Below are 109,454 nucleotides of genomic sequence, written 5' to 3'. Positions count from 1 at the left end.
ACTTCCATCGGCAGTTCACTGCGTACGTCGGCGTGCCCGTCGCGCGATACGTGCAGCTGATGCGACTGCATCGGGCTGGGCAACGACTGGCGGGGGATGACAGCCATTCGGTACTGGACGCTGCGTTGGACGCTGGCTTCGAGAGCCCCGAGGCGTTCAGCCGTGCGTTTCGCCGGGCCTTCGGCATGTCGCCGAGCACTTTTCGCCAGGCGCCGAGTTGGCAGCTGTGGAATGCGGTATTTGCCATTCCTCATTTTTCCAGGAGTATCGTCATGCAAGTTCGGATCGTGGACTTTGTCGAGGTCAAGGTTGTAGCGCTGGAGCACCATGGTGCACCGGCATTGCTGGACCAGACGGTCGGGCGCTTCATCGATTGGCGCAAGCACACCGGCCAGTCGCCGGTGGAGAGCAGCCGCACATTCGGCATCCCATACGGCAACCCCGACACCACACCAGCGCAGGATTTTCGCTTTGCCATCTGTGGCGAGATCAATCAGCCGCTGGTGCCTGGTGACGAAGCGGTGCGAGAGCTCATCATCCCTGCCGGGCGTTGTGCGGTGGTGCGTCATGTCGGCTCGCCGCATGCCATTGGTGAGACTATCTATCCGGTCTATCGCGACTGGTTGCCGGGCAGTGGTGAGGAACTGCGCGACCATCCGCTGTACTTCGAGTATCTGAGCGTGTATCCGCAGACGCCGCTCGAGCAATGGCAGACGGATATCTACATCCCCCTGCGCTGAGTGGCGCTGTTCAATAGATAGCCACGATTGCCAGCGCCAGTTGCCGGTCGCTCATGAAAGGAGGGGCGGTGCTGGCGCGGTAATCCCGGCGCGCCTGCTCGAAGCGCACTCCACGGATGGCGCCGTCCGAGCCGATGAAGGCGAGCGCATCGTCCTTGGCCGACTTCAGCGAATCAGTGGTGTTCGAGGTGAGCGCCGTGGTGCCGGCCAACACGATGGTCGGTGCCAGCGTGGTGATCATGAGCGCCGCTTCGAAAGGGTTGGCGTTTTCATTGGCTTCGATCGTATGGCTGACGGCGGTCAGGAGGGCGATGCCGATGGCTGTCCGTGCGTGCATGTCTGTCGCTTCCGTTCTTGTGCAAGTACTCACTTGCAATGGGACGCTGGGCGAATCAATTACGGCACAGCCTGCCCACAGCAGCGTTGCTCCCATGGGCAACGTGCCAGCCATGCGCTTTTCGTCGGGGAAGGTTAGCCTGAAGCAGTTGGCGGCATGACGCAGAAAAAGAAAAACCCGCCATTTGGGCGGGTTCAAGAACGTATCGAAGCCAGGTCACTATGCCCCTGTGAATGTCAGCATTTCGTGAAAGGCATGTCGACAGACTGTTTCTAGATGTGGCTGAGTTCGAGTCGGCTGATCACGCACACCGAGCCGTCTTCGGCGGCGGTGGAGTCGCTGTAGTCCACCTGGTTATACACGCCGCCATGGAAATTGAAGGCGCGGACGTTCCAGCTCTGGGCCATCTGCAGGACGCCAGTGCTGCCCGTACGGCCGTTGCAGGTGGCGCTGACCGTTGCCGCACCGGCGCTGGTGACGTCGATGCTGATCTCGAACGGGGTGTTCAGCGGCACGTCGGTCAGTACGTTGCTACTCAGCGGCGTGAGCTGGTTGAAGTCCTGGCGAAACCCCAGGGTGATCTTGCCCTTGTTCCAGAACACCTTGATCACAGGGCTGTCGTCGTCCTTGACGTGCATCTGCGAAATCACCACTTTTTGCGCCGAATTGACCTTTTCCAGGGTCATGCGCTGATGATTGCTGTGGCGGGTAGCGCTGGTCAGGGACCAATAGCGTGCTTCCTTCCACTCGCAGCGGGTGCGGTGGGTGCTCTTGCTCGAAGCGCCGCGGGTCGGAGCGCTCATGCGGATCGAGCCGTCGCTGAGGCGGGCAATTACCTGGGTGAGGGTGGCCAGGGCCTGGGCCCCGGTCAGTTCCAGCGCCACCGGATTGCTGGGTGACTTGGGCACGGGCGTGGTGATGATGAGGTTTTCCATGTTCACGGCCATTGCTGTTCTCCTTGCAAAAAAGACAGGTCCTACACCTAGTGCGAACCTGGAGGAGCGGCGCAAGTTTCAGCTGATCCATGAGCGGCAAAAAAAAGCCCGCCATGGCGGCGGGCAAGACGTTCTGAAGGGAGCAGCGCAAGATTACGGCTTGCGCAGTTAAGCGAGCGTTAACCCGGTTCAATGATTGACCGCGACTTCCGATAAGCCTATACAGGCCCCCCAACACGGAGCTGCGCGATGCACGAAGAAGACGACCTGCCTGAGCCTGAGCACGATCACTTGCTCGATCACGAATTTCTCTACGAGGACTTCGACCCTGAGGCCGATGCCCAGGGCGCCGAGGATGAGATCGAGGAAGACGAGGCGCTACAGGATGATCTCGACGATGACGAGCAAGACCATCCCGCCTGGCATGACCACCCTGACGACTGAGTCAGCGCCGGTCCAGCGAGAAGCGTCCGGCGCCTGTCACAGCCAATAGCAGCAGCCCGCCGATGATGCTCATGTTCTTGAAGAACTGGGTCATGTTGGCTGCGCGCGCAGGCTCGACCATGTTCCAGAACGGGTGGCCAATCAGCGCCGTGCCGAGCACGAACAGGGCGAACAGCAAAGCCAGTGGTCGGGTGTAGAAACCGAGTATCAGGAGGATGGCTACGAAGAACTCCATGATCACTGCGACCGCCGCCGCGACCGTCGGGGCTGGGGCGCCCAGGGATCCGAGATAGCCCACGGTGCCTTCGAAGCCGGTGAGTTTGCTCCAGCCAGAGAGGACGAAGAGGATCATCAAGAGGATGCGCGCCAGAAGGATGATGGCATCGCGTTGACCGTCGAAGAGGGTGTAGCGCATGTCTATGCTCCGGTGGACAGTGTCAGAATCCACTCTAGCAGGTGCGCAAGCCTTTGCTGCACGAACGAAAAAGGCGCCTGTTCAGGCGCCTTTGACGAGGAATATGGTGCGAGTGGTGGGACTCGAACCCACAAGGCTTGCGCCGACAGATTTTAAGTCTGCTGTGTATACCAATTCCACCACACTCGCACACTTGACCGGGTCACCGGGACCGGCACGCTTCAATACTGAAGGGCCATACAATCAAGCGCGCTTTATAACCCATCGTTATAGGTGAGTCAACCGCGCTGCCCGTTCAGGGGCGGATCAGCTGGGCGATTTCGCGCATGTCATCAGCGCTGTGGCGAAGGTCCTGCACCTGTTCGCCCATGGCGGTGGCATCGTCCTGATGCACCGAGTGGCGTAGAAAACGGGTGTGGCCATCGAGTGCCTGGCACAGATGGTCGATCTGCCGGGCGGTGTGGCGCAGGTCGTCCTGCAGGCCCAGCAGACGGAAATTGATTGCCATATAGGTTCCATGACAGGTGGGGGGCTGGGGTACTATAGGGTAATCCCCGGCTTGCTGTCATTGCGCCATATATCGGACACTGATGCCGTGCACTAAGCTCTTCTACAGTTCCTCTTGTCGTGCTCGTGGAGCCCGCATGGTTTCGACCGATCGTCCTGCCCCGCCGCTCATGACTGCCAATCGCTACGAACAGCTGGTGCAGGCGGTGGTGGATTACGCCATCTACATGCTCGATCCGACCGGTCACGTCGTGTCCTGGAACCCAGGGGCCGAGCGGATCAAGGGCTATTGTGCCGACGAGGTGATCGGTCGGCATTTCTCGTTGTTCTTCACGCCACAGGATTGCGCCGACGGTCGCCCGGCACGCCTGCTGCGCCAGGCGCTGGAGCAGGGCGTGGCGCAGGACGAAGGTTGGCGAGTGCGCAAGGACGGTACGCAGTTCTGGGCTCTGGCGGCGCTGGATGTGGTGCGCGATGAGCATGGCGAGATCATCGGCCTGGCCAAGGTGACGCGCGATATCACGGATCGACGTGAATCGGCGTTGCAGCTCGACACGATGCGAGCGCAGCTCTTCCAGGCGCAGAAGCTCGAGGCCTTGGGGCAATTGACTGGTGGCCTGGCCCATGACTTCAACAACCTGCTGACCATCATCCTCAGCTCGGCGCGCCTGGCGCGTGCCAGTGGCGATCCGCAGCGGATAGAGCGCCTGCTCGAACACATCCTCGAGGCTGGGCAGCGTGGCTCGCAATTGACAGGCCAGTTGCTCAGCTTCGCTCGCCACCGGCAACTGAACGTCAGCACCATCTCCCCTGACGAGTTGGTTGCGTCCACCCGCAGCCTGGTGGAGCACGCCTTGCCTGACGGCATCGACCTCATCGCGCAGGTGGCGCCAGAGGTGCCGACGATCGAGGTGGATGCGGGGCAGCTGCAGATGGTCTTGCTCAACCTGCTGTTCAATGCCCGTGATGCCATCAGCGGCAAGGGGACGATCGGCCTGGACGTGACAGTTGTTGAACTGGCGGGTGAGGTAGAGGCGCTGCACGGGCGCTTCCTGCGTTTCGATGTGCAGGACAGCGGCCACGGGATCGATGCGCAGGTGCTGCCGCGAATCTTCGAGCCTTTTTTCACCACCAAGGCTTTTGGTAAGGGAACCGGGCTGGGGTTGAGTCAGGTCTATGGTTTTGCCAAGCAGAGCAATGGTGCGATCTGCGTAGCAAGTTCGGTCGGTGAGGGCACGCGCATGAGCCTTTACCTGCCGGTTTCATCGAAAGTGCCCGAACCCTGAGACACGAGGTGGACAGTACGTCATGGTAGAAACACTCAAGCGACTGGCGACCGGTATCGAGGGCCTGGATGCGCTGCTCAAAGGCGGCCTGGTAGCCGGGTCTTCATACATCGTCCAGGGGCCGCCCGGGGCGGGCAAGACCATCCTCGCCAACCAGTTGGCCTGCGGCCATGTGCGTGACGGCGGGCGGGTGTTGGTCGCGACTTTGCTCAGCGAGTCCCATGAGCGCCTGTTCAAGTACCTCTCGACCCTGGAGTTCTTCGATCAGACGCTGGTGGGCGACCAGATTCAGTTCGTCAGTGCCTTCGATACGTTGCAGGACGAAGGGCTGGAAGCGGTGGTGCGTCTGTTGCGCCAGGAGATCGCCAGGCAGCAGGCCAGCTTGTTGATCGTCGATGGCCTGCTCAATGCTCGGGCGCGGGCCGAAACCAGTCTCGATACCAAGAAATTCGTCGCCGAACTGCAAGGGCACGCGGCATTTGCCGGCTGCACGGTGTTGCTGTTGACCAGCGCTCGCCTCGATGAGGGCAGCCCGGAGCACACCATGGTCGATGGCGTCATCGAGTTGGGTGAACAGCTCGAGGGCAGCCGCGCAGTGCGTCATATACAGTTGCGCAAAACCCGAGGCAGCGGTGCACTGTCGGGGGTTCATGAATGCCTGATCAACGAGGCAGGGCTGCAGGTCTATCCGCGCCTGGAGGCGTTGTACAGCCACCCGAGCAACCTGGGTTCTGACACCTTGGTGCGTATCACCACGGGTGTAAAAGCGTTGGACGGGATGCTCAATGGTGGTCTGGCCGAAGGGTCGGTGAGCCTGCTCATGGGGCCGTCGGGAGCGGGCAAGTCATCCCTTGGGCTCGGCTTTCTTGCAGCGGCCACGCCTGAGGCGCCGGCGCTGCATTTTGGTTTCTACGAGCCGCCTGCCCGCCTGAGGTTGAAGGCTGCCTCGCTGGGCTACGACTTTGCCGAAATGGAACGCCAGGGTGCCTTGCAGCTCAGTTGGCAACCGACCACCGAGGGCTTGCTCGATCAGGTTGGCGCACGCTTGCTCGCGCAGGTACAGGCGTTGGGGGCGAGGCGTGTGGTGATCGACAGCCTGGGCGCCTTCGCTCGACTCGCTTTCGATCAGGCGCGGCTCAACGGTTTCTTCCGAGCCCTGACCGGCGAGCTGCGCGCACGGGGTGTCAGTGTGATGCTGACCTGGGAGATGCGCGACCTGTTCGGCTCGGAAATCACGTCACCGGCACCGGACCTGTCGAGCATCGTCGACAACCTGTTCCTGATGCGTTTCGTCGAACTGGAGTCGCAGCTGCGGCGTGTGTTGTCGATTCTCAAGGTCCGTGACAGCCACTATGATCCGGCACTCCACGAGCTGGCTATCGGCGCCGATGGCATTACCCTGCGCAACGCATTCGCGGGGGCCAGCGGTGTGCTGTCGGGCACGGCCGTACCCCAGGGGGACCGCTGACGGTACCTGGCAATGAACAGCATCCTGATCGTCGATGATGAATACCTGATCGCCGACATCCTCGGATTCGCCCTGGAGGATGAGGGTTTTCTGGTAGAAAAGGCCAGCAATGGGCGCAAGGCGCTGGAGGCCCTGAGAGAGAAGCGGGTTGACCTGGTGATCACCGACTACATGATGCCGGTGCTCAATGGCGAGGAGCTGGCCAGGGCGATCCGCAATGAGCTGCAGCTGCCCGATCTGCCGGTCATTCTCATGAGCGGCGCGCAGGCCTACGAGGGGCACAGGCTAACGGAACTGTTCAGCGCGGTGTTCGACAAACCGTTCGACATGGACCGCATGATCGCCAAGGTCCGCGAACTGTTGAGTCCCTGAGCCGCAGGCGGAATCCCGCGGGGACGTGCCGTGCGATCAAGCGCGTCCGTGCGGCTTGAGGCGAAGGGTGGTCAGTATTGGTCGTCGGCTTTCTCCGGAGCGGGGTTGCCGGCCTGGATGCGCTTGAAAATCTCTTCACGATGGACCTGGACATCCTTGGGCGCATCGATGCCGATCCTCACTTGCATCCCCTTGACGCCCAGAATGGTGACTTTGATGTCATCGTTGATGACGATGCTTTCGCCAACCTTGCGGGTGAGTATCAGCATGTAGTTCTCCTTGGTGATGTAGAAATCCGTGGGGCTATGTGCCGCAGCGGTGGGAGCCTGTCCCTCTTCCTTCTCATTAAAGACGCTTTCGGAAGATATTAATTCCTGAGCGAACAAAATCTGTTGGCGGTCTTCAGTTGCAGGTGCCGACATCAACCGGGTCAGATCAATCGGCGAAGGTGCTCGGTGGCAAGGATAGGGGGCCGGAGCGAATATGGGAAATTTCTCTGCTTTATGTTGTAAATAGCTCTGGTCAATGAAACTTCACAGCGCTTCGAGTGCCTGCAGAAAACGCAACAGGGCCACCTCTTCCTGCTCCAGGCCTTTGCGTGCCCGCACTCGCGGAAGTTCGGCAAGGCGGCCCAGGTGGAAGTGCTCGAGCAGCGCTGGATGGATGTAGCAGCGTCGGCACACCGCCGGCGTGTTGCCCAGGCGCGTTGCAACCTCGCGGACGATGGCCGCGACCTGGCGCTTGGCCTCGGCCTCAGGCTGCCAGGCCAGCGGACGCAGCAGGCTCAGGGCCAGGGCGCTGCCGCCCCAGGTGCGGTAGTCCTTGGCGGTGAAGTCGGCACCGGTCAGTTGTTGGAGGAACAGGTTGATGTCACTGGAGCCGATGCGATGGCGCTGGCCGTCCTCGTCCAGGTACTGGAAGAGTTCCTGGCCAGGCAGCTCCATGCAGCGCTTGAGCAGTTGCGCCAGGCGCCGGTCGCGCACGGTGATGCTGTGCTCGACGCCGCGCTTGCCGCGAAACTGGAAGCGAATGGTGCTGCCCCTGACCTCGACATGTCGGTTGCGCAGGGTGGTCAGTCCGTAGGACTGGTTGTCGCGCAGGTATTGACGATTGCCGATGCGGATCAGCGTGTTGTCGAGCAGACTGACCACCAGTGCCATGACCTTTTCCCGGTCCATTCCGGGGCGTGCCAGGTGCTGGTCGAGATGCCGGCGCAGCCCTGGCAACGCTTGCGCGAAGGCCAGCATGCGCCCGTACTTGTGCTCGTCGCGTAGCATGCGCCACTCGCTGTGGTAGCGGTACTGCTTGCGCCCACGGGCATCGCGACCGGTGGCTTGCAGGTGGCCTTGTGGGTCGAGGCAGATCCACACATCGGTATAGGCGGGCGGAATGACCAGCGCCGCGATACGCGCCAGCGTATCCGTGTCGCGCACCCGCTCGCCATCAGGGCTGAGGTAGATGAAGCGCCCACGCCAAAGGCGTCGGCTCAGGCCTGGCTGGGTGTCGTCGACATAGTGCAGGGTGCGGGGCAGGGTGATCTCGGGCATGGCGCAGTCCATCGACCAGTTGTCATCTGTGGACAACGATAGTGCCTGAGTTGCTCAGGCCAACAGCGCCACCGACTTGATCTGCGCCCACAGCATCTGGCCCGGCTGCAGCCCGAGTTGGTCTGCCGAGTACCGGGTGATGCGCGCGAGCAAGGCGCTGCCGGCAGCGTCGAGGCTGACCAGCACGTGCGCCGGGTTGTCGGCCGGGCGACATTCACGCACGGTCACCGGCAAACGGTTGAGGATGCTCGAGGTGCCGTCGTGGGCGAGGGTCAGGCTGACATCGCGGGCGTGTACCTTGAGGCGCAGGGTGCTGCCGACATGCAGGTCGGGATGGGCGATGCGCAGCAGCGCACCGTCGCTGCCCGGCAAGCGCAGGTCGAACAGTCCATAGTCGGGTTGGTGGCCGATCACCACACCTTCGAGCACCACACCCGCTTCCTCGCTCTGCGCCAGCGAGAGATCGAGGCGCGCGAGCGTCTGGCCGATCGGGCCGCTGGCCATGACCTTGCCCTGCTCCAGCAGTACCAGATGATCGGCCAGGCGTGCGACCTCGTCCTGGGAGTGGCTGACATACACCACAGGGATGTCGAGCTCGTCGTGCAGGCGTTCGAGGTAGGGCAGGATCTCGCGCTTGCGCGGGCCGTCCAGGGCGGCCAGGGGCTCATCCATCAGCAGCAGCCGGGGGCTGCTGAGCAGGGCGCGAGCGATGCCGACACGCTGCGCTTCGCCGCCGGAGAGGGTGATGGGCTTGCGTTCGAGCAAGTGCCCGATCCCCAGCAACTGGCAGGCTTGGTCCAGTCCGACCTTGCGTTCGCTGGCCGAGACCCGCCGCCAGCCGAATTCCAGATTGCCGCGCACCGAGAGGTGCGCAAACAGGCTGGCCTCCTGGAACACATAGCCCACCGGGCGTCGATGCGGGGCGAGGAAAGTGCCGTGGCGACTGTCTTCCCACACCTCGCCGTTGATCTCGATGTAGGCTTCGCTGGCGCGTTCCAGGCCGGCCAGGCAGCGCAGGCAGGAAGTCTTGCCTGAGCCTGAATGGCCGAACAGGGCGCTGATCCCGCGGCCCGGCAGGTCGAGGTCGACATCCAGGGTGAAGTCGTCGCGCGCCAGTTTCAGGCGTGCGTGCATGCGTGAACTCATCTCAGCTCCAGCCAGCCTTGCCACGGCGGCCGGCATAGAGCATCAGCAGCACCAGGAAGGAGAACACCAGCATCGCACCGGCCAGCCAGTGCGCTTGCGAATAGGCCATGGCTTCGACGTGATCGAAGATCTGCACCGAAACCACGCGGGTCTTGTCGGGGATGTTGCCACCGATCATCAGTACCACACCGAACTCGCCGACGGTATGGGCAAAGCCGAGGATGCTGGCAGTGATGAAGCCCGGCCTGGCCAGCGGCAGCACCACGTGGATGAAGGTGTCCCAAGGGCTGGCCCGCAGCGTTGCGGCCACTTCCAGCGGGCGCTGGCCGATGGCGCTGAAGGCGTTCTGCAGGGGCTGGACGACGAACGGCATGGAGTACACCACCGAGCCGATCACCAGCCCGGTAAAGCTGAACACCACGGTGCCTAGCCCCAGCGCCTGGGTGGCCTGACCAAGCCAGCCGTGGGGGCCGAGCGCGATCAGCAGGTAGAAACCGATCACGGTCGGTGGCAGCACCAGGGGCAGTGCCACGATTGCCCCGACGGGCCCGCGCAGCCATGAGCGGGTGCGTGCCAGCCACCAGGCGATGGGCGTGCCCACCACCAGCAGGATCAGTGTGGTCAGGCTGGCCAGTTTGACGGTCAGCCAGATCGCCCCCAGGTCACTGGCGTCGAGTGGCATCAGATTTCATAGCCGTAGGACTTGATCACCGCAGCGGCTTTCGGGCCCTTGAGGTACTCGACCAAGGCCTTGGCCGCCGGATTATCCTTGCCTTTGTTGAGAATCACCGCGTCCTGGCGAATCGGGTCGTGCAGGGTGGACGGGACGATCCACGCCGAACCGTTTTCGACCTTGCCATCCTTGTAGATCTGCGACAGGGCGACGAAGCCCAGTTCGGCGTTGCCGGTGGAGACGAACTGGAAGGCCTGAGTGATGTTCTGCCCTTCGACGATCTTGCCCTTGGTGGCTTCGGTCAGCTTGAGTTTGTCCAGCACCTGGGTAGCGGCCAGGCCGTAGGGCGCGGCCTTGGGGTTGGCGATGGACAGGTGCTGGAAGTCGTTCTTCTTCAACACCTCACCCTTGTCGTCGATATAACCGGGCTTGGCGGACCACAGGGCGAGGGTGCCGATGGCGTAGGTGAAGCGCGAGCCTTCGACGATTTCCTTTTCCTGCTCAAGTTTGGCAGGGGTGCTGTCGTCGGCGGCGAGGAACACTTCGAACGGCGCGCCGTTCTTGATCTGCGCATAGAACTGTCCGGTGGCGCCAAAGGCTGCGACCAGCTTGTGTCCGGTGTCTTTCTCGAAGTCCTTGGCGATCGCCTGGATCGGCGCGGTAAAGTTGGCTGCCACGGCCACCTGAACTTCATCGGCCCAGGCGCTATTGAGGGAAATCAGGCTGGCCAGGGCGCTGGCGGCCAGGTGAGACAGGCGAATACGCATGAAACGGGCTCCTCGGAGGGTTATCGTTATATTGCGAAATATATAGCGATAAACCGTTCGCCGGGAAGAGGTGAAATCATGGCAGGGTGCTATCGGGACGCCAGGCCTGTATCGGCGGTGCAGGCACCCAGGGCGGCGGCGGGCACGCCCTGAGCGCTGTGGCTGTTGGATTACAACGCCTTGCTGACTTGAATGTCGCTGATTTTCTCGGCGTCTTCGCCGTGGATCTTGCGCAACGCTTCCAGGGCTTGTTCCTGAGAGGCATCGGGCATCACGGCAAAGTCCCAGCGGCGCTGGCCGTCGAGCTTGTACTTGATCACGTATTTGAGGTTCTGGGTCATGGCAGGGCTTATCCGAGTTTTGACGACGAGCGACGGATGATCTTGATCTTGTGGGTGAAGGTCGGCTTGCGCGTCACCGAGATCGGGCGGGCGGTCACGGTATCGAGCGTGATGTTCCAGAAACCGGTGCTGGGGACGGTGATTTTCGCCGGGAAGCGTTCGAACAGGCCGCCGTGGTAAGTGTGGCGACCGCCGTTCTTGAAGCTGCGGAAGTTGGCGTCGTTCATCAGGCGGATGTTGCAGCGCTGGGAGCACTCGATAACGACGATGTCATCCTCGTTGAGGTGCTCGCGCTGGTGGACGAATTTCATGTGGGGCTCCGCGAGGTTGGGATTCTGCAAATGCCCAAGATACCACGATGTCAGGGTACACTGGCGGGCTGCACGGCCGGGCCAGGGAGAAATCTGCCAAAGCAGGGAGCAAAATTGCCCGGACGTTGTCGAACGATTTCTTTGATTGGCAGAGGTGCAACGGATGAAGTGGGTGATGGCGGCGGCGACGCTGGTACTGGGTGGTTGCGTCAGCGTCTCGGAGCTGGAGCAGTCGCGAGAGACGCTGGATGTGATCTCCGGCAAGACGCCGCGTGAGTATGCCGATTGTGTCAAGCAGAAGCTGGGCGACAGCCGTGATCCGCTGGTGGAAGAGGCGCGTGGCGATGGCCTGCGCCTGATCGTGCCGCAGAAGCTCAGTGCCGGTGTCGGCCCGGCAGCGCTTGTCGATGTCGACAAGCGTGGCAGTGGCAGTGCCATCAAGCTGCATGAACGCTTGAACAACTTCCCTCTGCGTCTGGGTGATGTGCGCTCCGCAGCGACCCAGTGCATCTCCGGTTCTTGATCCAGCGCAAGCAATACGTCGTTAGACGCCCGATCAATACCTTATGACTTGTAGGGACATTGTTCCGCTTTAGTTATCCGGACTAGTATCCATTTCCTTATGTCTTTTAAGACTAAGCTTATAACAAGGAAATGGAGTGTCCCTGATGAACCCGATGAGTCGCGTCATGATCGGCAGTCTGCTGATCCTGGCCTGGCCCGCGGCGCATGCCGTCGATGGCCAGAAAATCTTCACCCAGGGCGGGCAGAATCCCGCCGCCATGGCCTGTCTCGGTTGCCATGGCCCGGACGGCAAGGGTATCGCCGCCGCCGGTTTTCCCCGCCTGTCCGGCTTGTCTGCCGGATACCTGAGTAAGCAACTCGAGGACTTTCGCTCGGGCAGCCGCAAGCAGCCGGTCATGGAGCCGCTTGCCAAGGCGCTGAGCGACGAGGAGATCCGCTCGGTCAGCGCTTGGCTGGCCGAGCAGCCTTCCGACCCGGTTACGGGTTCGCGCCGTCAGCAAATAGCCAGCGATCCGACCGAACGCCTGGCCTTGTACGGCGACTGGAGCCGGCAGATTCCCGGGTGTGTGCAGTGCCATGGCCCAGGTGGTGCGGGGGTTGGCGAGCACTTTCCGCCACTGGCCGGACAGCCGGCGGCTTACCTGGTTGCGCAGCTCAATGCCTGGCGCGACGGTAGCAGGCGTAACGACCCTAACCAACTGATGGTCGGTGTGGCCAAGGCCATGACCGATGCCGAGGTGACGGCAATCGCCGACTACTTCGCCCACGCTGCCCGCCAGGAGGTCGCACCATGAAAAAAATCTTGATCGCAGCATTGTGGCTCGGCGCAGGCGTCGCCCAGGCGGCGCAGATCGCCATGCAAGACCAGTCGCAGCTCAAGGTGCCCGGCAGTCAGGCCACTCCGGTATTCGTGCCTCCTGCAGAAAGCGAGTTGCCGGACAACGCGTTCGGCCAGATGGTCCGCCAGGGGCATGCGCTGTTCGTTGATACTCGCCGCTTGATGCCTGAGGCTGTCGGCAATGGCATGAACTGCAGCAACTGCCATCTCGACCAAGGCCGCATGGCCCACTCCGCGCCGCTGTGGGGCGCCTACCCGATGTATCCCGCCTATCGCAAGAAAAACGACAAGGTCAACACTTACGCCGAACGTATCCAGGGCTGTTTCCAGTTCAGCATGAACGGCAAGCCCCCGGCGGCCGACAGCCCGCAGATGACCGCGCTCAGCGTCTATGCCTACTGGCTGGCGACCGGCACTCGCACAGGCGTGGAGACGCCCGGTCGCGGCTATCCTGAGGTGCCGCAACCCAAGGACGGCTACGACTTCAAGCGTGGCGAACAGGTGTACAGCGAGCAATGTGCGATCTGCCACGGTGGCAAGGGCGAGGGGCAGAAAGTTGCAGGTGAATACGTCATGCCGCCGTTGTGGGGGCGCGATGCCTATAACTGGGGGGCCGGGATGCACCGGATCAACACCGCCGCGTCCTTCATCAAGCACAACATGCCGCTGGGCAAGCCAGGCAGCCTGAGTGACCAGCAGGCATGGGATGTCGCGGCATGGATCAACCGCCACGAACGCCCGCAGGATCCGCGCCTGGTAGAGGGCTCCATCGAGAAGACGCGGGTGAAGTTCCATGCCAACGATGGCGTCAACTTGTATGGGCAAAAGGTCGAGGGTGTATTGATCGGGCAGGGCACGGGCGGCTGAATACCGGGCACCTGTCATATTCCCGCCGTGTCGCTGTCACGGCCCTGCAATCGCCTGCAGGTTGCAATGTCGTATCTTCCTGAAGGAGTGCGGCCATGGAACTCTGTGTGATCGGGGCGGGGTATGTGGGGCTGGTCACGGCGGCCTGTTTCGCGCAAATGGGCAATCGCGTGGTCTGTCTGGAGCATGACCGTTCGCGCCTGGCCCGGTTGCGTCAGGGGCAGTGTCCGATCTACGAGCCCGGGCTCGCTGCGCTCGTGCAGGAGGGGCTGCACAGTGGCCTGCTGAGTTTCACCGAGCACTGGGATCACGCGTTGGCGCGGGTTGATGTGGCGTTCATCGCCGTGGGCACGCCCAGCCATGAAGACGGCTCGGCGGACCTGCAGCATGTGCTGGCGGTGGCCGACAGTCTCGGGCGGCACTTGCTGCGCCCATGCCTGGTGGTGAACAAGTCGACCGTGCCGGTGGGCACGGCCGAGCGGGTTGCCCGGCAGGTCAACAGCGGCTTGCGCGCACGCGGGGCCAGTTTCACGGTGTCGGTGGCGAGCAATCCGGAGTTTCTCAAGGAGGGCAGCGCCGTCGAGGACTTCGTGCGCCCTCAGCGTATCATCATCGGCACCGACAGTGACGCCGCCACTCAATGCTTGCAGCGCCTGTATGCGCCCTTTGTACGTAACCGGGAGCGCGTGCTGGTCATGAGCCCGCGCGCCGCCGAATTCAGCAAGTATGCCGCCAATGCCTTCCTTGCCACCAAGATTTCCTTCGTCAACGAACTGGCCGGCCTGTGCGCCGAGCTGGACGTGGATATCGAACAGGTGCGTCGCGGGATCGGCAGCGACCGGCGCATCGGCAGCGATTTCATCTACGCAGGCTGCGGCTACGGCGGCTCATGCTTTCCAAAGGACGTGCGTGCGCTGATCCACACAGCCGAGCAGCATGGCTACCAGCCGGCGATCCTGCGCGCGGTCCAGGCGCGCAACGCGCAGCAGAAGACCGTGTTGTTCCAGGCACTGCAGCAGCATTTCGGGGGGAGCATGCGCGGGTGCAATGTGGCGTTGTGGGGCCTGGCGTTCAAGCCTGGCACCGACGACCTGCGCGAGGCACCCAGCCTGGTGCTGCTCGACGCCCTGCTGGCGGCAGGGGCACGGGTGCGGGCCTGTGACCCGGCGGCGCTGGAGGGGGCCGCGGCGGCTTATCCGCAGGCGCTGGCCAGTGGTCAATTGCAGTTGGGGGATGATCCCTATGCCTGTGTGGAGGGCGCGGATGCACTGGTACTGGTGACCGAATGGAAGCAGTTCCGCCAGCCGGATTTTCGTCGGATCAGGGGCCTGATGCGTAAGCCGGTGCTGTTCGACGGGCGTAATATTTACGATCCATCGGAACTATCTACACTGGGTTATCTCTATCATGGCATCGGTCGGCCGCAGGTGGGGCATTGTAAGGTGACTGCCGCCTGATTAGACTGCGCCGAATACCACAGGCCCAGCCCTTGTTTAAGGATGTATATGATCAAAAAATGCTTGTTCCCGGCAGCCGGTTACGGCACCCGCTTCCTGCCCGCTACCAAAGCCATGCCCAAGGAAATGCTGCCGGTGGTGAACAAGCCACTGATCCAGTATGGCGTTGAAGAGGCCTTGGACGCCGGTCTGAACGAGATCTCCATTGTCACCGGGCGCGGCAAGCGCGCGCTGGAAGACCATTTCGACATCAGCTATGAGCTGGAAAATCAGATCAAGGGCACCGACAAGGAAAAATACCTGGTCGGTATCCGTCGCCTGCTCGACGAGTGCTCGTTCTCCTACACCCGCCAGACTGAAATGAAGGGCCTGGGCCACGCCATCCTCACCGGTCGCCCCCTGATCGGTGACGAGCCGTTCGCCGTGGTGCTGGCGGATGACCTGTGCGTCAACCCTGAAGGTGACGGTGTACTGACCCAGATGGTCAAGCTGTTCAATCAGTTCCGCTGCTCGATCGTTGCCATCCAGGAAGTCGATCCGCAGGAAACCAACAAGTACGGCGTGATTGCTGGCGACATGATCCGCGATGACATCTTCCGCGTGACCAACATGGTCGAGAAGCCCAAGCCTGAAGATGCGCCGTCGAACCTGGCGATCATTGGCCGCTACATCCTGACCCCGGACATCTTCGATATCATCGCCAACACCGAGCCGGGCAAAGGCGGGGAGATCCAGATCACCGACGCCCTGATGAAGCAGGCACAGAACGGTTGTGTCATTGCCTACAAGTTCAAGGGCAAGCGTTTCGACTGCGGCGGCGCCGAAGGCTATATCGACGCCACCAACTTCTGCTTCGAGAACTACTACAAGACCGGCAAGGCCTACTGAGTCCGAGCCAGCGCTGCAGCGTCACTTTTCTTGCTGTCTGACGCTTGCAGCGCGTCACGAAAAGAGCCACCCTCGGGTGGCTTTTTTTGTGGAGTCTGGAAAGTGGCCTACGATTTTGATCTGTTCGTGATTGGTGCCGGTTCCGGCGGTGTACGCGCGGCGCGCTTTGCCGCGGGGTTCGGGGCAAAGGTGGCGGTGGCCGAGAGTCGTTATCTGGGCGGCACCTGCGTCAACGTCGGCTGTGTGCCGAAGAAGTTGCTGGTGTACGGTGCACACGTCGCCGATGAGCTGGAGCAGGCGGCCGGCTACGGCTGGACCCTCGAAGAAGGTCACTTCGACTGGGGCACCCTGATCGCCAACAAGAACCGCGAGATCGAGCGTCTCAACGGCATCTACCGCAACCTGCTGGTCAACAGCGGCGTCACCTTGCTGCAAGGTCATGCACGCATGACCGGTGCCCATGAGGTTGAGGTAGAAGGTCAGCGCTACAGCGCGGCGAACATTCTCATCGCCACGGGCGGCTGGCCACAGGTGCCTGACATCCCTGGCAAGGAACTGGCGATCACCTCGAACGAGGCGTTCTACCTCAAGGAGCTGCCACGCCGGGTGCTGGTGGTCGGTGGTGGCTACATTGCCGTCGAATTCGCCGGCATCTTCCAGGGCCTGGGCGCCGATACCTCCTTGCTGTATCGCGGCGACCTGTTCCTGCGCGGCTTCGATGGTTCGGTACGTACCCACCTGAAGGAGGAACTGGAAAAGCGCGGTCTGGACCTGCAGTTCAACGCTGATATCCAGCGTATTGACCAACAGGCCGATGGCAGCCTCAAGGCGACGCTCAAGGACGGTCGGGAGTTGATCGCCGACTGTGTGTTCTACGCCACCGGTCGTCGTCCGATGCTCGACAATCTGGGGCTGGAGAACACCGGCGTGGAGCTCGACGAGCGCGGTTACATCCGGGTCGACGACCTGTACCGTACCACCGAGCCTTCGGTGTTCGCCTTGGGCGATGTGATCGGTCGTGTCCAGCTCACACCGGTCGCTCTGGCTGAAGGCATGGCGGTGGCCCGTCACCTGTTCAAGCCTGAGCAGTACCGTTCGGTGGACTATCAGAACATCCCCACGGCGGTGTTCAGCCAGCCGCCGATCGGCACCGTCGGCCTGACCGAAGAGCAGGCACTGGCTGCCGGCCACAAGATCCAGATCTTCGAGAGCCGCTTCCGCGCCATGAAGCTGACCCTCACCGACCTGCAGGAAAAGACCCTGATGAAGCTGGTGGTCGATGCCGAGACCGACAAGGTCCTGGGTTGCCATATGGTGGGGCCGGATGCAGGCGAGATCATCCAGGGGCTGGGTATCGCACTCAAGGCAGGCGCCACAAAGCAGCAGTTTGACGAGACTATCGGCGTGCATCCGACCGCCGCTGAGGAATTCGTCACGATGCGGACTGTAACTCGTTGAAGTTCGCAGCATTCTCCGGGCCTCGAAGCATGAGGCCTGGGGATTGTTCCCACAATCGCATAGTAGAAAATCCTACCGCTGTCATGGTTGTCGCCAGCCGCTGATCAACCAATCACCGACAGAGCCTCCCAAGCCTGATGCAGATACTGTTGCCGCGCCGCTCTACGGCGCCGGTTCGGCATGTGCCTGATCGTCTAGCTTGAGGAAGGATGATATGGACAGGTTCTACAAAAGTGTATTTGCGCTCTGCGGGTTGTCGCTGATCGTCGGGGGGGCCCAGGCAGACCATGGCGAAATCAGCTTTCAGGGGCGGGTTCTGGCGCCGACGTGCATCATCAATGGGGGGGACGGCAATCTTCCGGTGACCCTGCCGGATGTCAATGCCGCGAAACTCGTGCGTCCAGGCGATGTGGAAGGGGAAACCTCCTTCGTATTGCAACTGACGGGTTGTACCCATGTCGGCCAGGTTTCAACTTACTTCGAGCCAGGTGCAAGCGTCAGTGATCAAGGGCGTCTGATCGTCGATGCCGGCGGCAGTGAAAACGTCGAGCTGCAATTGCTCAACAGTGCCAAGAGCGTCATGAATCTCGCAGCAGCCAAGGGCTCGCAGAACTCCCAGCAAGTCACCCTCGTGGATGGTAACGCGACGCTGCGCTACTACGCCCAGTACTACTCGACAGGCCGCACTACCCCAGGCCTGGTCAGTTCCAGAATCCGCTACTCGCTGGATTATCTCTGAGTCCTCTGGAGCCGCCCTGTCCGGGGCTGCTCCACTCCCAATTTTTCGAGTGGAACATCATGAAGCTATCACTCAGCGCCAAGGGGTGGGGATTGTTGCTGGCCGCGTTTCTGTTGTGCACGCAGGCCAACGCCAGTGTGGTGATTGCCACCACGCGGGTCGTCTATCCCGCCGAGAGCTCCGAGGTCACTGTCAGGTTGAGCAACGAGGGACGGTATCCGTCGCTGGTGCAGGTCTGGGTCGACGAAGGAGGGCCGGAAGAGGCTGAGGATGAGTTACAGGGACCATTCAGCGTGACACCTGGGTTATTGCGCCTGGACCCGGGCAAGCGCCAGAGCCTGAGGGTGTTTCACGATAGTCGTGCCATGCCAACGGATCGAGAGAGCCTGTACTGGCTGAATGTACTCGATGTCCCGCCGAAAGGTGGTGGCGATAACAGCCTGCAGATTTCCCTCAGGACTCGTATCAAACTGTTCTATCGGCCGCAGGGATTGGCCGCAAAGCCTGCCGATGCTCATGCACGGCTTACCTGGCGCCTGGTCAGGGAATCCCAGGGCTGGGTACTGCATGCGGACAATCCCACGCCTTATCACGTCAATCTCGCCAAGCTCGAGGCTGTCCATCCGGGTTCGGCGTTGCCAGCATCGGTAGGCCATGTTGCTCCCCTCAGCAGCGCCCGTTTCGCGTTGAGCTCCGCGCCGTCTCGTCCCGATGCGGTTTCTCAGGTCCGCTATCAGTACCTGGATGACTACGGCGCCTCTCGAGAAGCTGTTGCAATCCTGCAGTTCCCTCAAGGCCGTTAAACCCATGAGTTGTCGCCGGTGGTGGGCCATTCTCGGTATGACAGGAGGGTATGTCGGGCTTGTACCTGGTGTGGAGTTCGATCCCGGCCTGTTGCGCCAGGGCAGCACGATCAATCTCGAGCGTTTCCAGGCCAGCGATTCGGTTCCCCAGGGCGACTTTGCCCTGGATATCATCCTCAACCAGCAGTGGATAGGGCGGCGCACCGTGTTTCTACGCAATCGGGATGCATCCGGTCAGGCGGCGCCCTGTTATGACCGAATCCTGCTCGAAGAGTTGGGGCTTGATCTAGCGAGGCTGGCGGCTCAGCCGCGCAAGCAACTGATCATCCCCGACAGCTGCATGATGTTGCCTCAACTGCTGGTGGCCGCCAGCGAGGACCTGGATTTTGGGGCCTTGCAACTGCGCCTTGAAATTGACCGGTCTTTGCTGCGTCGCCAACCCCAGGACAATTTGCCATTCCATACCTGGGATGCAGGTGTCACAGCAGGGTTTGTCGACTACCGCCTGAATGTGCATGAGCAGCACGACCTGCAGGCAGGCAGTCGTAGCCAGCAGGGCTATCTCGGCCTGCGTGCCGGATTCAATACCGGGGATTGGTATTGGCGCCACGAAGGCAATGCGCAGATGAGCGACAAGCGCGCAGCCCGGTACCAGCCGGGTGCGACGTCGGTACGGCGCGATGTTCCCTTGTGGTCGGCCCAGCTTACTCTCGGCGATGGCTACGTTGCTGGGGATGTATTTGACAGCAGCGCCTTTCGCGGACTGCGATTATCCACTGACGAGCGCATGTTGCCCCGCGCACAGCGGGGGTTTGCGCCGGTAGTGAGGGGCGTGGCCAATACTACGGCGCTGTTGAGCATCCGCCAGCGAGGGATGTTGCTGCATGAGTCGACGGTGCCGCCGGGGCCGTTCGAGATCGACGATCTGTATGCCAGTGGCCTCAACGACGATCTGGAGGTCACCCTGGAGGAGGCTGACGGCAGCGTACGACGCTTCACGTTGCCCTATCAGGCCGCGCCACTGGCCTTGCGAGAAGGGGCAAGCCGTTTCGACCTTAGTGCGGGGGTGTGGCGCGACGACCTTGGGCGTCCTGGCCCAGGTCATGTGCAAGGCAGTTGGCAACAGGGGGTCGACAACACCTTCAGCGTACATGGAGGCGCCTGGCTGGCAGAGGACTATCTGGCCAGCGCCATGGGGGGGGCGATCAACAGCCGCTTTGGTGCTTTTGGATTGACCGCATACCACGCACAGGCATCGCTAGGCCAGGGTCGCTCCGCGCAGGGGCAGGCGCTGCGTTTCAGTTGGCGCCAGCGGGTGGAGGCAACGGCCACCGACCTGAGCGCCAGCCTTACCCATCGCAATAACGCTGATTACTACAGCTTTGACGAGTTCGCCCGCACCAGCCAGCAAACGCAGCGTACAAATCAGCGTTCGCCTCAGCACTGGCGGGCAGCGCTGGCACTTCAGCAGCGCCTGCCCGGGAGCGGTCGTCTGAGCCTGAGGGCCAGCGCGGGTAAGCAGTGGGGATCTGGGGTGGGCAATCGTGAGTACAACGTGGGGTATTACAACAATCTGCGCTCGCTCTCCTACGGCATGACGCTTGGGCGCGAGTATCGAGGCAACGGACAGGCCGTGAGCGCTTTGACACTGACGGCCAGCTTGCCGTTGGGTATGCAACGTCGTGGATCGCTGAGCTCCAGCATGAGCCGCGACTCCGAAGGCGGGGCCAGGACGAATGTGCGCTGGAGCGCGACTGCCGGCGAGGATGGGCAATGGGGGTATGGCCTGTCCAGTGTGTACCAGGAGGGAAGGCAAGGCGGCGCAGGGCTCGACGCCAACCTGGTGCATCGCAGCCCGACGGGAGAGCTGAGCGGGGTCGTGGCCCAGCGCCAGGGATCCCGCCAGCTGGCACTCGGCGCGCGCGGCTCGGTGGTCGCCCATCCGGGAGGTGTACTGTTGGCACAACCGTTGGGCGAAAGTTTCGCTATCGTCCATGCCCCCTTCGCTGAAGCGGCGCGTATTCAGCAGCATCCGAGTGTGCGGCTGAATGCCCAGGGCTTTGCGGTGGTCCCCTCGTTGAGCCCCTACAGCGTGAATACCGTCGACCTGGACCCCAAGGGCATGTCACAGGATGTGGAGTTGCAGATCAGCGGTCAGTCGGTGGTGCCCCGAGCCGGTGCGGTGACACTGCTGCACTATCCGACGCGCAGCGGTCGCTTGCTGATGCTGGAGGCTCGCAACGAGCACGGGCATGCCTTGCCGTTCGGTGCCCAGGTATTCGATGTGCAAGGTGACGAGGTGGGGATGGTGGGGCAGGGCAGCCGCCTGCATTTTCGCTCGCATGACGCGCGAGGACGGGTAAGGGTCTCCTGGGGTGAGCAAGCAGATGCGAGCTGCTGGCTGGATTACGCAGAGGGCGCAGCCTCGACCTGCACTTCAGGACCGGCAGACGAGGCATAGGAATGAAAAAATCTATCGGTCGCGCAGCTTATAGCCAAAACCAATCACCAACATGAGGTTTACCAATGAGCCATTGTCGAGGTCATTGGATAGGATTACTCCATCGAAAGTTACCCACCCCAAGTTAACTAACCCTCGAAGGAGCGTTTCTCATGCCAATCATCAACAGCCAGGTCAAACCGTTCAACGCCACTGCCTACCACAAAGGCGAGTTCGTTCAGGTAAGCGAAGCCGACCTGAAAGGCAAATGGTCCGTCGTGTTCTTCTACCCGGCTGACTTCACTTTCGTCTGCCCGACCGAACTGGGTGACCTCGCTGACAACTACGCCGAGTTCCAGAAACTGGGCGTCGAGATCTACGGCGTGTCCACCGACACCCACTTCACCCACAAAGCCTGGCACGACACTTCGGAAACCATCGGCAAGATCCAGTACCCGCTGATCGGTGACCCGACCCACGTCATCTCGCGCAACTTCGACGTGCTGATCGAAGAAGCCGGTCTGGCTGATCGCGGCACCTTCGTGATCAACCCGGAAGGTCAGATCAAGATCGTCGAACTGAACGACGGTGGTGTAGGTCGTGACGCAGCCGAGCTGCTGCGCAAGGTCAAGGCTGCCCAGTACGTTGCCGCTCACCCAGGCGAAGTCTGCCCGGCCAAGTGGAAAGAAGGCGAAGCCACTCTGGCGCCGTCGCTGGACCTGGTCGGCAAGATCTGAGTCCATGCATCAGTCGAGGGCGGTGAGCAGCCGCCACAGCTGAAGTACTCACTGCCCCGTCAAACGCCCGGGCGACCTCGCCTGGGCGTTTTTGTATCCGAGTTTTGAAAAAGGAATCGCCCCGTATGTTGGACGCCACGCTTAAATCGCAACTGAAAACCTACCTGGAGCGGGTCACCCAGCCGATCGAGATCGTTGCCTCCCTCGACGACGGCGCGAAGTCCCGTGAAATGCACGACCTGCTGGTTGAGATCGCCGGCCTGTCGAACCTCATTACCCTGCGCGAGGACGGCAGCGACGCCCGTCGCCCGTCATTCTCGCTCAACCGTCCCGGGGGCAATATCAGCCTGCGTTTCGCCGGCATCCCCATGGGCCATGAATTCACCTCTCTGGTACTGGCGTTGCTGCAGGTCGGCGGCCACCCTTCGAAGGCCAGCGCCGAAGTGATCGAGCAGATCCAGGCCCTGGAAGGCGAGTTCAGCTTCGAGACTTACTTCTCGCTGTCTTGCCAGAACTGCCCGGACGTGGTCCAGGCCCTGAACCTGATGGCGGTGCTCAACCCCAACATTCGTCACGTCGCCATCGATGGTGCGCTGTTCCAGGATGAAGTCGAATCGCGCAAAGTCATGGCGGTGCCGAGCATCTACCTGAACGGTGAAGTGTTCGGCCAGGGCCGCATGGGCCTGGAAGAGATTCTCGGAAAGATCGACACCAGTGCTGGCAGCCGCCAGGCCGAGAAGATCAACGCCAAGGACGCTTTCGATGTGCTGGTGGTCGGCGGTGGCCCGGCTGGCGCTGCGGCAGCCATCTACGCTGCGCGCAAAGGCATTCGTACCGGCGTTGCCGCCGAGCGCTTCGGCGGCCAGGTGCTCGACACCCTGGCGATCGAGAACTTCATCTCCGTGCAGGAGACCGAAGGGCCGAAGCTGGCCACTGCGCTGGAAGAGCACGTCAAGCAGTACGACGTCGACATCATGAATTTGCAGCGCGGTGAAGCGCTGATCCCGGCCGCCGATGGCGGTCTGCACGAAGTACGCCTGGCCAGCGGTGCGTCGCTCAAGGCCAAGACCGTGATCCTCGCCACCGGCGCCCGCTGGCGCGAAATGAATGTCCCCGGTGAGCAGGAATACCGCTCCCGTGGCGTGGCTTACTGCCCGCACTGCGACGGCCCGCTGTTCAAGGGCAAGCGCGTGGCGGTGATCGGCGGCGGCAACTCTGGCGTGGAAGCAGCCATCGACCTGGCCGGTATCGTCGCTCAGGTGACGCTGATCGAGTTCGACAGCCAGCTGCGTGCCGATGCGGTGCTGCAGCGCAAACTGCACAGCCTGCCGAACGTCAAGGTGATCACCAGTGCCCTGACCAAGGAAGTGCTGGGTAACGGCGAGAAGGTCACCGGCCTGCGCTACGAAGACCGGACCAGCAACGAGATCCACGAACTGGCGCTCGAAGGTATCTTCGTGCAGATCGGCCTGCTGCCGAACACCGATTGGCTCAAGGGCACGGTCGAGTTGTCGCCGCGCGGCGAGATCATCGTCGACGCAAAAGGCCAGACCAGCATCCCTGGTGTGTTCGCGGCCGGTGACGTGACCACGGTGCCGTACAAGCAGATCGTCATCGCCGTGGGCGAGGGCGCCAAAGCTTCGCTGGCAGCCTTCGACCACCTGATCCGGACTTCGGCGCCGGCGTAAGTCAGCGCTGGTCTGATCGCGGGACAAGCCCGCTCCCACCGGTAAAGCGCAGTTCTCGAGAGCTGCGCTTTACCGGTGGGAGCGGGCTTGTCCGTGATATGGCCGACCAAACCAAGTATCACCCGAGGGTGTCTATGATTACTGCAGACGCTCCCAGGAGGTACAGTCATGACCCCGATCAGTCGAGAACCCTGGTGGTTGGTGCCACCCAAGCCCGGCCAGCAGGAGCAGGACCTGCACTGGGGCTATCTGGAAATCTATCCCGACGGCCGCACCGTGTTCGTCGACCAGCGCCCCAGCGACAGAGAGTTGGCCGAGCGCAAGAGCTGCCGTAACTTCCCCGAACCCGACCAGCCCTGACTCAGCCCTCAAGCTGAGCCAGCCGGGCTTCCAGTGCCGCGACCCGGGCTTCCAGCGCCTCGATCCGCTCGTCCGAAGCCGCACCTGACGCACTGCGTGAACCACCTTCCTGCTGGCGCGCGGCAAGAATCGCTTCGATCTCGGCCGGATCGCCCAGGGCGTGGGTGTAGCGGTCTTCACGCTGGCCTGCCTGACGTGGCAGGTGCAACGCCAGCCCACGTGAAACCAGGCGTTCCAGCTGATGCTGGACCTGATCGACGTCTTCGAATTCGTGCAGGCGATTGCTGCGGGTCAGTAATTCGTTGAGAGTCTGCGGCCCGCGCAGGAACATCAGGCCCATCAGTACCAACTGTGCCGGCACCAGTTCCAGCGCCTTGTCCACCCGCTGCTCCCAGCGGTCGGCGCGGCTGCCCATCTGCAGGCGGGCCATGTCCTGGCCTTCGAGTGCGCGCAGGGCCTGGCCGACCTGGCCGGTGGAGAGGTTCATCACCGGCTCGCGGCTGGTCTTCTGGTTGCAGGCCAGGACCAGCGCATTGAGTGTCAGTGGGTAGCTTTCCGGGCTGGTGGCCTGCTTTTCGATCAGCGCGCCGAGGATACGGACCTCGATACTGTTGAGGCGGCCTTCGCCTGCGGTTTCGTGTTCTGACATGGCCCTGTCTCGTTACTAGGAAAAGGCCATTAGCCTAGGCCTTGCGTCTGGCTTAAGCAATTGCAGCTCAGGCAGCACGCCGCTCCATGGCCTCGCACGCAGCCGCAGTGAAGAGTACGTCGGTCGATGAATTGAGCGCGGTTTCCGCCGAGTCCTGCAACACACCGATGATGAAGCCGACGGCAACCACCTGCATCGCAATCTCGCTGGGAATGCCGAACAGGCTGCAAGCCAGAGGAATCAACAGGAGCGACCCGCCGGCCACGCCCGAGGCGCCGCAGGCACAGACCGCAGCCACCACGCTGAGCAGCACCGCGGTCGGCAGGTCGATGGTGATCCCCAGGGTATGCACCGCCGCCAGGGTCAGCACGGTAATGGTGATCGCTGCCCCGGCCATGTTGATGGTCGCACCCAGCGGGATCGACACCGAGTAGGTGTCTTCATGCAGGCCCAGGCGCTCCGACAATGCCAGGTTCACCGGAATGTTTGCTGCCGAGCTGCGAGTGAAGAACGCGGTAATACCGCTTTCGCGCAGGCACAGGAGGGTCAGCGGGTAAGGGTTGCGACGAATCTTCCAGAACACGATCAACGGGTTCATCACCAACGCCACGAACAGCATGCAGCCGATCAGCACCCCCAGCAGGTGCAGGTAGCCGAGCAGGGCATCCAGGCCCGCCTCGGCCAGGGTCGAGCTGACCAGGCCGAAGATCCCCAGCGGGGCGAAGCGAATCACCACGCGAACCAGCTGCGTGATGCCATTGGACAGGTCGTCGACCACACCGCGCGTTGCCTTGCCAGCCTTGCGCAGCACTATGCCCAGGCCGATCGCCCAGGTCAGGATGCCGATGAAGTTGGCATTGACCAGTGCGCTCACCGGATTGTCCACCGCGCTCAGTAGCAGGCCCTGCAGCACTTCGGTGATGCCGCCGGGGGCACTCAGCGTCGCTTCATGTGCGCTCAACACCAGAGTCGAAGGGAAGGCCATGCTCGCCACCACGGCGACCACCGCGGCACCGAAAGTGCCCAGCAGGTAGAGCCAGAGAATAGGGCGGATATGGGTCTGCTGGCCTTGTTGGTGGTTGGCGATGGAGGCAATGACCAGCACGAACACCAGGATCGGTGCCACGGCCTTGAGGGCCGAGACGAACACCTTGCCGAGGAATGCAAGATCCCGGGCCAGGCTTGGGGCGATCAGCGCCAGGGCGATACCGGCAGCCAGGCCAATGATGATCTGTGTCACCAGGCTGGTGCGGTTGAGAAGGCGAAAAACAGGGCTCATGTGCAGCGGGGTCTCGGGTTTGAACGAACCGCGGACTTTAGCACAGGCACTGTAGGACAGGGCTGACGGTATTGTTCCTCCGACGCACTGCAGCGATCGCGGTGCAATCTGCCAGAAAAAGCCAGCATGGCCTCACCAGTTGAACAGCTCCCTGCGTGCCCCCTCGGTAATCGCCACGATCCCCGGATGCTTGACCTTGCGCTCCACCGAAATCGCATAGAACGACTCATGCACCGCCTCGGTTTGCCCGATCAACTCCACGCCGTATTGCCGACACACCTCATCGGCGATCACGCTTGGCGCCACGAAGATGCCGCTGCCCGATTGCCCGAATGCCTGCATCAAGGCGCTGTCGTCGAATTCCCCGACGATACGCGGCTGCACCTGCTGCTCGGCGAGCCAGCGGCGCACCACCGTTTCCTGGCCGGGGATCAGTAGCGGTGCGTCGTTGAGGCAACCGGGGAAGGGCTGTTTCAACCGAGTGGCAAGTGCCGCAGTGGCAAAAAAGCTCAGGCCGCACTCGCCCAGTTTCTGGCTATAGCCCTTGATGTCCAGATGGCTGGGCATGGGGCTGTCGGAGATCACCAGGTCAAGGCGCTGGATCGCCAGGTCCGCGAGCAGGCGCTCCAGCTTGTCTTCACGGCAATTGATGCGCAGTACTTCGTCAAGCTCCATGGTCGGTGCCAGCAAGCGATAGACGATGGACTTGGGCACCACGTCGGCGACCCCGACGCGGAACAGGATCTGCTCCTGGGGGCCGGCCCGTAGCAGGGTCTCGAGTTCGCTACCGATCTGAAACATCTGCTCGGCATAGGCGAGGGTCTGGCGGCCGGTTTCGGTCAGCTCCAGTTGGCGACCGACGCGCTGGAACAGCTCCAGGTTGTAGGTCTGTTCGAACAGGCTGATCTGGCCGCTGATGGTCTGCGGCGTGAGATTCAATTGCTCGCTGGCGCGGGTGATGCTGCCAGTGCGGGCTACTATCCAGAAATAGTGAAGCTGCCGGTAGTTGAGCATGGAGGTGCTACTCGATTCGTAAAAACCGAAGTATAACCGCTAAAAATACGAATTTTCCTGAACTGTTGTCCTCTCTAGAATTCGACTCCATCAGGCGCGGTGCGCGCGCCAGCCGAATATCGATAAGCGAGGACCCTATGCTACAACTGAAATCCATCGGCACCCCGTTGGTACTGTCGCTGGCGCTGTTGGCCACGGCGGGGTGCGACCAGGCCGAGAAGTCGGCCCAGCAGGTGCTGAACCAGGCTGCCGAATCGGCCAAACAGGCGATCGACAAGACCAACGAGGCGGCCCAGCAAGCGCTGAACGACACTCTTGGTGGCGAAGGGCAAAAGCCCGAGAGCAAGCAAGACAAGAACGACACCCAGGACATCTGAGCGAAGGAACACTAAATGGAATACTTGCTGGAACTTGCCGCGAGCCCCGCCGCCTGGGTCGCCCTGGCTACCTTGGTGGCGATGGAGATCGTGCTGGGTATCGATAACCTGATCTTCATCTCCATTCTCACCAACAAGCTGCCCGAGGCTTACCGCTCCAAGGCGCGACGCATCGGTATCAGCATGGCGCTGATCATGCGCCTGGCGTTGCTCTCTACGGTGGCCTGGATCGTCCAGCTGACGGAGCCGGTGATCGAGGTGTTCGACCACGCCTTCTCCTGGAAGGACATGATCCTGATCGCCGGTGGCCTGTTCCTGCTGTGGAAGGCGACCAAGGAGATTCACGAAAGCGTCGACCCGCATGGTGCGAAGGAAGAGTCCAAGGCCGGCTCCACCGTGACCCTCGGCTTTGCTGCGGCCATCGGCCAGATCCTGCTGCTGGACATCGTCTTCTCGGTAGACAGCATCATCACTGCCGTGGGCATGACCGAGCACCTGCCGATCATGATCATCGCCGTGGTCAGTGCCGTGATCGTAATGCTGGTGGCCGCCGACCCGCTGGCCAAGTTCATCAACGACAACCCTACCGTGGTGATGCTGGCACTGGGCTTCCTGATCATGATTGGCATGACGCTGATCGCCGAAGGTTTCGGCGCCCACGTACCGAAAGGCTATGTGTACGCAGCGATGGCCTTCTCCACGGTGATCGAGATTCTCAACATCATGGTTCGCCGGGCACGCCTGAAGCGCGAGGCGGCGCAAGGCTGACACCAGGCTGAGGTAAAAGAGAAGGGGCTGCCAGGCAGCCCCTTGTTCTTTTGCGGATCAGGTCAATGTGCCCCGGCGTGCCGGCGGGTGCGATGCAGCGGCTGCGGCTTGGGCGTGGTGGCCGCTTGGGTGTGATGCGGTCGGGCATGGCGTCGTGCGATGCGCAGTACCCCCCAGAGCATGGCGGTGGCGACGCTCAACCACATCGCGACCAGCATGAAGATTGCCATTGTCAGGCTCATGTGCGTGCCTCCTTCTCTCGGGACAGCTGTGGGCTGTTCCCTCCAGACACTTACTTAGTCTAGCCGCAGGCGTGTGACGTTCCATTGACCGAAGGTCTATTGTTTGGGTCGTTTCGTTACAAGCCCGGAGCAGGCTATACCCGGGCCGCGCAGGCGCCTATGATCGGAGCCCAGTGCCGGGCGCTGTCTGCCGGGCGTCGAAACAAGCGAGTGTCCATGTCGCAGCATTTCCTCACCTCCCTGAGCCCGCGCCGCCTGCTGGCGGCCTGCCTGGTGGCCGCCAGCCTTGCCGGTTGCGCCGGTTCTCCACCGGCGGCGCTCGACAAACTGCCGCAGCGGGTCGAGATCAGCAGCGTGCCGTTCTATCGCGGCAATGCCAACTTGAGCGGCTCCATGGCCCTGGCCGCCGTGCTTTCGCAGCAGGGCGCGCCGATCACGCCTGGCCTGCTGGACAAGTCACTGAACCTGCCGCAGGGCGCGGCGTCATTGGAAACCGGTATTCCCCGAGTGGCCCGCGAGTACGGGATGGTGGTCTATCCGCTGGACAAGCGCCTGGATGCCTTGCTCACCCAGGTGGCCGCCGGTCATCCGGTGCTGTTGCGCTATCACGACGGCTCGGCGCTGTGGGGCGAGCCACGCTATGCGGTGCTGATTGGCTACGACCGTTACAAACAGCGGGTGTTGCTGCGTTCAGGGATGGCCCGGCGGCATCTGCTGGATTTCGACACCTTCGAGAGCGCCTGGGCCAAGGAGGGGAGTTGGGCTGTGCTGGTGCAGCCGCCGCAGCGCCTGCCGGCCCAGGTCGATCGCCAGCGCTGGCTGAAGGCCGCAGACGAGCTGGCGCGCGATGGGCAGGAGATTGCCGCGAAGCAGGCGCTGCGCAGCCTAGGGCAGTAGTTGCTGGCGGTACTGATTCCATTTCGCGGGTAAAACCGCTCCCACAGGTGCACGTTTGTGGGGGCGGATTTACCCGCGAAAAGAACAATACGGTGCTACATCAGAACCCCAGGCGATCCCGCAGGCTGTAGTACCACGCACCAATGGCGCTGAACGGTACGCGCAGCATCTGACCACCCGGGAACGGGTAGTGCGGCAGGCCGGCGAAGGCGTCGAAACGCTCGGCCTGGCCACGCAGGGCTTCGGCCAGTACCTTGCCCGCCAGGTGGGTGTAGGTCACGCCATGGCCCGAGCAACCCTGGGAGTAGTAGATGTTATCGCCGATGCGACCGACCTGCGGCAGGCGCGACAGGGTCAGCAGGAAGTTGCCGGTCCAGGCGTAGTCGATCTTCACGTCCTTGAGCTGAGGGAAGGCCTTGAGCATCTTCGGACGAATGATCGCTTCGATGTTCGCCGGATCGCGTGCACCGTAGACCACGCCGCCGCCGAAGATCAGGCGCTTGTCGCTGGTCAGGCGGTAGTAGTCGAGCAGGTAGTTGCAGTCTTCGACGCAGTAGTCCTGTGGCAGTAGAGTGCGGGCCAGTTCATCGCCCAGTGGCTCGGTGGTGATCACCTGGGTGCCGCAGGGCATGGACTTGGCGGCCAGTTCCGGCACCAGGTTGCCCAGGTAGGCGTTGCCCGCGACGATGATGAACTTGGCGCGCACTTTGCCTTGTGGGGTATGTACCACAGGGTTGGCGCCACGCTCGATGCGTACGGCAGGCGTCTGCTCATAGATGACGCCGCCCAGCGACTCGACCGCAGCGGCCTCGCCCAAGGCAAGGTTCAGCGGATGGATGTGGCCCCCGCTCATGTCGAGCATGCCGCCTACATAGCTGTCGCAGGCCACCACTTCACGGATGCGCTTCTGGTCCATGAGCTCCAGCTGGGTGTGGCCGAAGCGTTCCCACAGGCGCTTTTGCGACTCCAGGTGGCCCATCTGCTTGCTGGTCAGGGCCGCGAATACGCCGCCGTCTTTCAGGTCGCACTGGATGTTGTACTTGGCCACGCGCTCACGGATGATGCGTCCGCCTTCGAAGGCCATCTCGCCCAGCAGTTGTGCCTGCTTGGGGCCGACGGTGCGTTCGATGACGTCAATGTCGCGGCTGTAGCTGTTGACGATCTGCCCGCCATTGCGGCCCGATGCACCGAAGCCGACCTTGGCGGCTTCGACGACGGCCACCTTGAAGCCGTTCTCCAGCAGGAACAGCGCGCTCGACAGGCCGGTGTAGCCGGCACCGATGATGCACACATCGGTCTCCACCTCGCCCTGCAGCGCCGGACGTGGCGGCACCGGGTTGGCCGAGGCGGCGTAGTAGGACTGGGGGTAGGGGGTGTTAGCCATGCTCGGAAAACCTCGTGTTTTATATTTTTAACGAATGTACCGATGCTATCAATAATAATAAACACCCGCTAGTCGTATGGTGAAAATCCTTTACAGGAGCGTTACTGCCGCCCATGGGCGCAAACATTTTTAGAATCAGTAGGTTAGCTCGAAAAAAACTGTTGACAGGGATTTTCTAGCGCGTAGAATGCGCCCTCATCGACAGGCACATAGCTCAGTTGGTTAGAGCACCACCTTGACATGGTGGGGGTCGTTGGTTCGAGTCCAATTGTGCCTACCAAATCGAAGAAAAGGGGCGATCCGCAAGGGTCGCCCTTTTTTGCGTCCGGGCATAGCTCCAGCCTGCAAAGTTTTTGATTTTTTTGAGAAAAAACGCTTTACAGGTGTGCATTCGATCACTAATATGCGCACCACACGACAGGCACATAGCTCAGTTGGTTAGAGCACCACCTTGACATGGTGGGGGTCGTTGGTTCGAGTCCAATTGTGCCTACCAAATCGATGAGAGGGGCGATCCGCAAGGGTCGCCCCTTTTGTTTTGGCCTCAGGCAATGCCGGCTTGGCTGCGACACGCCCTGCGACAGCCTGGCCGTCGGCGCTCTGTATCCTCCATGCTAGAATCCGGTCCTTCAAATCAGGAGATAGGTGCGTGCGCAAACTGGCGGTGGTAATGGCGGTGCTGGCCCTGGCTGGCTGTGAGAACGAGGTCGAGGGCGTGCACAACCAGGTGGCCGAACACCTGCACAATCCCAAGACGGCCAAGTTCGCCAACGTGCGGATCGACACTCAGGGTTCGATCTGCGGCCAGGTCCGCGGCAAGGATGACGCCGGCCAGTACGAAGCCTATCGCAGCTATGTGGCGATCAAGCACGATGGCCAGTACGAGATCCTGGTCGACGATAGCGGCAACAATCTGCGCATCCGTGAGATCTGCGGCGGTGCCGAGCTGCAGCGCCGTGCCGATGCCCTGGCTGGCGAACCGGCGCCGGAAGGCTGGGATGTCGAAGTTGTGCAGGGGCCCAATATGGGCGCACTCACCGACATGACTGCGCGCCTGATCGAAAAAGGCATCCCTTCCTGGGTCGAATACCGCGACGGCAAGCCTGTCGTGCTGATGGGGCCTTTCCCCACCAAGGACGAGGCCGATGCGCGCAAGGCCGACGTCATGGCGCGCCTGGGCACTGATTCGATCGTCATTCAGCACGGCGTCAAGCGCTGATACTCCCGCGCCCGGGCAGGGGCATTGCATAGCCTCGGTCATAGCTTCCTGTACTGCGGCCTCTACTGGCAAAGAGGCCGATCATGCCCGCCTTACCATTCGACAGGCCGAGACAGCGACAACGAACCGGCACTGATCTTGTGCAAGCGCCATGGCTTTGAAGTCGAAGGACATTTACTGGACTATGCTTTGCGTGACGGCATCCTTGTCGATGCTGTTGCAATGGCGCGTGTGCGACGACGTGCGGGGTGAAAGGAGGGGTCATGTCTAGCCTGGAACGAGCAATCGTGGTGGCGACCAGAGCCCACGAAGGGCAGATCGACAAAGGCGGCGCCGCATACATCCTGCATCCGCTGCGGGTGATGGAGCGGGTCTCGACGCCCGAGCAGCGGATCGTCGCGGTGCTTCACGATGTGCTGGAGGATACGCCGCTGACCCTCTCCGACCTGGCCCGCGAGGGCTTCACTGTGAAAATCCTGGCGGCGCTGCTGGCGTTGAGTCGGCGTGAGGGTGAGCGCTACGAGGATTTCGTCGTGCGGCTGGGCAGTGATCCGCTGGCGCGCGAAGTGAAGCTGGCCGACCTCGCCGACAACAGTGACCTCTCGCGAATCGTATGTCCGGGGCCCGCCGATATCGCCCGGCTGAGCCGTTATCGAGAGGCCAGCGCCTATCTGCAGGCGCTGGCGTGATAGCGCACGCCCTTGGCGGGGGCATCTGGTCACGATACGGGGCCGACTCTACAGGGAGTCAGCTGCTTCAGCCTCCGGGTCATTGAGCGTGGTCATGCACGCATCCATCAGTACATGCAGCGCGCTGATGCGCTCAAGCCCCAGCGCGTCCTGCAATGAGTCTTGGGCCGCCTGCCACGCCTGACTGCCTTCCTCGCGTTTTTCTATCCCGGCCTCGGTGATCTGCACCGCACGGCTGCGCGCGTCGCCGCCTGCCGAAATGGTCAGCCAGCCCTGGGCTACCAGTGGTTGCATGTTGCGCGTCAGGGTCGAAGGTTCCATCTGCATGGCCTTGGCCAACTCACCTGGACGCAACGGGCCGAGCCGCAGCACATGGGAAAGCAGGGCGTACTGGGTGTTCTTCAGGCCTATGGCAGCCAAGTGCTGGTCGTAGTGGCGGGTGACCATGCGCGTCAATTGGCGCAGTTTGAGGTTTGTGCAGCCGGAGGGCTTGATTGATGTGTTCATGTGAAATATTGTACCTGCAACATTTGTATATGCAAATGTTCTGTTGGCCGGGGGCGATCAACCCTGGCGCCTGTTGGAACGGTATTCATCGGCTCAGGAGCATCCATGCGCTACACACCCTTTGGCAAGACCGGATTACAACTGTCCCAGCTGGCATTGGGTACAGGCAACTTTGGCACCGCCTGGGGTCATGGCGCCGACCCCGATGCATGCAAGGCGATGTTTGACACCTATCTTGAGGCTGGCGGCAATCTCATCGATACGGCGGACATCTATCAGTTCGGTGAGTCTGAAACGCATCTGGGGCGCTTGCTGGCAGGGCGCCGCGATGAGGTGGTGCTGTCGACCAAGTTCACCCAGGGCGCCTCGCCCACTGCGGGCGTGCTGGCCACCGGCAATAGCCGCAAAGCCATGGTCACGTCTTTGGAGGCCAGTCTCAAGCGTTTGAACACGGACCGTGTCGATCTGTACTGGGCTCACTTCCCCGATCATGTGACCCCGACCGAAGAGCTGCTGCGTGGTCTGGAAGACCTCTCGCGATCAGGCAAGGTGCTGTATGTCGGCCTGTCCAACTTCCCTGCCTGGCGTGTGGCCCATGCGGCCACCTATGCCCAGCTTGCTCGCGCCGTGCCTATTGCTGCTGCACAGTTCGAACACAGCCTGGTGCGTCGCGAATGCGAGCTGGACCTGCTGCCGACCTGTCGAGCATTGGGGTTGGGCATGATGACTTTCTCGCCCTTGGGCGGCGGCATGCTGACCGGCAAGTACCGCCAGGGCGAGGCCGGGCGAGCTCAGGGCCTGGGCGGCAAGGTGTTTCAGGCAGAGAATTCGCCGCAGCGCAGCGCGATCCTCGATGCCCTGCTAGGTGTGGCGCAGGAGCTTGGCGTACCGGCAGATCAGGTGGCGATCGCCTGGGCCGCCAGTCACGACACATTGCCGCTGATAGGGCCGCGCTCGCTGGCGCAGTTGCAATCGAACCTGGCGGCGCTTGAGGTGAAGCTCAGCAGCGAGCAGTTGCAGCGCCTGGATGACGTCAGCCAGCTCGTGTCGCTGCCCGTCGAGCGGACTGCTCGCATTCCGGTGGCATGATTGATCTTGCTTCCGGGGCGCCGTAAAGGCGCTCCCGGTTCATGAGGCTCAGCGGCAGTTGCCGGCCTTGCGGTAACCGGCCGCCCGGGCTTGCGACTCGGACTCGAAGCTCACCTGGTTCTTGGCCGACACCTGATTGTAGCCAGGGCAGCCGCTGGGCAGATGGTAGACGTGGCTGTTCTGGTTGCCGATGATCGTGCCCGTCATGCTGGCCTTGGCCAGGGTGGGCTGAGGTGTGGCCTTGGCGGGTTTGGCGGCAACGCCACTGACCACACCGTCGCCGACGGTCTTGTAGCCGACTGTCCAGCGCCGCTCGCCGCTCACGAACGGGTTGGCGTGCCCCATGATGCCGGCGATGCGACGGTCGCGCTCGCGCTCCCAGGTGGTGACCGGATACTGCTTGTCCCAGGCCATCAGTAGTTGTTGCTGCTGGCGAGACATGTTCAGGCCATAGCGATCGAACATATAGAAGGTGGTGCGGGCGACCAGGCCCTTGACTTCATCGCGCGGCTCGGCAGCGCGCTGGTTGAAATCGACGCGGGTCTTGCACTGGCCGTACTGCTGTCCCACACCCGACGCCATGCCATAGTTGAAGTTGCTGCGATCGCCATTCACCTCGCCCACAGCCGGGTACAGGTTGAACAGGTCGGCTTCCATGGCACGGAATACCGGGTCGTCGTCGGCGCAGTGCTCGCGGCCACCGTTCTTCCAGCATTGACGTTGATGACCCAGGGTCCAAGCCGGCACGATGTGTTCCCACTCGGTGCGGTCGGCGCGGGTCTGTTGCTTTCGGGCTTGCAGGCCGCAGGAGGCGGGGTCGATGCGCCCACCGGACTTGCCCACCCAGGTCCATTTGCAGCCGCAGTAGAGCTCACCCATGGCGCTGCTGGCCTGGTCGAGATAGATCTTCTGTTTGGCCACGACCTTGGCTTCGGCAAAGGTGGCGGGAGGGTTGGCGAGCGCTGGAGTGGCGACGGACAGGAGCAGGGCAACGGCAGACAGCAGTTTTTTCATGGGCGAGCGCAAATCATCTTTCGGTGGAAGAGGCGGGGCGGGGAGGAAGGATCAGTCTTCTTTGGGGACGGTCCAGAAGATCTGGATGCCGCCATCGTCACGGTGGGCGAGGGTGACGTTGTCGTTCTCGGCGATTTCTTCGAGCAGGGTTTCCCAGTCGTCGGGTGACTCGTGCTCCAGGCGGAAGATCAGCGCCGCACGGCTGCGCTGGGCGGTGGGGCTGTTGATGATCTTCTGGATGCGTACGCCCAGTTGTTCATAACTGCTGGGCGCTGCGGCGGTGCTGGCCATGGAGCTTTCCTTATTTTGCTGTATGTGCGTACAGTATTTCACTGTCAGTTTTTTCGCAACAGCATGTCAGGCAAAAAGCATCCAAAGGCTAATGCGGTTGTAGCAGGAGCGGCACAGGGCCGCTCCAACTCAAACCTGAATCAATATTCCCAGAAGATCCGCTGCAGTTCCTTGCTGTCCTGGGTCTTGGTCATGGCGACCATTGCCAGGATGCGCGCCTTCTGCGGGTTCAGGTCATGGGCCACGACCCAGTCATTCTTGTCGTCCGGCTGTTCGGCGTTACGCAGCACGAAACCGCCCTGGTTGACGTGCGAGGAACGAATGATCTGCACGCCTTCCTTGCGCAGTTCCTGCAGTGCCGGGACTACACGCGACGACACCGAGCCATTGCCGGTGCCGGCATGGATGATTGCCTTGGCGCCACCCTGGGCCAGGGCCTTGTACGCGGTATCGGTCACGTTGCCGTAGCCATAGGCGATGTCCACTTGGGGCAGGCTGCTGATCTGCTTGATGTCGAACTCGGAGTTACTGGTGTGGCGCTTGGCCGGCAGGCGGAACCAGTACGATTTGCCTTCCACGACCATGCCCATCGGACCCCAGGCGCTCTTGAACGCCTCGGTCTTGATGTTGACCGACTTGCTGACGTCACGACCGGACTGGATCTCGTCGTTCATGGTCACCAGTACGCCCTTGCCACGCGACTGCTTGTCGCCAGCCACGGCCACGGCGTTGTACAGGTTGAGCATGCCGTCGGCAGACATCGCGGTGCCCGGACGCATCGAACCGACCACCACGATCGGCTTGTCGGTCTTCTCGACCAGATTGAGGAAGTAGGCCGTCTCTTCGAGGGTGTCGGTGCCGTGGGTGATGACGATACCGTCGACATCCTTGCTGTCGGCCAGCTCTGCGACACGTTTTGCCAGCTTGAGCAGGTCGTCGTTGCTGATGCTCTCGGAGGCGATCTGCATCACCTGTTCGCCACGTACATTGGCGATGTCGGCCAGTTCCGGCACGCCGGCGATCAGCTTGTCTATGCCCAGCTTCGCAGCTTGGTAGGTCGCGCTGTTGGCAGCGCTGGCACCGGCCCCGGCAATGGTGCCGCCAGTGGCGAGGATGACCACATTGGCGAGCTTCTGCTGTTGTTCTGCTTCCTTGGCGGAAACGGTCATTGGCAGTGCAAGCAGCAGGGCGAGGGCGCCCGGTGCGAAGGTTTTCAGTGCGGTGTTCATGGTTTTTTTTCTTCTCTCTTCCAAATGAGATGTTTATTCGCACTGGGTTGTAGGCAGGTTCCGTACCAAGGGTGCGGCAGTGGTGAGGCGCAGGGCGAATTGAGTCGGATTTTTCGCGGGCAAACCCGCTCGCAGCGGTGTGTGGAGCACTCAACTACGGCGCTGCCATGGTAAGCGAGGGCTTTCCCATGAGGCGGGTTGCAGGTGTTTTGATATTCGGAAATCCGAACAATCTTCACGGAAGCTATTCGGTTTTCCGACTATTTACCGGATAATCTCCGAGCAGTACGGCGGGAGCTGGAACCCCGGAAGTCATTTGACAAAACCTGTTCCTGTTTCCATAGTAAGGCAGCGCAAACGTTTGCGGTCCGATAAAAACCACAAGATTCGGAGTTATCCCATGAAGCTGCCGTTCCCAGGTCGTCTGCTGGCTATTGCCATTCTCTCCTCCCTGTCTCTCGCCATCCCGCTGTCCCAGGCCCATGCCGAGGACAAGCCCAAGGTCGCGCTGGTCATGAAGTCGCTGGCCAACGAGTTCTTCCGCACCATGGAGGATGGCGCCAAGGCCTACCAGAAAGAACATCCCAACGATTTTGAACTTGTCGCCAACGGCATCAAGGACGAAACCGACACCGGCAACCAGATCCGTATCGTCGAGCAGATGATCGCCACCGGCGCCAAGGCCCTGGTCATCGCTCCGGCCGACTCCAAGGCTTTGGTGCCTGTGATCAAGAAAGCCATGGACGCGGGCATCACCGTGGTCAACATCGACAACCGCCTCGACCCCGAAGTGCTCAAGAGCAAAGGTATCAGCGTGCCGTTCGTTGGCCCCGACAACCGCAAGGGCGCGCGTCTGGTTGGCGATTACCTGGTGAAAGAGAAGCTCAAGGCCGGCGATCAGGTTGGCATCATCGAAGGTGTGCCGACCACCACCAACGCCCAGCAGCGCACCGCGGGCTTCAAGGATGCGATGGAGGCCGCGCAGATGAAGATCGTCTCGGTGCAGTCTGGCAACTGGGAAATCGACAAGGGCAACGCCGTTGCCGCCTCGATGCTCAACGAATACCCCGATCTCAAGGCGCTGCTGGCGGGTAACGACAGCATGGCCCTGGGCGCTGTCTCGGCTGTGCGAGCTGCCGGCAAGACCGGCCAGGTACAGGTGGTCGGCTACGACAATATCAACGCCATCAAGCCGATGCTCAAGGACGGCCGTGTGCTCGCCACGCTCGACCAGGCAGCCAGTCAGCAGGCCGTGTTCGGTATCCAGGCGGCGCTTAAGATGGTCAAGGGCGAGAAGCCTGACGTCGATGCCGACAATGTCATCCAGACACCGGTAGAACTGATCACCAAGTGATGCTGGCAGTGCGCTGAGTCCGATGCAGCGGTGGTTCGCCGCTCCTGCAGAGTCAGCGCCAGTTCAAGCAGTTGCAGCGCGTTCCATGAGAGAGGTGGCCATGTCGGCCCATGAATCCGTGCTCAGTGTCACCGGCCTGGGCAAGACGTACGCCCAGCCTGTGCTCGGCGATGTCACGCTAGACCTGCGCGGTGGCGAGGTGCTCGCCCTGACTGGCGAGAATGGCGCCGGCAAGAGCACCTTGTCCAAGCTCATCAGTGGCCTGGAAATCCCCACCACCGGGCAGATGACCTACCGCGGCAAACCCTACAGCCCTGGTAGTCGCAGCGAGGCCGAGCGCCTCGGTGTGCGCATGGTGATGCAGGAGCTCAACCTGCTGCCCACGCTCACCGTTGCCGAGAACCTGTTCCTCGACAACCTGCCCAGCCGCGCCGGCTGGATCAGCCAGAAGCGCCTGCGCCAGTTGGCCACCGCGGCCATGGCCCAGGTCGGGCTGGACGCCATCGATCCGGATACTCCGGTCGGCGAGCTGGGCATTGGCCATCAGCAGATGGTCGAGATCGCCCGCAACCTGATTGGCGACTGCCACGTGCTGATCTTCGACGAGCCCACTGCGATGCTTACTGCGCGCGAAGTGGAGCTGTTGTTCACGCAGATCGAGCGCCTGCGCCAGCGCGGCGTGGCCATCGTCTATATCTCGCACCGGCTCGAAGAGCTGCAGCGTGTATCACAACGCATCGCCGTGCTGCGCGACGGCAAGCTGGTGTGCGCCGAGCCGATTGCTCGCTACAGCAGCAACGAATTGGTCAACCTGATGGTCGGCCGCGAAGTCGGCGAGCACATCGACCTTGGCCGCCGCGAAATCGGTGCGCCGTTGCTCAAGGTCGAACACATGACCCGTGGCGACAAGGTGCGCGATGTGTCGTTCGAGGTCAGGGCAGGGGAGATCTTCGGTATCTCCGGGCTGATCGGTGCCGGGCGTACCGAGCTGTTGCGGCTGATCTACGGTGCCGATCGCGCCGACAGTGGCAGCATCCAGCTCGGACGCCCGCTGCAGCCTGTGGTCATCGACTCGCCCAAAGCCGCTGTGCGCGCCGGTATCGCGCTGATCACCGAGGACCGCAAAGGCGAGGGCCTGCTGCTGCCGCATTCGATCAGCGCCAATGTCGCCCTGGGCAACCTGGGTGCGGTATCGCGAGCCGGCATCCTCGACGCCACTGCCGAGCGTGAGCTTGCCGAGCGGCAGATCAGCGCCATGCGTATCCGTAGCGCGAGCCCCGCCCAGGCGGTCGGCGAGCTGTCTGGTGGCAATCAGCAGAAGGTGGTGATCGGTCGCTGGTTGGAGCGCGACTGCCAGGTGCTGATGTTCGATGAACCCACCCGCGGCATCGACGTCGGCGCCAAGTTCGACATCTATGGGTTGCTGGCCGAGCTTGCCCGCCAGGGCAAGGCCCTGGTGGTGGTGTCCAGTGACCTGCGCGAGCTGATGCTGATCTGCGACCGCATCGCCGTGCTTTCCGCTGGCCAACTGATCGAGACCTTCGACCGTGATGGCTGGAGCCAGGACCAGATCCTTGCCGCCGCCTTCGCCGGTTATCAGAAACGTGACGCACTGCTGCATGACGCAGCTCCCAGGATGGATGTATGAAGACCCCCTCCCTCGACTCCGTCGGCAGCACGCCGGCCCGCCGCAGCGGCACCTATTTCGGCCTGGGTACCTACCTGGGGCTGGCCGGCGCCTTGCTGGCGATGATCGTGCTGTTCTCGTTCCTGAGCAGCCACTTCCTCTCGTACGCCACCTTCAGCACCCTGGCCAACCAGATTCCCGACCTGATGGTGCTGGCCGTCGGCATGACCTTCGTGCTGATCATTGGTGGTATCGACCTGTCGGTCGGTTCGGTACTTGCCCTGGCCGCCTCGACCGTCAGCGTCGCCATCCTCGGCTGGGGCTGGAGTGTGCTGCCTGCCGCGCTGCTGGGCATGGCCATCGCCGCCCTGGCCGGTAGCATCACCGGCGCGGTCACCGTGGCCTGGCGCATTCCGTCGTTCATCGTCTCGCTCGGCGTGCTGGAAATGGCCCGCGGCCTGGCCTACCAGTTCACCGATTCACGCACCGCCTATATTGGCGACGCGTTCTCCTGGTTTTCCAATCCGATCGCCTTCGGGATCTCCCCGGCATTCATCATCGCCTTGCTGGTGATCGTGCTCGCCCAACTGGTGCTGACCCGCACCGTGTTCGGTCGTTACCTGATCGGCATCGGCACCAATGAAGAGGCCGTGCGCCTGGCAGGCATCGACCCGCGTCCGTACAAGATCGGCGTGTTTGCGCTGATGGGGTTGCTGGCCGGTCTGGCCGCGCTATTCCAGATTTCCCGCCTTGAGGCTGCTGACCCGAATGCGGGCTCGGGCCTTGAGTTGCAGGTGATTGCCGCCGTGGTGATCGGCGGCACCAGCCTGATGGGCGGGCGAGGCTCGATCATCAGCACGTTCTTCGGTGTGCTGATCATTTCCGTACTGGCTGCGGGCTTGGCGCAGATCGGCGCTTCCGAGCCAACCAAGCGCATCATCACTGGCGCTGTGATCGTCATCGCCGTGGTCCTCGATACCTATCGCAGCCGGCGTGCGACCCGGCGGAACTGACCCATGGCAACCATCAAAGACGTCGCGGCACTGGCGGGTATTTCCTACACCACTGTGTCCCATGTATTGAACAAGACCCGTCCGGTCAGCGAGCACGTGCGGCTGAAGGTCGAGGCCGCCATCGCCGAACTGGACTATGTTCCAAGCGCCGTGGCCCGCTCGCTCAAGGCGCGCAGCACCGCGACCATCGGCTTGCTGGTGCCCAGCAGCGTCAACCCGTACTTCGCCGAGCTGGCGCGCGGTATCGAGGACGGCTGCGAGCGCAACGGTTATTGCGTGATCCTGTGCAATTCGGACGATGATCCGAAGAAACAGCGCAGCTACCTGAGGGTGCTGCTGGAAAAACGCATCGATGGCCTCATCGTCGCCTCGGTGGGCGAAGACCGTGACCTGCTCGAAAGCCTGGCTGCCGTGCGCACGCCAATGGTCATCGTCGACCGAGCCCTCGAAGGTGTCGATGCCGACCTTGTGCGTATCGATCACGAGCTGGGGGCCTATCTGGCTACGCGCCACCTGCTTGAGCTCGGCCATACCGACATTGCCTGCATCGGGGGGCCGGCCGAGACTGGCGTCAGCCAACTACGTGTTACCGGTTTTCGTCGCGCCATGGCCGAGGCCGGGCTGGACGTGGCCGCCGATCGCGTGCTGCATAGCGACTTTACCAGCCCCGGCGGGCACGCTGCGGCTGCGCAGTTGCTCGAAGACAAGCCGCCGACGGCGATTTTCGCGGGCAACGACATGATCGGCTTCGGCGTGTTGCGCGCTGCGGCCGAGCGCAATATCGACGTCCCTGGCCAGCTATCGGTAATCGGTTTCGATGACATCGAGCTGAGCCGCTATGTGTATCCGCCGCTGACCACTGTCGGCCAGTCGATCCGCGAGCTGGGCGACAGCGCTGCGCAGTTGCTGCTGTCGCGCATCGCTACACCGCGCCGCGATACGGCGCAGCAACGTATCGTCGCGCCGCGTATCGTGCTGCGCGAATCCACTGGGCCGCGCCCGGACCTGTTCAATGATTACCGCTAAGGAAGACCCATGCATGCCAAGGTCGTAGTGGTCGGCAGCCTCAACATGGACCTGGTGGCCCGTGCCGAGCGTCTGCCGCGTGGCGGCGAAACCCTCGCCGGCGACAGTTTTTTCACCGTGCCCGGCGGCAAGGGTGCCAACCAGGCCGTCGCTGCCGCGCGCCTGGGGGCGAGCGTGGCCATGGTCGGCAATGTCGGCGATGACGCCTATGGCCAGCAGTTGCGCCAGGCCCTGGAGAGCGAAAGCATCGATTGCCAGGCGGTGGGCGTCTGCGCGGGCGTGTCCAGTGGCGTGGCGTTGATCGTGGTGGATGCCGCCAGCCAGAACGCCATCGTCATCATCCCGGGCGGCAATGGCCTGTTGACCCCCGAGTCGGTGCAGCGCTTCGATGCGTTGCTGCAGAACGCCGGCGTGATCATCTGCCAACTCGAAGTGCCGCCTGCCACCGTGGCCTGGACGCTGGCCCGTGGTCGCGAACTGGGCAAGACGGTCATTCTCAACCCGGCTCCGGCGACGGGGCCGCTGCCCAGGGAGTGGTTCGCCCATATCGACTACCTGATCCCCAACGAGAGCGAAGCCGAGGCCCTGACCGGCCTGCCGGTGAACGACATCGACAGCGCCCGCCAAGCCGCCGAGCGTCTGCGCGAATGGGGCGCGGGCAAGGCGATCGTCACCCTGGGCGCTGAAGGCGCGTTGTTCGTCAGCGAGCATGGCAGCCGTCATTTCCCGGCGACCAAGGTCAAGCCGCTGGACACCACGGCGGCAGGCGACACCTTCGTCGGTGGTTTCGCGGCGGGGCTTGCCTGTGGGCTGGAGGAGGGCGAGGCGATCGTACGGGGGCAGCGCGCTGCAGCCATCTCGGTCACCCGTGCAGGGGCGCAGCCATCCATCCCCTTCCTCAAGGAGTTGGCGCCATGAAGAAGACCGCGCTGCTCAATATCGCCCTGTCGCGCACCATTGCCGGCTTGGGGCATGGCGACATCCTGGTGATCGGCGATGCCGGCCTGCCGGTGCCGCCAGGGGTGGAATTGATCGACCTGGCATTGACGCCGGGTATTCCGGACTTTGCCAGCGTGCTGCGCGTGGTGCTCAGCGAGATGCAGGTGGAGCGGCACGTGTTGGCCGACGAGATTTTCAGCGCCGCACCGCCCGGGCTGGTGGAGGTCGAGGAGCAGCATGCGCTGGGCTTGCTCGGTGAGCGTGAGCGCATGCCTCACGAGGCGTTCAAGGCCTTGAGCCAGCGGGCGCGGGCGGTGATCCGCACCGGGGAGTGCAAGCCCTACAGCAATATCGCGTTGATCGCGGGCGTCACGTTCTAGGTAGAGGGCGCCTTTACCGGCCCGCCCACCCGAAACAGACCAAACAACAAAAGCAAAGGAGTGAAGCGGGATGTTGATCAACAAAGCCAAACGTTTGCTACAAGGAGTCGTGCTCATGTCGACGATGGCCGCCGCCAGTGCATTCGCCGCCCCGCGGGACCTGATCATCGACACTGACCCCGGCGCCGACGATGTCGTGGCCTTGTTTCTGGCCATGGCCTCGCCCGAGGAGTTGAAGATCCGCGCCATCACCACCGTCGCCGGCAATGTGCGCCTCGACAAGACCTCCCGCAACGCACGCCTGGCACGCGAATGGGCCGGCCGTGAAGACATTCCAGTCTACGCCGGGGCAGGGCGCCCCCTGGTGCGCACGCCGATCTACGCCGCCGATGTCCATGGCGAGGAGGGCTTGACGGGTGTCGCGGTGCATGAGCCCAAGCAGCCTCTGGCCAAAGGCAATGCCGTGCAGTACATGGTCGACACCCTCGATGCCGCCGAGCCCCACAGCATCACCATCGCCATGCTCGGCCCGCAGACCAACCTCGCTCTGGCGCTGATCCAGAAGCCGGAAATCGTCAAGGGCATCAAGGAAGTGGTGATCATGGGTGGCGCCCACTTCAATGGCGGCAACATCACCCCGGTGGCCGAGTTCAACCTCTACGCCGATCCGCATGCTGCCGAAGTGGTGTTGGCCAGTGGCGTCAAGCTGACTTACCTGCCGCTGGACGTGACCCACAAAATCATCACCAGCGACGCTCGCCTCAAGCAGCTCGCCGCTGTCGGCAACGACGCCAGCAAGAAGGTGGTGGACATTCTCAACGCCTACATCAAGTACGACATGGACAAGTACGGCATGAGCGGTGGCCCGGTGCACGACGCCACGGTCATCGCCTACCTGCTCAAGCCAGAGCTGTTCAGTGGCAGGCAGATTCACATGACAGTCGACAGCCGCGAAGGCCCGACCTTCGCCCAGACTGTCGCCGACTGGTACGGCGTGCTCAAGCAGCCGGCCAACGTGATTTGGATCGAGAACGGCGATGCCCAGGGCTTCTTCGACCTGCTCAGCGCTCGCCTGGCTCGATTGAAATAACGGCGTGCGGCGCGTAGCGCTCGAACACTTGTTCGATGAAGCTGCGCGCTGCTTCACTGCCCCGATCACGGACCAGCAGGTCGATGGCGATCAGCAGTAATTCTTCCGGAGTGCCCGGGCTGTAGGCGCTCTGGCCCTCGGCCCATTTGACCTTGATGTCGGCGTCTATGCTGTGGGTGTTCATGGGGTACTCGCGACTGTGCCTGGTGCCTGGGGTCGAACACCGGCTCCTGGCGTTCGCGGGGGAGGCGAGACGCACTCCACGTCTGCCAAGTAAATCATGCCTTTGCAGCCGTTGCGCTGCGACTTAAGCATAAGCAGGCCGCCCGCCCTAACCAATCGCCACGATGCAAAATCCGGTCACGATTGCTTTTGGCCTGATCGGGCGAGATCAGGCAGACTTGAGCGGTTTTGCAACAAACTGTGAGCGGAGCGGTCGCATATGACAGTTCCCGAGATCGATTAGGAGGATTCATGTTTCGTACCCGCGCTTCCCTGGCGACCTTGCTGATGGCTGCCGTTCTGGCTGGTTGCAGCACCGGTGGCTCGTCTGATGGCGGCAGCGCCGCGCCGGCGACCCCTGCTGGTGGCGATGGCCGTTGCAGCGCCGGTGGTGCCGATTTCGCTGTCGGCAAGCAGGGCACGCCCGAGCTGCTCGAGCAGGCCCGCAAGGCAACTGGCGCGCAGACCGCTCGCATCCTCAAGCCCCATGATGTCGTCACCCTGGAATACCGTTCCGATCGTTTGAACCTGAACGTCGACGAGCAGGGCAAGGTCATCCGCGCCAACTGCGGCTGATCGCCCGAGGGAGATGGTTTGTCCGGATAAATCCGAATCCATGAAAAAACCCGCCGGTGAAGGCGGGTTTTTTTACTGCGGTATCCGAATTACTCCGGACGAACCTGAGCAGCCTGCATGCCCTTCTGGCCTTTTTCGGCAACGAAGGAAACAGTCTGGCCTTCTTTCAGGCTCTTGAAGCCGTCGGATTCGATGGCCTTGAAGTGTACGAACAGGTCGTCGCCGCCGCCTGCTGGGGTGATGAAGCCGTAGCCTTTCTCATCATTGAACCATTTGACGGTGCCTTGTTGGCGATTGGACATGAGGTGAATCTCCAGAACATTTAGTTTTTCAGTGGTGCAATGCGGCCGAGGCTACGGAGCACCGGCAACATCATAGTCTAATTCTGCTTATGTAGCGCTGTTTACCTTAGCCGGATACTGATCTGGCGCAAACAATGCGCGATCGGTGCGGCTCGGCGGGTCATCATTTTGGCTTGCAGGCGGCCTGTACCACGCTCTGGGCTTTCGCCATCAACTTGGCGTCGACGCCGTCCGTGCTGTCGAGGTCCTGGATCTCCTTATCAGTGAAATTCTTTTTGATGGCTTGGGCGCCGCAATCGCAGTGCTTCTTCGCCGTTGCCGCGTCCACGCCCTGGCCGGTCGCGACTTGCTGGCACTGGGTCATGTAGGCTGCCTCCTTGCCGGCGGGGAAGTTACCTGCGGTGGCGGCCAGTGGCAGCAGCAGGACGCTCGCGGCACACGCGGCCAGAAGAGACTGAACTCGCATAACCAGACACTCCTTGGGTTAGGTCTCATCAAGAGTAGGATGCTTCAGAGGGTCTGATAGGAATTTTTCCGTACAAGTTCACCGCTCCGGCGTAAATTCCAAATATTTCTGCGTCACGCGCAGGCCGCGTGCTAGCATGGTCGGCTTGCAGCTGTTCACGTCCAGCGCGCAAGTTTTCTTTCCAGTCACTCTGGTTCGCCCCTGACAGGCCGAAAGGCTTCTGCCGCTGTGAGGCAGGCTTTCCTCCGGGAAAGGCAGGTCGGATCTTGTACTGGCTCATCCCAACCCACGTGACCTTTGGTAGGGGTCACCACTAGGAGAGGAGGCGCCATGCCCACCATTACTCTTCCCGATGGCAGTCAACGCTCGTTCGACAAGGCCGTAACCGTAGCTGAAGTTGCCGCATCCATTGGTGCAGGCCTCGCCAAGGCCACCTTGGCCGGCAAGGTCGACGGCAAACTGGTCGATGCCTGCGACCTGATCGAACACGACGCCACCCTGCAGATCATCACCCCCAAAGATGAAGAGGGACTGGAGATCATCCGTCACTCGTGCGCCCACCTGATCGGCCACGCGGTGAAGCAGCTGTACCCGACCGCCAAGATGGTGATCGGCCCGGTGATCGACGAAGGCTTCTATTACGACATCGCCTACGAGCGTCCTTTCACCCCCGAGGACCTCGCTGCGATCGAACAGCGCATGCACCAGCTGATCGACAAGGACTACGACGTCGTCAAGAAGATGACCCCGCGTGCCGAAGTCATCGATGTGTTCAGCACCCGTGGCGAAGACTACAAGCTGCGTCTGGTCGAAGACATGCCGGACGAGCAGGCCATGGGCCTGTACTATCACGAAGAATACGTCGACATGTGCCGTGGCCCGCACGTGCCGAACACCCGTTTCCTCAAGGCGTTCAAGCTGACCAAGCTGTCCGGCGCCTACTGGCGCGGCGACGCCAAGAACGAGCAGCTGCAGCGCGTGTACGGTACCGCCTGGGCTGACAAGAAGCAGCTGGCGGCCTATATCCAGCGCATCGAAGAAGCCGAAAAGCGCGACCACCGCAAGATCGGCAAGCAGCTCGACCTCTTCCACCTGCAGGAAGAAGCCCCAGGCATGGTGTTCTGGCACGCCAACGGCTGGACCGTGTACCAGGTGCTCGAGCAGTACATGCGCCAAGTCCAGCGCGAGAACGGCTACCAGGAAATCAAGACCCCGCAGGTCGTCGACCGCATCCTCTGGGAGCGCTCCGGCCACTGGTCCAACTACGCCGAGAACATGTTCACCACTTCGTCGGAAAACCGCGACTACGCGGTAAAACCGATGAACTGCCCGTGCCACGTGCAGGTGTTCAACCAGGGCCTGAAGTCGTACCGCGACCTGCCGCTGCGCCTTGCCGAATTCGGTGCCTGCCACCGCAACGAGCCGTCTGGTGCTTTGCACGGCATCATGCGCGTGCGTGGCTTCGTGCAGGACGACGCCCACATCTTCTGCACCGAAGAGCAGGTGAAGAAGGAAGCGGCCGACTTCATCAAGCTGACGCTGGACGTATACAAGGACTTCGGTTTCACCGACGTCGCCATGAAGCTGTCCACCCGTCCGGCCAAGCGTGTCGGTTCCGAAGAGCTGTGGGACCGTGCTGAAGGTGCGCTGGCCGACGCCTTGAACGAATCCGGTCTGGCTTGGGAATACCAGCCGGGCGAGGGCGCGTTCTATGGTCCGAAGATCGAGTTCACCCTGCGCGACTGCCTCGGTCGTAACTGGCAATGCGGTACTCTGCAGTACGATCCGAATCTTCCGGAGCGTCTGGATGCAAGCTATATCGCCGAAGATAACGCTCGTAAGCGTCCTGTGATGCTGCACCGCGCCATCCTCGGCTCGTTCGAGCGCTTCATCGGCATGCTGATCGAGCACTACGCCGGTGTGTTCCCAGCGTGGTTGGCACCGACCCAGGCGGTGATCATGAATATCACCGACAAACAGGCCGATTTCGCCCTCGAGGTGGAAAAAACGTTGAACGGAAGCGGTTTCCGTGCCAAGTCCGACTTGAGAAATGAGAAGATCGGCTTTAAAATCCGCGAGCATACGTTGCTGAGGGTCCCGTACCTTTTGGTTATAGGGGACCGCGAAGTCGAAACGCAAACCGTCGCTGTGCGTACTCGCGAAGGCGCAGACCTGGGCTCCATGCCCGTCGCGCAATTCGCTGAGCTCCTGTCGCATGCGGTTTCCCGGCGTGGTCGCCAAGAATCGGAGTAATGACTATTAAGCGTGAAATGAGAAACGATAAACGAACTGCACCTAAGGCACCGATCAACGAGAATATCTCGGCACGCGAGGTTCGGTTAATTGGCGCTGATGGCGAGCAGATTGGCATCGTCTCGATTGATGAAGCGCTTCGTATCGCTGATGAAGCGAAGCTGGATCTGGTGGAAATCTCCGCTGACGCTGTCCCACCTGTTTGCAAGGTGATGGACTACGGCAAGCATCTCTTCGAGAAGAAGAAGCAGGCCAACGAAGCGAAGAAGAACCAGAAGCAGATCCAGATTAAAGAAATCAAGTTTCGTCCAGGGACGGAAGAAGGGGATTACCAGGTAAAACTACGCAACCTGGTACGTTTCCTTACCGATGGGGACAAGGCCAAGATCTCTCTGAGATTCCGCGGCCGTGAGATGGCCCACCAGGAGCTGGGTATGGAACTGTTGAAACGGGTCGAAACCGACCTCGTCGAATACGGGACCGTCGAACAGCATCCTAAGATGGAAGGACGCCAGCTTATGATGGTCATCGCTCCCAAAAAGAAGAAGTAATCTCCCGGGCACGGCAGGCCTGATGATTATTGTGTAATTTTATCGAATGCGGAGTTCCAACATGCCAAAAATGAAAACCAAGAGCGGTGCTGCGAAGCGTTTCCTGAAAACAGCTTCCGGCTTCAAGCACAAGCACGCTTTCAAGAGCCACATCCTGACCAAAATGTCGACCAAGCGTAAGCGTCAACTGCGCGGTGCCAGCTTGCTGCACCCGTCTGACGTGGCAAAAGTCGAGCGCATGCTGCGCGTACGTTAATTTCGGTCAAAGATAGAGGAAGTTACTCATGGCTCGTGTAAAGCGTGGCGTCATCGCTCGTAAGCGTCACAAGAAAATTCTGAAACTGGCTAAAGGCTACTACGGTGCACGCTCGCGCGTATTCCGCGTTGCCAAGCAAGCGGTCATCAAGGCAGGCCAATACGCCTACCGCGACCGTCGCCAGAAGAAGCGTCAGTTCCGCGCTCTGTGGATCGCTCGTATCAACGCCGGTGCCCGCACCAACGGCCTGTCCTACAGCCGTCTGATTGCTGGCCTGAAAAAGGCGTCGATCGAAATCGACCGCAAGGTTCTGGCCGACCTGGCAGTGAACGAAAAAGCGGCGTTTGCTGCGATTGTCGAGAAAGCTAAAGCCGTCCTGGCTTAAGTACCCGCGACAATCATCCGCTGGCGCTCCGTGTCGGCGGGTGTAAAACGTCATCGATAGGGGAAGAGCCTTCAAAGCTCTTCCCCTATTTTCGTATCTGGAGTCTGTACATGGAAAACCTGGACGCGCTGGTCTCCCAAGCCCTCGAGGCCGTGGAGCGCGCTGAAGACATCAATACCCTGGAACAGATCCGGGTCCAATTTCTCGGCAAGAAGGGCGAGCTGACCCAGGTGATGAAGACCCTGGGCAACCTGCCAGCCGAAGAGCGCCCCAAGGTCGGTGCGCTGATCAACGACGCCAAGGAACGCGTCACTGACGTGCTCAACGCACGCAAGGCCGCCTTCGAAGAGGCTGAGCTGAACGCTCGCCTGGCTGCCGAATGCATTGATGTCACCCTGCCAGGCCGTGGCCAGGCCACCGGTGGCCTGCACCCGATTACCCGTACCCTCGAGCGCATCGAGCAGTTCTTCACCCACATCGGCTACGGCATCGCCGAAGGCCCTGAGGTCGAAGACGACTACCACAACTTCGAAGCGCTCAACATCCCCGGCCACCACCCGGCCCGGGCGATGCACGACACCTTCTACTTCAATGCCAACATGCTGCTGCGCACCCACACTTCGCCCGTTCAGGTGCGGACCATGGAAAGCACCCAGCCGCCGATCCGCATTGTCTGCCCGGGCCGCGTATACCGCTGCGACTCGGATATCACCCACTCGCCGATGTTCCACCAGATCGAAGGCCTGCTGGTCGACCGCGACATCAACTTCGCCGACCTCAAGGGCACCATCGAAGAGTTCCTGCGGGTGTTCTTCGAGAAAGAGCTGGCGGTGCGTTTCCGTCCGTCGTTCTTCCCTTTCACCGAGCCGTCCGCCGAAGTCGACATGGAGTGCGTGATGTGCTCCGGCAAAGGCTGCCGCGTGTGCAAGCAGACCGGCTGGCTGGAAGTGATGGGCTGCGGCATGGTCCACCCGAACGTGCTGCGCATGTCCGGCATCGACCCGGAAGAATTCTCCGGCTTCGCCTTCGGCATGGGTGTCGAGCGCTTGGCCATGCTGCGCTATGGCGTCAACGATTTGCGTCTGTTCTTCGACAACGACCTGCGGTTCCTGGCGCAATTCCGCTAGGCCACACCTCGACGCAATCTTCAGGAGAACAGCATGAAATTCAGTGAACAGTGGCTGCGCGGTTGGGTAAACCCGCAAGTCTCCCGTGACGAACTGGTCGCCCGCCTGTCCATGGCCGGCCTGGAAGTCGACAGCGTCACCCCGGCGGCTGGCCAGTTCAGCGGCATCGTGGTGGGCGAGATCCTCGCCACCGAGCAGCATCCGGACGCCGACAAGCTGCGTGTCTGCCAGGTCAGCAACGGCCAGGAAACCTTCCAGGTGGTGTGCGGCGCCCCCAATGCGCGCCCGGGGATCAAGATCCCGTTCGCCATGATCGGCGCCGAACTGCCTGGCGACTTCAAGATCAAGAAGGCCAAGCTGCGTGGCGTCGAATCCTTCGGCATGCTGTGCTCGGCCGCCGAGCTGCAGATCAGTGAAGAGAACGACGGCCTGCTGGAGCTGGCAGCCGACGCGCCGGTGGGTGAAGACATTCGCCAGTACCTCAACCTGGACGACGCCAGCATCGAAATCGGCCTGACCCCCAACCGCGGCGACTGCCTGTCGGTGGCCGGCCTGGCACGCGACGTCAGCGCCCTGTACGACGTCCCGGTTACCCGTCCGGTGGTTCCGGCCATCGCACCTGCCCACGACGAAGTACGCCCGGTCGAAGTCAGTGCCCCCGCTGCCTGCCCACGCTACTTGGGCCGCGTCATCCGCAACGTCGACCTGAGCAAGCCGACCCCGCTGTGGATGGTCGAGCGCCTGCGTCGCAGCGACGTACGCAGCATCGACGCAGCCGTCGATATCACCAACTATGTGATGCTCGAACTCGGCCAGCCGATGCACGCCTTCGACCTCGCCGAAATAAACGGCGGCATCCGCGTGCGCATGGCCGAGGAGGGTGAGAAGCTCGTCCTGCTCGACGGTCAGGAAGTTGCCCTGCGTAGCGACACCCTGGTCATCGCCGACCACACCCGCGCCCTGGCCATCGCCGGCGTCATGGGTGGCGAGCACAGTGGTGTCAACACCGAGAAGACCCGCGACCTGTTCCTGGAGAGCGCCTTCTTCGAGCCTGTTTCCGTTGCTGGCAAGGCCCGTTCCTACGGCCTGCACACCGATGCCTCGCACCGTTACGAGCGCGGTGTCGACTCGCAACTGGCCCGCGAAGCCATGGAGCGCGCTACCGCCCTGCTGCTCGAGATCGTCGGCGGCGAAGCCGGCCCGATCGTCGAAGCCGTGAGCGAGCAGCACCTGCCCAAGGTTGCTCCGGTCACCCTGCGCGCCGAACGCGTCAGCCAGATGCTCGGCATGGACATGGCACCGGCCCAGATCGAACAACTGCTCAACGCCCTGGAGCTGAAAACCAGCGCCAATGGGGCAGGGGTGTGGACTGTCGAGATCCCGAGCCACCGCTTCGACATCAGCCTCGAAGTCGATCTGATCGAAGAGCTGGCGCGCCTGTACGGCTACAACAATCTGCCGGTTCGCTACCCGCAAGCCCGCCTGGCCCCCAAGGCTCGTTCGGAATCGCGCGGCGAACTGCCGGTCCTGCGTCGCCTGCTGGTCGCCCGCGGCTACCAGGAAGCCATCACCTACAGCTTCATCGATCCCAAGCTGTTCGAGCTGTTCACCCCTGGCGTCGAGCCGCTGATGCTGGCCAACCCCATCTCCAGCGACATGGCCGCGATGCGCGCCTCGCTCTGGCCGGGCCTGGTCAAGGCGCTGCAGCACAACCTTAACCGCCAGCAAGACCGCGTACGCCTGTTCGAAAGCGGCCTGCGCTTCGTCGGCCAGTTGGGCGACCTCAAGCAGCAACCGATGATCGCCGGCGTGATCACCGGCAGCCGCCTGCCGGAAGGCTGGGCCAATGGCCGTGACAGTGTCGATTTCTTCGACATGAAGGCCGACGTCGAAGCCCTGCTGGGCTACTCCGGCGCGCTCTCCGACTTCAGCTTCAGCGCAGGCAAGCACCCAGCCCTGCACCCTGGCCAAACCGCCCGCATCGAGCGCGACGGCAAGGAAGTGGGCTACCTGGGCGCGATCCACCCGGAGCTGGCCAAGACCCTCGGCCTGGAGCGTCCGGTGTTCGTCTTCGAGCTGGTACTGGGTGAGGTGGTCGAAGGTCGTCTGCCGAAATTTAGCGAACTGTCCAAGTTCCCTGAAACCCGTCGTGACCTGGCGTTGATCGCAGGACGTGACGTGGCGTCGAGCGCCGTGCTTGAACTAATTCGTGACAATGCAGGGGAATGGCTCACAGACCTCAGGCTGTTTGATGTCTACCAGGGTAAAGGTATTGATCCTGATAGAAAAAGCCTCGCGGTCGGCTTGACCTGGCAGCATCCATCGCGCACTCTTAACGACGATGAGGTGAACACCACCCTGCAAAATATCCTCACCTCGCTCGAACAAAGGTTGAACACCACGTTAAGGAAATAACGGCATGGGTGCTCTGACGAAAGCTGAGATGGCCGAAAGGCTGTACGAGGAGCTGGGGCTTAACAAGCGCGAGGCCAAGGAGCTGGTCGAGTTGTTTTTCGAAGAAATTCGTCACGCGCTTGAGGAGAACGAGCAGGTCAAGTTGTCCGGATTCGGCAACTTCGACCTTCGCGACAAACGCCAGCGGCCGGGCCGCAACCCCAAGACAGGGGAAGAAATCCCGATTACCGCACGGCGCGTCGTCACCTTTCGTCCAGGGCAGAAACTGAAAGCCCGGGTTGAGGCCTATGCTGGAACCAAGCCATAACGACGAGCTGCCCCCCATTCCGGGCAAACGCTACTTCACCATCGGTGAAGTCAGTGAGCTCTGTGCGGTAAAACCGCACGTGCTGCGTTACTGGGAACAAGAGTTCCCGCAGCTCAACCCGGTCAAGCGCCGCGGAAACCGGCGGTATTATCAGCGCCAAGATGTGCTGATGATCCGCCAGATCCGCGCCTTGCTGTATGACCAGGGCTTCACCATCGGCGGTGCGCGTTTGCGCATGTCCAGTGATGAGGCCAAGGATGACACGACCCAGTACAAGCAGCTGATTCGACAGATGATTGCCGAGTTGGAGGATGTGCTGGTGGTGTTGAAGAAGTAACCTGCTTGGCGATGAATGGATTTTTTTGAAAAAAAGCTTTCATTAATCAAAAGGTTAGGGTACATTTCTTTTCGTTCTCAGCAGTATCGAGAACATGCTTCAAGCCCAGTCGGGGCGTAGCGCAGCCCGGTAGCGCACTTGCATGGGGTGCAAGGGGTCGAGTGTTCGAATCACTCCGTCCCGACCATTATTGAAACGAAAAAGCCCAGTCAGAGATGACTGGGCTTTTTCGTTATAGCGTCGAAGACGCTGGACATCTATACAAAAATTTATACCTGAAGAGAGGAGGTATGAAAGCCTATAGGAGTTCTATCTCTCCCAAATATTTTTTCAATAGATCGTTTCGTATTGCCCCGTCCATCCCGGAGTGAATTTCTCGGTGGCACGTAGGGCATACAGCACCAACGTAGCATGGATGATCTAGCCCGCTGTCTGAGAGCCTATTTACATGATGTGGCTCCAAGTAAGGGGTGCCCTCTTTTTTCACGAAGGGTCCTCGTTCTCCACCCGAGTCCCTCGTCTGCGCTGACCGTCGCCCAACATCCGTACTGATCCACACCACTCCTTCAGGCCAGGTCCTGACGTTGGCCACCATGCACGAAATAGAGAATGCTCGTTCTTTAGTAGAAATGGCGTTAAGCCGCGTGCAATTGAAGCACTGAGCGCGCTGGCACTTCCTATTCAAGGCTTTTCTGCCTCTTGACCCAGACGCACGGTTTGGCGTGGCGGGCTCACGGCATCGGGCTCCAGCCTCATTGTTTCTATCCAGGCATGCCGGAGACCTACGCAAGGAGATTTAAAATGAGCAAGGATTCTGATACCTCAGACAACCTGCAAATCGAAACCACCGGCGTTGGTGCCTTCGGCCCTGGTGGCGTGGCCAACATCACCAGGCCGCTGTTTCGAGTCGTGGCGGGCCACTCGATGAACCATGCGCTGGAGCAGTCCACACTGCTATTGTCCTGCGTCGACCAGTTGACTGACTTGGCGATAGTCGAGGTCGACGACGCGGGCACGTTGTTGTGTGCGGCACATTATCTGAGCGGGATTGCCAAGGCGCTGGTGCAGGATCTCAGCCATGGGCTGATGCAGCAGACATCGGAAATTGATTCTCGCGTTTAAGTTGACACCAATTCTCTGAGCCTTTTGGATGGTACGAAGACTAAGCCGTTTTCCTTGAAGGATAGTGGCTTTTTCTTTGTGTTGCGAAATATCAGGGTGAGCCAGGACGGCCGAACTGAATTTTCGGAAGCGTCCGACATACTCACGGGCACTGAATCCGTACGTTGCGAGCTTCACGCATCAGCGCGTTTGCGCAATCGGAACAGGATGTCCCATGAGCTCTCGAGATCTCAGTCTGCTAGGCGCCAGCCCTTCGAGCTACTTTTTACGGCAACGCATTGAAAGGCTTGTCGATCTTCAAAAACTGTACGACACAATTGATCGTGACCCGGTGATTGTGGGTGCGGCTGTAGTGTATATCGATGTTGACTACAATATTCTAACGCTACGTGAGTTTCTTCCACTCTGTAGGACGTCTCCCTTAAAGATCGTGTTTCAAGAGCAGACTGCTGTCATCACCGCCGAAGCCTACGTTGAACGAACTTACGAGAGCGGTAGGCCATCGGAAGTATTGACCGAAGCTCTGAACATGGGGTTAGCGTGTTCAACTGTGATCATCAGTGGGATTGTTTTCATTTTGGGTGGTTCTCTGACCCCCTTCTCTGGCGGAACGTCAATGTTTCTTGCGTCCATTGGGGCCGCTGGAGTTATGGCTAGCTTAGGGCAGTGTGGTTTCGGTGTGGCTCGGACCTATTGGGAGGTAACGGAACCGTCGAAGAATGACACCCTTGATGATCAACTTTGGTTTACGCTGCTCGGGCAATTGCTGGATGTTGTGTCGTTGCTATCCGTTGTGGGTTCGTCATTTAATACGATCAAGACCATTTTGGTCAGAAAGTCCGCTACGGGGGCGTCATGGTATCGGTTGCTTAGCCCGCTCAGCAGGCAACAGCGACGCTCGTTGACTATTGAGCTTCTTAAGCTTCGGCATCCATCGTTATCAGCCAAGCAGCTAAAGCTTAAACAAAGGAACGGGCAAGTTCGAAAGCGGTATACACCTCGCGAGCTCAATCAAGCCACTAAAGCCATGTTGCTTGAAACGTTGGGCGGTGTTTTGGGCATAGCGGGGAGCGGATCGGTTCGGGCGCTCGCGGTCAGTGTAATCCAGGCGGGTGAGGACTAATGTTTCCACAATGGCGATTGACTTATCCTCGACGGTACCTGCCCTGCTTCTTGTGTGCGACTGTCTTTGCAGAGATAGCATATGCGACGGCAGTGGTCCAGCTTGAGGTGCTGATATCTCGTGTGGCCACAGTAGATATCGGGGCTGTCGTGGCTGCGATTATGGTGGCTTCAGGACTATTGGGAGGGTTCATTGTGGGCCTCTGTTATGGACGTATTTCCACGCTTCGTTATTTGGTCGGTGGCCTAATGATTTGTTTAGCTATCGCTTGTATAACCTTGACGACCAGTGAGCATAGGTTTCCGGATCTGATTGCCTCTTTTCCTGTTCTTATGTCCCTTTACCTAATTAACACTTATCGGTTTCAAGGGTTTTGTCGGAAAATGGTGGTTTTTCGAATTCATCGTGCATACGAGACCCGTGCGCATTCTATATCGGCGAAGCGAGAGTCGCGGCGCATACGAAATAGCGAGCGACGGTAGCTTGATGGCTTGAGGGGTAGTGGTATTTCGTTAGATTCGACTATTCCGGCAATTTTCGTTCAGCCTTATGCCGGTAGGGAAAATGATCTTCCTTCGATGACGAGCTATCTATGCCTCCATAACGCATCCGCGTCGTAGCCAGTTACCGCTCCTGCTACGCTCGACTCCAATAGCCCACAAGCACCTAATTCGCCAGCCACACATTCCTTTTTTAGCGCGGTGACCGTGATCCGCATCATCCTGTCGCTCAAGTAGTGCCGCTCGCTTGACGACCACCCCGCACGCCTTTAATGTCCCGGCGCGCCCACCCGGACTAACCTCAAAAGGAGTTGTAATGAACACGATTTCACTGTGCACCGGCGCCTTGCTCGGGCTTTTCATGGTTGGTTGCGCGGTGCAGGACAAGCTCGACACCAGTCGCCTGACCCGTTTCGATGAGTACCACGCCAACCTTGAGGCCAATGGTGCGCGCTATACCCTCGATGCCTACATCATTCCGTTCTACCAGCCGTTCTTCATCACCGTCGAACGTGACGATGGCAAGCCGATGGAGCTCGCCGAAGCGGCTGCGGTCGCCCAGCCGTACATCGTACCGCGCGGCTGTACCCAGCCTGCCGTGCGGCGCCCTGATCTGGACCGCAGCAATGCGGCCAAGACCCAATGGATCGTTGGCATCGAATGCTAACGCCAGTGGCAGCGAGCGCCACTTCCGAAGCGGCGCAACAAATGGTCAAAGCCTTGCTGATACTAGAGTGCTCCAGGCTTTCATCCCGCGATCCAGACTTCGGGTAGCTATGTTTACGACTGTCCGCGTTGCTGTGCCTGAGGATGCGAGCCGCTTACTCTCAATCGAGCGTTCTGCCGCGCAAGCCTTCCGTGCATTTGAAGGGTTAAGCTGGCTCGCTGATTCTCCTCCTATGCCGGTTGAACGGCATCTTGAGCTCATCGAGCGCTCGACGTGCTGGGTGGCCATCGACGCTGAAAATCGCCCGCAAGGATTTCTCAGTGCCGATATCTACGGTAGAGACCTTCATATCCATGAACTTTCCGTTCGACACACCCTGCAAGGGCAGGGCATAGGGCGACAGCTCGTTCAAACGGCGCAGGCTTATGTTGAGCTCAATGAGCTGCATGCGCTGACTCTCACAACCTTCAAAGACGTACCGTGGAATGCTCCGTTCTACGCTCGTCTCGGTTTTCAGATTGAATCCGACCAATACGTCAATGAAAGGCTGTCAACACTGTTGAATGAAGAGTATGAACACGGATTTCCCGTGGGAAGCAGGTGTGCGATGGTCTGGAGAGCGGGGGAACAATTTTGACGAGCGGCACTGGGAGCAGTGATGCCTCGAAGGCTCAGTCCACCCACCGCCACAACGGCTCATCCAGCAACCCGACCCCGCGCAACTGCGTCTGCCCCTGATCCTTCTCAAGCTCCAGCACATTGCACCCTTCACACGCCGTCAGTGCCTCGATCAACGGCCTGCTGTGCGACACCCCCCACACCTGGCTACGCTGCGACGCGCGGATGATCAAGCGCGCCAGCGCCGGCAGCAGGTCGGTATGCAGGCTGGTTTCTGGTTCGTTGAGCACCATCAGTGACGGCGGGCGTGGCGTCAGCAGGGCGGCCATCAGCAACAGATAACGCAAGGTGCCGTCCGACAGTTCCGTCCCGCCCAGCGGCCGCAACAGCCCGTGCTGGTAAAGCCTTACGCTGAACAGCCCGCCAGGTGGTGCATCGATCTCCAGGCGGCTGCCGGGAAATGCGTCATCCAGCGCGGCAACCAGGTCTTCGACGTCACCAGTCTCGATGATGGTCTGCAGCGCCGAGGCGAGGTTGCGGCCGTCGTGGTGCAGCACGGGTGAGCGGGTGCGCAGTTGCGGTTGGCGGCAGGGGTGTCGCGGTCGATGCGGAAGTGAGGGGCGATTGTCACCGATGCTGGGTGGGGTTGCCAGCCGCCGGGTGCTCGGGGTTGGTTGGTGATGTGAGTCCGTCTGTATCGGTGGTGGGGATGGCACCGGCTTTGCCGGTGATCGCGGGACGAGCCCGCTCCTACAGAGACCGTGCATCTCAGGGAGCGGGCCGCGCCTTTGCCATTTGTCTCAAGCGCCTGGTTCGTGCTCCAGACGTTTGAGCAGCGCTTGCGCCGCCGCCTCGGACGACGCCGGATTCTGGCCGGTGATCAGATTGCCATCCTCGACCACGTAGCTCGCCCAATCGGCGGCCTTCGAGTACTCACCGCCGTTGGCCTTGAGCATGTCCTCCACCAGAAACGGCACCACATCGGTCAACCCGACAGCCTCTTCCTCGCTGTTTGTGAAACCGGTGACGCGCTTGCCTTTCACAACCGACTCGCCATCCGCTGCCTTGACCTGCTTGAACACCCCCGGTGCATGGCATACCGCAGCGATGGGTTTGTTCGAGGCGTACAGGGCCTCGAGCAGGGTGATCGAATCCTTGTCCTCGGCCAGGTCCCACAGCGGCCCATGACCACCTGGATAGAACACGGCGTCGAAGTCGTAAGGGTCGATTTCTCCTAACGGAATGGTGTCGGCCAGAGCGATCTGCGCCTCGGTGTCTTGCTGGAAGCGGCGGGTGGCGTCGGTCTGGGCGTCGGGCTCGTCGCTCTTCGGGTCCAGCGGTGGCTGGCCGCCTTTGGGGGAGGCGAGGGTGATCTGCGCGCCAGCGTCGATGAACACGTAGTAAGGGGCGGCAAATTCCTCCAGCCAGAAGCCGGTTTTCTTGCCGGTGTTACCGAGCTGGTCGTGGGATGTCAGCACCATCAGGATCTTTTTCATACAGGACAAGCCTCCGGATCTTCATGGGCAGCGCGCCTTTCGCCCTGCGTTAGTGTGGGAGGCCTAAGACCGACAGATGTTCCATCGGGTGATTTCACAACGTTTCACAGGCGCGATACGCCCAATGATCACGGGCGTGCAGCTGCGAAAAGCGGCTGATCGCCAGCATGGCTGTCATCGTTCAGTCATCTCGCTGCTTTTCCCTGCACTCACACACCTCGGGCCCGCCAACCCGGCAGCCACCTTCAGGGAGAACGCGCATGTCAGCTCCGGTCACCAACGCCTCCGATATCAAGACGCTCACCAAGAAGGACGCCAGTGCCGACTGGGGCGATGCGGTCGATCGTGCCAAGGCCAAGGACGCCGGCATCGAATGGCAGCGCCCGAAGGACGACAACCGTTCCGCACAGGAAATCATCGACGATAGCCCGCTGTTGAAGAACCTCGGTAACCAGAGCGGGGTAAAGGACAAGCTGCGCGAGCGGGTCGGAGATTTCGAGCACGACGCCGATGCGGCCTACCGCGCCACCCAGGTACTGGACCACATCGAGCGCTTCGACGAGGGCGGTTCGCGGCTGGTCGGTGGCGATATCGACAACGGCAAGGTCGATGGTTTCACCAAGGGCGGTGATGCCAAGCACGGTACCGAGGCCGGGCGCTTGCAGGACTTCGGCAAGTACGGTTGGGAAAACCTCAAGGGGGAGCTCAAGCACATCGAGGCGGTCAACGATGACCCCGAGGCACGCAGCAAGGCCGAGGCGGCGGGTATCCGGTGGGAGCGCCCCGAAGGCGACAAACGTTCGGCGCAGCAGATCATCGACGACAGCCCACTGCTCAAGAACCTGGGCAACCAGAGCGGGGTCAAGGACATGCTCAAGGAGCAGGTCGGCGACTTCGAGCACGATGCCGATGCGGCCTATCGCGCGACCCAGGTGCTGGACCACGTGGTGCGCTACGACGAGAACGGCGAGCGCTTGGCCGGCAAGGATGTCGACAACACCAGCATCGACGGTTTCACCAAGGGCGGCGATGCCAGGCATGGCACCGAAGCCGGGCGCCTGCAGGATTTTGGCAAGTACGGGTTCGAGAGCCTCAAGGGCGAGCTGCAGCATGTCGACGACGTGGGCAAGGATGACAAGCGTCGCGAGGCAGCGGAAAAGGCCGGCGTTGTCTGGGAACTGCCCGAGGACGACAAGCGTTCGGCGCAGGACATCATCGATGACAATCCGCTGCTCAAGAACCTCGGCAACCAGAGCGGGGTGAAGGATGCGCTGAGGGAGCAGGTCGGCGATTTCGACAATGATCCCAACGCCGCCTTCCGGGCCAGCCAGGTGCTCGACCGAGTGGTGGGCTATGACGAGGACGGCAAGGCGCTCACCGGCAAGGATGTGGCCAACAGCAGTGTCGATGGCTTCACCAAGAGCGGCGAGGCGCGTCACGGCACCGAGGCCGGGCGCCTGCAGGACTTCGGCAAGTTCGGTTTCGAGTCGCTGGCCAAGCCTGAAGGCTTCGATCAGGTTGGCAGCTACAAGGATTTCCTCAAGGCCAATCCAGATGCCGATGCAGGCTCCAAGCAGATCGCCCAGTATGGAGCGATCTTCGATGCCAAGTACGATTCGATCCGCGGCAAGACTGGCGCCGACGGCGCAGTCACCGCAGACAACATCAAGGACTACCTCAAGCAGAATCCGCAACTGAGCAAGCAGGAGCAAGAAGCGCTGAACTTCTTCGCCCAGCCAGGCGCATTCCGCAAGGTCGATACCGCCAGCAACAACATTGGCGACAAGCCTGACGGCAAGGTCAGTCGCGAGGACGTGCAGAACTGGCTGAAGAGCGGCTCACCCACCGATGCCCAAGGGCTGGCCAGCCTGATCACCGATGTCGCCGCCGGCAATGTCACCGGCAAGGTCGACACCCGCAAGCTGGGCGAGGATGTCTTCGCCCACCCGGAAAAGTACAGCGCCGAGGAAAAGGCCGCCGTACTGCTGGATCTGCAGGAGGCGCAGAAACTGGTGGTCGACGGCGCCAATGCCGGGGTGTGGAACAGCGACTACGGAAAGGTCGCCATCGCCAACCGTTCCGGTGCGATCTGGGAGCCGCAAAAGCTGCTGGAAGACATCAACGACCACATGGCCATCCTGCAGAACGACAAGGAAACCGCCGATTATCTCAAGAGCGCGGGCGATGAGGCAGTGAAGACGCTGTTCGAGGAAAACCCTGGGCTCAAGGATGCCGTCAGCAAGACCTACGAAGATGAGGTCAAGTCTGGCAAGGCGCTGGACGCTGCCTGGGACGCCAACACCAAGGATGGCAAGACCGACCAGCACACTGCGCTGGCCAGCTTCTATGCCACCGCCACCAGCCTGCAGTCGATCCTCGGTATCGACGACGCCAAGGCGATCCAGGGCGCGGTCGGCAAGTCGTCGCACAATGAAGACTTCAAGACCTTCTACAAGGATAAGTTGGCCACCGGCGAACGCATGCGCGAACTGCTCAAGGAGAACTCGCCAGCGCAGGCCGCCGCGGAGTTCAGCCTGGAGGTGGCGCTCTACAACTCGGCACTCGACCCGCAGTTCACCGCCGAGTATGACAAGCAGCTCAACGACAACTTCTCCACCATCACCCAGGAGAACCTGTTCAAGGACGCCAGCTTCGACGACCTCAAGACCACGTTCGGCAAGGACGGTGGCGAAGAGCTGGACGAGGACAAGGTGCGCAAGCTGATCGACCAGATGCGCGACGAGAGCCCCGAGCTGTTGCTCAACCAGGATGGCACAGTGGCCACCACCGACCAGGTGCTGGCGGGCTTCCGTGGCAACTGGGACCTGTTCCGCCAGGGCACCAAGGCCCTGGACAAGATGGGCAAGCTGTCGGACTTCGACCCCAACGGCAACGCCAAGGGCGCCTATGGCAGCGGTGTGCTGCACGGGGTGAGCGGCCTGTTCCTGGCCGGTGTCACCATCGCCCGCGGCGCGCAGAGCGGCGGCAAGCTCACCGATCGCAACATCGTCGATATCACCACCGGGTCGGTGCAGACCACCACGGTGCTGATCGAAGGCGGTTCCAAGGGTTACCAGGAGCACTTGACCAAAGCGATCAAGAACGGTGAGCAGACGCTGACCGACATGAAGGATGGCAAGGTGATGCTCGACCTGCTCGATGAGGTCAAGGCCAACGTCAAGGATGGCAAGCACGCCAAGGTGGTGGCGAAGAACTTCGAGGAAGCTGCTAAAGGCATCGGCGGGCTGGCCGGTATCGTGGCCGGCGCCTATGGCATCTTCGATGGTGTGAACGCGCTGCGTCGTGGCGACAAGCTGGCCGGTGGCTTCGGCATCACTGCCGGCTCGTTGGGCGTGCTGGCGGGCAGTGCCTCGGCGGTGGAGGGCGGCCTCGGCCTGCTTGGCGCCAACCTGCCGCGCTTCCTTCCGGGCCTGGCGGCCACGGCCGGGGTGCTGGGTTTCCTCGGCGCGGGCGTGGCGGTGCTGGCGGCGATCATCCCGGGCCTGGTCAAGGAAGGGCAGGAGCAGGTCAAGTCGGACAAGTTCGGCTCGTTGCTGGGCGATTCGATCGAGCGCTACGGCATCGACGGGATCAAGGACGGCACCTTGGCCGATATCCCCACCAAGGACTGGCCGGGTGGTGAGGAATGGACTTCCTGATGACGCGCCGTGGTCGGCGCATGCTTGCGGATTGCGACCGGCCTAGGGGCTATTTCGCGAACCTTCCTAATACATCGTAGGGCATTTCCGGGGATACCATTTCCCCGGGTTTTGCCGTTGTGTGGCGGCGTCCGTGCTTCTACTCTCCCGGGGCCAGTCGCACATCGTCACCGCGTTTTCAGCCGACGGGCAGAGACACACGCCAGGTTCGCGTGGGTCGGGCTGGAACACGGGCGAGGGTGTGCGACGGGCGCTTTTCAACCAACGCTGGGGGAGCCATGGACAACGACGACCAATCGAATAAGCGCGGGAGCCTGAAACTGGTCAGCGCGCCCGCACGTATCCGCCGCGAGCCACGCATGGCCTGGGTCCAGGCGATACCCGGGCTGCCGCCGAAGGAAACGCTGATGGAAATTTCCACGCTGCTCGGCTGCGTGACCGAACTCACCCGACGAGCCATCGACAAACCACAGGATGCCGAACCGCTCATGCGCGCCACCCATTACCTGTGCGGCATGAGCAAGGCGATGATCGACGGCCAACTGACCATCGTACGCGGTGAGGTGCCTGTCGAGGAGGGGGCCTAGCGATACCGCAAGCCGTCGATGCAGGACGCATCGGCAAGCAGACACCGGGATTCACGCGGGCAAGCGTGATAGATTCCCCGGCCTCGTAGTTGCAGACCATGGACAGGCCTCGAAATGAGCAGGACCTCGCAATCCGCTAAACTCCGGGTGCGCCGCGTGCGCCCGACCTTCGCCCAGGTGTTTCGCAAGAACCTCAAGCGGGTGCTGACGCACTGGACGCCGTTCACCGTCACGCTGGTGTTCCTCGGGACCTTCCTCGGCAGCGTGAGCCTGTACATCTACACCCGGGCCATCGGTCGCGCCGACCTGTTCATGTCGGCGCTGGATTCCAAGTCGTCACTCGCCGCATGGATGTTTGTGGTCGTCGCGGTGATGTTCTCGCACCTGATCATCCTGATGGGCTCGTCGTGGCTCTACGGCACGGCGGTATCGCTGTTCGGCAGGGTGCGCTGGCTCACCCGCCATGTCGCGCTGTGGCTGGTGATCCCGTTGGCGGTGGGCTACGCCGCCTTCATCGTCCTGGGCTTCTTCCATCATCGAATGCTCAGCCCCGGCGTTGCCATGCTGTTGATCTCGGTAGCCACCGTGCTGGCGTTTGCCGCGCTGTTCTTCTCCCGGTCGTTCAGGTCGTTGTTCGTTCTCGCGGTGCCGAAGAACAAGGGCAAGGCCGATCGCTGGTTTCTTGGGATCTTTCTTTCGTTCACCCTGGTGTTCGCCGTCATCGCCAGTTCGTTGTCGATGCTGTTGATCATCGACACCTACGTCGGGCGGGATAACGAGGCGGCGGTGTCGTTCGTGGCAGGCTTTTCACTGTTCAGGCTGCTGATGAGCCTGCTGCCTTCGATGTTGTACTTCGTGTTCAAGGGCGATATCTACCGCAAGTTCGCCGCAGGCATCGGCGGCGCCTTGCTGTTCTTCGTGATCTTCCTCACCACTGCGAAGGGCGCGATGTCGAGCATCACCTATTCGGTGGCCGGCAGTCTGGAAGTACGCCAGGGTTTCTCCCAGCGCTACGTGCTCGATCGACAGGTGACACTGGCCGATATCGATCCGCTGCTCTGGCACAGCCGTCTGCGTCACGATGGCAAGGTGCAGGTCAGGGCCTACCAGCTGTTCGCCTTCGGTGACCTGCTGTTGCTGTGCCCGCACAGCCTGCTCGGGGCCAAGCTCCACCAACTACCTGACTACACCCGCCTGTGCATATTCACCCGCAGCAGTCAGGTGGAGCGCTTGCCGCCGCTGCTGTTGCCAATCGTGCAGCGCGAGCCGCAACGGGCGCAGTGGCAAGAGGCGGCGGAGCGGCGAATGGGCTGGGAGCAGATACGTGGGCAAATGCTGCAGGACAAACGCTAGGCATGCGGCCTTTATCGGCCTGTCGCCTGTTCACTCGTAGCCTCGCCGGTGCCCTGAGTCATGACCTCCTGCGCCGGCTGGCTGGCGACGTTGCGGTTGGCCACCCCGAACGGCACATGCACCATCGGCAGGTTACCGGCCGCCGAGAACAGGTGGCTGCGCTGGTCATCGAAGAACATGTGCGGCTTGAGGATGGACAACACACGGTCCTTCTCCATCCCACCCAGAAAGAACGATTCATCTGGCGAAACGCCCCAGTTTTTCAAGGTGGTCACCACGCGCTCATGGGATGGTGCGTTGCGCGCTGTGACGATGGCAATGCGCAGGATGCGCTTGTAGTCAGGGTCTTGTGCAAGCTTCTGGTCTTCGAGGGTGCGAATGTGCGAGAGCTTGCGGTACAGGTCCGCCAGCGGCCCCGGCTGATGCGGGATGGCCTTGCGGGCGAACTCGTGGGCCTGGAAGTCATGGAGGTTGTTGTGCTGTTTGTAGACCGTCTCGGCTTCGTCGTCGGCGATCACGCCGTCGAAGTCGAAGGCCACGCGCAGCTCGGTGTCGATCTCGTCGTCGTAGATGCGTGTGGGCAGCACCAGGCCGGCGGGATAGTCGGCGTCGATGGCGCGCTGCACGTCTTCTTCGTTGGCGCTGAGGAACAGCGAAGCATTGAAGGCCGGGATGTACTCGTAGGGCGAGCGGCCAGACATGAAGGCCGCGCGGCTGATGTCCAGGCCGTAATGCGTGATAGAGCGAAACACCCGCAGCCCGGTTTCCGGCGAGTTGCGCGACAGCAGCACCACTTCAACTGGCAGTTGCCCGGGAAAGGCCTTGTTGATGCTCAGGAAGCGGCGGATGAACGGAAAAGCCACGCCCCTGGGGAAGGGATTGTCGAGGTTCGCTTCATGATGCTGGCGATAGGCTTCGACGCCTTCACTTTGATAGATGTCGTCGGACTCAGCGAGGTCGAACAGCGCACTGGAGGCAACGCCGACGACAAGTTTCTGTTCGATGGGGTAGGGCATTGAGAAGTCCTGAACCGATAGGCATCACCGAGACTTGGCGCGGTGCGGCCATGATTGTACTGCCATAAAAGGATAGCTGTGATGCTCAAGGTCTTCGTCAGCGCAAAGCGCTGGAAATCCCGCGGTGCGCAGGCGCAAGTCCGCCACCCAAAGGTGCACGCGTGCATCAAAATGAGATATAAAGCCCACAAATTTTCGCCCTGATCAGTAATTTATGTGCGTGTTGCACATTAATGGGTATCGTTAAAGCCCAATTCCCAGTCCGAACATTGTCTACCCTGGATCCGGCCCACTTATTGCTCCGCCAGCGCCAACCCCCCAACACTGGAACACTATAAAAATGAGCTCACCCGGCGAATTCCCCCTGACCGAAGCCCCCCAGCACGCCCGCAAGGGCCTGCTGCCGATTGCCATGGTCCTGTTCAGCTTCACCTTCTTCACCGGCACCATGTTCGCTGGCGGCAAGCTGGGCATGGCCTTCAATTTCGTCGACATGCTGTGGATTGCCACCATCGGCAACACCTTGCTGGCGATCTATGCGGCAACGCTCGCGTTCATCGCCTCGCGCAGTGGCCTGAACACAGTGCTGATGGGGCGTTTCTGTTTTGGTGAATCGGGCAGCCGGCTCTCCGATTTTCTGCTGGGTTTCGCTGAGCTGGGCTGGTACGCCTGGGGCACGGCGACAGTGGCGATCGTGCTGGTCAAGCTGCTGGGGCTGGCCGAGGGCCTGACCATTCCGCTGATGGTGTTGTTCGGATTGGGCTTCAGCATCACTGCGATCATTGGCTTCAAGGGGCTGGATTGGCTGTCACGGCTGTCGGTGCCCCTGATGTTCGTGCTACTGGTGATTTCGATGGTCATCGCCACCCGGCACGTGGGCGGTTTCGAAGGGCTGATGGCCGTGGTGCCGCACGAGGCGATGAGCTTCTCGGCAGCGGTGACCATGGTCTTCGGCACCTTCGCCAGCGGCGCCACCCAGGCCACCAACTGGACACGCCTGTCGCGCAGTGGCCGGGTGGCGGTCACGGCCAGCGTCGTGGCGTTCCTGGTGGGTAACGGCCTGATGGTGGTGGCAGGCGCCTGGTGCGCGATGGTCTACCAGCAAGCCGATATCGTCGAAGTGATGATGCTGCAGGGCCTGTCGTTCGCCGCCGTGGTGATGCTGTGCCTGAACCTCTGGACCATTCAGGGCCCGACCATCTACAACGTCGCGGCGGCAACCTGCCACCTGGTGCGCAGCGAGCGTCGTCGTACTGCCACGCTGGTGGCGGCCGGCGTGGGCATCGTGCTGGCGATCGGTGGCATGTATGAATGGCTGATTCCATTCCTGGTGCTGCTGGGTTCGATCATTCCGCCGGTCGGCGGGGTGATCATGGCCGACTTCTGGTACCGCCACCGTGGCAAGTATCCGACCCTGGCTTCGGTCAGCCTGCCGCGCTACAACCGCGCCGGCCTGTTCGCCTACGCAGTGGGGGCGGTGCTGGCCTACAGCTCGCCGTGGGTCGCCCCGCTGGTGGGTATCGGTGCTTCAGCGCTGTGCTACATCGTCCTGCTTGAAGTCGGTGCGCGCGTGCGCCCCGTGGCACAGGCCAAGCCGTGAGCCTGGCACTCGATGAGCTGCTGGGGCTGCCCGGTCTAGAAGAGATGACCGTGCGGGCCGGTGCACGCAACCTGCAGCGGCGGGTGCGCTGGCCTTACGTGGCGGAGAACGAAGGCATTGCCGAATGGGTGATGGGCGGCGAACTGGTGTTCGTCACCGGTATTAACCATCCGCGTGGCGAGGCCAACCTGCTGAGCCTGGTGGAGGATGGCGATGCTGTCGGTATTGCCGGCATGGTGATCCTCACCGGCGGCACCTTCATCCAGCACATCCCGGCGGCGGTGGTCGAGCGTGCCGAACAGTTGGGGCTACCGCTGATCGAGCAGCCCTACGCCTTGAAGATGGTGGTGGTCACCCACCTGATCGGCACGGCGCTGGTGCAGATGGGCCAGGTGCGGCGCTCGCGTGACGACATTCTCGGCCAGCTGTTGACCGGCGACTACCCGAGCCTGGCCATTGCCCGCCAGCGCGCTGCACACCTGCAGCTGGCGCTGGACGAGCCCCGCCGTGTGGTCGCGCTGCGGCTGTCGGCGGTCGATGGCCTGTTCGAGCGGCATCGACCGGAGCAGGCCGAACGCCTGTGGCAGAACACCCGCCAGGCGCTCGAAGAGCAACTGGAGGCCTGGTGCCGCACGGTTGCGGGGGCGGTCATGGCGCAATTGCCAGGTGACCTCTTCGTGCTGCTGCTGCCCGACGCACCGGACTTGCGCCCAGCGCTCGCAGCCTTGTATCGGCAACTGGCCGAGGTGACCGGCGAGATGGCGCTGTTCATGGGCCTGTCGTGCCTGGCCGAAGACTGCGCCCACTACCGTCAGGCCTTGGGCGAGGCGCGCCAGGCTCTCGAAGTGGCACAGAACATGCGGCCGGCTACTGGCCTGTGCGATTTCAGCGAGCTGGGTGTGTTGCGCCTGCTGCAGGGGATTGCCGACCGTTCGCTGATCGACAACTTCGTCGCCCAGACCCTCGGCCCGCTGATCGAAGCCGGGCGCAAGCATCCCTACGCCCTGGTGCACACCCTCGATGTACTGCTCAAGGAAAACGGCAACGGCGCCCAGGCGGCGCAACGCCTGGGCGTACACCGCAACACCATCATCCAGCGTATTCAACGCATCGAGCAGTTGAGCGGACAGTCGCTCGATGACTCGCTTTTCCGCATGAATGCTTCCGTCGCGCTGCTGATCTGGCGCATGAGCGAAAGCCAAGGCAAGGAGTAACCCCATGAATATCATCAACGCCCGCCTGCGCGGCAAGACCGGCCTGTTCCGGATCGAGCTCGATGGCGATCGCATTGCCGCCATCGAACCCCAGGACGCGGCGGTTGCACTGAGCAACGCTGCGGACATCGATGCGGCGCAGAACCTGGTGATCCCGCCCTTCATCGAGCCGCACATCCACCTCGACGCCACCCTGACCGCCGGCGAGCCGCGCTGGAACATGAGCGGCACGCTGTTCGAGGGCATCGAGTGCTGGGCCGAGCGCAAGGCCATCACCACCCACGAAGACATCAAGGCCCGTGCCAAGAAGACCATCGGCGCATTGGTCGACCACGGCATCCAGCATGTGCGTACTCACGTCGATGTCACTGATCCGACGCTGGTGGCGCTCAAGGCGATGGTCGAGGTGCGCGAAGAGGTCCGCCACCTGGTCGACCTGCAGATCGTCGCCTTCCCCCAGGAGGGGATCGAGTCGTACGCCAACGGTCGCGAACTGATGACCGAAGCGGTCGCGCTGGGCGCCGATGTGGTCGGCGGTATTCCGCATTTCGAAAACACCCGTGACCAGGGCGTGTCGTCGGTCAAGTTCCTGATGGACCTGGCCGAGCGCACCGGTTGCCTGGTGGATGTGCACTGCGACGAAACCGATGACCCGCAGTCGCGCTTTCTCGAAGTACTCGCCGAAGAGGCGCGGGTGCGCAACATGGGCGAGCGCGTCACTGCCAGCCACACCGTGGCCATGGGTTCCTACGACAATGCCTACTGCTACAAGCTGTTCCGCCTGCTGAAGATGTCGGGCATCAACTTCGTGTCCTGCCCGACCGAGAGCATTCACCTGCAAGGGCGTTTCGACAACTTCCCGAAACGCCGTGGCGTGACCCGGGTGGCTGAGCTCGATCGCGCCGGCATGAACGTGTGCTTCGGTCAGGATTCGATCGTCGATCCGTGGTACCCGCTGGGTAACGGCAACATCCTGCGCATCCTCGAAGCGGGCCTGCATATCTGCCACATGCTCGGCTATGAAGATCTGCAGCGGGCGCTGGACCTGATCACTGACAACAGTGCGCGCACCCTGAACCTGGGCGAGCGCTACGGCATCGAAGTGGGGCGTCCGGCGAACCTGCTGGTGCTGTCGGCGCCGGATGACTACGAGATGATCCGTAGCCAGGGATATGCGCTGGTCTCGGTGCGTGGCGGCAAGGTGCTGATGCGCCGTACCCCGGCGCAGGTCGAGCGCTTCGCCTGAGGCGCTGTGTGGGGGCAACTGCTTGCCCCCACACATCACTGTTCACCCACCGCCTGCGGCAGGTGCCCGAGCGGCAATCCTGTCTGTTCCTTCACCGTGGTGATCGCAAAATTGCTACGGATGTCCGTCACCCCCGGCACCTTGAGCAGCGCCTCCATCAGGAACCGCTCATAGGCCCGCAGGTCCGGCACCACCACCTGCAGCAGAAAATCCGACTCGCCCGACACCAGGTGGCATGAGACCACTTCGCTCAACGCCGAGACCGCCTGGCGAAAGGCGGCGGACGATGCCTCGGTGTGCCGCTCCACCTTCACCCCAACGAATACCGTCAACCCCAGCCCCACGCCATCGCGGTCGATCTGTGCCTGATAGCCACGGATGATTCCGGCCTCTTCCAGCAGGCGTACGCGGCGCAGACAAGGAGAGGGTGACAGGCCGACTTCCTCAGCCAGTTGCACGTTGGTCAGGCGTCCGTCGCGCTGCAGGGCCGCGAGAATCCGGCGGTCAAGGTTGTCGAGTTTCATTTTTGGCATTTATCCGTTTCTTTGAAATCGTGATTGGCACGATATGCCAATAATCCTCTCGCGTGTAGTGAACTACGCAACGCACGCCGGCGCGCTGCTCGTTAAGCTTTCAAGCCAATGATCCCTTGCAGGCAGGAGAGGCGAAGATGGCGAATCTGGAGCTGTTCATTGGTGCGCTGGTCGCGGTATGCCTGGTCCCGGGGGCGGACATGGTGCTGGTGCTGCACACCTCGAGCACCCAGGGCCGCGCTTATGCAGTAGCGACCGCAGTAGGCCTTGCGATTGCGCGAGCGGTACACGTGACCCTGGCTGCATTGGGGCTGGCGGTACTGCTCAAGACGGTCGGTTGGGCCTTCGAGCTGGTACGCGTGGTGGGCGTGGTGTACCTGATCTGGCTGGGCCTGCGCATCGCTCGTGCGCCCAGCCTGGTGCCTGATCTCAACGGTGCAGACATGCCAGTGGCCCGACGCGCGTACGGCACGGCGGTGTGGCGTGGGCTGCTGACCAATATCAGCAATCCCAAGGCGTTGTTGTTCTGTTCGGTCCTGCTACCGCAGTTCATCGATGCCAGTGTTGGCGAGGTCGGTGGGCAGTTCTTGCTGCTGGGTGTGGTGCTGGTGATCGTCGGGCTGTTGTTCGACCTGTTCTACGCCCTGATCGGCGCTGCACTGGGCTACTGGATGGCGCGCAATCCGAAGGTCGAGGTGGTGCAGCGCTGGACCTTCGCCAGTCTGTTGATCGGTTTTGGCCTGCGCCTGGCGTTGATCGGGCGTCCGCAGTGAGTGCAGCTTGGTCTAGAATGCCGCTTTCCTTCGCTCGACGGACTGGCCATGGACCCGCTCTACCTCATCGCTCTGGGCGCTTGTGTCGCCGGTTTCGTCCAGGGGCTTTCCGGTTTTGCCTTCGGCATGGTCGCCATGTCGTTCTGGGCTTGGGGCCTGGAGCCACGCCTGGCGGCGTCGCTCACGGTGTTCGGCAGCCTCACCGGGCAGTTGATTGCGGTGTTCACCGTTCGCCGCGGTTTCAGTTGGCGGTTGCTCTGGCCTTTCGTGTTGGGTGGGCTTGCGGGCATCCCGCTGGGTGTGTGGGTGCTGCCCTACCTGGACATGCTCTGGTTCAAGGCAGTGTTCGGCACCCTGCTGGTGCTGTGGTGCCCACTGATGCTGTTGGCGCCGCGCCTGCCCAGGGTGCCGGGCAATCGCCTGGCGGACGGTGCGGTGGGTATGGTTGGCGGTGTGCTCGGTGGCATCGGTGGTTTCACCGGCACCGTACCGACCTTGTGGTGCACGGTGCGCGGCTTTGACCGCGACACCCAGCGCGCGGTCATTCAGAACTTCAACCTGTCGATGCTGGCGGTGACCATGCTCACTTACCTGGGCACCGGTGTGGTGACTTCGGCGATGCTGCCCTGGTTCGGCGTGGTGGCCCTGGCCATGCTGATCCCTACGGTACTGGGCACGCGGGTCTACCTGGGCATCAGCGAAGCGGCGTTTCGCCGGCTGGTGCTCGGGCTGCTGACCTTGTCGGGGATAGCCATGCTGGTGGCGTCGGTGCCGGTGTTGCTGGGGCGCTGAACGCTTGCCTATGGGCGGTTTACTTGGCACGCTTGGCCCCGGTCTGCAAACGCACATGCCGCGATACAAGGAACCGCCAAGGTGAGCTGGGAAAAAGTCGGGAAAGCCCTCGCGGGCCTGCTGGTCATCGTCGTCGCCGGCGCCGCGCTTTATGCGTCGCTCAAGGACGATCGTGGCCTGAAGGCCTATGTCGCCTACGAGGCCCTGACCTACCCCAGCCAGTTCAACGAGCGCATCGGCCAGGCCCGTGAGCAACTCAAGTACGAGCGGCTGTTCGCCGGGGTCGAGGCGCTGGCCAAGGGTGCATTGAGCCGCGATCAGGTCGAGGCCCTGGTGGCCCAGGCGCAGATGCCCTACATGCAGTTGTTCGCAAAGCCCTTCGAGGCGGGGCTGGTGGACCATCGCACCGGGCTGTTCATCACCTTGCGCAATACGCGTGACGAACCACTCAAACAAGTACACATCCGCCTGCCAGCCAAGGGCCTGGTGCAGGTGCGCGATGACGCCGGGGACGACAGCATTCCCGAGAACGCCACCAACATCATCGAGATCCCGTCCATCGAGGCCGGTGGGGTGTGCCGGGTGTGGGTGTACTTCGATGCCGACATCTCGCAGATCACCCAGGGCGGTATCAGCATCGTGCATGCCGAGGGGCCGGCGCAAATTCAGGTAATGCGTGAGGTGAGTGGCTTCGAGGCGACGATGGCACGTTATGGGCAGATACTGGTCGGCCTGGTCGTAGCGTCTGGTGTGCTGGTGCTGGGGCTGGCTTATGTCATCGTGCGTCAGCGGCGTCGTTTGCGCCGGTTGCGCGGCTGAGGTTCGGCAGCGCCTCGTCCACCAGTTCGATCCAGTGCCGAACCGGTGTTCGGCCAGCGCTGTCGAGGTGATGCTGGCAACCGATGTTGGCGGTGACGATCACCTCGGGGTTGCCACTCTCCAACGCGTTCAGACGGTTGTCGCGCAACTGGCGTGACAGCAGCGGCTGGGTCAACGAATAAGTACCCGCCGAACCACAGCACAGATGACCATCCGGCACCGAGGCCAGGCTGAAGCCCAGGCGCTGCAGCACGCTCTCGACTGCACCAGCAAGCTTTTGCGCATGCTGCAGCGTGCACGGGCAATGGAAGGCCAGGCGCTGGTCAGCCTGGATGCCCAACTGCTCCAATGGCTCTTCGCGCAACACCTGGACCAGGTCCCGGGTCAGTTCGCTGATGCGTGCGGCCTTGGTGGCGTAGGCCGGATCGGCCGCCAGCAGGTGCCCATAGTCACGCACGAAGGCACCGCAGCCGCTGGCTGTCTGCACGATGGCTTCGGCGCCGGCTTCTACCGCCGGCCACCAGGCGTCGATGTTGCGTCGAGCCCGGGCAAGGCCTCTGGCCTGTGCATCGAGGTGGTAGTCCACGGCGCCACAACATCCCGCTTCACGGGCCGCGATCACCGAAATCCCCAGGCGATCCAGCACCCGCGCTGCCGCCGCGTTGGTGTTGGGCGACAGCGCCGGTTGCACGCATCCTTCGAGCATCAGCACCCGACGCGCGTGATGCGCCTTGGGACGCGGCTTGAGTGCAGGCTCATGGCGCGGCAGCTTGGCCTGCACCGGCTTCGGCAGCAGTGGTCGAAAGGCCCTCGCTGTGCGGGTCAGGGCCTTGAACAACGCAGGCCTGGGGGCAAACAGGCGCAATCCGTGGCGTAGCAGGCGCTCGCCCAGCGGCCGCGGCACCTGCGCGTCGACCGCGGCACGACCGATGTCCAGCAGGTTGTGATACTCCACCCCGGACGGGCAGGTGGTCTCGCAGTTGCGACAGCTCAGGCAGCGGTCCAGGTGAGTCTGGGTGCTGGCGGTAGGCGGTTGCCCTTCGAGTAGCAGCTTGATCAGGTAGATGCGCCCACGCGGCCCATCCAGCTCATCGCCCAGCAGTTGATAGGTCGGACAGGTGGCGGTGCAGAAGCCACAGTGCACGCAATTGCGCAGGATACGCTCGGCCTCGTCGGCCCGTGGCAGGCGCTTGGCCTGTTCGCTCAGGTTGGTCTGCATGGCTGGCCCTCATATGTCGGCATACAGGCGGCCGGGGTTGAAGATGCCGCGAGGATCGAGTTGTCGCTTGAGGTTGCGCTGGTACCGCAGCAATGGCTCGGGCAGCGGATGGAACCCGGCGCTGTGGCAGGCATGCAGCGTGGCATGGCCGCCGAGGCCTGCGACGGCTTCGCGGATGACGCTGGGCGAGGCGGTGGATTTCAGCCAGCGTTGGGCACCACCCCAGTCGAGCAACTGGCGGCCGGGCAGGCTGAGCGGTGGGCTGTTATGCGGCAGTGACAGGCGCCACAAGGGCTCGTCAGCGGCGAAGAAGGCCAGGCGTTGCTCACGCAGATCGTGCCAATAGCGGTTGTCCAGCGGCGCGCCGCCCAGGCGCTCGGCGGCAGAGGTCACGGAGCCTTCCCCGCCTTCCAGGCGCAGGTGCAGGGCGTCGCCGTCATGGCAGGCGGCTGTGATCGGCAGCGCTTGCTGACCCCAGGCTGCCAGCTCGCCCAGGGCTTGCCGAAGATCCATCGTCAGGCGCAGGCTCTGGCAAGTGCGCGGTCGCGGCAGCACCTTCAGCGATACCTCGGTCAACACCCCCAGGCAGCCGAAACTGCCGGCCAACAGGCGCGACAGGTCGTAGCCCGCGACGTTCTTCATCACCTCGCCACCGAAGCGCAACAGCTTGCCGTGCCCGGTGATGACTCGGGTGCCGAGCACATGGTCGCGTACCGAGCCCGCCCAAGGCCGACGTGGCCCTGCCAGCCCGGCCGCGACCATCCCGCCCAGCGTGGCGCCGTCGCCCAGGTGTGGTGGTTCGAACGGCAGCATCTGCCCGGCCTCATACAGCACAGCCTCGATCTCGCGCAGCGGCGTGCCGGCGCGTGCCGTGAGTACCAGCTCGGTGGGGTCGTAGCTGACGATGCCGCGATGGTTGCGGGTGTCGAGGGTCTGGCCGTCGACCGGACGACCGAGCATGGCTTTGCTGTCACTGCCCTGGATACGCAATGGCGTACGCTGCTCGAGGGCCTGGCGCACCTGCTCAAGCAGGCCGGCGCTGGCATCGTGATCCTGATCCATCAGAAACGCTCCAGGTCGGGGAAGGGTAACTGGCCGTGGTGCACGTGCATCGCGCCGAATTCGGCGCAGCGCTGCAGGGTCGGGATGTTCTTGCCAGGGTTGAGCAAGCCCAGCGGGTCGAAGGCGTGCTTGACCGCATGGAACAGCGTCAGCTCGTCGGCGTTGAATTGCGCGCACATCTGGTTGATCTTCTCGCGTCCCACGCCGTGCTCGCCGGTGATGCTGCCGCCCACCGCCACGCACAGTTCCAGGATCTTGCCGCCGAGGACCTCGGCACGCTCCAGCTCGCCGGGCTGGTTGGCGTCGAACAGGATCAAGGGGTGCATGTTGCCGTCGCCGGCATGAAACACGTTGGCCACGCGCAGGCCATGCTCGCGCGACAGCTCGCCGATGCCGTGCAGCACCCCCGGCAGTGCCCGGCGCGGGATGGTGCCGTCCATGCAGTAGTAGTCGGGGGAAATGCGCCCTACCGCCGGAAAAGCGTTCTTGCGGCCTGCCCAGAAGCGCACGCGCTCAGCCTCGTCACGCGCCAGGCGTACCTCGCTGGCGCCGGCTGTCTTGAGCACGGCCTCGACGCGCAGGCAGTCGTCGTTCACGTCTGCGTCCACGCCGTCGAGCTCGCACAGCAGGATGGCGGCGGCCTCGGCCGGATAGCCTGCATGGATGAAGTCTTCGGCGGCCCGTAGCGACAGGTTGTCCATCATCTCAAGGCCTGCGGGAATGATGCCTGCGCCGATGATGTCGGCCACCGCACGAGCGGCCTTTTCCACGCTGTCGAAACTGGCCAGCAACACCCGCGCCACCTGTGGCTTGGGCAGCAGCTTGACGGTGACTTCGGTGACGATGCCCAGCAAGCCTTCGGAGCCGGTGAACAGCGCCAGCAGGTCGAAGCCTGGGGCGTCCAGGGCATCGCTGCCCAGCGTCAGGTATTCGCCCTCGATGGTGAGGACTTCGACCTTGAGCAGGTTGTGCACGGTCAGGCCGTACTTCAGGCAATGCACACCCCCGGCGTTCTCCGCGACATTGCCGCCGATCGAGCAGGCGATCTGTGACGAGGGATCGGGCGCGTAGTAAAGTCCGTGTGGCGCCGCTGCCTGGGAGATCGCGAGGTTGCGTACACCCGGTTGGGCACGGGCGAAGCGACCTGCTGGATTGATTTCAAGGATGCGATTGAAGCGCGCCATCACCAGCAGAATCCCCTGCGCCAGCGGCAGAGCTCCGCCCGACAGGCCGGTACCGGCTCCCCGGGCCACCACCGGCACCTGGTGCGCGTGGCAGATTTTCAGCAGCGCCTGAACCTGTTCCAGGCGTTGTGGCAGCACCACCAGCAATGGCACCACGCGGTAGGCGCTGAGGCCGTCGCATTCGTAGGGGCGCAGGTCTTGCTCGGTGTGCAGGATGTCGAGGTCGGGCAGGGCGCTGCGCAGGGTGTCCAGCAGCGCGGCCTTGTCGACCGTGAGCAGTGCGCCGTCCAGGCGCTCGTCGTACAGGATGTTCATGGGGCGGACTACCAGGCACTTGTCGTTGTTGTGCGGGGAAGGATAGCTACCCCTCGGCCTGGTGCACCCTTCAGTGGGCGTTCTGGGTGAGGCGAATGATCTGCCGGGCCAGATACGCACCGGTCAGGATCACCCCGAACAGGCGCAGCGTCTGCATCGCCAGGACCATGCCGACATCGGCGTGGGTTTCCACCGCGATGATCGCCATCGCATCCAGGCCGCCGGGGCTGGTGGCCAAGTACATGGACAGGAAGTCGGTGCCGGCGAGCCGTGCCAGCAGCCAGGCACAGCCCGCGCAGAGCAGGATCAGCACCACGGCGCCGGCGATCATGGTCGGCAGACGCTTCCACACGTAGCGCACCGTCTGGCGGTCGAAGCGCAGGCCGATGTAGCAGCCGATGGCGCCGTAGGCGATGGCCAGCACTTCGCTGGGCAGGCTGACGTGCAACACCCCCGTCAGTTGCAGCACCGCGCCAAGCATCAACGGCATCAGCAGGGCACCGGCGGGCATCTTCGAGCCGACGGCAACGCCCACCAGCACCACGCCAAGACCGAGCAGCAGGTTGCCCAGTTGCACGCTGTCGACGACCACCGCGGCCTGGGCCGCGTCGCCAGCAACGCTGGTGGCGCCCAGTAGGTGACTGACCAGCGAGCCGATCATCACCACACACACCACACGCACGTACTGCATGGTGGCCACCACGCGTCCGTCGGCGCCGTTGTCTTCGGCCATCGACACCATCGCCGAGGCCGCGCCCGGCGCAGTACCCCAGGCCGCGGTGCTGCCAGGAATGCCGCCGAAGCGCACGGTACCGAGGCCGACCAGGGCGCTGAGCACTACCGTGACGAAGGTGGCGAACAGCATCAGCGGCCAGGCGTCGGCCAGCGAGGCGAGCACCGACCAGGTCACCGAGTGCGCCACCAGCAGCCCGACACAGCCCTGGCCGAAGCGGAACACTTGGCGATGCAGGCGCAGTTGCGCGCCGGATACACCGAAGACGATGGCCATCAGCATGGGGCCGAGAAACAGCCCGGCCGGCACGGCGAGGGCATGGAGGATCTGCCCGGCGGCGCCAGCACAGAGGATCAGCGCGAGCCATCGCAAAATCAGGGTGGGGGACGCGTTCTTTGCTGCTTGGGGGGGTAGGGCGGTGGGCAAGTCGATCTCCCTGTACGGCGAGAGCCAGAGGTGGCTGACAGAGAAAATTATCGACCTGTGGATTGATCAAGTCTATTTTCTACTTTCTATGAATCCATAACTGAAATTCATCGATCATGGACCTACGTGACCTGACTTACTTCGCCACCATCGCCGAACTCGGCCACCTGGGGCGCGCCGCACAGCAACTCAACCGCAGCCAACCGGCGCTGAGCAAAAGCATCCAGCGCCTGGAAGAGTCGTTGGGCGCGCGGCTGTTCCAGCGTGATGGCCGGCGTATCAAATTGACCGATGCTGGCGCGTTGTTGCTGGCGCGCGGCAAGCAGTTGCAGGTGAGCATCGCCGAGACCGAGCGTGAAGTGCGCGACTTTGCCAGCGGTTTGGTGGGCAACATCCGTTTGGGCTGTGCCGCGAGCATGGCCGAGCACCTGTTGCCGCAACTGACCGCTTCGCTGCTGGAGCGGGCGCCGCAACTGACCTTGAAGCTGTCGATCGGCCAGGACGACATGCTTAAGGACTCGCTGCGCTCAGGGCGGCTGGACGCGATCATCTGCGGCTTGATCGTCGATGACCCGCAGTTTCGTTCCTACCCGATCCTGCAGGACGAAGCGGTGGTGGTGGCCAGCGCCGATCACCCGGTGTTCTCGGGAGACGTGCAGTTGAAGGACCTGTGCAACTACCGTTGGGTGCTGGCAGCTCCCACGGTGACGGCGCGACGCTGGATCGACAATGTGTTCAGCAGCCACCAGTTGCCGCTGCCCGAGGTGCAGATCGAGACCAACTCGATCTCGCTGCTGCCCCGGTTGATCGCCAAGACCCGTCTGCTGAGCTTTGCCGCACGCGAGACGCTGGAGCATGGCCTGGGCATGTCGTGGCTGCGCGAAGTGCCGCTGGAGGCCACCACCATGCGCCGCACGGTCGGGGTGACGGTGCGCGCCGAAGGCTACCTGCCGCCAGCGGCGGGGGCGATGGTGGAGTTGTTGAGAAATGCCGGGGACGGGTTCTTTCGCGGTGATTGATCGGTTTGGCGCTGGCCATGCCGGTATTTGCGCTCAAACCCGCCCCCCCCGGCCCCGGCTCACATGGGCAACAGCCGATCCTGGATCACTTCCTTCATCACCAGCGTGGAGCTCAGCCGTTTCACATTGGGAATGCTGGTGAGGATTTCGTCATACAGCTTCTGGAACGCTGGCAGGTCCTTGGCCACCACATGCAGCAGGTAATCCGGATCGCCGAACAGGCGCTGCGCCTCGACGATCTGCGGCACCTCGGTCACCGCCGCTTCGAAGTCGGCCACTGGCTGGCGGGTCACCTCGCGCAGGGTGACGAACACCAGCGCCGCAAAGTTCAGACCCACCGCCGAAGGCGCCAGGCGTGCGTGGTAACCGAGGATCGCCCCGGACGCTTCCAGCGCCTTGAGCCGACGATGGCAGGGCGAGAGGCTCAGGCCAACGCGGTCAGCCAGTTCGGTGACCGACAGGCGACCGTCCTTTTGCAGTTCGGCAAGGATTTTTCGATCAGTGCGATCCATGGGGAAGAATCTTCCAGGCTCTCTAAGGGTATCGGCAATATACGAAAGATAATCCCCGCGCGGAATCCGTAATCTTCCTTTCAACCAGACCTCTGAAAGGAACACCCGAAATGACCCTCAGTGTATTGGCCGCGTTCTGGGCCGTGTCGTTGCTGTTCGTCATCACCCCCGGCGCCGACTGGGCTTATGCGATCTCGGCCGGGATGCGCGGGCGTTGGGTGATGCCGGCAGTGGCCGGGATGTTGTCCGGGCATTTCATGGCCACCCTGGTGGTGGCGGCCGGGGTCGGTAGCCTGATCGCAGGGCACCCGCTGGCACTGACGCTGCTGACCCTTGCCGGTTGCCTTTACCTGCTGTGGCTGGGGGGCAACCTGTTGCTCAAGCCGGCGGCGCCACAGGCGGGAGTGGTTCAGGCGGGAGAGACCGGTTCGCGCTGGGCGCTGCGCGGGTTTTGTGTCAGCGGGCTCAACCCGAAGGTGTTCCTGCTGTTCCTGGCCTTGTTGCCGCAATTCACCGACCCCACCTCCAACTGGCCGCTGCCGCTGCAGATCCTGCTGCTGGGGCTGGTGCACCTGTGCAGTTCGCTGGTGATCTACCTGATGGTCGGCTACGGCGCCAAGGCCGTGCTGCGCACCCGGCCACAGGCGGCGCAGATCGTCGGGCGGGTGTCGGGCGCCGTGATGATCGCGATCGCGTTGGGGCTGATTGTCGGGCAGTTCGGGTGAATGCCTGGATTTGCAGGGGCAGCCGTTCCACGATGGCCTCGACAGCGGATACACTTCGCGCTCCCCTCGCACGCCAAGGATGCGCCCGATGCCTGAGTTATCCCACCTGCTGGCTTTTGCCCTGATCGCACTGGGCATGGTCCTGACCCCCGGCCCGAACATGGTCTACCTGATCTCCCGCTCGATCTGCCAGGGGCGGGTTGCCGGGTTGATCTCGCTGGGCGGCGTGGCCATGGGCTTCGTCTTCTACATGCTCTGCGCCGCGCTGGGCATCACCGCACTGGTGATGGCCGTGCCATACGCCTATGACGCACTGCGCATCGGTGGCGCGCTGTACCTGCTGTACCTGGCCTGGCAGGCACTCAAGCCAGGCGGGCGTTCGCCGTTCCAGGTCCGCGACCTGCCAGCCGACAGCCCGCGGCGGCTGTTCATGATGGGTTTTCTGACCAACCTGCTGAACCCCAAGATCGCGGTCATGTACTTGTCGCTGATGCCGCAGTTCATCGAGCCGGGCCATGGCAGCGTACTGCTGCAATCGCTGGTGCTGGGCTCCACGCAGATCGTCATCAGCGTCACGGTCAATGCGATCATCGCCCTGATGGCCGGCTCCATTGCCGTTTTTCTCGCCGGTCGGCCACTGTGGCAGCAGGCTCAGCGCTGGTTGATGGGTACAGTATTGGCCGCGCTGGCGGTGCGCATGCTGGCTGAAGGGCGTCGCTGAAGGCGCTGATGCGAAGACGGATGGAACGTCTGCGCTGCGCTGATTTCATATCCTCAGATACTCAATACAGTGCCCGGAAACACTGATGGTCTGCATGACATGAAATCACTACAGGACGGTGATACCGAACACGCTCCGCCCCTGGCGCCCGCCTTTCTGATCAACGGCGGCACGGTCGGCTCGCTGTTGCAGAGCCTGGAATGGACCGAGTCGCCGCTTGGCGCTCCAGGCACATGGTCATTCAGCCTGCAGACGCTCATGGCGACTATCCTCCCGGCCAAGGCCCAGATCGTGCTGTTCTGGGGGCCGGAGTACGTGGCGCTCTACAACGATGCCTACGCCCCGACCATCGGTGCCAAGCATCCGCGTGCGCTCGGGCGGCCAGCCCGCGAGCACTGGAGCGAGTTGTGGGACGATCTCGAACCGTTGCTGCGCAATGTGCGTGAAACCGGCGAGACTTTTTCGGCGCGCGACCGTCCGTTCTATATCGAGCGCCGGGGCCTGGGCGAGACAGCCTATTTCGATGTCTCCTATTCGGCGGTACGCGAGGCCGATGGCAGCGTGGGCGGGGTGCTGTGCATCGTCACCGAAACCACCGAGCGCGTTCAGTTCGAGCGGCGCCAGGCGTTCCTGCTGGCATTGGGCCGGGCGCTTCCGGAGATGGACGAACCCGAGGCGATCGAGACCTTTGCCACGCGCCTGCTCGGTGAGGAGCTGGGCGCCTCCCGGGTGTGCTTTGCCGAGGATCTGGGCGATGACGAGCGCTATGTCGTCGCCCGTGACTGGGTCGACGGGGTGCCGTCGCAAACAGGGGAGCACTTGTGGCGCGGACATGACGGGTTGTTGCGCGAGCAACTTCAGGCGGGGCATGGGGTTCATGACGACTATCCGGCTGGCGCCTCCACAGACCTGTGCGCCAGCCTGAAGGTGCCGCTGCTGCGCAGCGGTGTGCTCGACGCCATGCTGTGTGTCTACTTCAATCGCCCCCATGCGTTCGTCGACGATGAATGTCAACTAGTGGAAGAGGCGGCCAAGCTGGCCTGGTCTGCGATCATCCATGCCCGCTCGGAGCGAGCGTTGCGCGCCAGCTCCGCGCACCTGGAGGCAACGCTGGCCGAGCTGATGACGCTCAACGCTACGCTGGAGGAGCGGGTTGCCAGCATGCTGGCCGAGCGTGAGTCCGACCTCATGCAGTTGCATGAGGCACGCAAGATGGAGGCCGTCGGCCAACTGACCGGCGGCATTGCCCATGACTTCAACAATATGCTCACCCCGATCATTGCCTCACTGGAGCTGATCGCCCGGCGTCCGGACGACGCGGCGCGTTCGACGCGTCTGATCGAGGGCGCCCTGCAGGCGGCAGAGCGGGCACGCAGCCTGGTCGGCCGTCTGCTCAGCTTTGCCCGGCGCCAGACCCTCAAGCCTGAGCCCATCTGCCTGGCTGCACGGATCGGTGACATGCACGAATTGATCATGCGCTCGCTGGGGCCGACCATCGAGGTACAGGTCGATGTCGACCCGGCGCTGCCGGCAGCGGTGGTGGACCCGCATCAACTGGAGCTTGCGCTGCTCAACCTGGTGCTCAACGCGCGCGATGCGATGCCAGGCGGTGGCAGGTTGAGGATTCGCGCGGGGCTGGACGCCGCACGGGCAGATCGGCCTGCAGGGCCTGGGCAAGGGGCGATGGTGTGGCTGGAGGTGGCCGATAGCGGCTGCGGTATGAGCGATGAGGTGCTGGCGCGCTGCTGCGAGCCATTCTATTCCACCAAGGGCGCGGGCAAGGGCACCGGGCTTGGCCTGCCGATGGTGCAGGGACTTGCACTGCAGTCTGGCGGCGGGTTTGCCATTCGTTCGCAGCCGGGGCAGGGGTCGACAGCGACATTGTGGCTGCCGACCACTGACGCCGAAACCCTGTGTCGCGATGACCCGGTGGACGAAGTGTCCAGGCCGACGCGTCCGGTCAGGGTATTACTGGTGGATGACGAAGCCATCGTGCTTCATGCCACGGCAATGCAGCTGCGTGATTTGGGGTATGAAGTGAAAGCGGTCTTGAGTGCGGCCGAAGCCGAGCAGGTGCTGGAGCAGGGATTCGCCGTGGAAGTGCTGGTGACCGACCAGATGATGCCCGAACGGACCGGCGCCGAGTTGGCCCAGGAGTTGCGGCGGCGTATGCCGGCGCTGCCGGTGTTGATCATCACCGGCTATGCCAACCTCACGCCACGTGAGCTCTGTGGCTTCGAGGTGTTGCGCAAGCCGTTCCGCCGGGCGGAGTTGGCGCATAGCCTGGCGCGCTTGCTGCCGCTGGTTTATGCGCAATCCGAGGGCTGACGTCGTTTTTTGTGGGGGCGGGCGCTGTAGACTCCAGTTGCAAAGACCCTGCGCCCACCGATCCCATCGCACAAATACTCTGCAAGGCCGTTGCAGCTACTGCGTCAGCACCTGGTCCAGCAACTGGCACACCTGCTCGGCCGAATACGGCTTGGCCAGGAAGGCGAAGCCCTGGTGCCCCCCTTCAGCAATGGCATCGCTGTAGCCGGAGGTGAGGATCACCGGCAGTTGCGGCCTGGTGCGGCGCAGTTCCCGGGCCAGAGCCAGGCCGCCCATACCGGGCATCACCACGTCGGAGAACACCACATCGAAGCCCTGCGGTGTCATGTGCAACTGCGCCAGTGCATCCTCGGCACTGGTCGCCCAGCTGATCTGGTAGCCATGATCCTTGAGTATCTGCGCGGTAAAGCTGCCGACGTCCCGGTTATCCTCCACCACCAGGATGCGCCGCGGCCGGCTGTCGACCAGGGCATTTGCAGCGCTGGCGAGGCTCTGTTCGGTTTCCGGGGGCGAGACCTGAGGCAGGTACAGGGTGAAGGTAGTGCCCTGGCCCGGCACGCTGGTGACCTGCACGTCGCCGCCGGACTGCTTGACGAAGCCGAACACCTGCGACAGGCCCAGGCCGGTGCCATGGCCCGAGGCCTTGGTGGTGAAGAACGGGTCGAAGATGCGCTCCAGCAATTCATGGGCGATCCCGACGCCGCTGTCGATCACCGAGATCGCGGCGAACACTCCAGGCTGCCCCGCTTGTCCACGTTGCGCCGGCATCAGCTGGTCAGGCTGCAAGTGCAGGCGCAGCGTGCCTTCGCCATTCATTGCGTCGCGGCCGTTGATCATCAGATTGATCACCGCCGTTTCCAGCTGGCCAAGGTCGGCGCGGATATGGCAGGGCGTCTCGGGCAGATCCAGTTTGACCTGGATCCGTGCGCCGGTAGCAGTGTCGAGCATATCGGCCATGGCTTCCAGTCGCGGGCCCACTTCGAACACCTGTGGGCTCAGGGCCTGGCGGCGGGCGAAGGCGAGCAGTTGGCCAGTGAGCTTGGCGCCGCGATCGACAGTGTCTGACACGGTCTTGAGGTAGCGCTGGCGGCGACTGTCATCCAGTTCCGGGCGCTGCAGGAAATGCAGCGACGAGCGGATGATGGTCAGCAGGTTGTTGAAGTCGTGGGCGACACCACCGGTGAGCTGGCCGATGGCTTCGAGCTTCTGGGTCTGGCGCAGTACGGCCTCGGTGTGCAGCAACTGTGCGGTACGTTCTTCGACACGCTGCTCAAGGGTGGCGTTGAGCGATTCGAGCGCCTGCATCGCTTCGCGTACTTCGGCATGTGCCTGAACCCGCTGGATGTGCGCCCAGCTACGCTCGGTGACTTCGCTGATCAGCGCCCGCTCGTAGCCGGTCCAGGCACGCGGCTGCTTGTCATGGATGGCCATCAGCGCCGTCAGGCGCCCATCCTTGATCAGCGGCATGCAGATGGTCGCAGTGATGCCGATGGCCTGGAAGGTCGCGGCCTCCTGCGGTTCGAGCTCGCTGAGGTTGTCGTTGATCACCAGCGCCCTGCCTGCGCGCAGGCGCTGTACGGCCAGGCGGCCGAAGGCGGCGAGACGATATTGGCCGAGCAGGCGCGGCGAGCCGGGCGTGACCCAGTCTCCGCAGATGGTGAAACCGTCCTGATCGGGCTCCATCACTGCGTAGGCGCAGCTCGACAGGCGCAGGTGCTCGCCCAGCTTTCGGGTGGTGATGGCCAGGATCCGGTCCGGCTCGGTGGCGTTGGCCACGGCGCGGCCAAGGTCGTCGAGGAAGTTGAGGCGGCGGTTGGCGACCACGCTGGCGGTGGTTTCGGTGACAGTGTCGAGCATACCGACGATCTGGCCGTCCTGGTCGCGGATCGGGCTGTAGCAGAAGGTGAAATAGGCACGTTCCGGCCCGTTGTGGCGGTCGATGATCAGCGGGAAGTCCTCGATGTACACCGCCTCGCCGTCCAGGGCGCGGCGGGTCATGGTGCCTATATCGTTCCAGGCTTCATGCCAGACGTGGCTGAAGGGGCGACCTAGCGCCAGAGGCTTGTCGCCGAGGATTTCGCTGAAGGCGTCGTTGTGCAGGGTGATCAGGTCATCGCCCCACAGCACCGCCTGCGGGAAGCGCGAGGCCAGGCACAAGGCCACGGTGGTCTTGAGCACGTCGGGCCAGGCATCAATTGCGCCCAGGGGCGTTTTCGCCCAGTCGTGATTGCGGATGCGTTCGGCCATTAGCCCGCCGCCATCCAGCCATTTCGCCATGAGGTTTGCCGCTTCGTTTGCGTGGAGGGGATAGGGTGCACCGAGAATGTCGGGCTGGCGAGCGATTTGTGAGACAGGGCCGGCCGTGTTGAGAGACGGGCACTATTCAGCGCATGAAATGCACCTTGCCGGTGTCGTCATTGCCCATGTAGATGCCATATACCCCGGCCTGGCGTTCGAGGATGTAGCGCTCGAGGATCTGGCGGATCGCCGGGTAGTAGATCGCGTCCCAGGGAATGTCCTCCGGCGCGAAGAAGCGGTAGTCGAGGGTCTCGGGGCCGAACTGGCCGGTCTCCTGGGTGGCGATGGCGCGGAAGATGATGTACACCTCGCTGATCTTCGGCACGCTGAAGATCGAATACGGCGAGACGATATCAGCGCGCACGCCGGTTTCTTCCCAGACCTCGCGCAGCGCCGCCTGCTCGGTGGTTTCGCCGGCCTCCATGAAGCCTGCTGGCAGGGTCCAGGTACCAGGACGTGGCGGGATGGCGCGCTGGCACAGCAGGTACTTGCCGTCGCGTTCGATGATGCAGCCGGCGATGATCTTCGGGTTGATGTAGTGGATGTAGCCGCAGGCGGGGCAGTGCAGGCGCTCGTGGGTGTCGCCGGTGGGAACGCCCCGGTCCAGTGCCGTGGTGCATTGCGGGCAGTAGCGCGGGGCGTTGGGCATGATCGGTGGCCTTTGGGGAATTATATGCGTGGATCCTTCAGCGCCAGGGGCTCGACCATGTCGCGAACCTTGGCATTGTCGTCCTGCTTCTGGCGCAGGTAGTCTAGTGCCACCTTGGCGGCGGCGCGTACGTGGTCGACCGAGGCCTGGTGAGCGGCCAGCGGGTCGCCGCTCTTGATCGCCTCGACCATCTTCTCCATTTCACGGTTGCTGGCGCCGCGGCGGTTTTCCTGCGAGACCGAGGTGGCGCGCAGGTAGCTGATACGTGCCTGCAACTGGCGCAGCTGGGTAGCGGCGACATGGTTGCCGGAGCCTTCGAGCAGCACGTCGTAGAAGCCCTGTACCGAATCGAGCACCTGCTGCAGCTCGCCTTCCTCCAGCGCCTCGCGGTTCACGTCCAGGGCGCGCTCCAGGGCGCGGATGTCCTTGGCTTTGGCGTTGAGGGTGAACAGTTGGACGATCAGGCCTTCGAGCACGCAGCGCAGCTCGTAGATGTCGCGGGCGTCTTCCAGGGTGATGATGGCCACGCGCGGGCCCTTGGCATCGGCGAACTCCACCAGGCCCTCGGACTCGAGGTGGCGCAGGGCTTCACGCACCGAGGTACGGCTGACGCCGAGACGGTCGCACAGGTCGCGCTCGACCAGACGGTCGCCCGGCAGCAGGTGGAAGTTCATGATCGCCCCGCGCAGCTTGTCGAGCACGATTTCGCGGAGCGTGACGGGGTTGCGGTTGACCTTGAAGCTGTCGTCGAGTGGCTGGCGTTTCATCAGGTGCGCTCTTTATGAGGCTGTTGCGCCAACGTCGGAGTGCCCCGAACCCAGGCGCTCCTTGCAGTGGTTCGAACAGCCCGCTGTTAACGGGTTGGCTCCGCATCGGCTTCGGCGAACGCTTCGCGGGCAAGGCGGAAGCTGTCCACCGCCGCGGGCACGCCGCAATAAATGCCGACCTGGAGCAGGATTTCGCGAATCTGTTCACGGCTCAGGCCGTTGCGCAAGGCGCCGCGGATATGCAGCTTGAGCTCGTGGGGCCGGTTGAGGGCGGAAATCATCGCCAAGTTTATCATGCTGCGCTCTTTGAGCGATAAGCCGTCGCGGCCCCAGACATGACCCCAGCAATACTCGGTGACCAGCTCCTGGAGCGGCTTGGTGAAGTCGTCGGCGTTCTGGATGGAGCGGTTGACGTAGTCCTCGCCCAGCACCTGGGTGCGGATCTGCAGGCCCTTCTCGTACTTTTCATTGCTCATTGCAGTGCTCCGAATGAAAACAGGGGCCGCAACCGAGGGTGAGACGATTAGCGCGGCCCCTAAAAACAGGGACATCGGTGTGGGTTTCTTCGCGGGTGAACCCGCTCCCACAGGGATCGCACAGATACAGAAGCCTGTGGAGTACCTGTGGAAGCGGGTTTACCCGCGAAGCAGACCGCGCGGTCTATCAGCCCAGCGAGGGCAGGGCGCCAAGCTTGCCCTTGTGATAGACCATCGGTGTCACCGGCTCGGCCGGCAGCACCAGGTTTTTCACCGCTCCGACGATGATCGCGTGATCGCCGCCGTCGTACTCGCGCCATAACTCGCACTCGATGATCGCCGTGGCCTTGGCCAGCAGCGGGTTGCCCAGCTCGCTCAGGTGCCAGTCGATGCCTTTGGCCTTGTCCTTGCCTTTACCTGCAAAGGCATAGGCCTCGGCGGTCTGGTCGGCCGACAGCAGGTGAATGGCGAACTGCTTGCTGTCGCGCAGGATCGGGTAGGTGTCGGAGGCGTAGTTGGGACAGAACAGCACCAGCGCCGGCTCGATCGACAGCGCGCTGAAGGCGCTGGCGGTGATGCCGACGATGCTGCCATCGCCATCGAGCGTGGTGACCACGGTCACGCCGGATGGGAAGGAGCCCATCACGTCTTTGTAGATGCCAGGTTCGATCATCTCGTGCTCCTTCTCAACGCATCACAAACGGATCGGGCATTGGCGCGGTGGACAGGTTGATCCACACGGTCTTCAGCTCGGTATAGGCCAGCACCGAATCGATGCCGCTCTCGCGGCCGTAGCCGCTGTTCTTGAAGCCGCCGATCGGCGCCATGGCCGAGACTGCGCGGTAAGTGTTGACCCAGATGATCCCCGAGCGCACGTCGCGCGCCAGGCGATGGGCGCGGCCCAGGTCGCGGGTCCAGATGCCGGCGGCAAGGCCGAACTGCGAGTCGTTGGCCATGGCCAGCGCCTCCTCCTCGGTCTTGAAGCGGATCACCGCGGCGACCGGGCCGAACACCTCTTCCTGCATGATGGTCATCGAGTTGCTGTCGCACTCGAACAGGGTCGGCTCGTAGAACCAGCCTTCACCCTCGACCTCGGCGCGCTTGCCACCCAGGTGCAGCTTGGCGCCCTCGGCCTTGGCCGCAGCGACCAGACCTTCGACCACGGCCAGTTGCTGGGCGGTGGCCATCGGGCCCATTTCGCTGGCGTCGTCCTGCGGGTTACCGATGCGGATGCGCTTGGCCCGCTCGATCAGGCGCTCGACGAACTCGTCGAAGATCTCGTCCTGCACCAGCAGGCGCGAACCGGCCACGCAGCTTTGTCCGGAGGCGGCGTAGATGCCGGCCACTGCGCCGTTGATGGCGCTGTCCAGGTCGGCGTCGGCGAAGATGATGTTCGGCGACTTGCCGCCCAGCTCCAGCGACAGCTTGGCGAAGTTCTCGGCGCTGCTGCGCACCACATGGCGGGCAGTGGCGGCGCCGCCGGTGAAGGCGATCTTGCGCACCAATGGATGACGGGTGAGCGCCGCGCCAGTGCTTGGGCCGTAACCGGTGACGACGTTGACCACGCCGGCCGGGAAACCGGCTTCCAGTGCCAGGCGGGCCAGTTCCAGGATAGTGGCCGACGCATGCTCCGAGGGTTTGAGCACGATGGTGTTGCCAGCGGCCAGGGCCGGGGCGAGCTTGATCGCGGTCAGGTACAGCGGGCTGTTCCACGGGATGATGCCAGCCACCACACCGATGGGCTCGTGCACGGTGTAGGCGAACAGGTCGGGCTTGTCCAGCGGCAGGGTGCCGCCTTCGAGCTTGTCGGCAAGGCCTGCGGTGTAGTGAAAGAATTCCGGCAGGTAGCCGACCTGGCCGCGAGTCTCGCGGATCAGCTTGCCGTTGTCGCGGCTTTCGAGCTGGGCCAGGTGCTCCTTGTTCTCGGCGATCAGGTCACCCAGGCGGCGCAGCAGCTTGCCCCGTGCGGTGGCGGTGAGCCCGCGCCAGGCCTTGCTGTCGAAGGCGCGCTGGGCGGCCTGTACCGCCAGCTCGACGTCCTGCTCGTCGGCATCGGGCAGTTGCGCCCAGGCCTGGGCGGTGGCCGGGTCGAGGCTGTCGAAGGTCTTGCCGCTCTGGGCATCGCGCCACTGGCCGTCGATGCACATCTGGAAACGAACGAGGGTCATGCAACTATCCCCTTGGCGGATTCGGTGAGGGTGCGGGCTTGGCTCAGGAAGTCCAGCAGCATGCGGTTGACTTCGCGCGGAGCCTCAACGGGCATCATATGCCGTTGTTCGGCCAGGACCACGCTGCGGGCGCCGGGAATGCGCGCGGCGAGCTGGCGGGTCATGGCCGGGGTGGAGCCGGAGTCGAGCTCGCCGGTGGCGATCAGTGTTGGCACCTGGATGCTGCCCAAGTCCGCTTCGCGGTACATGTCCTGGGTGGCGAACAGCGAATAGGTGGTGTGGTAACCCTGGGGGTCGTTGCTGGCCAGCACCTGGCGGATGGCCGCGACCTGGGCCGGGTTGGCCGCTTTGTACTCGCGGCTGAACCAGCGGTCCAGCGCCGCGTCGACGTTGGCGTCCGGGCCAAGCTCGGCAGCCTGCGCGGCGCGGGCGATGACACCGGCGCTCTGCTCGGGGCTGCGGTTGAACACGCTGTTGAGCACGACCAGGGCCGACAGCCGCTGTGGGTAGTGCAGGGCGAAGGCGCGGGCGACCAGGCCGCCCATGGAGAAGCCGATGACGGTGGCCTGGGGGATCTGCAGGTGATCGAGCAGTTCGGCGAGCTGGGTAGCGTAGCCTTGCAGGTCGGTGTCCGGCGCGGGCAGCGCGCTCTGGCCATGGCCGAGCATGTCGTAGGCAATGACCCGGTAGTCGGTGGACAGGCCGACGAACTGGCCACCCCACATTTCCTTGTTCAGGCCCACGCCGTGGATCAGCACCACGGGTTGGCCCTGGCCGAGGCTCAGGTAGCTGGTCCCGGCTGGTGTACGTTCAGCGACAGGCTGAATCATGGATGGCGCTCCTTGAAAGGCCGGTGCCGTGACGCTTGGCTCCGGCCCGTCTGCTTATTGTTATTGAGCGTTGGCTTTCTCGGCAGCCAGTTCTTCCAGGTCGATGTAGCGGTTGCCGATACGCGGGTGCAGGCGGCCACCGTCGGAGGCGCCCAGGACCACGACGATCTCGTCGGCGCGCGGGGCGTCTTCGATCTGCATTTCCAGGGTGATGTAGTGCGAGCGCAGGCCTTCGTCGTCCTTCTGCATCATCGGGATCTGGATCGAGGTGCCCGGGCCGCCGCGCTTGTTGGTGAAGCTCAGGTAGCTCTTGGCCTGGACCGCTTCACGGTAGTGGTTGCCAAAGCGCAGGGTGTGGATCACCGCCGACGCGTGCTCGATCTCACCCTCGGCACCGACCACCGCTGCCTTGCCGTATGCCTCGATCTTGTCGGCACCGCCGATGGCGGCGGTCAGGCGCTCGACCATCAGCGCACCCAGTTCGGAGCAGTTGGCGCGGATTTCCGGCTTGAGGTCTTCGACAAAACCACGGCCAGCCCATGGGTTCTTGATCACCACGGCCAGGCCGACCATGGTCACTGGTTTGTCGGTGGCCTTGCCGCCTTCGATGCGGGTTTCTTCGGAGTAGGTGACGATCTTGCGGATTTCGAAACTCATGGAGGGCTCCTGGTGAGAGTTATCAGTTCTTGTTGTCTGATGGTATACCATAATATTTGATGTGCAAGAGGGGACGGGAAATTTCTCCTGCGGGGGGACGAAAGGTGCGCTGTACCAGGGTTTTCTCGGGTGTCTGTACTGATTTTCTGATGGGTAGGCGCAGGCAAACCGCAGCCAAAAAAATGCCCGCTCTCACAGGTCATGAAAGCGGGCAGGTGCAGCGGGCTACCGATCAGGCAAAGGCTGGCACCACTTCCTTGATGAACAGCTCCAGCGATTTGCGTTTTTCTGCGTGCGGCAGGCTGTTGTCACACCAGAAGCTGAATTCGTCGACGCCAAGTTCCTGGTAGTACTTGATGCGCGCAATGATTTCTTCGGGGGTGCCGATCATGGTGTTCTTGCGGATGTTCTCCAGCGTGAAGGCCGGTACCTCGGCGAACTTGGACTCGGGGCTGGGCTCCAGGAAGCCATTGACCGGTGTGGTCTTGTTGCCGAACCAGGCATCGAAGGTGCGGTAGAAGCGCGAGATCGCCTGGGCGCCGATCTTCCAGCCATCGGGCTCGGCCGGGCTGTGCACGTGGGTATGGCGCAACACCATCAGTTGCGGGCGCGGCACTTCAGGGTTGTTGTCCAACGCGGCCTGGAACTTGTTCTTCAGGTCCAGCACCTCTTCGTCACCTTTCATCAGTGGGGTGACCATGACATTGCAGCCATGCTTGACCGCAAAGTTGTGCGAGTCCGGGTCGCGGGCGGCGATCCACATCGGTGGCATGCCGTGCTGCACTGGCTTGGGCACGCTGGTGGAGGTGGGGAAGTTGTACACCTCGCCTTCGTGGGCGTAGTCGCCCTGCCACAGGGCGCGAACCGCCGGGACCATCTCGCGCAGGGCCTTGCCGCCGTCGGTGGCAGGCATGCCACCGGCCATGCGATCGAACTCGAACTGGTAGGCGCCGCGGGCCAGGCCCACTTCCATGCGGCCATTGCTGATCACATCGAGCAGGGCGCATTCGCCAGCAACGCGGATCGGATTCCAGAACGGCGCGATGATGGTGCCGGCGCCCAGGCGGATGGTCTCGGTACGGGCAGCCAGGTAGGCCAGCAGCGGCATGGGGCTGGGCGAGATGGTGTATTCCATGGCGTGGTGTTCGCCGATCCATACGGTGCTGAAACCGCCGTGCTCGGCCATCAGGGTCAGTTCGGTCAGGTCTTCGAACAGCTGGCGGTGGCTGACCTGGTCATCCCAACGTTCCATGTGCACGAACAACGAAAATTTCATGGGGCTTTCCTCGGAGCTTGTTGTGGTCGATGTGGGGACGGCGCGGCACAGGGAAACAGGCCGCGTCCTGAATGACGCCGGCAGGGCCGGTGATCGCGGGACGAGCCCGCTCCCACAGAGTCTTGCGTCGAACTGCAGGTATCAGGCGAAGGCGGGCAGGCTGGCCATCTTGCCGCGGCAGTAGACCATCGGTCGTGGGGCGTCCTCAGGCACGATCAGGTTGTGTGCCTTGCCGACCATGATGGCGTGATCGCCACCTTCGTACTCGCGCCACAGCTCGCACTCGATGATCGCGGTGGCACCGGCCAGCAGCGGGTTGCCCAGCTCGCTCAGGGCCCACTCGATACCGCTGGCCTTGTCCTTGCCTTTTTTGGCGAATGCATAGGCTTCGGCCTGCTGCTCGCCGGACAGCAAGTGGATGGCGAAGCGCTTCTGCTTGATCAGTACAGGATAGGAGTCGGAGCTGTAGTTGGGGCAGAACAGCACCAGCGGCGGGTCCATGGACAGGGAAGAAAAGGCGCTGGCAGTGAGGCCGACGACCGAGCCGTCGTCGTCCAGGGTGGTGATGACCGTGACGCCGGACGGGAAGGAGCCCAGGACGTGCTTGTAGACGGTTGCGTCGATCATGGCGTGTACCTCTAAGGGGCGTGCGGTGGTCCGCGTTTTTTATCGTTGATGTGTCTGATGGTATACCGTAATACCTATATTGCAAGCAGAATTTTCCGCGCACCGGAACACACGATGAACGGTAAAGGCCCCGTATTCATTGGTCTTGATTGCTAGAGCACTGCGCCACAGTGGCGCACAAGGCAGATCAGATGCGCTGAAAAAGCACAGCGCAGTGTTGTCAAAAGTTTGGAATACCATAATATGGTCTTCAGCTGAGAGGCCGCCCCGAGCGGTTTCCATACAAAGATAAAAATGATCCTTTCGAGCTGAAATCCTATGTCCCAACCGTCGTCGCAACACCAGTTTGTCGAGAATCACACGGTCGATCATGTTCCCCCCTCCGAGCGCCACGGGAAGGCGCGCGACCTCTTCACCCTCTGGTTCAGTACCAATATCGCGCCACTGCCGATCGTCACCGGCGCGATGGTGGTCCAGGTGTTCCACCTGAACCTGCTGTGGGGCCTGGTCGCCATCGTGATGGGGCATCTGCTGGGCGGGATCGTCATCGCCCTGGCCTCTGCGCAGGGACCGCAGCTGGGCATTCCGCAGATGGTGCAGAGCCGTGGCCAGTTCGGGCGCTACGGCGCCTTGCTGATCGTGTTCTTCACCGCGCTGATCTATGTCGGCTTCTTCATTTCCAACATCGTCCTGGCGGGCAAGTCGATCCACGGCATCGCCCCGAGCGTGCCGATGCCCACGGCCATCGTCATCGGTGCCCTGAGCGCCACGGCCATTGGCGTGATCGGCTATCGCTTCATCCATAGCCTGAACCGCATCGGTACCTGGGTGATGGGCTCGGCGCTGCTGGCCGGCTTCATCATGATGTTCGCCCAGGAGCTGCCAGCCGACTTCTTCAGTCGCGGGGCCTTCAACCTGTCGGGCTTCATCGCCACGGTGTCGCTGGGCACCATCTGGCAGATCAGCTTCTCGCCCTACACCTCCGATTATTCGCGCTACCTGCCGCGCGAGATCGGTATCGCCAAGCCGTTCTGGGCGACTTATTTCGGCGCGACCTTGGGCACCATCCTGTGCTTCAGCTTCGGGGCGGTGGCGGTGTTGTGCGTGCCTGAAGGCACTGATGCGATGGATGCGGTGAAGCAGGCCACTGGCTGGCTGGGGCCGGTCCTGATGGTGCTGTTCCTGCTCAACATCATCAGCCACAACGCGCTGAATCTGTATGGCGCGGTGCTGTCGATCGTTACCGCAATCCAGACGTTCGTCGCCCACTGGACGCCGAGCGTGCGGGTGCGGGTAGTGCTGGCGTCGGTGATCCTGTTCGGGTGTGGGCTGGTGGCGCTGAATGCCTCGGCGGGGTTCATCGGCCAGTTCATCGGCCTGATCCTGGCACTGCTGCTGGTGCTGGTGCCCTGGGCGTCGATCAACCTGGTCGACTTCTACCTGATCAAGAAGGGCGAATACGACATCGCCTCGTTCTTCCGCGCCGATGGCGGCATCTACGGTCGCTTCAACCACCACGCCATCGTTGCCTATGTGTGCGGGATCCTGGTGCAACTGCCGTTTGCCAATACGGCGCTGTATGTGGGGCCGTATTCGAACATCGTCGAAGGCGCCGACCTGTCGTGGCTGTTTGGGTTGCTGGTGACGGTGCCGCTCTATTATTGCCTGGCCACTCGCGGCAAGGCGCTGAAAGCGGGACGTGCGCTAGGTGTGAGCGACTAGTTGATGTGCAAGAGGGCCGCAAAGCGGCCCTCGGTGTTTCAGTTCACACCTTGAACTGCGCCACCATCCCGTTCAATTCCACCGCCAGGCGCGAGAGATCCTGCGCCGCGGCGCTGGTCTGGTTGGCTCCCGCAGAGGTCTGCATCGCCAGGTCACGGATGTTCACCAGGTTGCGGTCTACCTCACGCGCCACCTGGGCCTGCTCTTCGGATGCGCTGGCGATCACCAGGTTGCGCTGGTTGATCGCGGCGATCGCCTCGGCAATCAGCTCCAGTGCCTGACCTGCGGCCTCGGCGATCTCCAGGGTGCCGCTGGCACGGCCCTGGCTGCTGTGCATCGAACCCACGGCGCGCTCGGTGCCGGTCTGGATACCCCCGATCATCTGCTCGATCTCGGCCGTGGACTGCTGGGTCCGATGGGCCAGCGCCCGCACTTCATCGGCGACCACGGCAAAGCCACGTCCGGCTTCACCGGCCCGTGCCGCCTCGATGGCGGCGTTGAGCGCCAGCAGGTTGGTTTGCCCGGCGATCGAGCCGATCACATCGAGCACGCGGCTGATTTCGTTGGCGCTGGTGGCCAGTTGTTCGATCTCGCTGGAGGTGCCGGTGACGTCCTCGACCAGTTGCTGGATCGAGCTCAGCGCCTGGTTGACCTGGTCGCGGCCATCGCGGGTGGTCTGGTCGGCGCCCCTGGAGGCGTCGGCGGTGCTGACCGCGTTGTTGGCCACTTCCTCCACCGCAGCAGTCATCTGGTTGACCGCAGTGGCGGCCTGGTCGATCTCGGCACTTTGCTGGTGCAGGCCGCGGCTGGTGTCTTCGGTGACGGTGTGCAGCTCTTCGGACGCCGAGGCCAACTGGTCGGACGAGGCCGCGATCTTGCGGATGGTGTCGCGCAGGCTTTCCTGCATGCGGCTAAGGGCCCGAAGCAACAGCGCCGGCTCGTCACGACCGACGATGCGGATTTCCTGGGTCAGGTCGCCGGTGGCCACGCGCTCGGCAACGCTCACGGCTTCGGCCAACGGTACGACGATGCTGCGGGTCAGCAGCACGGCGATGGCCACCAGCGCGAGGATGATCACCACCAGCGACAGCACGATCAGGGCAAAGGCTTCTTCATAGGCGTCACTGCTGCGCTGCGAGGCTTTGTCGGCACCGTCGGAGTTGTACTGGATCAGGGTGCCGAGCGCTTTCATCATCGAGTCGGCGTACTCGGCCAGCGGGCCGTTGACCAGGCGCCTGGCCTCGGCAATGTCGCCATTGGCCGCGGCATCGCGGATCGACTTCTGCAGACCGTGGTAGCGCTGGGTGAGAGAGATGAAGTTATCGAACAGGGCGCGGTCGTCCTTTTCGATGATGGTCGATTCGTAGGTTTTGATGCCTGCTTCGAGCGAAGTATTGATCTCGCCGATGCGGCTGAGGGTGGTCTGGCGGACGGCGGGATCTTCCTCGATCACGCTGCGCAGGGTCATCGCACGGGCGCGGCCGAGATAGGTGCTGACCTCGTTCAGGGCGATGATCGCCGGCATCCAGGTGACGCGGATTTCATCGGTGGCGCTGTCCATGCGCCGGGTTTCGTACAGCGATATCAGACCCATGAACAGCACCAGAACGCCCAGCAGCGTAAATACGCTGGCTGCCCGGATACCGATCTTCATATTCCTTAAGTGCATGGAGCTACTCCTTGAATGTGGCGTGCAGGCTTCAAGCGCTGGGTCGTGGTGCCGGAATCGGCGAAAGGGGCCAGGCGTCTCGGTGCGCTGCGGGAAAGTACAATATCCTTAACTTTAGTAGGTTTTTTGACGTCAATAATGCCACGGTGCCACTATTATTGACCAGTCATTCAATGTAACTACACGTATAAACAGATCCGTCATTTTTTGACGGATCTGTCAGGTTTATTCGCTTAAACGATGGCGATCATTGGATCGGCAGCGGCCAGGGCCTTGCTGCGATCAGCCTCGGGCGGGTAGATCCAGACCGAGTTGATCTGGCGCTTGAGCTGCTTGCCTTCATCGCCCTGCAGCTTCAGTTCACGGTCCCAACCTTCGCTGAACGCCGCGCCCCAGTCGCCCAGGTCGAGGCAGGTGACGTACTTGGGCTGGCGATACACCACCGGCGCCTCGCCGAGCAGGTCGGCCATGGCGTTGTTGCCCGAGTGACGGCCCATGGGGATGGCGTGCTGGCAGGTCATCAGCGCGTGGTCGCCCAGGTCATCGACTGCGGCCCAGGCCACGTCGCCGGTGGCGTAGATATGCTGCTGGCCGATGACCTTGAGGTGCTCGTCGACGCGCAGGCGACCCTGGGCATCGCGCTCGCCGGCGATCTGCGCGGTGAGCGGGCTGGCCTTGACGCCTGCGGTCCAGATCACCGTCTTGCTGGCGATGTACTCGCCGTTGTCCAGGGTCACGCCACCGGCATCCACCGCGATTACCGAAGCATTGGTGAGCCATTGCACGCCGGCGTGCTGCGAGGCGGCAACGATGGCTGGGGTGATGCCTGCACCCAGGGCTGCGCCGACCTGTGCGCCGCGATCGATCACGATCACGCGGATATTGGCCTGCTCGCCGAGTACTGCGCGCAAGCGGGCAGGCATTTCGGTGGCGGTCTCGATGCCGGTGAAACCGCCGCCGCACACCACCACGGTGTTGCGGGCCGGGGAGGCCGGCAGGCTGGCGAGGTCGGTCAGGTGTTGCTCCAGCTTGACCGCCGACTCCATCTGGTCGACATCGAAGCTGTGCTGGTCCAGACCCGGTACGGCAGGGCGGGCAACCTGGCTGCCGGCGGCGAGTACCAGGCGCTCGTAACCCAGTTGGCGGGTCTGGCCATTGGCGTCGATATAGGCGACCGAACGTGCGTCGGCATCGATGGATTGGGCATGGCCCTGGATGAAATTCACCCCTACAGCCTCGAACAGCTCGCCAAGCGGCGCTTTCATCGTGTGCACATCGGCTTCGTAGAAGCGCGGGCGGATGCGCAGTTCGGCCTGCGGCGCGAGCACGCTGATGTGGATGTCGCCACGCTTGGCGAGGTCGAGCAGGCGGGCGGCGCTCAGGGCGCTCCAGACGCCGGCAAAACCGGCACCGATGATCAGGATGTGTGGGTTCATGGACAGGCTCCGCGAGAGGGTCGAAGGGGTTTGTGTCGAGGTTCGGCGTGCGTTGCTGCGCCTGCCGAATAACTACGACTCTATTGGTCGTAGTTTGAAACGACAAGCTTTTTTTTTTAGCGGGCAGTCGCAGGCAGCCCTCGCTTTGCAGGTGGAGCAGCGATAAATCAAGGGTTCTGGGCGATTGAAAAATAGACAGGTGACTGCTGGTGGCTGATGGCCCCAGTTGTCAGGATCGAAGCCCGTTTCAGCTGTTGAATTTCTGAGAAATGCCAAGACAACTGCAGGTCAGAATCGCCGCCGTCAGATCCTGATGGGCACCCAGTAATGCGCGGAGTGGTGATTTCAGCTCTTCCATTCCCGTTCCAGTGTCTGGATTGAAGGAATGTGCTCGTTGACTGCAGCTTTTTGGATAGCGTTTGTTCATCGAGCATGCGGAAGTGATGCTGGCTCAGTATGTTGAAGCTGAGGCATGCGACCACGAGGACAGCGATGACCGCGAACATGGTCATCAGGGTTGACTGGCGAGAAGCGGGTGAAACTCACGCCGGTGCATCCATCAGATAGCCCATTCCCGGTGCTGTGTGAATGTATTTAGTGGCGAAGTCATCATCAATCTTTGCCCGAAGCCGGCGTATCGCAACCTCGATCACATTGGTGTCGCTGTCAAAATTCATGCCCCACACGTGGGAAGCAATCAGTGATTGGAAAGCCCCTCACCGCGTCGACGCATCAAACACACCAGAAGTGAAAATTCTTTGGCGGTCAGGTCGACTCGCTTCCCACTTCGGGTGGCTCTTCGCTTGAGAAGATCGACCTCAAGATCCGCCATTTTCATGGTGTTTTGGGCTGCCGTGCCGGTGCCTCTGCGTAGTAAGGTCCGCACTCGAGCCAGTAGCTCTGAGAAAGCGAAGGGCTTGATCAGATAGTCATCGGCCCCCGACTCGAGGCCCTCTACTCGATCATCTCCCCCATCCCTGGCAGTCAGAAACAATACCGGGGCGTCTTCGCCGGGTGCGCGGACCATTCCTTTCAGCCCTGGCATCATCACGTCGAGTATCAGCAAGTCATAGCGCTGAGGATCGTGTCCCGGGAAGTGGTGTAACTGAACCAGCCGAAGGCGCCCTGCGGGCGAAAGAGGATGGTCATCGTGGTTCTTGGCTAACGTTGAGTTTGCGGACTTAACCTTCACCAGAGAAACCACGATGACCAAGCCCACGATCGCATTGACCGAGTTGGTTGAGAAAGGGGCAGACGCTGATCTGCTCAAGCAAATGATCCAGTTCGTTGCCCAGCGCATGATGGAGTTTGATGTCGAAGGCCTGTGCGGCGCCCGCGCGGGGAATATGGGTGGTGCAAGGAGACCGGCGAGCCCATTGGCTTGCGGCGGTTGCTCTTGCGGCCTACAGCGACGCTGAGCATCGAGGCAATAGAGCGGCAAGAGCGCCATATGCGTGAAAGCTGACTTTTAGTCCATAAGACCGTAGCTTCCGCGGGACTGGCGAACGCTAACCTGCCCGAGGGGCTCAGGCTAAATTCTGAGCCCATCGCAAGTCGTTTGGGCTATGTCCAGAAACCTCAAATGACGCTTCGTGCTTTGTGCAAAGAGGTGCAGTCATCTGCCGCGAGTGAGGCATGAGTCGACATGGTAAAAAGATGCATCGGCACCGGGCTGGGGCCGATCCTCAACTGCTGATCGTGTTACGCCTCACGAGAGAGTACCCGCTTCGAGTGGTGGCATTGCGCACTGTGTGCGTGCGTCACAAATTTGCTCAATCACGCGCGCAATTTCACTGAAGTTCTCAACGACGTAATGAGCACCTTCGGTCTGCAGGCGATGCTTGGGAACCTGGGAGGCAAATGCGATGACGGTAAGGCCGGCAGCAACTGCAGCCTGGACACCAGGCACGGAATCCTCCACAGCAATGCATTCAGCGGGAGTGAGCCCCAGGTCAGCAACAGCGTTGAGGTAAACGTCGGGTGCTGGCTTTGGCCTAGCCTTGCCGGCGGTCGGCGAGTGGAAGGAAGAGAAATGTTCGGTCAATCCAGCTTTCCCCAAGACGAATTCGATATGGCCGACGCTCGCGTTCGACACAATGAATTTCGGAAGGGCAATTTTGCGAAGGGTTTCTTCCGCGCCAGGAATAGCAAACAGCTGAGCCTCGAGCATGGGGCGAAGCGTTGAGACAATCAGCTGGGGTAGGTTGTCTGGCAGCGCGCTGGCGAAATGAACAGCCAAGCGCTCCAGACAATGAGCGCGAGTAAACCCGAGAAAATCCTCAATCCACATTTCCGGCGTCAGCTCGATCGCGAGCGCCTCACGGGCCACTCGTTGAAATGCGTCGAACGCGAGTCGCTCGCTGTCCACCAGGGTACCGTCGCAATCGAAAAGTACGTTCATGGCTTACTGAATTCTCACGAGTAGGGCGGGTAAGTCCGGAGCCGGGATCGGGCTGCCGTTTCAATAAAACGAAAGACCATAAGGTTGGCTGTACTTTTTGTCAATTTCTAGACGAAATGAGTCGTTGTCATCATCTTCAAGAGTCCGCACGGATCTCCCAGGGAGCAGCCCGCCTCGCATTAGGCGCCTTGTTTCTCTGGCCGAAGCCTGAAAAAGGCGGTGACCAACGGCTCCTGCAGCCATCTTTACAGATAGTCCAGAACTAGATAGTGTGTCTGAAATCGTGAAGTGATTGTCTAGGCGCTACAGAATGTCGAAGATCGAAACGCTCAAAATTTTGGATAGGGCCTGCGTAAACGCGCTGGTCTCACCCGAGCAGATTCTTTTTGCAGTACGTGAGGCTTTCTACCTGCACAGTGCAGGTGAAGGTCAGGTATTCCCCATCGTGAGAGAGGCGCTCAGCACGGGCGGGGTTTTTGGTATCAAATCTGGCGGAATCTCCAGCCAAGGCGTGCTGGGATTCAAGGCGGCTGGCTTCTGGCCCAACAACCGTAGCTTGGGTGGTGAGCCTCATCAGGCCACGATTCTCCTGATCGACCCGGTGACTGGTCGGCCTCTCTGCATGATTGATGGCAATACCATCACCACGTTGCGTACAGGCGCAGCCGGGGCGCTGGGATTGGAAATCCTGGCCCGGCAGGACAGCACCAAGCTGACCGTTTTCGGTACAGGTGTTCAAGCCAGCATTCAAGTGGACTATGCGCTGCGCGTGATGCCAGGCATCAAGTCGGTGACCTATTTGACATTTGGTGGGCAGCCTAATGCCCAGTTCGAAGCTCAATTTGCTGATCGTTGTGTGGTGCAGCACAGCGCTTCGGCAAATGAGGCGGTTTCGAATAGTGATGTTGTGATCACTGCGACTCCTGGTGGGCAGGTGCTGTTTGACCTCGATGCAGTGAAGCCCGGCACGCATATCAACTGCGTGGGGGCAGACACCAAAGGTAAGCGGGAAGCTCCAGCGGGATTGCTGGAGAAATCGAAGATCATTGTTGATGACCGCGATCAGGCTATCCAGATCGGGGAAACCCAATGGGCTCCTTCCATGCCGGTAGTCGAAATCGGAGATTTGCTGACCGGGGAAGCTGATTTTTCGCGCAACGCTAACGACATCACGGTCTTCGACATGACGGGCTTGGCACTTCAAGACCTGACCGTTGCCCGCCTGTTGTTCGAGCAAGCGAAGATCGATAGCGTGGGCCACGATATCTCTTGGCCCTGGTAATTAGTTGAGGACTCAAGTCATGCAAATCACCCTGCCAACCTATCGAGATGTCATTGAGGCATCGGAGCGATTCGAAGGGGCCGCTAATATCACGCCGGTTCTGACCTCCCGCACCATCAATGCGGAAGTCGGTGCAGAGGTCTTCTTCAAATGTGAGAACTACCAGAGAACGGGTTCCTTTAAATTCAGGGGCGCCTACAATTCGTTGGCCAGGTTCACTGCTGAGCAGCGGGAGTCTGGCGTTGTGGCGTTCTCTTCCGGTAACCACGCGCAGGGGATCGCACTGGCAGCTTCAATCCTGAAGATCCCTGCGACTATCGTCATGCCGACTGACGCACCAGCTGCAAAGGTGGCGGCGACCAAGGGCTATGGTGCCGAGGTCATTTTTTACGATCGCTATACCGAAGACCGCGAATCGATTGGCCGGTCACTTGCCGCCAAACACGGTATGACCCTGATCCCGTCTTATGATCATCCCGATGTTCTGGCTGGCCAAGGCACAGCGGCCAAGGAGCTTTTCGAAAGCGTTGGCGAGCTGGATGTGCTGTTCGCTGGTTTAGGTGGCGGCGGGATGCTGTCCGGTACCACGCTTTCCACCCGTGCGCTTTCACCTAACTGCACACTTATTGGTGTGGAGCCGGAAGCGGGTAATGATGGTCAGCGGTCTTTCAACTCTGGCGAGATCGTACACATCGATACGCCGGACACCATTGCTGATGGCGCTCAGACACAACACTTGGGTAATTACACTTTCCCGATCATCCTGAACGGCGTGAACCGCATCGAAACGGTGACCGATGCAGAGCTGGTCGAGGCGATGAAGTTTTTTGCCCAGCGTATGAAAATGGTAGTTGAGCCAACAGGGTGCTTGGGCTTGGCTGCTGTTCGTAAGTTCAAGGATGAGCTGAAAGGAAAGCGCGTCGGGGTCATCATTACCGGCGGCAATATTGATATCGACAAGCTTGGTCGATTCCTTCAATAAAAATTAGATCTTTGCGTTAAAGCTAGGCCCTCGGGTGTGACTTCACTCAGTGGCGAAGCTTTGCCGAAATATTAATGTTTCAATAATTCTGCCCAAACAAAAATGGCCATGGAAAAACATGGCCTCGATAATAAGAGGTGAATATGAAAAGCCGCTTTATTGTAAAAGCGATTGTGGTCGGTATGGTGCTCGGTGTAGCACTTGGAGGCGTCTTGCACAGCCAGCTGGATGCAGCCGGTGCGAAAGAGATCTCCACCTACCTAAACATGATAACCGACGTCTTCCTTCGCCTGATCAAGATGGTCATCGCTCCACTCGTCCTCGCAACGCTCGTCACGGGCGTGGCCAGCATGTCGGGCAGCGGTTCGATTGGTCGTGTAGGTTTCAAGGCCATTTCCTGGTTTCTAATCGCATCGCTGGTGTCGCTTGGCATCGGTTTGGTGCTCGCCAACCTGCTCCAGCCAGGCACTGGGCTGAACTTGACTGTCGACCCTAACCAAGCGGTGAATACCGGATTGAGCGCAGGTTCTCTGAGCCTTCCAGTCTTCCTGTCCCATGTCTTCCCCCGCAGCATTATCGAGGCGATGGGCAGCAACGAAGTGCTGCAAATTGTTATCTTCTCGTTGTTCTTCGGCAGCGCATTGGCTTTCGTCAAAGGCACAGGCAAGTCACTGATTGTCGACGTGCTTGAAGAGCTCGCCAACGTCATGTTCAAGGTCACTGACTACGTCATGTACGTAGCACCGTTTGCAGTATTCGCTGCAATTGCTTCCACGGTGACCGTGCATGGTTTGGGGATGGTGATGACCTTCGGGAAAATGGTCGCACAGTTCTTCCTCGGCATTGCGTTGCTGTGGCTGTTGATCTCGCTGGCTGGTTATCTCGCCCTGGGGCAGCGTATGAAGCCGCTGCTGTCGCTTATGCGCGAACCTCTTCTGATCGCGTTCTCGACTGCCAGCAGTGAGGCGGCCTATCCAAAGACTATTGCGGCGCTGGAAAAATTCGGTGCGAACAAGCGTGTGACCAGCTTTGTGTTGCCGCTGGGCTACTCGTTCAATCTTGACGGCTCGATGATGTATCAAGCCTTCATCGTCATGTTCATCGCCCAGGCCTACAACATCGAGATGACGTTCGCCCACCAGATCGTGGTGCTGCTGACTTTGCTTGTGATCAGCAAAGGAACAGCGGGTGTCGCACGTGGTTCGCTCGTAGTGCTGGCAGCGGGGCTGCCGATGATCGGACTTCCGGAAGCTGGCTTGCTGCTCATTCTGGCCGTTGATCCAATTCTGGACATGGGGCGTACAGCCACCAACGTCTTCGGCTGCAGTGTTGCTACCGCTGTGATCGGCAGGCACGGCAATGCTGATGAAAAAGATGTCGCTGAGGGGCGCCTCGAAGGGTCAACCCAAGTCGTTTAACTCTACCGCTCACTAACAAAAAAAAGAGAAGCGAAATCATGTCCATCACTATCCAGAGCTCCAGCTTTCGTCAGTTGTTTACCCAGAAGCTGCTCGCCGCAGCAATGGTTTCACTGCTGACCGGTTTCGTTGTTGTAGCTCCCGCTTACGCTCAAGAGAAACCCATGAGTACAACCAATCAACAGGCAGCGTTGCCTCGCGCTCTTCTCCTGGCCACTGGTGGCACGATCGCTGGCTCAGCCGATAACCGCGGCAGTGGTGCCTACAACGCAGGCGCAATTGGCGCCCAGCAATTAGTCTCATCAGTTGCGGGTCTGGGTGACCTGGCCACCTTGTCTGCAGAGCAGGTCGCTTCCATCGGATCGCAAGATATGTCCGATGACATCTGGCTCAAACTTGCCAGCCGGATTCAAAAAGCGCTCGATGAAGGGGAGGCTGACGCCGTTGTGATCACTCACGGTACTGACACCATGGAGGAGACAGCATTCTTCCTGAGTTTGGTACTGAAGACTGATAAACCTGTCGTGCTGGTAGGCTCGATGCGCCCAGCCACGGCTCTCGGTGCCGATGGCCCCGCCAATATCTACGAGGCTGTGCAGGTTGCTGTAGACAAGCAGTCCAAGGGCCGTGGCGTCATGGTCGTGATGAACGACCAGATTGACAGCGCGCGAGGCGTGACCAAGACGCACAGTACGAGTGTACAGACCATGCAGTCCCCGAACTTGGGGTCACACGGCTATGTGGATCTCGGGCATATCAGATTCGTAAAGCCTGCTGTTCCAGGGCAGTTGCTTCAACTACCGGAAGCGCCGCTGCCTCGGGTAGAGATCATCTACAGCCATAGCAACATGGACGCGCTGCAGATTGAGCACGCCATCGCTGATAAGGCCAAGGGAATTATTTTGGCTGGCATGGGTGACGGTAACACCTCGAAAGCGGCATTGGCTGCGCTGGAAAAAGCGGCGGCTCAGGGCATCGTCGTGGTGCGCTCGACACGCGTCAGCAAGGGTTACGTCAACCGCAATGTTGAAGTGGATGATTCCAAAAGCGGCTTTGTCGCTTCAATGGATCTGAATCCTCAGAAGGCAAGGGTGCTCACCCAGCTGCTCATTGCGAACGGCGTCACCGACCCTCAAAAGGTTCAAGAAGCATTCTTGAACGGTCACTAAGTCTCATCGTCAAGCCGGTGCTTCGAGTATCTCGGGGCCCGGCTCACTGTTTAGGTTACCCATGAAAATAATTAGCACCGCTGATGCATCTACTCCTGCCGGCCACTATTCCCAAGGCGTGGTTCACCAAGGCTCTCTTTACATCTCTGGACAGCTGCCGGTCAGCCCCGATGGGACGCACAACATCGATGCCTCCTTTGTTGAGCAGACTCAGCTGGCTCTGAACAACGTCATTGCGATTCTGAACGCGGCGGGGTGCAGCACCGCAGACCTGGTCAAGGTGACGGTCTATGTCGCTGGTGTGAAGCACTGGCCAGCGTTCGACCGGATTTACTCCGAGACACTGGGGAGCCATCGTCCGGCCCGCGCAGTTGTTCCGGTGCCCGAATTGCACCATGGCTACCTGGTCGAGATTGAAGCGGTTGCGCGTGTAGCAACAGCTGCTTGAAGAGCTACCCATACGACCATTTCTGCATAATTCACGATATTGGTGATGGTCAATGTCGCTTCTAACGAAGCTTGGCCTAGTGGCTCTCACATCAATGAATCCCCAGCTGGCGTGAGCGAGAAATGGCTGAATGAGTTCAGCTGGATCCCAAGCGCAATCATCAGTGATTGCCTGGGACGTAGTGTCGGCGGTTTAGGGCTTCGTCCATATCATGGGGCGGGGTCACATGTGCGGTTCTGCGATCACTGTTCAGGTTCGACCTGGCGATAACCTGATGACGCTCAAAGTGATTCAGATGGCTCGCCTGGGTGACGTCCTGGTGGTCGATGGCAGTGGCGATCAGACCCGAGCCATCATCGGTGGCATCATGCGAGCGATGGCGTTGAAGGCGGGTATCGCGGGTATCGTGGTTAACGGTGTATTGCGAGATCGTGACGATTGGCTGGATGGGAAAATGCCGATCTTTGCCCTAGGTTGTGTGCATCGCGGCCCGAGTACTGATGGTACTGGTGAGATCAATGTTCCAGTCTCCTGTGCTGGGCTAGTGGTCAATCCAGGCGACTTGGTCGTTGGTGACTCAGATGGCGTGGTTGCAATCGCCCAGGAACAACTGCCTGTTGTGTTTGAGCGGTGCCGCCAATTGCTGGATCGTGAAGCGATGATCATGAAGGGTATTGAGGATGGTTCGCTTGACCCTGATCGCTTCAACGCTCTGCTCAGGGCCAAGGGGTGTCCAGTCTGACAGCGGACAGACAAGCGGCCCTTATCTGGAGTCGCTGTACACTGTCGCTCGAGATACGCCGAGATGAGAGGCTACGGTTTCCATCGCTTTTCTAATCTCAAGCAAGCCTGCCTCTTTCAGCTCTCGAAGCAGAACTCTTCGGTCGGCTGCTTTCAATGCGCGGGGAGTGGTGGCTAAGCGAGCGGCAAATTGGTCAATCTTGGCCCGGATTGTCTCTGCACCACTGCTTTCCAAGGACTCGTGTGGGCGGTCTCCACTGAACGAGCCGAACTGCTCGATCATCCCCTGTAGGCCTCGGAATAGCGTGAGGTCGATATTCATGCACAGTGCCGCAACGTAACGACCGGTCGAGTCCTTGATGCCGATGGAGGTGCTTTTCACCTGGCGGCCATCTTTGAATTGGTTTGGATAGTTGGCGATGACCTGCGGGTAAGCCGGGTCGGCAATCCTCGCAAGTCCTAGCTCTGTGGCGGGGTGGCCTACCTCACGACCCGACAGGTTATTGTGAATAGCCAGGATCGCGTGTTCAGGGTCACGAAGATCATGCAAAACGACTTCGCAAAAAGGGCTAAAGGTCTGACTCAAGCCTTCGGCGATCTGCTCCATTTGGGAAATGAGAGCTTGTTGTTCGGGGGTAGTTTTCTTCATTTTTTGAAGATATCCAGCCTGTATGAATAGTGTCAATCGCTCGGAGGCGGCCCGATTCAGATCGAGTCCGGGATTGGGGATTTGAAGGATGCACTTAGAAAACGGCTAAGCATCTGTACCTTTCTCGACCGATTTTTTTGAGTCGGGATGAGAAGAAGAATCGGCGCCGTGTCGAACTGCCAGTCAGGCAGAACACGCATCAGCGTTCCATTTGCCACCGATTCAGCTACATCCCATTGAGATCGTAAAACTAGGCCCAGATCGCTCTCTGCCCATCGACGAGCGACACCACCGTCGTTGGTAGTCATGGCCGGGAGGACACGAATTGACTGGGTTTGAGCTTTTTTGTGGAGATGCCAGAACGTTACGTGCTCATCATTTTCGCGAATGCAAATACACCGGTGAGATGCGATGTCGTTTGGCGTGTCGGGCATACCATGCTTCTGCAGATACGTGGGGCTGGCACATAACCATCGCTCGTTGGATGCGAGCACCTGCGCAGTCCATGAACTGTCCGATATGGAGCCTATGTGGATTACTGCGTCGCAGTTGTTGCGGTCAGGCCAGGGTGTCTCTTTCAAGTCAAGTTCGATCTTGAGCTTGGGATGAAGCTTGGCAAAACGAGCAAGCATTGGCGCAAGACGCAAGCGGCCAAATCCGAATGGCGCTGCAAGGCGCAAGACGCCTTGGAGTTGCTGGTCATCCCCGATCATGGATTCAGAAAGCTCTTCCAATGATTGCAGCAGGCGTTTGCCTTCTTCCGCTAGGCGCTCGCCATCTTCCGTTAGGCACAATCGTCTGGAGTCTCTGCTGGCGAGCTTGAGGCCCAATGCGACCTCCAGCTTACGCAGCCGCATTGAGAGGGCTGCAGTTGTGACCCGCAATTTTCGAGCCGCTTCACTCAGTGAGCCCGAGGCAGAAATTGCTGTGACGAGCTCAAGGTCGGCGAACGTTATCATTAAGAATTGCTTAACCTTTGATTAACCTAACGTTAACCAAAAATATATCCATACGACTAGAGTTGCAACGACAAAACCACATCAGAGATTCGCCATGACCACCTCTATTCACACCTTGGACACACCGGTAGCAGTCGTCGACGTCGCTCGCATGAACAGAAACATTCAACGCATGCAGCAACGGGCCGACAGCCTTGGTGTCAGGTTGCGACCTCACGTGAAAACCACTAAATGTGCTCAAGTGGTGGAAGCGCAGATCCAGGCAGGAGCTCAGGGCGTTACCGTCTCGACCCTCAAGGAGGCCCAAGCTTTCTTCACTCAAGGGGTCACCGACATTCTGTACGCTGTCGCCATGGCGCCTAACAAGCTTGCTCACGCGTTGGATCTGCGCCGAGCGGGGTGTGCTTTGATCATCGTGACTGACAGCGTTGCCGGCGCTCGGGCCATAGTTGAGTTTGGACGTGCCCACGATGAACGTTTCGAAGTGTTCATCGAGATTGATAGCGATCATCACCGCTCTGGAGTCCGCAGTGATGATCCACTGCTGGGTGACATTGCCAAGATGATCCATGAGGGAGGCGCTGTACTCAAAGGCGTGATGACTCATGCTGGCGAAAGCTACAAGCTCAACACATTGGAGGCTCTTCAAGAAATCGCTGAGCTCGAACGCTCCGAGTGCGTCAAGGCAGCCGAGGCTATCCGGGCTGCTGGCATTCCTTGCCCCGAAGTCAGTGTGGGATCGACCCCGACAGCGCTCTCTGCTGTTCACCTGGAAGGCGTTACCGAACTGCGCGCCGGGGTGTACGTTTTCTTTGACCTGGTGATGCACAACGTAGGTGTGTGTGCTCTGGATGACTTGGCTTTGTCTGTTCTCACTACTGTGATCGGCCACCAGCCCGATAAAGGGTGGATTATCACTGACTCCGGTTGGATGGCCATGAGTCGTGACCGAGGTACTCAAGCTCAGCAATGTGACTTCGGGTACGGCCTGGTATGTGACTCGAACGGAACCCTCATTGACGGGCTGCTGTTGCGTTCTGCCAACCAAGAGCACGGCGTGGCGTCCTTTGAAGAGGGTATGTCTGTGGACGTAGAGAAGCTGTATCCAATCGGCACCCAGCTGCGCGTCCTTCCCAATCATGCTTGTGCAACTGGTGCCCAGTACCCGGCCTATGAGGCGCTGCAACCAAACGGTGAAATGGCCCATTGGTCTCGTGTGAATGGCTGGTAATGGAGCGTCGAGGGGCTAAGGATTGAATGCCTTCTCGTGAACGGCGAGTAAGGTTCGGGAAGGATTCTGATCACCGCCTGGTGCCACGCACGCCAGGCGGTGTTTTCATTCTGATCGCAGCACTAATGCTCTGCGATCTTGGTCAGTACAGGTCTGGCCACGCGCAGGTAGTCGTCGGAATACAAGATGATTGATCTGTCTAGGCGGCCCGCGTTGAAGGCGATCTCGGAATAGCGCTCGAACAATTCCGGATCCGCCACAAGCTTCAGTTCTTCATTGAAGCTGAAGGGAGGGATGGCCCCGACCACGCATCCCGTCAACTCATTAGCTTTGTCAGCGGAGACCAATCGAATTTTTTTGGCACCCAAGTGCTCGGCAAGCTGGCTTGTCGACAGTTTTCTGTCTGCAGGCAGCACCGCCAAAACAAACTGAACCGAACCGTCGGTGTGAGTGCTTGAGCAGATCAGTGCCTTCGCACCTTGTCCCACCTCAGTTCCGCGGGCTAAGGCCACCTCAACCGACTTGCCGGCGGACGGATGTTCCACAAGGCGGAATCTGCACGCATTCGTTTCTAGCTTTTCTAGGAGAAGAGCGTGAGGTGACATCAAGGTTTCCTTGCATGAAGGCGGGCTGAGGGCGGAAATTAAGGTGATCTGTACGTTTTGTCAAATTATGTACAACATGACTGATTCGTGTTGAGGGAGCTACCGATCCAGGTGCTCGGATGCACCTCCTTGCTCAAAATGCCTACCGAAAGCAATCCCGCCGTTGCAAGGCCCTGTTGTAAACAAGCGCCGGTTTTGGGTTCATCCTCAGCTACGAGTAGTTTCATGTGCTCAGCTTGTACGCACCCAGTGTGCAGCAAAAAGTGAGC

112 protein-coding genes, 4 tRNA genes and 6 pseudogenes (1 of these 122 running past the window's edge) are annotated in these 109,454 nt (G+C 61.6%); 70 read left to right on the top strand and 52 right to left on the bottom strand.

The window, feature by feature from the left end; all coding sequences use genetic code 11:
- Window positions 1-740, top strand: partial view of a GyrI-like domain-containing protein gene (locus tag APH44_RS07695; protein WP_054892101.1) — the 3' portion only. Its footprint begins 130 nt before the window's first position; only the last 740 of its 870 coding nucleotides appear in the window; the start codon falls outside the window, past its left edge; it ends in the stop codon at window positions 738-740.
- Window positions 741-750: 10 nt separating this feature from the next.
- Here APH44_RS07695 and APH44_RS07690 read toward each other — a convergent pair whose 3' ends face one another.
- Window positions 751-1,077, bottom strand: coding sequence for a DUF2388 domain-containing protein (locus APH44_RS07690; RefSeq protein WP_054892100.1), 327 nt, complete (start codon window positions 1,075-1,077; stop codon window positions 751-753).
- Window positions 1,078-1,349: 272 nt separating this feature from the next.
- Window positions 1,350-2,024 (bottom strand): polysaccharide lyase family 7 protein, encoded by a 675-nt coding sequence (locus tag APH44_RS07685; RefSeq protein WP_054892099.1) that lies wholly within the window; start codon window positions 2,022-2,024, stop codon window positions 1,350-1,352.
- Here APH44_RS07685 and APH44_RS30040 point away from each other — a divergent pair.
- Complete coding sequence (locus APH44_RS30040; protein WP_156356670.1) at window positions 2,011-2,184, top strand: hypothetical protein; 174 nt, start codon at window positions 2,011-2,013, stop codon at window positions 2,182-2,184. The two genes, APH44_RS07685 and APH44_RS30040, sit on opposite strands and share 14 nt — an antisense overlap.
- Window positions 2,185-2,261: 77 nt before the next feature.
- Window positions 2,262-2,456 (top strand): hypothetical protein, encoded by a 195-nt coding sequence (locus APH44_RS07680; protein WP_054892098.1) that lies wholly within the window; start codon window positions 2,262-2,264, stop codon window positions 2,454-2,456.
- A 1-nt stretch (window position 2,457) separates the two neighbouring features.
- On the opposite strand, the gene APH44_RS07675 is transcribed toward APH44_RS07680, so the two are convergent.
- The 3 genes from APH44_RS07675 to APH44_RS07665 all read right to left on the bottom strand — a co-directional run bounded on the left by APH44_RS07675 (window position 2,458) and on the right by APH44_RS07665 (window position 3,379).
- A complete protein-coding gene (locus tag APH44_RS07675) occupies window positions 2,458-2,871 on the bottom strand; it encodes a DoxX family protein (RefSeq protein WP_054892097.1) in 414 nt (137 codons plus the stop codon).
- Between the two features lie 104 nt (window positions 2,872-2,975).
- Window positions 2,976-3,060 (bottom strand) — tRNA-Leu (locus APH44_RS07670).
- A gap of 106 nt (window positions 3,061-3,166) precedes the next feature.
- The gene (locus tag APH44_RS07665) at window positions 3,167-3,379 is read right to left on the bottom strand and encodes a hypothetical protein (RefSeq protein WP_054892096.1); all 213 of its coding nucleotides are present in this window, start codon (window positions 3,377-3,379) and stop codon (window positions 3,167-3,169) included.
- 136 nt (window positions 3,380-3,515) lie between these two features.
- Here APH44_RS07665 and APH44_RS07660 point away from each other — a divergent pair, with 136 nt between their 5' ends.
- From APH44_RS07660 to APH44_RS07650, 3 genes are read left to right on the top strand one after another with little or no spacing between them, the layout of a single operon-like run.
- On the top strand, window positions 3,516-4,664 hold the full coding sequence (locus tag APH44_RS07660) for a nitrogen regulation protein NR(II) (RefSeq protein WP_054892095.1): 1,149 nt from the start codon (window positions 3,516-3,518) through the stop codon (window positions 4,662-4,664).
- Window positions 4,665-4,686: 22 nt separating this feature from the next.
- On the top strand, window positions 4,687-6,132 hold the full coding sequence (locus tag APH44_RS07655) for an ATPase domain-containing protein (protein ID WP_054892094.1): 1,446 nt from the start codon (window positions 4,687-4,689) through the stop codon (window positions 6,130-6,132).
- Window positions 6,133-6,144: 12 nt separating this feature from the next.
- The gene (locus APH44_RS07650; RefSeq protein ID WP_054892093.1) at window positions 6,145-6,504 is read left to right on the top strand and encodes a response regulator; all 360 of its coding nucleotides are present in this window, start codon (window positions 6,145-6,147) and stop codon (window positions 6,502-6,504) included.
- 71 nt (window positions 6,505-6,575) lie between these two features.
- On the opposite strand, the gene csrA is transcribed toward APH44_RS07650, so the two are convergent.
- The 7 genes from csrA to APH44_RS07620 form a co-directional block, all read right to left on the bottom strand.
- On the bottom strand, window positions 6,576-6,773 hold the full coding sequence (csrA, locus tag APH44_RS07645; protein ID WP_054892092.1) for a carbon storage regulator CsrA: 198 nt from the start codon (window positions 6,771-6,773) through the stop codon (window positions 6,576-6,578).
- A 264-nt stretch (window positions 6,774-7,037) separates the two neighbouring features.
- The gene (locus tag APH44_RS07640; protein WP_054892091.1) at window positions 7,038-8,051 is read right to left on the bottom strand and encodes a DNA topoisomerase IB; all 1,014 of its coding nucleotides are present in this window, start codon (window positions 8,049-8,051) and stop codon (window positions 7,038-7,040) included.
- Between the two features lie 54 nt (window positions 8,052-8,105).
- Complete coding sequence (gene modC / locus APH44_RS07635) at window positions 8,106-9,197, bottom strand: molybdenum ABC transporter ATP-binding protein (RefSeq protein WP_054892090.1); 1,092 nt, start codon at window positions 9,195-9,197, stop codon at window positions 8,106-8,108.
- Window position 9,198: 1 nt separating this feature from the next.
- Entirely contained in the window at window positions 9,199-9,879 is a 681-nt protein-coding gene (gene modB, locus APH44_RS07630) for a molybdate ABC transporter permease subunit (protein ID WP_054892089.1), read from the bottom strand.
- Window positions 9,879-10,637, bottom strand: coding sequence for a molybdate ABC transporter substrate-binding protein (modA, locus tag APH44_RS07625; RefSeq protein WP_054892088.1), 759 nt, complete (start codon window positions 10,635-10,637; stop codon window positions 9,879-9,881). Before modA ends, modB begins: the two co-directional genes overlap by 1 nt.
- Window positions 10,638-10,807: 170 nt before the next feature.
- The gene (locus APH44_RS30035) at window positions 10,808-10,978 is read right to left on the bottom strand and encodes a hypothetical protein (RefSeq protein WP_172964765.1); all 171 of its coding nucleotides are present in this window, start codon (window positions 10,976-10,978) and stop codon (window positions 10,808-10,810) included.
- Window positions 10,979-10,986: 8 nt separating this feature from the next.
- A complete protein-coding gene (locus APH44_RS07620; protein WP_054892087.1) occupies window positions 10,987-11,289 on the bottom strand; it encodes a DUF1883 domain-containing protein in 303 nt (100 codons plus the stop codon).
- A 163-nt stretch (window positions 11,290-11,452) separates the two neighbouring features.
- Between APH44_RS07620 and APH44_RS07615 the strand changes: the two genes are divergently transcribed.
- The 12 genes from APH44_RS07615 to APH44_RS07560 all read left to right on the top strand — a co-directional run bounded on the left by APH44_RS07615 (window position 11,453) and on the right by APH44_RS07560 (window position 24,089).
- On the top strand, window positions 11,453-11,812 hold the full coding sequence (locus APH44_RS07615; protein WP_054892086.1) for a hypothetical protein: 360 nt from the start codon (window positions 11,453-11,455) through the stop codon (window positions 11,810-11,812).
- Between the two features lie 145 nt (window positions 11,813-11,957).
- Window positions 11,958-12,608, top strand: a complete 651-nt coding sequence (locus APH44_RS07610; protein ID WP_054892085.1) for a cytochrome c — start codon at window positions 11,958-11,960, stop codon at window positions 12,606-12,608.
- Window positions 12,605-13,519 carry a c-type cytochrome gene (locus tag APH44_RS07605; RefSeq protein WP_054892084.1) on the top strand — a complete coding sequence of 305 codons (915 nt, stop codon included), beginning with the start codon at window positions 12,605-12,607 and terminating at the stop codon, window positions 13,517-13,519. Before APH44_RS07610 ends, APH44_RS07605 begins: the two co-directional genes overlap by 4 nt.
- A gap of 95 nt (window positions 13,520-13,614) precedes the next feature.
- Window positions 13,615-14,976 carry a UDP-glucose/GDP-mannose dehydrogenase family protein gene (locus APH44_RS07600; RefSeq protein ID WP_054892083.1) on the top strand — a complete coding sequence of 454 codons (1,362 nt, stop codon included), beginning with the start codon at window positions 13,615-13,617 and terminating at the stop codon, window positions 14,974-14,976.
- 48 nt (window positions 14,977-15,024) lie between these two features.
- Window positions 15,025-15,864 carry a UTP--glucose-1-phosphate uridylyltransferase GalU gene (gene galU / locus APH44_RS07595; protein WP_054892082.1) on the top strand — a complete coding sequence of 280 codons (840 nt, stop codon included), beginning with the start codon at window positions 15,025-15,027 and terminating at the stop codon, window positions 15,862-15,864.
- Between the two features lie 102 nt (window positions 15,865-15,966).
- Entirely contained in the window at window positions 15,967-17,322 is a 1,356-nt protein-coding gene (gene gorA, locus APH44_RS07590) for a glutathione-disulfide reductase (RefSeq protein ID WP_054892081.1), read from the top strand.
- A gap of 214 nt (window positions 17,323-17,536) precedes the next feature.
- Window positions 17,537-18,061 carry a fimbrial protein gene (locus tag APH44_RS07585; protein WP_054892080.1) on the top strand — a complete coding sequence of 175 codons (525 nt, stop codon included), beginning with the start codon at window positions 17,537-17,539 and terminating at the stop codon, window positions 18,059-18,061.
- Window positions 18,062-18,120: 59 nt separating this feature from the next.
- Entirely contained in the window at window positions 18,121-18,864 is a 744-nt protein-coding gene (locus APH44_RS07580) for a molecular chaperone (protein WP_054892079.1), read from the top strand.
- A gap of 70 nt (window positions 18,865-18,934) precedes the next feature.
- Window positions 18,935-21,325: a fimbria/pilus outer membrane usher protein gene (locus tag APH44_RS07575; RefSeq protein WP_054892078.1), complete on the top strand. Its 2,391-nt coding sequence runs from the start codon at window positions 18,935-18,937 to the stop codon at window positions 21,323-21,325.
- A 152-nt stretch (window positions 21,326-21,477) separates the two neighbouring features.
- Window positions 21,478-22,041, top strand: coding sequence for an alkyl hydroperoxide reductase subunit C (ahpC, locus tag APH44_RS07570; protein ID WP_054884952.1), 564 nt, complete (start codon window positions 21,478-21,480; stop codon window positions 22,039-22,041).
- A gap of 125 nt (window positions 22,042-22,166) precedes the next feature.
- Complete coding sequence (gene ahpF / locus APH44_RS07565; protein WP_054892077.1) at window positions 22,167-23,729, top strand: alkyl hydroperoxide reductase subunit F; 1,563 nt, start codon at window positions 22,167-22,169, stop codon at window positions 23,727-23,729.
- 168 nt (window positions 23,730-23,897) lie between these two features.
- Entirely contained in the window at window positions 23,898-24,089 is a 192-nt protein-coding gene (locus APH44_RS07560) for a hypothetical protein (RefSeq protein ID WP_054892076.1), read from the top strand.
- 1 nt (window position 24,090) lies between these two features.
- On the opposite strand, the gene APH44_RS07555 is transcribed toward APH44_RS07560, so the two are convergent.
- From APH44_RS07555 to nhaR, 3 genes are all read right to left on the bottom strand, one after another.
- A complete protein-coding gene (locus APH44_RS07555; protein WP_054892075.1) occupies window positions 24,091-24,738 on the bottom strand; it encodes a YceH family protein in 648 nt (215 codons plus the stop codon).
- A 67-nt stretch (window positions 24,739-24,805) separates the two neighbouring features.
- Window positions 24,806-26,017, bottom strand: a complete 1,212-nt coding sequence (gene sstT, locus APH44_RS07550; protein ID WP_054892074.1) for a serine/threonine transporter SstT — start codon at window positions 26,015-26,017, stop codon at window positions 24,806-24,808.
- Between the two features lie 132 nt (window positions 26,018-26,149).
- Entirely contained in the window at window positions 26,150-27,031 is an 882-nt protein-coding gene (gene nhaR, locus APH44_RS07545; RefSeq protein WP_054892073.1) for a transcriptional activator NhaR, read from the bottom strand.
- A gap of 137 nt (window positions 27,032-27,168) precedes the next feature.
- Here nhaR and APH44_RS07540 point away from each other — a divergent pair, with 137 nt between their 5' ends.
- Together APH44_RS07540 and APH44_RS07535 are read left to right on the top strand one after the other, a co-directional pair.
- A complete protein-coding gene (locus APH44_RS07540) occupies window positions 27,169-27,408 on the top strand; it encodes a hypothetical protein (RefSeq protein WP_054892072.1) in 240 nt (79 codons plus the stop codon).
- Between the two features lie 15 nt (window positions 27,409-27,423).
- Window positions 27,424-28,176, top strand: coding sequence for a TerC family protein (locus APH44_RS07535; protein ID WP_054892071.1), 753 nt, complete (start codon window positions 27,424-27,426; stop codon window positions 28,174-28,176).
- Between the two features lie 62 nt (window positions 28,177-28,238).
- Here APH44_RS07535 and APH44_RS07530 read toward each other — a convergent pair whose 3' ends face one another.
- Window positions 28,239-28,418: a hypothetical protein gene (locus APH44_RS07530; protein WP_054892070.1), complete on the bottom strand. Its 180-nt coding sequence runs from the start codon at window positions 28,416-28,418 to the stop codon at window positions 28,239-28,241.
- Between the two features lie 159 nt (window positions 28,419-28,577).
- On the opposite strand from APH44_RS07530, the gene APH44_RS07525 reads away from it, so the two are divergent.
- Window positions 28,578-29,315 (top strand): peptidase C39 family protein, encoded by a 738-nt coding sequence (locus tag APH44_RS07525; RefSeq protein ID WP_054892069.1) that lies wholly within the window; start codon window positions 28,578-28,580, stop codon window positions 29,313-29,315.
- 100 nt (window positions 29,316-29,415) lie between these two features.
- Here APH44_RS07525 and APH44_RS07520 read toward each other — a convergent pair whose 3' ends face one another.
- Complete coding sequence (locus tag APH44_RS07520; protein ID WP_054892068.1) at window positions 29,416-30,699, bottom strand: FAD-binding oxidoreductase; 1,284 nt, start codon at window positions 30,697-30,699, stop codon at window positions 29,416-29,418.
- A 203-nt stretch (window positions 30,700-30,902) separates the two neighbouring features.
- Between APH44_RS07520 and APH44_RS07515 the strand changes: the two genes are divergently transcribed.
- The 4 genes from APH44_RS07515 to APH44_RS07500 all read left to right on the top strand — a co-directional run bounded on the left by APH44_RS07515 (window position 30,903) and on the right by APH44_RS07500 (window position 32,607).
- Window positions 30,903-30,979 (top strand) — tRNA-Val (locus tag APH44_RS07515).
- Between the two features lie 139 nt (window positions 30,980-31,118).
- Window positions 31,119-31,195, top strand: a tRNA-Val gene (locus APH44_RS07510).
- 153 nt (window positions 31,196-31,348) lie between these two features.
- Window positions 31,349-31,918: an SPOR domain-containing protein gene (locus tag APH44_RS07505; RefSeq protein WP_054892067.1), complete on the top strand. Its 570-nt coding sequence runs from the start codon at window positions 31,349-31,351 to the stop codon at window positions 31,916-31,918.
- Between the two features lie 263 nt (window positions 31,919-32,181).
- The gene (locus tag APH44_RS07500; protein ID WP_054892066.1) at window positions 32,182-32,607 is read left to right on the top strand and encodes a GTP pyrophosphokinase; all 426 of its coding nucleotides are present in this window, start codon (window positions 32,182-32,184) and stop codon (window positions 32,605-32,607) included.
- A gap of 48 nt (window positions 32,608-32,655) precedes the next feature.
- Here the strand turns inward: APH44_RS07500 and APH44_RS07495 are convergent, their stop codons facing one another.
- Complete coding sequence (locus tag APH44_RS07495) at window positions 32,656-33,114, bottom strand: MarR family winged helix-turn-helix transcriptional regulator (RefSeq protein ID WP_054892065.1); 459 nt, start codon at window positions 33,112-33,114, stop codon at window positions 32,656-32,658.
- Window positions 33,115-33,219: 105 nt separating this feature from the next.
- Between APH44_RS07495 and APH44_RS07490 the strand changes: the two genes are divergently transcribed.
- Window positions 33,220-34,203 (top strand): aldo/keto reductase, encoded by a 984-nt coding sequence (locus APH44_RS07490; protein WP_054892064.1) that lies wholly within the window; start codon window positions 33,220-33,222, stop codon window positions 34,201-34,203.
- Between the two features lie 48 nt (window positions 34,204-34,251).
- Here the strand turns inward: APH44_RS07490 and APH44_RS07485 are convergent, their stop codons facing one another.
- From APH44_RS07485 to APH44_RS07475, 3 genes are all read right to left on the bottom strand, one after another.
- Window positions 34,252-35,217: an endonuclease gene (locus tag APH44_RS07485; protein WP_054892063.1), complete on the bottom strand. Its 966-nt coding sequence runs from the start codon at window positions 35,215-35,217 to the stop codon at window positions 34,252-34,254.
- A 51-nt stretch (window positions 35,218-35,268) separates the two neighbouring features.
- On the bottom strand, window positions 35,269-35,508 hold the full coding sequence (locus APH44_RS07480; RefSeq protein WP_054892062.1) for a DUF1654 domain-containing protein: 240 nt from the start codon (window positions 35,506-35,508) through the stop codon (window positions 35,269-35,271).
- A 140-nt stretch (window positions 35,509-35,648) separates the two neighbouring features.
- Window positions 35,649-36,737 carry an asparaginase gene (locus APH44_RS07475; protein ID WP_054892061.1) on the bottom strand — a complete coding sequence of 363 codons (1,089 nt, stop codon included), beginning with the start codon at window positions 36,735-36,737 and terminating at the stop codon, window positions 35,649-35,651.
- 400 nt (window positions 36,738-37,137) lie between these two features.
- On the opposite strand from APH44_RS07475, the gene APH44_RS07470 reads away from it, so the two are divergent.
- The 7 genes from APH44_RS07470 (at window position 37,138) to APH44_RS07440 (ending at window position 44,166) form a co-directional block, all read left to right on the top strand.
- Window positions 37,138-38,091, top strand: a complete 954-nt coding sequence (locus tag APH44_RS07470; RefSeq protein ID WP_054892060.1) for a sugar ABC transporter substrate-binding protein — start codon at window positions 37,138-37,140, stop codon at window positions 38,089-38,091.
- A gap of 94 nt (window positions 38,092-38,185) precedes the next feature.
- The gene (locus tag APH44_RS07465; RefSeq protein ID WP_156343737.1) at window positions 38,186-39,739 is read left to right on the top strand and encodes a sugar ABC transporter ATP-binding protein; all 1,554 of its coding nucleotides are present in this window, start codon (window positions 38,186-38,188) and stop codon (window positions 39,737-39,739) included.
- Window positions 39,736-40,731 (top strand): ABC transporter permease, encoded by a 996-nt coding sequence (locus APH44_RS07460; RefSeq protein ID WP_054892058.1) that lies wholly within the window; start codon window positions 39,736-39,738, stop codon window positions 40,729-40,731. The genes APH44_RS07465 and APH44_RS07460 overlap by 4 nt, the downstream gene beginning before the upstream one ends.
- 3 nt (window positions 40,732-40,734) lie before the next feature.
- Entirely contained in the window at window positions 40,735-41,757 is a 1,023-nt protein-coding gene (locus APH44_RS07455; RefSeq protein ID WP_054892057.1) for a LacI family DNA-binding transcriptional regulator, read from the top strand.
- 9 nt (window positions 41,758-41,766) lie between these two features.
- The gene (gene rbsK, locus APH44_RS07450; protein ID WP_054892056.1) at window positions 41,767-42,675 is read left to right on the top strand and encodes a ribokinase; all 909 of its coding nucleotides are present in this window, start codon (window positions 41,767-41,769) and stop codon (window positions 42,673-42,675) included.
- Complete coding sequence (rbsD, locus tag APH44_RS07445) at window positions 42,672-43,076, top strand: D-ribose pyranase (RefSeq protein WP_054892055.1); 405 nt, start codon at window positions 42,672-42,674, stop codon at window positions 43,074-43,076. Before rbsK ends, rbsD begins: the two co-directional genes overlap by 4 nt.
- A gap of 124 nt (window positions 43,077-43,200) precedes the next feature.
- Complete coding sequence (locus APH44_RS07440) at window positions 43,201-44,166, top strand: nucleoside hydrolase (protein WP_054892140.1); 966 nt, start codon at window positions 43,201-43,203, stop codon at window positions 44,164-44,166.
- On the opposite strand, the gene APH44_RS07435 is transcribed toward APH44_RS07440, so the two are convergent.
- On the bottom strand, window positions 44,138-44,350 hold the full coding sequence (locus APH44_RS07435; RefSeq protein WP_054892054.1) for a hypothetical protein: 213 nt from the start codon (window positions 44,348-44,350) through the stop codon (window positions 44,138-44,140). The genes APH44_RS07440 and APH44_RS07435 overlap by 29 nt on opposite strands.
- Window positions 44,351-44,640: 290 nt before the next feature.
- Between APH44_RS07435 and APH44_RS07430 the strand changes: the two genes are divergently transcribed.
- On the top strand, window positions 44,641-44,964 hold the full coding sequence (locus tag APH44_RS07430) for an I78 family peptidase inhibitor (RefSeq protein ID WP_054892053.1): 324 nt from the start codon (window positions 44,641-44,643) through the stop codon (window positions 44,962-44,964).
- Window positions 44,965-45,053: 89 nt separating this feature from the next.
- On the opposite strand, the gene APH44_RS07425 is transcribed toward APH44_RS07430, so the two are convergent.
- Both APH44_RS07425 and APH44_RS07420 read right to left on the bottom strand, forming a co-directional pair.
- On the bottom strand, window positions 45,054-45,266 hold the full coding sequence (locus APH44_RS07425; protein ID WP_012313861.1) for a cold-shock protein: 213 nt from the start codon (window positions 45,264-45,266) through the stop codon (window positions 45,054-45,056).
- A 163-nt stretch (window positions 45,267-45,429) separates the two neighbouring features.
- Entirely contained in the window at window positions 45,430-45,732 is a 303-nt protein-coding gene (locus APH44_RS07420; RefSeq protein ID WP_054892052.1) for a hypothetical protein, read from the bottom strand.
- 330 nt (window positions 45,733-46,062) lie between these two features.
- Between APH44_RS07420 and thrS the strand changes: the two genes are divergently transcribed.
- The 13 genes from thrS to APH44_RS29000 all read left to right on the top strand — a co-directional run bounded on the left by thrS (window position 46,063) and on the right by APH44_RS29000 (window position 57,412).
- Window positions 46,063-47,985 (top strand): threonine--tRNA ligase, encoded by a 1,923-nt coding sequence (gene thrS, locus APH44_RS07415; RefSeq protein ID WP_054892051.1) that lies wholly within the window; start codon window positions 46,063-46,065, stop codon window positions 47,983-47,985.
- Window positions 47,985-48,536 (top strand): translation initiation factor IF-3, encoded by a 552-nt coding sequence (gene infC / locus APH44_RS07410; RefSeq protein WP_172964767.1) that lies wholly within the window; start codon window positions 47,985-47,987, stop codon window positions 48,534-48,536. The genes thrS and infC overlap by 1 nt, the downstream gene beginning before the upstream one ends.
- A 61-nt stretch (window positions 48,537-48,597) precedes the next feature.
- Window positions 48,598-48,792, top strand: a complete 195-nt coding sequence (rpmI, locus tag APH44_RS07405; protein WP_003250667.1) for a 50S ribosomal protein L35 — start codon at window positions 48,598-48,600, stop codon at window positions 48,790-48,792.
- A 28-nt stretch (window positions 48,793-48,820) separates the two neighbouring features.
- The gene (gene rplT, locus APH44_RS07400; RefSeq protein ID WP_003250671.1) at window positions 48,821-49,177 is read left to right on the top strand and encodes a 50S ribosomal protein L20; all 357 of its coding nucleotides are present in this window, start codon (window positions 48,821-48,823) and stop codon (window positions 49,175-49,177) included.
- A 110-nt stretch (window positions 49,178-49,287) separates the two neighbouring features.
- Window positions 49,288-50,304 (top strand): phenylalanine--tRNA ligase subunit alpha, encoded by a 1,017-nt coding sequence (gene pheS / locus APH44_RS07395; RefSeq protein ID WP_054892050.1) that lies wholly within the window; start codon window positions 49,288-49,290, stop codon window positions 50,302-50,304.
- A 33-nt stretch (window positions 50,305-50,337) separates the two neighbouring features.
- On the top strand, window positions 50,338-52,719 hold the full coding sequence (gene pheT / locus APH44_RS07390; RefSeq protein ID WP_054892049.1) for a phenylalanine--tRNA ligase subunit beta: 2,382 nt from the start codon (window positions 50,338-50,340) through the stop codon (window positions 52,717-52,719).
- Between the two features lie 4 nt (window positions 52,720-52,723).
- Window positions 52,724-53,026 (top strand): integration host factor subunit alpha, encoded by a 303-nt coding sequence (gene ihfA / locus APH44_RS07385; RefSeq protein WP_003250679.1) that lies wholly within the window; start codon window positions 52,724-52,726, stop codon window positions 53,024-53,026.
- Complete coding sequence (locus tag APH44_RS07380; RefSeq protein ID WP_054892048.1) at window positions 53,007-53,363, top strand: MerR family transcriptional regulator; 357 nt, start codon at window positions 53,007-53,009, stop codon at window positions 53,361-53,363. The genes ihfA and APH44_RS07380 overlap by 20 nt, the downstream gene beginning before the upstream one ends.
- Before the next feature lie 110 nt (window positions 53,364-53,473).
- Window positions 53,474-53,550, top strand: a tRNA-Pro gene (locus APH44_RS07375).
- 614 nt (window positions 53,551-54,164) lie between these two features.
- On the top strand, window positions 54,165-54,485 hold the full coding sequence (locus APH44_RS07370) for a DUF3077 domain-containing protein (protein ID WP_054892047.1): 321 nt from the start codon (window positions 54,165-54,167) through the stop codon (window positions 54,483-54,485).
- Between the two features lie 214 nt (window positions 54,486-54,699).
- The gene (locus APH44_RS07365; protein WP_054892046.1) at window positions 54,700-55,608 is read left to right on the top strand and encodes a hypothetical protein; all 909 of its coding nucleotides are present in this window, start codon (window positions 54,700-54,702) and stop codon (window positions 55,606-55,608) included.
- Between the two features lie 816 nt (window positions 55,609-56,424).
- A complete protein-coding gene (locus APH44_RS07360; RefSeq protein ID WP_054892045.1) occupies window positions 56,425-56,775 on the top strand; it encodes a hypothetical protein in 351 nt (116 codons plus the stop codon).
- Between the two features lie 109 nt (window positions 56,776-56,884).
- On the top strand, window positions 56,885-57,412 hold the full coding sequence (locus APH44_RS29000; RefSeq protein ID WP_082420973.1) for a GNAT family N-acetyltransferase: 528 nt from the start codon (window positions 56,885-56,887) through the stop codon (window positions 57,410-57,412).
- 34 nt (window positions 57,413-57,446) lie between these two features.
- Here APH44_RS29000 and APH44_RS07350 read toward each other — a convergent pair.
- Together APH44_RS07350 and APH44_RS07345 are read right to left on the bottom strand one after the other, a co-directional pair.
- Window positions 57,447-58,009: pseudogene (locus tag APH44_RS07350) on the bottom strand (AAA family ATPase); the annotation flags it as partial.
- A 184-nt stretch (window positions 58,010-58,193) separates the two neighbouring features.
- A complete protein-coding gene (locus APH44_RS07345) occupies window positions 58,194-58,889 on the bottom strand; it encodes a type 1 glutamine amidotransferase domain-containing protein (protein WP_054892043.1) in 696 nt (231 codons plus the stop codon).
- Between the two features lie 260 nt (window positions 58,890-59,149).
- Between APH44_RS07345 and APH44_RS07340 the strand changes: the two genes are divergently transcribed.
- The 3 genes from APH44_RS07340 to APH44_RS07330 all read left to right on the top strand — a co-directional run bounded on the left by APH44_RS07340 (window position 59,150) and on the right by APH44_RS07330 (window position 64,488).
- Window positions 59,150-62,548, top strand: coding sequence for a type III effector HrpK domain-containing protein (locus tag APH44_RS07340; protein WP_054892042.1), 3,399 nt, complete (start codon window positions 59,150-59,152; stop codon window positions 62,546-62,548).
- Window positions 62,549-62,826: 278 nt separating this feature from the next.
- Entirely contained in the window at window positions 62,827-63,135 is a 309-nt protein-coding gene (locus APH44_RS07335; protein ID WP_054892041.1) for a DUF3077 domain-containing protein, read from the top strand.
- Between the two features lie 114 nt (window positions 63,136-63,249).
- Window positions 63,250-64,488 carry a hypothetical protein gene (locus APH44_RS07330; protein ID WP_156343732.1) on the top strand — a complete coding sequence of 413 codons (1,239 nt, stop codon included), beginning with the start codon at window positions 63,250-63,252 and terminating at the stop codon, window positions 64,486-64,488.
- A gap of 11 nt (window positions 64,489-64,499) precedes the next feature.
- Here the strand turns inward: APH44_RS07330 and APH44_RS07325 are convergent, their stop codons facing one another.
- Complete coding sequence (locus APH44_RS07325; RefSeq protein WP_054892039.1) at window positions 64,500-65,504, bottom strand: 5'-nucleotidase; 1,005 nt, start codon at window positions 65,502-65,504, stop codon at window positions 64,500-64,502.
- A gap of 340 nt (window positions 65,505-65,844) precedes the next feature.
- On the opposite strand from APH44_RS07325, the gene codB reads away from it, so the two are divergent.
- Genes codB through codA form a run of 3 tightly spaced genes read left to right on the top strand, consistent with a single transcriptional unit; the run spans window position 65,845 to window position 69,564 of the window.
- Entirely contained in the window at window positions 65,845-67,104 is a 1,260-nt protein-coding gene (gene codB, locus APH44_RS07320) for a cytosine permease (RefSeq protein WP_054892038.1), read from the top strand.
- The gene (locus tag APH44_RS07315) at window positions 67,101-68,318 is read left to right on the top strand and encodes a PucR family transcriptional regulator (RefSeq protein ID WP_054892037.1); all 1,218 of its coding nucleotides are present in this window, start codon (window positions 67,101-67,103) and stop codon (window positions 68,316-68,318) included. The genes codB and APH44_RS07315 overlap by 4 nt, the downstream gene beginning before the upstream one ends.
- A 4-nt stretch (window positions 68,319-68,322) precedes the next feature.
- A complete protein-coding gene (codA, locus tag APH44_RS07310) occupies window positions 68,323-69,564 on the top strand; it encodes a cytosine deaminase (RefSeq protein WP_054892036.1) in 1,242 nt (413 codons plus the stop codon).
- A gap of 35 nt (window positions 69,565-69,599) precedes the next feature.
- On the opposite strand, the gene APH44_RS07305 is transcribed toward codA, so the two are convergent.
- Window positions 69,600-70,088, bottom strand: a complete 489-nt coding sequence (locus tag APH44_RS07305) for an Lrp/AsnC family transcriptional regulator (RefSeq protein ID WP_054892035.1) — start codon at window positions 70,086-70,088, stop codon at window positions 69,600-69,602.
- Between the two features lie 146 nt (window positions 70,089-70,234).
- On the opposite strand from APH44_RS07305, the gene APH44_RS07300 reads away from it, so the two are divergent.
- The 3 genes from APH44_RS07300 to APH44_RS07290 all read left to right on the top strand — a co-directional run bounded on the left by APH44_RS07300 (window position 70,235) and on the right by APH44_RS07290 (window position 72,481).
- Window positions 70,235-70,870: a LysE family translocator gene (locus APH44_RS07300; RefSeq protein WP_054892034.1), complete on the top strand. Its 636-nt coding sequence runs from the start codon at window positions 70,235-70,237 to the stop codon at window positions 70,868-70,870.
- Window positions 70,871-70,918: 48 nt separating this feature from the next.
- Window positions 70,919-71,662 (top strand): sulfite exporter TauE/SafE family protein, encoded by a 744-nt coding sequence (locus tag APH44_RS07295; RefSeq protein ID WP_054892033.1) that lies wholly within the window; start codon window positions 70,919-70,921, stop codon window positions 71,660-71,662.
- Window positions 71,663-71,743: 81 nt separating this feature from the next.
- The gene (locus APH44_RS07290; RefSeq protein WP_054892032.1) at window positions 71,744-72,481 is read left to right on the top strand and encodes a hypothetical protein; all 738 of its coding nucleotides are present in this window, start codon (window positions 71,744-71,746) and stop codon (window positions 72,479-72,481) included.
- Here APH44_RS07290 and glcF read toward each other — a convergent pair.
- The 4 genes from glcF to APH44_RS07270 form a co-directional block, all read right to left on the bottom strand.
- A complete protein-coding gene (glcF, locus tag APH44_RS07285; RefSeq protein WP_054892031.1) occupies window positions 72,438-73,700 on the bottom strand; it encodes a glycolate oxidase subunit GlcF in 1,263 nt (420 codons plus the stop codon). The two genes, APH44_RS07290 and glcF, sit on opposite strands and share 44 nt — an antisense overlap.
- 9 nt (window positions 73,701-73,709) lie before the next feature.
- Window positions 73,710-74,762 (bottom strand): glycolate oxidase subunit GlcE, encoded by a 1,053-nt coding sequence (gene glcE / locus APH44_RS07280; protein ID WP_054892030.1) that lies wholly within the window; start codon window positions 74,760-74,762, stop codon window positions 73,710-73,712.
- Window positions 74,762-76,261 carry a glycolate oxidase subunit GlcD gene (glcD, locus tag APH44_RS07275; RefSeq protein ID WP_054892029.1) on the bottom strand — a complete coding sequence of 500 codons (1,500 nt, stop codon included), beginning with the start codon at window positions 76,259-76,261 and terminating at the stop codon, window positions 74,762-74,764. Before glcD ends, glcE begins: the two co-directional genes overlap by 1 nt.
- A 70-nt stretch (window positions 76,262-76,331) precedes the next feature.
- Window positions 76,332-77,420: an AbrB family transcriptional regulator gene (locus APH44_RS07270; RefSeq protein ID WP_177339366.1), complete on the bottom strand. Its 1,089-nt coding sequence runs from the start codon at window positions 77,418-77,420 to the stop codon at window positions 76,332-76,334.
- A 116-nt stretch (window positions 77,421-77,536) separates the two neighbouring features.
- On the opposite strand from APH44_RS07270, the gene APH44_RS07265 reads away from it, so the two are divergent.
- Entirely contained in the window at window positions 77,537-78,439 is a 903-nt protein-coding gene (locus APH44_RS07265; protein WP_054892028.1) for a LysR family transcriptional regulator, read from the top strand.
- A gap of 59 nt (window positions 78,440-78,498) precedes the next feature.
- Here the strand turns inward: APH44_RS07265 and APH44_RS07260 are convergent, their stop codons facing one another.
- Window positions 78,499-78,951: an Lrp/AsnC family transcriptional regulator gene (locus tag APH44_RS07260; RefSeq protein WP_054892027.1), complete on the bottom strand. Its 453-nt coding sequence runs from the start codon at window positions 78,949-78,951 to the stop codon at window positions 78,499-78,501.
- A gap of 110 nt (window positions 78,952-79,061) precedes the next feature.
- On the opposite strand from APH44_RS07260, the gene APH44_RS07255 reads away from it, so the two are divergent.
- The 3 genes from APH44_RS07255 to APH44_RS07245 all read left to right on the top strand — a co-directional run bounded on the left by APH44_RS07255 (window position 79,062) and on the right by APH44_RS07245 (window position 82,725).
- The gene (locus APH44_RS07255; protein WP_054892026.1) at window positions 79,062-79,676 is read left to right on the top strand and encodes a LysE family translocator; all 615 of its coding nucleotides are present in this window, start codon (window positions 79,062-79,064) and stop codon (window positions 79,674-79,676) included.
- A gap of 88 nt (window positions 79,677-79,764) precedes the next feature.
- Window positions 79,765-80,397 carry a LysE family translocator gene (locus APH44_RS07250; RefSeq protein ID WP_054892025.1) on the top strand — a complete coding sequence of 211 codons (633 nt, stop codon included), beginning with the start codon at window positions 79,765-79,767 and terminating at the stop codon, window positions 80,395-80,397.
- A 99-nt stretch (window positions 80,398-80,496) separates the two neighbouring features.
- Window positions 80,497-82,725, top strand: coding sequence for an ATP-binding protein (locus APH44_RS07245; RefSeq protein ID WP_054892024.1), 2,229 nt, complete (start codon window positions 80,497-80,499; stop codon window positions 82,723-82,725).
- 96 nt (window positions 82,726-82,821) lie between these two features.
- On the opposite strand, the gene APH44_RS07240 is transcribed toward APH44_RS07245, so the two are convergent.
- From APH44_RS07240 to APH44_RS07195, 10 genes are all read right to left on the bottom strand, one after another.
- A complete protein-coding gene (locus tag APH44_RS07240) occupies window positions 82,822-85,002 on the bottom strand; it encodes an ATP-binding protein (protein ID WP_054892023.1) in 2,181 nt (726 codons plus the stop codon).
- Between the two features lie 106 nt (window positions 85,003-85,108).
- Window positions 85,109-85,672 carry an NUDIX hydrolase gene (locus APH44_RS07235; RefSeq protein ID WP_054892022.1) on the bottom strand — a complete coding sequence of 188 codons (564 nt, stop codon included), beginning with the start codon at window positions 85,670-85,672 and terminating at the stop codon, window positions 85,109-85,111.
- 20 nt (window positions 85,673-85,692) lie between these two features.
- Window positions 85,693-86,439 carry a GntR family transcriptional regulator gene (locus tag APH44_RS07230; RefSeq protein WP_054892021.1) on the bottom strand — a complete coding sequence of 249 codons (747 nt, stop codon included), beginning with the start codon at window positions 86,437-86,439 and terminating at the stop codon, window positions 85,693-85,695.
- A gap of 86 nt (window positions 86,440-86,525) precedes the next feature.
- The gene (locus APH44_RS07225; RefSeq protein WP_054892020.1) at window positions 86,526-86,915 is read right to left on the bottom strand and encodes a carboxymuconolactone decarboxylase family protein; all 390 of its coding nucleotides are present in this window, start codon (window positions 86,913-86,915) and stop codon (window positions 86,526-86,528) included.
- 187 nt (window positions 86,916-87,102) lie between these two features.
- Window positions 87,103-87,588 carry a flavin reductase family protein gene (locus APH44_RS07220; RefSeq protein ID WP_054892019.1) on the bottom strand — a complete coding sequence of 162 codons (486 nt, stop codon included), beginning with the start codon at window positions 87,586-87,588 and terminating at the stop codon, window positions 87,103-87,105.
- A 13-nt stretch (window positions 87,589-87,601) separates the two neighbouring features.
- A complete protein-coding gene (locus APH44_RS07215) occupies window positions 87,602-89,083 on the bottom strand; it encodes an aldehyde dehydrogenase (RefSeq protein ID WP_054892018.1) in 1,482 nt (493 codons plus the stop codon).
- A complete protein-coding gene (locus APH44_RS07210; protein WP_054892017.1) occupies window positions 89,080-89,913 on the bottom strand; it encodes an alpha/beta fold hydrolase in 834 nt (277 codons plus the stop codon). Before APH44_RS07210 ends, APH44_RS07215 begins: the two co-directional genes overlap by 4 nt.
- A 60-nt stretch (window positions 89,914-89,973) precedes the next feature.
- Entirely contained in the window at window positions 89,974-90,570 is a 597-nt protein-coding gene (locus APH44_RS07205) for an amino acid synthesis family protein (RefSeq protein WP_054892016.1), read from the bottom strand.
- 232 nt (window positions 90,571-90,802) lie between these two features.
- Window positions 90,803-91,846 (bottom strand): LLM class flavin-dependent oxidoreductase, encoded by a 1,044-nt coding sequence (locus APH44_RS07200; RefSeq protein ID WP_054892015.1) that lies wholly within the window; start codon window positions 91,844-91,846, stop codon window positions 90,803-90,805.
- A gap of 141 nt (window positions 91,847-91,987) precedes the next feature.
- Entirely contained in the window at window positions 91,988-92,473 is a 486-nt protein-coding gene (locus tag APH44_RS07195; protein WP_054892014.1) for a flavin reductase family protein, read from the bottom strand.
- 318 nt (window positions 92,474-92,791) lie between these two features.
- Here APH44_RS07195 and APH44_RS07190 point away from each other — a divergent pair, with 318 nt between their 5' ends.
- A complete protein-coding gene (locus APH44_RS07190) occupies window positions 92,792-94,195 on the top strand; it encodes a cytosine permease (protein WP_054892013.1) in 1,404 nt (467 codons plus the stop codon).
- 43 nt (window positions 94,196-94,238) lie between these two features.
- Here the strand turns inward: APH44_RS07190 and APH44_RS07185 are convergent, their stop codons facing one another.
- From APH44_RS07185 to APH44_RS07175, 4 genes and pseudogenes are all read right to left on the bottom strand, one after another.
- Complete coding sequence (locus tag APH44_RS07185; RefSeq protein WP_371264426.1) at window positions 94,239-95,849, bottom strand: methyl-accepting chemotaxis protein; 1,611 nt, start codon at window positions 95,847-95,849, stop codon at window positions 94,239-94,241.
- A gap of 248 nt (window positions 95,850-96,097) precedes the next feature.
- Window positions 96,098-97,300, bottom strand: coding sequence for an NAD(P)/FAD-dependent oxidoreductase (locus APH44_RS07180; RefSeq protein WP_054892011.1), 1,203 nt, complete (start codon window positions 97,298-97,300; stop codon window positions 96,098-96,100).
- A gap of 289 nt (window positions 97,301-97,589) precedes the next feature.
- Window positions 97,590-97,812, bottom strand: a pseudogene (locus APH44_RS30640) (two-component sensor histidine kinase); the annotation flags it as partial.
- 30 nt (window positions 97,813-97,842) lie between these two features.
- Window positions 97,843-98,378, bottom strand: a pseudogene (locus APH44_RS07175) (winged helix-turn-helix domain-containing protein); the annotation flags it as partial.
- Window positions 98,379-98,505: 127 nt separating this feature from the next.
- On the opposite strand from APH44_RS07175, the pseudogene APH44_RS30635 reads away from it, so the two are divergent.
- Window positions 98,506-98,661 (top strand): annotated as a pseudogene (locus tag APH44_RS30635) (IS256 family transposase); the annotation flags it as partial.
- Window positions 98,628-98,765, top strand: a pseudogene (locus tag APH44_RS28990) (TraR/DksA C4-type zinc finger protein); the annotation flags it as partial. The pseudogenes APH44_RS30635 and APH44_RS28990, both read left to right, overlap by 34 nt.
- Before the next feature lie 243 nt (window positions 98,766-99,008).
- Here the strand turns inward: APH44_RS28990 and APH44_RS07165 are convergent.
- On the bottom strand, window positions 99,009-99,701 hold the full coding sequence (locus APH44_RS07165; protein ID WP_054892009.1) for an HAD family phosphatase: 693 nt from the start codon (window positions 99,699-99,701) through the stop codon (window positions 99,009-99,011).
- Between the two features lie 310 nt (window positions 99,702-100,011).
- On the opposite strand from APH44_RS07165, the gene APH44_RS07160 reads away from it, so the two are divergent.
- The 6 genes from APH44_RS07160 (at window position 100,012) to APH44_RS07135 (ending at window position 105,742) form a co-directional block, all read left to right on the top strand.
- Entirely contained in the window at window positions 100,012-100,983 is a 972-nt protein-coding gene (locus tag APH44_RS07160; RefSeq protein WP_054892008.1) for an ornithine cyclodeaminase family protein, read from the top strand.
- A 19-nt stretch (window positions 100,984-101,002) separates the two neighbouring features.
- A complete protein-coding gene (locus tag APH44_RS07155) occupies window positions 101,003-101,965 on the top strand; it encodes a threo-3-hydroxy-L-aspartate ammonia-lyase (RefSeq protein WP_054892007.1) in 963 nt (320 codons plus the stop codon).
- A 143-nt stretch (window positions 101,966-102,108) separates the two neighbouring features.
- Window positions 102,109-103,383, top strand: a complete 1,275-nt coding sequence (locus APH44_RS07150; protein WP_054892006.1) for a dicarboxylate/amino acid:cation symporter — start codon at window positions 102,109-102,111, stop codon at window positions 103,381-103,383.
- A gap of 38 nt (window positions 103,384-103,421) precedes the next feature.
- Window positions 103,422-104,552 (top strand): asparaginase, encoded by a 1,131-nt coding sequence (locus APH44_RS07145; protein ID WP_054892005.1) that lies wholly within the window; start codon window positions 103,422-103,424, stop codon window positions 104,550-104,552.
- Between the two features lie 61 nt (window positions 104,553-104,613).
- Window positions 104,614-105,000, top strand: a complete 387-nt coding sequence (locus APH44_RS07140) for a RidA family protein (RefSeq protein ID WP_054892004.1) — start codon at window positions 104,614-104,616, stop codon at window positions 104,998-105,000.
- Between the two features lie 274 nt (window positions 105,001-105,274).
- The gene (locus APH44_RS07135; protein ID WP_256216788.1) at window positions 105,275-105,742 is read left to right on the top strand and encodes a hypothetical protein; all 468 of its coding nucleotides are present in this window, start codon (window positions 105,275-105,277) and stop codon (window positions 105,740-105,742) included.
- A gap of 21 nt (window positions 105,743-105,763) precedes the next feature.
- Here the strand turns inward: APH44_RS07135 and APH44_RS07130 are convergent, their stop codons facing one another.
- The gene (locus APH44_RS07130) at window positions 105,764-106,390 is read right to left on the bottom strand and encodes a transcriptional regulator (protein ID WP_054892003.1); all 627 of its coding nucleotides are present in this window, start codon (window positions 106,388-106,390) and stop codon (window positions 105,764-105,766) included.
- Window positions 106,391-106,446: 56 nt separating this feature from the next.
- Entirely contained in the window at window positions 106,447-107,349 is a 903-nt protein-coding gene (locus APH44_RS28985; protein WP_054926256.1) for a LysR family transcriptional regulator, read from the bottom strand.
- A 94-nt stretch (window positions 107,350-107,443) separates the two neighbouring features.
- On the opposite strand from APH44_RS28985, the gene APH44_RS07120 reads away from it, so the two are divergent.
- Window positions 107,444-108,580: a DSD1 family PLP-dependent enzyme gene (locus APH44_RS07120; protein WP_054892001.1), complete on the top strand. Its 1,137-nt coding sequence runs from the start codon at window positions 107,444-107,446 to the stop codon at window positions 108,578-108,580.
- Between the two features lie 122 nt (window positions 108,581-108,702).
- Here APH44_RS07120 and APH44_RS07115 read toward each other — a convergent pair whose 3' ends face one another.
- Both APH44_RS07115 and APH44_RS29675 read right to left on the bottom strand, forming a co-directional pair.
- The gene (locus tag APH44_RS07115) at window positions 108,703-109,185 is read right to left on the bottom strand and encodes a YbaK/prolyl-tRNA synthetase associated domain-containing protein (protein WP_054892000.1); all 483 of its coding nucleotides are present in this window, start codon (window positions 109,183-109,185) and stop codon (window positions 108,703-108,705) included.
- A gap of 155 nt (window positions 109,186-109,340) precedes the next feature.
- Window positions 109,341-109,412, bottom strand: a pseudogene (locus APH44_RS29675) (DNA-binding response regulator); the annotation flags it as partial.
- Window positions 109,413-109,454 lie beyond the last annotated feature (42 nt).

Source organism: Pseudomonas sp. NBRC 111143, from assembly GCF_001320965.1.
Lineage (GTDB): Bacteria > Pseudomonadota > Gammaproteobacteria > Pseudomonadales > Pseudomonadaceae > Aquipseudomonas > Aquipseudomonas machongensis.
The sequence above is the reverse complement of the archived record's forward strand: the minus strand, read 5'-3'. Positions and strand labels throughout refer to the sequence as shown.

Excerpts from the sequence above, each read along its gene's own strand:
- APH44_RS07690 (WP_054892100.1), bottom strand. The coding sequence starts at position 1,077 with ATGCACGCACGGACAGCCATCGGCATCGCCCTCCTGACCGCCGTCAGC.
- APH44_RS30040 (WP_156356670.1), top strand. The coding sequence starts at position 2,011 with ATGTTCACGGCCATTGCTGTTCTCCTTGCAAAAAAGACAGGTCCTACA.
- APH44_RS07685 (WP_054892099.1), bottom strand. The coding sequence starts at position 2,024 with ATGGCCGTGAACATGGAAAACCTCATCATCACCACGCCCGTGCCCAAG.
- APH44_RS07680 (WP_054892098.1), top strand. The coding sequence starts at position 2,262 with ATGCACGAAGAAGACGACCTGCCTGAGCCTGAGCACGATCACTTGCTC.
- APH44_RS07675 (WP_054892097.1), bottom strand. The coding sequence starts at position 2,871 with ATGCGCTACACCCTCTTCGACGGTCAACGCGATGCCATCATCCTTCTG.
- APH44_RS07665 (WP_054892096.1), bottom strand. The coding sequence starts at position 3,379 with ATGGCAATCAATTTCCGTCTGCTGGGCCTGCAGGACGACCTGCGCCAC.
- APH44_RS07660 (WP_054892095.1), top strand. The coding sequence starts at position 3,516 with ATGGTTTCGACCGATCGTCCTGCCCCGCCGCTCATGACTGCCAATCGC.
- APH44_RS07655 (WP_054892094.1), top strand. The coding sequence starts at position 4,687 with ATGGTAGAAACACTCAAGCGACTGGCGACCGGTATCGAGGGCCTGGAT.
- APH44_RS07650 (WP_054892093.1), top strand. The coding sequence starts at position 6,145 with ATGAACAGCATCCTGATCGTCGATGATGAATACCTGATCGCCGACATC.
- csrA (WP_054892092.1), bottom strand. The coding sequence starts at position 6,773 with ATGCTGATACTCACCCGCAAGGTTGGCGAAAGCATCGTCATCAACGAT.
- APH44_RS07640 (WP_054892091.1), bottom strand. The coding sequence starts at position 8,051 with ATGCCCGAGATCACCCTGCCCCGCACCCTGCACTATGTCGACGACACC.
- modC (WP_054892090.1), bottom strand. The coding sequence starts at position 9,197 with ATGAGTTCACGCATGCACGCACGCCTGAAACTGGCGCGCGACGACTTC.
- modB (WP_054892089.1), bottom strand. The coding sequence starts at position 9,879 with ATGCCACTCGACGCCAGTGACCTGGGGGCGATCTGGCTGACCGTCAAA.
- modA (WP_054892088.1), bottom strand. The coding sequence starts at position 10,637 with ATGCGTATTCGCCTGTCTCACCTGGCCGCCAGCGCCCTGGCCAGCCTG.
- APH44_RS30035 (WP_172964765.1), bottom strand. The coding sequence starts at position 10,978 with ATGACCCAGAACCTCAAATACGTGATCAAGTACAAGCTCGACGGCCAG.
- APH44_RS07620 (WP_054892087.1), bottom strand. The coding sequence starts at position 11,289 with ATGAAATTCGTCCACCAGCGCGAGCACCTCAACGAGGATGACATCGTC.
- APH44_RS07615 (WP_054892086.1), top strand. The coding sequence starts at position 11,453 with ATGAAGTGGGTGATGGCGGCGGCGACGCTGGTACTGGGTGGTTGCGTC.
- APH44_RS07610 (WP_054892085.1), top strand. The coding sequence starts at position 11,958 with ATGAACCCGATGAGTCGCGTCATGATCGGCAGTCTGCTGATCCTGGCC.
- APH44_RS07605 (WP_054892084.1), top strand. The coding sequence starts at position 12,605 with ATGAAAAAAATCTTGATCGCAGCATTGTGGCTCGGCGCAGGCGTCGCC.
- APH44_RS07600 (WP_054892083.1), top strand. The coding sequence starts at position 13,615 with ATGGAACTCTGTGTGATCGGGGCGGGGTATGTGGGGCTGGTCACGGCG.
- galU (WP_054892082.1), top strand. The coding sequence starts at position 15,025 with ATGATCAAAAAATGCTTGTTCCCGGCAGCCGGTTACGGCACCCGCTTC.
- APH44_RS07585 (WP_054892080.1), top strand. The coding sequence starts at position 17,537 with ATGGACAGGTTCTACAAAAGTGTATTTGCGCTCTGCGGGTTGTCGCTG.
- APH44_RS07580 (WP_054892079.1), top strand. The coding sequence starts at position 18,121 with ATGAAGCTATCACTCAGCGCCAAGGGGTGGGGATTGTTGCTGGCCGCG.
- ahpC (WP_054884952.1), top strand. The coding sequence starts at position 21,478 with ATGCCAATCATCAACAGCCAGGTCAAACCGTTCAACGCCACTGCCTAC.
- ahpF (WP_054892077.1), top strand. The coding sequence starts at position 22,167 with ATGTTGGACGCCACGCTTAAATCGCAACTGAAAACCTACCTGGAGCGG.
- APH44_RS07560 (WP_054892076.1), top strand. The coding sequence starts at position 23,898 with ATGACCCCGATCAGTCGAGAACCCTGGTGGTTGGTGCCACCCAAGCCC.
- APH44_RS07555 (WP_054892075.1), bottom strand. The coding sequence starts at position 24,738 with ATGTCAGAACACGAAACCGCAGGCGAAGGCCGCCTCAACAGTATCGAG.
- sstT (WP_054892074.1), bottom strand. The coding sequence starts at position 26,017 with ATGAGCCCTGTTTTTCGCCTTCTCAACCGCACCAGCCTGGTGACACAG.
- nhaR (WP_054892073.1), bottom strand. The coding sequence starts at position 27,031 with ATGCTCAACTACCGGCAGCTTCACTATTTCTGGATAGTAGCCCGCACT.
- APH44_RS07540 (WP_054892072.1), top strand. The coding sequence starts at position 27,169 with ATGCTACAACTGAAATCCATCGGCACCCCGTTGGTACTGTCGCTGGCG.
- APH44_RS07535 (WP_054892071.1), top strand. The coding sequence starts at position 27,424 with ATGGAATACTTGCTGGAACTTGCCGCGAGCCCCGCCGCCTGGGTCGCC.
- APH44_RS07530 (WP_054892070.1), bottom strand. The coding sequence starts at position 28,418 with ATGAGCCTGACAATGGCAATCTTCATGCTGGTCGCGATGTGGTTGAGC.
- APH44_RS07525 (WP_054892069.1), top strand. The coding sequence starts at position 28,578 with ATGATCGGAGCCCAGTGCCGGGCGCTGTCTGCCGGGCGTCGAAACAAG.
- APH44_RS07520 (WP_054892068.1), bottom strand. The coding sequence starts at position 30,699 with ATGGCTAACACCCCCTACCCCCAGTCCTACTACGCCGCCTCGGCCAAC.
- APH44_RS07500 (WP_054892066.1), top strand. The coding sequence starts at position 32,182 with ATGTCTAGCCTGGAACGAGCAATCGTGGTGGCGACCAGAGCCCACGAA.
- APH44_RS07495 (WP_054892065.1), bottom strand. The coding sequence starts at position 33,114 with ATGAACACATCAATCAAGCCCTCCGGCTGCACAAACCTCAAACTGCGC.
- APH44_RS07490 (WP_054892064.1), top strand. The coding sequence starts at position 33,220 with ATGCGCTACACACCCTTTGGCAAGACCGGATTACAACTGTCCCAGCTG.
- APH44_RS07485 (WP_054892063.1), bottom strand. The coding sequence starts at position 35,217 with ATGAAAAAACTGCTGTCTGCCGTTGCCCTGCTCCTGTCCGTCGCCACT.
- APH44_RS07480 (WP_054892062.1), bottom strand. The coding sequence starts at position 35,508 with ATGGCCAGCACCGCCGCAGCGCCCAGCAGTTATGAACAACTGGGCGTA.
- APH44_RS07475 (WP_054892061.1), bottom strand. The coding sequence starts at position 36,737 with ATGAACACCGCACTGAAAACCTTCGCACCGGGCGCCCTCGCCCTGCTG.
- APH44_RS07470 (WP_054892060.1), top strand. The coding sequence starts at position 37,138 with ATGAAGCTGCCGTTCCCAGGTCGTCTGCTGGCTATTGCCATTCTCTCC.
- APH44_RS07460 (WP_054892058.1), top strand. The coding sequence starts at position 39,736 with ATGAAGACCCCCTCCCTCGACTCCGTCGGCAGCACGCCGGCCCGCCGC.
- APH44_RS07455 (WP_054892057.1), top strand. The coding sequence starts at position 40,735 with ATGGCAACCATCAAAGACGTCGCGGCACTGGCGGGTATTTCCTACACC.
- rbsK (WP_054892056.1), top strand. The coding sequence starts at position 41,767 with ATGCATGCCAAGGTCGTAGTGGTCGGCAGCCTCAACATGGACCTGGTG.
- rbsD (WP_054892055.1), top strand. The coding sequence starts at position 42,672 with ATGAAGAAGACCGCGCTGCTCAATATCGCCCTGTCGCGCACCATTGCC.
- APH44_RS07440 (WP_054892140.1), top strand. The coding sequence starts at position 43,201 with ATGGCCGCCGCCAGTGCATTCGCCGCCCCGCGGGACCTGATCATCGAC.
- APH44_RS07435 (WP_054892054.1), bottom strand. The coding sequence starts at position 44,350 with ATGAACACCCACAGCATAGACGCCGACATCAAGGTCAAATGGGCCGAG.
- APH44_RS07430 (WP_054892053.1), top strand. The coding sequence starts at position 44,641 with ATGTTTCGTACCCGCGCTTCCCTGGCGACCTTGCTGATGGCTGCCGTT.
- APH44_RS07425 (WP_012313861.1), bottom strand. The coding sequence starts at position 45,266 with ATGTCCAATCGCCAACAAGGCACCGTCAAATGGTTCAATGATGAGAAA.
- APH44_RS07420 (WP_054892052.1), bottom strand. The coding sequence starts at position 45,732 with ATGCGAGTTCAGTCTCTTCTGGCCGCGTGTGCCGCGAGCGTCCTGCTG.
- thrS (WP_054892051.1), top strand. The coding sequence starts at position 46,063 with ATGCCCACCATTACTCTTCCCGATGGCAGTCAACGCTCGTTCGACAAG.
- infC (WP_172964767.1), top strand. The coding sequence starts at position 47,985 with ATGACTATTAAGCGTGAAATGAGAAACGATAAACGAACTGCACCTAAG.
- rpmI (WP_003250667.1), top strand. The coding sequence starts at position 48,598 with ATGCCAAAAATGAAAACCAAGAGCGGTGCTGCGAAGCGTTTCCTGAAA.
- rplT (WP_003250671.1), top strand. The coding sequence starts at position 48,821 with ATGGCTCGTGTAAAGCGTGGCGTCATCGCTCGTAAGCGTCACAAGAAA.
- pheS (WP_054892050.1), top strand. The coding sequence starts at position 49,288 with ATGGAAAACCTGGACGCGCTGGTCTCCCAAGCCCTCGAGGCCGTGGAG.
- pheT (WP_054892049.1), top strand. The coding sequence starts at position 50,338 with ATGAAATTCAGTGAACAGTGGCTGCGCGGTTGGGTAAACCCGCAAGTC.
- ihfA (WP_003250679.1), top strand. The coding sequence starts at position 52,724 with ATGGGTGCTCTGACGAAAGCTGAGATGGCCGAAAGGCTGTACGAGGAG.
- APH44_RS07380 (WP_054892048.1), top strand. The coding sequence starts at position 53,007 with ATGCTGGAACCAAGCCATAACGACGAGCTGCCCCCCATTCCGGGCAAA.
- APH44_RS07370 (WP_054892047.1), top strand. The coding sequence starts at position 54,165 with ATGAGCAAGGATTCTGATACCTCAGACAACCTGCAAATCGAAACCACC.
- APH44_RS07365 (WP_054892046.1), top strand. The coding sequence starts at position 54,700 with ATGAGCTCTCGAGATCTCAGTCTGCTAGGCGCCAGCCCTTCGAGCTAC.
- APH44_RS07360 (WP_054892045.1), top strand. The coding sequence starts at position 56,425 with ATGAACACGATTTCACTGTGCACCGGCGCCTTGCTCGGGCTTTTCATG.
- APH44_RS29000 (WP_082420973.1), top strand. The coding sequence starts at position 56,885 with ATGTTTACGACTGTCCGCGTTGCTGTGCCTGAGGATGCGAGCCGCTTA.
- APH44_RS07345 (WP_054892043.1), bottom strand. The coding sequence starts at position 58,889 with ATGAAAAAGATCCTGATGGTGCTGACATCCCACGACCAGCTCGGTAAC.
- APH44_RS07340 (WP_054892042.1), top strand. The coding sequence starts at position 59,150 with ATGTCAGCTCCGGTCACCAACGCCTCCGATATCAAGACGCTCACCAAG.
- APH44_RS07335 (WP_054892041.1), top strand. The coding sequence starts at position 62,827 with ATGGACAACGACGACCAATCGAATAAGCGCGGGAGCCTGAAACTGGTC.
- APH44_RS07330 (WP_156343732.1), top strand. The coding sequence starts at position 63,250 with ATGAGCAGGACCTCGCAATCCGCTAAACTCCGGGTGCGCCGCGTGCGC.
- APH44_RS07325 (WP_054892039.1), bottom strand. The coding sequence starts at position 65,504 with ATGCCCTACCCCATCGAACAGAAACTTGTCGTCGGCGTTGCCTCCAGT.
- codB (WP_054892038.1), top strand. The coding sequence starts at position 65,845 with ATGAGCTCACCCGGCGAATTCCCCCTGACCGAAGCCCCCCAGCACGCC.
- codA (WP_054892036.1), top strand. The coding sequence starts at position 68,323 with ATGAATATCATCAACGCCCGCCTGCGCGGCAAGACCGGCCTGTTCCGG.
- APH44_RS07305 (WP_054892035.1), bottom strand. The coding sequence starts at position 70,088 with ATGAAACTCGACAACCTTGACCGCCGGATTCTCGCGGCCCTGCAGCGC.
- APH44_RS07300 (WP_054892034.1), top strand. The coding sequence starts at position 70,235 with ATGGCGAATCTGGAGCTGTTCATTGGTGCGCTGGTCGCGGTATGCCTG.
- APH44_RS07295 (WP_054892033.1), top strand. The coding sequence starts at position 70,919 with ATGGACCCGCTCTACCTCATCGCTCTGGGCGCTTGTGTCGCCGGTTTC.
- glcF (WP_054892031.1), bottom strand. The coding sequence starts at position 73,700 with ATGCAGACCAACCTGAGCGAACAGGCCAAGCGCCTGCCACGGGCCGAC.
- glcE (WP_054892030.1), bottom strand. The coding sequence starts at position 74,762 with ATGGATCAGGATCACGATGCCAGCGCCGGCCTGCTTGAGCAGGTGCGC.
- glcD (WP_054892029.1), bottom strand. The coding sequence starts at position 76,261 with ATGAACATCCTGTACGACGAGCGCCTGGACGGCGCACTGCTCACGGTC.
- APH44_RS07265 (WP_054892028.1), top strand. The coding sequence starts at position 77,537 with ATGGACCTACGTGACCTGACTTACTTCGCCACCATCGCCGAACTCGGC.
- APH44_RS07260 (WP_054892027.1), bottom strand. The coding sequence starts at position 78,951 with ATGGATCGCACTGATCGAAAAATCCTTGCCGAACTGCAAAAGGACGGT.
- APH44_RS07255 (WP_054892026.1), top strand. The coding sequence starts at position 79,062 with ATGACCCTCAGTGTATTGGCCGCGTTCTGGGCCGTGTCGTTGCTGTTC.
- APH44_RS07250 (WP_054892025.1), top strand. The coding sequence starts at position 79,765 with ATGCCTGAGTTATCCCACCTGCTGGCTTTTGCCCTGATCGCACTGGGC.
- APH44_RS07245 (WP_054892024.1), top strand. The coding sequence starts at position 80,497 with ATGAAATCACTACAGGACGGTGATACCGAACACGCTCCGCCCCTGGCG.
- APH44_RS07240 (WP_054892023.1), bottom strand. The coding sequence starts at position 85,002 with ATGGCGAAATGGCTGGATGGCGGCGGGCTAATGGCCGAACGCATCCGC.
- APH44_RS07235 (WP_054892022.1), bottom strand. The coding sequence starts at position 85,672 with ATGCCCAACGCCCCGCGCTACTGCCCGCAATGCACCACGGCACTGGAC.
- APH44_RS07230 (WP_054892021.1), bottom strand. The coding sequence starts at position 86,439 with ATGAAACGCCAGCCACTCGACGACAGCTTCAAGGTCAACCGCAACCCC.
- APH44_RS07225 (WP_054892020.1), bottom strand. The coding sequence starts at position 86,915 with ATGAGCAATGAAAAGTACGAGAAGGGCCTGCAGATCCGCACCCAGGTG.
- APH44_RS07220 (WP_054892019.1), bottom strand. The coding sequence starts at position 87,588 with ATGATCGAACCTGGCATCTACAAAGACGTGATGGGCTCCTTCCCATCC.
- APH44_RS07215 (WP_054892018.1), bottom strand. The coding sequence starts at position 89,083 with ATGACCCTCGTTCGTTTCCAGATGTGCATCGACGGCCAGTGGCGCGAT.
- APH44_RS07210 (WP_054892017.1), bottom strand. The coding sequence starts at position 89,913 with ATGATTCAGCCTGTCGCTGAACGTACACCAGCCGGGACCAGCTACCTG.
- APH44_RS07205 (WP_054892016.1), bottom strand. The coding sequence starts at position 90,570 with ATGAGTTTCGAAATCCGCAAGATCGTCACCTACTCCGAAGAAACCCGC.
- APH44_RS07200 (WP_054892015.1), bottom strand. The coding sequence starts at position 91,846 with ATGAAATTTTCGTTGTTCGTGCACATGGAACGTTGGGATGACCAGGTC.
- APH44_RS07195 (WP_054892014.1), bottom strand. The coding sequence starts at position 92,473 with ATGATCGACGCAACCGTCTACAAGCACGTCCTGGGCTCCTTCCCGTCC.
- APH44_RS07190 (WP_054892013.1), top strand. The coding sequence starts at position 92,792 with ATGTCCCAACCGTCGTCGCAACACCAGTTTGTCGAGAATCACACGGTC.
- APH44_RS07185 (WP_371264426.1), bottom strand. The coding sequence starts at position 95,849 with ATGAAGATCGGTATCCGGGCAGCCAGCGTATTTACGCTGCTGGGCGTT.
- APH44_RS07180 (WP_054892011.1), bottom strand. The coding sequence starts at position 97,300 with ATGAACCCACACATCCTGATCATCGGTGCCGGTTTTGCCGGCGTCTGG.
- APH44_RS07165 (WP_054892009.1), bottom strand. The coding sequence starts at position 99,701 with ATGAACGTACTTTTCGATTGCGACGGTACCCTGGTGGACAGCGAGCGA.
- APH44_RS07160 (WP_054892008.1), top strand. The coding sequence starts at position 100,012 with ATGTCGAAGATCGAAACGCTCAAAATTTTGGATAGGGCCTGCGTAAAC.
- APH44_RS07155 (WP_054892007.1), top strand. The coding sequence starts at position 101,003 with ATGCAAATCACCCTGCCAACCTATCGAGATGTCATTGAGGCATCGGAG.
- APH44_RS07150 (WP_054892006.1), top strand. The coding sequence starts at position 102,109 with ATGAAAAGCCGCTTTATTGTAAAAGCGATTGTGGTCGGTATGGTGCTC.
- APH44_RS07145 (WP_054892005.1), top strand. The coding sequence starts at position 103,422 with ATGTCCATCACTATCCAGAGCTCCAGCTTTCGTCAGTTGTTTACCCAG.
- APH44_RS07140 (WP_054892004.1), top strand. The coding sequence starts at position 104,614 with ATGAAAATAATTAGCACCGCTGATGCATCTACTCCTGCCGGCCACTAT.
- APH44_RS07135 (WP_256216788.1), top strand. The coding sequence starts at position 105,275 with ATGACGCTCAAAGTGATTCAGATGGCTCGCCTGGGTGACGTCCTGGTG.
- APH44_RS07130 (WP_054892003.1), bottom strand. The coding sequence starts at position 106,390 with ATGAAGAAAACTACCCCCGAACAACAAGCTCTCATTTCCCAAATGGAG.
- APH44_RS28985 (WP_054926256.1), bottom strand. The coding sequence starts at position 107,349 with ATGATAACGTTCGCCGACCTTGAGCTCGTCACAGCAATTTCTGCCTCG.
- APH44_RS07120 (WP_054892001.1), top strand. The coding sequence starts at position 107,444 with ATGACCACCTCTATTCACACCTTGGACACACCGGTAGCAGTCGTCGAC.
- APH44_RS07115 (WP_054892000.1), bottom strand. The coding sequence starts at position 109,185 with ATGTCACCTCACGCTCTTCTCCTAGAAAAGCTAGAAACGAATGCGTGC.